Annotated in this window: 74 protein-coding genes, 1 other RNA gene, 1 pseudogene and 2 riboswitches; of the genes and pseudogenes, 52 read left to right on the forward strand and 24 right to left on the reverse strand. The window is 38.0% G+C overall.

Annotation, left to right across the window (positions count from 1 at the left end; genetic code table 11):
* Positions 1-258 precede the first annotated feature (258 nt).
* Positions 259-1,125, reverse strand: a complete 867-nt coding sequence (locus CBF33_RS07785; protein WP_126763120.1) for a helix-turn-helix domain-containing protein — start codon at positions 1,123-1,125, stop codon at positions 259-261.
* A 102-nt stretch (positions 1,126-1,227) separates the two neighbouring features.
* Here CBF33_RS07785 and tadA point away from each other — a divergent pair, with 102 nt between their 5' ends.
* Both tadA and ffs read left to right on the forward strand, forming a co-directional pair.
* Positions 1,228-1,716, forward strand: a complete 489-nt coding sequence (tadA, locus tag CBF33_RS07790) for a tRNA adenosine(34) deaminase TadA (protein ID WP_126763122.1) — start codon at positions 1,228-1,230, stop codon at positions 1,714-1,716.
* Between the two features lie 21 nt (positions 1,717-1,737).
* Positions 1,738-1,835: signal recognition particle sRNA small type (gene ffs, locus CBF33_RS07795), an RNA gene on the forward strand.
* Between the two features lie 42 nt (positions 1,836-1,877).
* On the opposite strand, the gene CBF33_RS07800 is transcribed toward ffs, so the two are convergent.
* The 3 genes from CBF33_RS07800 to CBF33_RS07810 are packed head-to-tail and all read right to left on the reverse strand — an operon-like array spanning position 1,878 to position 5,043.
* Positions 1,878-2,666 carry a TPM domain-containing protein gene (locus tag CBF33_RS07800; RefSeq protein ID WP_126763124.1) on the reverse strand — a complete coding sequence of 263 codons (789 nt, stop codon included), beginning with the start codon at positions 2,664-2,666 and terminating at the stop codon, positions 1,878-1,880.
* Positions 2,660-3,790: a TFIIB-type zinc ribbon-containing protein gene (locus CBF33_RS07805; protein WP_126763126.1), complete on the reverse strand. Its 1,131-nt coding sequence runs from the start codon at positions 3,788-3,790 to the stop codon at positions 2,660-2,662. Before CBF33_RS07805 ends, CBF33_RS07800 begins: the two co-directional genes overlap by 7 nt.
* A gap of 32 nt (positions 3,791-3,822) precedes the next feature.
* Positions 3,823-5,043 (reverse strand): SPFH domain-containing protein, encoded by a 1,221-nt coding sequence (locus CBF33_RS07810; RefSeq protein ID WP_126763128.1) that lies wholly within the window; start codon positions 5,041-5,043, stop codon positions 3,823-3,825.
* 203 nt (positions 5,044-5,246) lie between these two features.
* Here CBF33_RS07810 and dnaX point away from each other — a divergent pair, with 203 nt between their 5' ends.
* From dnaX to rsmI, 9 genes are all read left to right on the forward strand, one after another.
* Positions 5,247-6,968, forward strand: coding sequence for a DNA polymerase III subunit gamma/tau (gene dnaX / locus CBF33_RS07815; protein ID WP_126763130.1), 1,722 nt, complete (start codon positions 5,247-5,249; stop codon positions 6,966-6,968).
* A gap of 16 nt (positions 6,969-6,984) precedes the next feature.
* Positions 6,985-7,305 carry a YbaB/EbfC family nucleoid-associated protein gene (locus tag CBF33_RS07820; protein WP_126763132.1) on the forward strand — a complete coding sequence of 107 codons (321 nt, stop codon included), beginning with the start codon at positions 6,985-6,987 and terminating at the stop codon, positions 7,303-7,305.
* 70 nt (positions 7,306-7,375) lie between these two features.
* Positions 7,376-7,972 (forward strand): recombination mediator RecR, encoded by a 597-nt coding sequence (gene recR, locus CBF33_RS07825; RefSeq protein ID WP_126763134.1) that lies wholly within the window; start codon positions 7,376-7,378, stop codon positions 7,970-7,972.
* Positions 7,973-8,040: 68 nt separating this feature from the next.
* Entirely contained in the window at positions 8,041-8,697 is a 657-nt protein-coding gene (tmk, locus tag CBF33_RS07830; protein WP_126763136.1) for a dTMP kinase, read from the forward strand.
* Complete coding sequence (locus CBF33_RS07835) at positions 8,694-9,023, forward strand: cyclic-di-AMP receptor (RefSeq protein WP_023606679.1); 330 nt, start codon at positions 8,694-8,696, stop codon at positions 9,021-9,023. The genes tmk and CBF33_RS07835 overlap by 4 nt, the downstream gene beginning before the upstream one ends.
* Positions 9,024-9,953, forward strand: a complete 930-nt coding sequence (gene holB, locus CBF33_RS07840) for a DNA polymerase III subunit delta' (protein WP_126763138.1) — start codon at positions 9,024-9,026, stop codon at positions 9,951-9,953.
* A gap of 14 nt (positions 9,954-9,967) precedes the next feature.
* A complete protein-coding gene (locus CBF33_RS07845) occupies positions 9,968-10,768 on the forward strand; it encodes a PSP1 domain-containing protein (protein ID WP_126763140.1) in 801 nt (266 codons plus the stop codon).
* 14 nt (positions 10,769-10,782) lie between these two features.
* Positions 10,783-11,127: a DNA replication initiation control protein YabA gene (locus CBF33_RS07850; protein WP_023606676.1), complete on the forward strand. Its 345-nt coding sequence runs from the start codon at positions 10,783-10,785 to the stop codon at positions 11,125-11,127.
* Positions 11,128-11,172: 45 nt separating this feature from the next.
* The gene (gene rsmI, locus CBF33_RS07855; protein ID WP_126763142.1) at positions 11,173-12,054 is read left to right on the forward strand and encodes a 16S rRNA (cytidine(1402)-2'-O)-methyltransferase; all 882 of its coding nucleotides are present in this window, start codon (positions 11,173-11,175) and stop codon (positions 12,052-12,054) included.
* Between the two features lie 92 nt (positions 12,055-12,146).
* Here rsmI and CBF33_RS07860 read toward each other — a convergent pair whose 3' ends face one another.
* Complete coding sequence (locus tag CBF33_RS07860; RefSeq protein ID WP_126763144.1) at positions 12,147-13,613, reverse strand: AcpB/EbpR/MafR family transcriptional regulator; 1,467 nt, start codon at positions 13,611-13,613, stop codon at positions 12,147-12,149.
* 286 nt (positions 13,614-13,899) lie between these two features.
* Between CBF33_RS07860 and CBF33_RS07865 the strand changes: the two genes are divergently transcribed.
* From CBF33_RS07865 to CBF33_RS07885, 5 genes are read left to right on the forward strand one after another with little or no spacing between them, the layout of a single operon-like run.
* Positions 13,900-17,235, forward strand: a complete 3,336-nt coding sequence (locus CBF33_RS07865) for a SpaA isopeptide-forming pilin-related protein (protein WP_126763146.1) — start codon at positions 13,900-13,902, stop codon at positions 17,233-17,235.
* 1 nt (position 17,236) lies between these two features.
* Positions 17,237-18,028 (forward strand): pilin N-terminal domain-containing protein, encoded by a 792-nt coding sequence (locus CBF33_RS07870; protein WP_126763148.1) that lies wholly within the window; start codon positions 17,237-17,239, stop codon positions 18,026-18,028.
* 2 nt (positions 18,029-18,030) lie between these two features.
* The gene (locus CBF33_RS07875) at positions 18,031-19,554 is read left to right on the forward strand and encodes a SpaH/EbpB family LPXTG-anchored major pilin (RefSeq protein ID WP_126763151.1); all 1,524 of its coding nucleotides are present in this window, start codon (positions 18,031-18,033) and stop codon (positions 19,552-19,554) included.
* Between the two features lie 60 nt (positions 19,555-19,614).
* Entirely contained in the window at positions 19,615-20,502 is an 888-nt protein-coding gene (locus CBF33_RS07880; RefSeq protein WP_170167771.1) for a class C sortase, read from the forward strand.
* Complete coding sequence (locus tag CBF33_RS07885) at positions 20,486-21,643, forward strand: class C sortase (RefSeq protein WP_170167772.1); 1,158 nt, start codon at positions 20,486-20,488, stop codon at positions 21,641-21,643. Before CBF33_RS07880 ends, CBF33_RS07885 begins: the two co-directional genes overlap by 17 nt.
* Positions 21,644-21,774: 131 nt before the next feature.
* Here CBF33_RS07885 and CBF33_RS07890 read toward each other — a convergent pair whose 3' ends face one another.
* Positions 21,775-23,526, reverse strand: a complete 1,752-nt coding sequence (locus CBF33_RS07890) for an ABC transporter ATP-binding protein (RefSeq protein WP_126763157.1) — start codon at positions 23,524-23,526, stop codon at positions 21,775-21,777.
* Complete coding sequence (locus tag CBF33_RS07895) at positions 23,523-25,259, reverse strand: ABC transporter ATP-binding protein (RefSeq protein ID WP_126763159.1); 1,737 nt, start codon at positions 25,257-25,259, stop codon at positions 23,523-23,525. The genes CBF33_RS07890 and CBF33_RS07895 overlap by 4 nt, the downstream gene beginning before the upstream one ends.
* Before the next feature lie 89 nt (positions 25,260-25,348).
* Between CBF33_RS07895 and CBF33_RS07900 the strand changes: the two genes are divergently transcribed.
* Both CBF33_RS07900 and CBF33_RS07905 read left to right on the forward strand, forming a co-directional pair.
* On the forward strand, positions 25,349-25,882 hold the full coding sequence (locus CBF33_RS07900) for a TIGR01440 family protein (RefSeq protein ID WP_126763161.1): 534 nt from the start codon (positions 25,349-25,351) through the stop codon (positions 25,880-25,882).
* Between the two features lie 273 nt (positions 25,883-26,155).
* Positions 26,156-26,776, forward strand: coding sequence for a 50S ribosomal protein L25/general stress protein Ctc (locus CBF33_RS07905; RefSeq protein WP_126763171.1), 621 nt, complete (start codon positions 26,156-26,158; stop codon positions 26,774-26,776).
* 225 nt (positions 26,777-27,001) lie between these two features.
* Here the strand turns inward: CBF33_RS07905 and CBF33_RS07910 are convergent, their stop codons facing one another.
* The 8 genes from CBF33_RS07910 to CBF33_RS07945 all read right to left on the reverse strand — a co-directional run bounded on the left by CBF33_RS07910 (position 27,002) and on the right by CBF33_RS07945 (position 36,992).
* The gene (locus CBF33_RS07910) at positions 27,002-27,736 is read right to left on the reverse strand and encodes an amino acid ABC transporter ATP-binding protein (RefSeq protein WP_023606668.1); all 735 of its coding nucleotides are present in this window, start codon (positions 27,734-27,736) and stop codon (positions 27,002-27,004) included.
* Positions 27,737-27,751: 15 nt separating this feature from the next.
* Positions 27,752-29,323: an ABC transporter permease subunit gene (locus CBF33_RS07915; protein ID WP_126763173.1), complete on the reverse strand. Its 1,572-nt coding sequence runs from the start codon at positions 29,321-29,323 to the stop codon at positions 27,752-27,754.
* Positions 29,324-29,419: 96 nt separating this feature from the next.
* Positions 29,420-29,598: riboswitch (Lysine riboswitch) on the reverse strand.
* Between the two features lie 64 nt (positions 29,599-29,662).
* The gene (locus tag CBF33_RS07920; protein WP_126763176.1) at positions 29,663-29,959 is read right to left on the reverse strand and encodes a hypothetical protein; all 297 of its coding nucleotides are present in this window, start codon (positions 29,957-29,959) and stop codon (positions 29,663-29,665) included.
* A gap of 108 nt (positions 29,960-30,067) precedes the next feature.
* The gene (locus CBF33_RS07925) at positions 30,068-32,680 is read right to left on the reverse strand and encodes an ATP-binding protein (RefSeq protein WP_126763178.1); all 2,613 of its coding nucleotides are present in this window, start codon (positions 32,678-32,680) and stop codon (positions 30,068-30,070) included.
* Entirely contained in the window at positions 32,661-33,920 is a 1,260-nt protein-coding gene (locus CBF33_RS07930) for a metallophosphoesterase family protein (RefSeq protein ID WP_126763180.1), read from the reverse strand. The genes CBF33_RS07925 and CBF33_RS07930 overlap by 20 nt, the downstream gene beginning before the upstream one ends.
* Before the next feature lie 125 nt (positions 33,921-34,045).
* Positions 34,046-34,657, reverse strand: a complete 612-nt coding sequence (gene rpsD / locus CBF33_RS07935; protein WP_023606663.1) for a 30S ribosomal protein S4 — start codon at positions 34,655-34,657, stop codon at positions 34,046-34,048.
* Positions 34,658-34,879: 222 nt separating this feature from the next.
* Positions 34,880-36,757 carry a ferrous iron transporter B gene (gene feoB, locus CBF33_RS07940; RefSeq protein WP_126763182.1) on the reverse strand — a complete coding sequence of 626 codons (1,878 nt, stop codon included), beginning with the start codon at positions 36,755-36,757 and terminating at the stop codon, positions 34,880-34,882.
* Positions 36,750-36,992 carry a FeoA family protein gene (locus CBF33_RS07945; RefSeq protein ID WP_126763184.1) on the reverse strand — a complete coding sequence of 81 codons (243 nt, stop codon included), beginning with the start codon at positions 36,990-36,992 and terminating at the stop codon, positions 36,750-36,752. The genes feoB and CBF33_RS07945 overlap by 8 nt, the downstream gene beginning before the upstream one ends.
* Positions 36,993-37,111: 119 nt before the next feature.
* On the opposite strand from CBF33_RS07945, the gene CBF33_RS07950 reads away from it, so the two are divergent.
* Genes CBF33_RS07950 through holA form a run of 4 tightly spaced genes read left to right on the forward strand, consistent with a single transcriptional unit; the run spans position 37,112 to position 41,669 of the window.
* Entirely contained in the window at positions 37,112-37,783 is a 672-nt protein-coding gene (locus CBF33_RS07950; protein ID WP_126763186.1) for a helix-hairpin-helix domain-containing protein, read from the forward strand.
* A 23-nt stretch (positions 37,784-37,806) separates the two neighbouring features.
* Positions 37,807-38,301, forward strand: coding sequence for a ComE operon protein 2 (locus tag CBF33_RS07955; protein ID WP_126763259.1), 495 nt, complete (start codon positions 37,807-37,809; stop codon positions 38,299-38,301).
* On the forward strand, positions 38,264-40,615 hold the full coding sequence (locus CBF33_RS07960) for a DNA internalization-related competence protein ComEC/Rec2 (RefSeq protein ID WP_126763188.1): 2,352 nt from the start codon (positions 38,264-38,266) through the stop codon (positions 40,613-40,615). The genes CBF33_RS07955 and CBF33_RS07960 overlap by 38 nt, the downstream gene beginning before the upstream one ends.
* Before the next feature lie 25 nt (positions 40,616-40,640).
* The gene (holA, locus tag CBF33_RS07965) at positions 40,641-41,669 is read left to right on the forward strand and encodes a DNA polymerase III subunit delta (RefSeq protein WP_126763190.1); all 1,029 of its coding nucleotides are present in this window, start codon (positions 40,641-40,643) and stop codon (positions 41,667-41,669) included.
* Positions 41,670-41,773: 104 nt separating this feature from the next.
* On the opposite strand, the gene rpsT is transcribed toward holA, so the two are convergent.
* Entirely contained in the window at positions 41,774-42,034 is a 261-nt protein-coding gene (gene rpsT / locus CBF33_RS07970) for a 30S ribosomal protein S20 (protein ID WP_023606656.1), read from the reverse strand.
* A 288-nt stretch (positions 42,035-42,322) separates the two neighbouring features.
* Between rpsT and CBF33_RS07975 the strand changes: the two genes are divergently transcribed.
* Positions 42,323-43,303: an inorganic phosphate transporter gene (locus CBF33_RS07975; protein ID WP_126763261.1), complete on the forward strand. Its 981-nt coding sequence runs from the start codon at positions 42,323-42,325 to the stop codon at positions 43,301-43,303.
* Positions 43,304-43,333: 30 nt separating this feature from the next.
* Entirely contained in the window at positions 43,334-43,957 is a 624-nt protein-coding gene (locus CBF33_RS07980) for a DUF47 domain-containing protein (protein ID WP_126763192.1), read from the forward strand.
* A gap of 33 nt (positions 43,958-43,990) precedes the next feature.
* Here the strand turns inward: CBF33_RS07980 and CBF33_RS07985 are convergent, their stop codons facing one another.
* The gene (locus tag CBF33_RS07985; RefSeq protein WP_126763194.1) at positions 43,991-45,856 is read right to left on the reverse strand and encodes a heavy metal translocating P-type ATPase; all 1,866 of its coding nucleotides are present in this window, start codon (positions 45,854-45,856) and stop codon (positions 43,991-43,993) included.
* A 223-nt stretch (positions 45,857-46,079) separates the two neighbouring features.
* Entirely contained in the window at positions 46,080-46,916 is an 837-nt protein-coding gene (locus CBF33_RS07990; RefSeq protein ID WP_023606651.1) for an undecaprenyl-diphosphate phosphatase, read from the reverse strand.
* Between the two features lie 213 nt (positions 46,917-47,129).
* Here CBF33_RS07990 and CBF33_RS07995 point away from each other — a divergent pair, with 213 nt between their 5' ends.
* From CBF33_RS07995 to CBF33_RS08015, 5 genes are all read left to right on the forward strand, one after another.
* Positions 47,130-48,008: an AraC family transcriptional regulator gene (locus CBF33_RS07995; RefSeq protein WP_126763197.1), complete on the forward strand. Its 879-nt coding sequence runs from the start codon at positions 47,130-47,132 to the stop codon at positions 48,006-48,008.
* An 81-nt stretch (positions 48,009-48,089) separates the two neighbouring features.
* A complete protein-coding gene (locus tag CBF33_RS08000; protein WP_126763199.1) occupies positions 48,090-49,166 on the forward strand; it encodes a Gfo/Idh/MocA family protein in 1,077 nt (358 codons plus the stop codon).
* Between the two features lie 18 nt (positions 49,167-49,184).
* Positions 49,185-49,913: a ThuA domain-containing protein gene (locus tag CBF33_RS08005; RefSeq protein ID WP_126763201.1), complete on the forward strand. Its 729-nt coding sequence runs from the start codon at positions 49,185-49,187 to the stop codon at positions 49,911-49,913.
* 1 nt (position 49,914) lies between these two features.
* Complete coding sequence (locus CBF33_RS08010; RefSeq protein WP_126763204.1) at positions 49,915-50,883, forward strand: sugar phosphate isomerase/epimerase family protein; 969 nt, start codon at positions 49,915-49,917, stop codon at positions 50,881-50,883.
* A 16-nt stretch (positions 50,884-50,899) separates the two neighbouring features.
* A complete protein-coding gene (locus tag CBF33_RS08015; RefSeq protein WP_126763206.1) occupies positions 50,900-51,952 on the forward strand; it encodes a Gfo/Idh/MocA family oxidoreductase in 1,053 nt (350 codons plus the stop codon).
* Between the two features lie 45 nt (positions 51,953-51,997).
* Here CBF33_RS08015 and zwf read toward each other — a convergent pair whose 3' ends face one another.
* Positions 51,998-53,518, reverse strand: coding sequence for a glucose-6-phosphate dehydrogenase (gene zwf / locus CBF33_RS08020; protein WP_126763208.1), 1,521 nt, complete (start codon positions 53,516-53,518; stop codon positions 51,998-52,000).
* Positions 53,519-53,605: 87 nt separating this feature from the next.
* Positions 53,606-54,259, reverse strand: a complete 654-nt coding sequence (locus CBF33_RS08025) for a metal-dependent transcriptional regulator (protein ID WP_126763211.1) — start codon at positions 54,257-54,259, stop codon at positions 53,606-53,608.
* Positions 54,260-54,396: 137 nt separating this feature from the next.
* Here CBF33_RS08025 and CBF33_RS08030 point away from each other — a divergent pair, with 137 nt between their 5' ends.
* The 7 genes from CBF33_RS08030 to CBF33_RS08060 all read left to right on the forward strand — a co-directional run bounded on the left by CBF33_RS08030 (position 54,397) and on the right by CBF33_RS08060 (position 60,626).
* Entirely contained in the window at positions 54,397-54,936 is a 540-nt protein-coding gene (locus CBF33_RS08030) for a hypothetical protein (protein ID WP_126763213.1), read from the forward strand.
* A 15-nt stretch (positions 54,937-54,951) separates the two neighbouring features.
* Complete coding sequence (locus CBF33_RS08035; protein WP_126763215.1) at positions 54,952-55,695, forward strand: acyl-[acyl-carrier-protein] thioesterase; 744 nt, start codon at positions 54,952-54,954, stop codon at positions 55,693-55,695.
* Positions 55,696-55,848: 153 nt separating this feature from the next.
* Positions 55,849-57,042, forward strand: coding sequence for a betaine/proline/choline family ABC transporter ATP-binding protein (locus CBF33_RS08040; protein WP_126763217.1), 1,194 nt, complete (start codon positions 55,849-55,851; stop codon positions 57,040-57,042).
* A 2-nt stretch (positions 57,043-57,044) separates the two neighbouring features.
* A complete protein-coding gene (locus tag CBF33_RS08045) occupies positions 57,045-57,677 on the forward strand; it encodes an ABC transporter permease (RefSeq protein ID WP_023606640.1) in 633 nt (210 codons plus the stop codon).
* Between the two features lie 2 nt (positions 57,678-57,679).
* Entirely contained in the window at positions 57,680-58,624 is a 945-nt protein-coding gene (locus CBF33_RS08050; protein WP_126763219.1) for an osmoprotectant ABC transporter substrate-binding protein, read from the forward strand.
* Positions 58,621-59,283, forward strand: a complete 663-nt coding sequence (locus CBF33_RS08055) for an ABC transporter permease (RefSeq protein WP_126763221.1) — start codon at positions 58,621-58,623, stop codon at positions 59,281-59,283. Before CBF33_RS08050 ends, CBF33_RS08055 begins: the two co-directional genes overlap by 4 nt.
* A 125-nt stretch (positions 59,284-59,408) precedes the next feature.
* Positions 59,409-60,626: a pyridoxal phosphate-dependent aminotransferase gene (locus tag CBF33_RS08060; protein ID WP_023606637.1), complete on the forward strand. Its 1,218-nt coding sequence runs from the start codon at positions 59,409-59,411 to the stop codon at positions 60,624-60,626.
* 75 nt (positions 60,627-60,701) lie between these two features.
* Here the strand turns inward: CBF33_RS08060 and CBF33_RS08065 are convergent, their stop codons facing one another.
* Positions 60,702-61,286: a CDP-alcohol phosphatidyltransferase family protein gene (locus CBF33_RS08065; protein WP_126763223.1), complete on the reverse strand. Its 585-nt coding sequence runs from the start codon at positions 61,284-61,286 to the stop codon at positions 60,702-60,704.
* Positions 61,287-61,442: 156 nt separating this feature from the next.
* Between CBF33_RS08065 and CBF33_RS08070 the strand changes: the two genes are divergently transcribed.
* The 5 genes from CBF33_RS08070 to CBF33_RS08090 all read left to right on the forward strand — a co-directional run bounded on the left by CBF33_RS08070 (position 61,443) and on the right by CBF33_RS08090 (position 67,535).
* Positions 61,443-62,282, forward strand: coding sequence for a helix-turn-helix domain-containing protein (locus CBF33_RS08070; protein WP_126763225.1), 840 nt, complete (start codon positions 61,443-61,445; stop codon positions 62,280-62,282).
* Between the two features lie 92 nt (positions 62,283-62,374).
* Positions 62,375-63,526, forward strand: coding sequence for an N-acetylglucosamine-6-phosphate deacetylase (gene nagA, locus CBF33_RS08075; RefSeq protein WP_126763227.1), 1,152 nt, complete (start codon positions 62,375-62,377; stop codon positions 63,524-63,526).
* A complete protein-coding gene (locus CBF33_RS08080; protein WP_126763229.1) occupies positions 63,516-64,127 on the forward strand; it encodes a sugar O-acetyltransferase in 612 nt (203 codons plus the stop codon). Before nagA ends, CBF33_RS08080 begins: the two co-directional genes overlap by 11 nt.
* A 162-nt stretch (positions 64,128-64,289) precedes the next feature.
* Positions 64,290-66,620 (forward strand): cation-translocating P-type ATPase, encoded by a 2,331-nt coding sequence (locus tag CBF33_RS08085; protein ID WP_126763230.1) that lies wholly within the window; start codon positions 64,290-64,292, stop codon positions 66,618-66,620.
* A gap of 81 nt (positions 66,621-66,701) precedes the next feature.
* On the forward strand, positions 66,702-67,535 hold the full coding sequence (locus tag CBF33_RS08090; RefSeq protein WP_126763231.1) for an HAD family hydrolase: 834 nt from the start codon (positions 66,702-66,704) through the stop codon (positions 67,533-67,535).
* A 46-nt stretch (positions 67,536-67,581) separates the two neighbouring features.
* On the opposite strand, the gene gnd is transcribed toward CBF33_RS08090, so the two are convergent.
* Positions 67,582-68,481 (reverse strand): phosphogluconate dehydrogenase (NAD(+)-dependent, decarboxylating), encoded by a 900-nt coding sequence (gnd, locus tag CBF33_RS08095; protein WP_126763233.1) that lies wholly within the window; start codon positions 68,479-68,481, stop codon positions 67,582-67,584.
* 134 nt (positions 68,482-68,615) lie between these two features.
* Between gnd and CBF33_RS08100 the strand changes: the two genes are divergently transcribed.
* Both CBF33_RS08100 and ppdK read left to right on the forward strand, forming a co-directional pair.
* Positions 68,616-69,476: a MurR/RpiR family transcriptional regulator gene (locus CBF33_RS08100; RefSeq protein ID WP_170167773.1), complete on the forward strand. Its 861-nt coding sequence runs from the start codon at positions 68,616-68,618 to the stop codon at positions 69,474-69,476.
* Between the two features lie 146 nt (positions 69,477-69,622).
* Entirely contained in the window at positions 69,623-72,229 is a 2,607-nt protein-coding gene (ppdK, locus tag CBF33_RS08105) for a pyruvate, phosphate dikinase (RefSeq protein WP_126763237.1), read from the forward strand.
* A gap of 40 nt (positions 72,230-72,269) precedes the next feature.
* Here ppdK and CBF33_RS08110 read toward each other — a convergent pair whose 3' ends face one another.
* A complete protein-coding gene (locus tag CBF33_RS08110) occupies positions 72,270-74,030 on the reverse strand; it encodes a glycerophosphodiester phosphodiesterase (protein ID WP_170167774.1) in 1,761 nt (586 codons plus the stop codon).
* Between the two features lie 218 nt (positions 74,031-74,248).
* On the opposite strand from CBF33_RS08110, the gene metG reads away from it, so the two are divergent.
* From metG to rsmA, 4 genes are all read left to right on the forward strand, one after another.
* A complete protein-coding gene (gene metG / locus CBF33_RS08115) occupies positions 74,249-76,255 on the forward strand; it encodes a methionine--tRNA ligase (RefSeq protein ID WP_126763241.1) in 2,007 nt (668 codons plus the stop codon).
* A gap of 97 nt (positions 76,256-76,352) precedes the next feature.
* Positions 76,353-77,144 (forward strand): TatD family hydrolase, encoded by a 792-nt coding sequence (locus CBF33_RS08120; RefSeq protein WP_126763243.1) that lies wholly within the window; start codon positions 76,353-76,355, stop codon positions 77,142-77,144.
* Positions 77,128-77,715 carry a ribonuclease M5 gene (gene rnmV, locus CBF33_RS08125; protein ID WP_126763246.1) on the forward strand — a complete coding sequence of 196 codons (588 nt, stop codon included), beginning with the start codon at positions 77,128-77,130 and terminating at the stop codon, positions 77,713-77,715. The genes CBF33_RS08120 and rnmV overlap by 17 nt, the downstream gene beginning before the upstream one ends.
* On the forward strand, positions 77,708-78,586 hold the full coding sequence (gene rsmA / locus CBF33_RS08130) for a 16S rRNA (adenine(1518)-N(6)/adenine(1519)-N(6))-dimethyltransferase RsmA (protein WP_126763249.1): 879 nt from the start codon (positions 77,708-77,710) through the stop codon (positions 78,584-78,586). Before rnmV ends, rsmA begins: the two co-directional genes overlap by 8 nt.
* A 100-nt stretch (positions 78,587-78,686) precedes the next feature.
* Here the strand turns inward: rsmA and CBF33_RS08135 are convergent, their stop codons facing one another.
* Positions 78,687-79,790, reverse strand: coding sequence for an ABC transporter ATP-binding protein (locus CBF33_RS08135; RefSeq protein WP_023606622.1), 1,104 nt, complete (start codon positions 79,788-79,790; stop codon positions 78,687-78,689).
* Positions 79,791-79,944: 154 nt separating this feature from the next.
* Here CBF33_RS08135 and mgsA point away from each other — a divergent pair, with 154 nt between their 5' ends.
* The 5 genes and pseudogenes from mgsA to CBF33_RS08160 all read left to right on the forward strand — a co-directional run.
* Complete coding sequence (gene mgsA / locus CBF33_RS08140) at positions 79,945-80,352, forward strand: methylglyoxal synthase (protein WP_126763251.1); 408 nt, start codon at positions 79,945-79,947, stop codon at positions 80,350-80,352.
* 60 nt (positions 80,353-80,412) lie between these two features.
* Positions 80,413-80,509: riboswitch (THF riboswitch) on the forward strand.
* 37 nt (positions 80,510-80,546) lie between these two features.
* The gene (locus CBF33_RS08145) at positions 80,547-81,071 is read left to right on the forward strand and encodes a folate family ECF transporter S component (protein ID WP_168413620.1); all 525 of its coding nucleotides are present in this window, start codon (positions 80,547-80,549) and stop codon (positions 81,069-81,071) included.
* A 153-nt stretch (positions 81,072-81,224) separates the two neighbouring features.
* Positions 81,225-82,229 (forward strand): class I SAM-dependent methyltransferase, encoded by a 1,005-nt coding sequence (locus CBF33_RS08150; protein WP_126763255.1) that lies wholly within the window; start codon positions 81,225-81,227, stop codon positions 82,227-82,229.
* A 13-nt stretch (positions 82,230-82,242) separates the two neighbouring features.
* The gene (locus tag CBF33_RS08155) at positions 82,243-83,424 is read left to right on the forward strand and encodes an acetate/propionate family kinase (protein ID WP_126763257.1); all 1,182 of its coding nucleotides are present in this window, start codon (positions 82,243-82,245) and stop codon (positions 83,422-83,424) included.
* A 146-nt stretch (positions 83,425-83,570) separates the two neighbouring features.
* Positions 83,571-83,913, forward strand: a pseudogene (locus CBF33_RS08160) (transposase family protein); the annotation flags it as partial.

Here is an 83,913-nt window from a genome sequence, read left to right on the forward strand (position 1 = left end):
CGTTCACCACACATGTTTGTTGTCCTTTTACCATTTCGTAAGAAATGTCAGATGTGATTAAATTTGGCTCTATGATTCGTAGTAATTTTTTGATATCATTAGACATGAGCATATCGCCTCCCGTTTGTTTTTTTGTCGTAAATTAATCATATAGGAGAACGGTATGCTTTTTAATACCTAAAATTAAGAAAATTAAAAAAAGGGCTGATGAATCATTTATTTGATTCATCAGTCCTTTAAATTATAGAGCCGGTTTTTTTAGTGTACCAGTAAATAAGCGAGAACTAAGTCATCCATATTTTTGAGAGAAAGATTGGTTTGGTCATAAAATTTATCAATTCGGTATTGTAGGGTATTTCGATGCATAAATAGTTCTTTGGCAGTAGAACTGATATTTCCCTGATGTTTCCATAAAGCAGAGATAATCAGTGCCATATCTTCATCAAGGGAAAGTTTTTTCTTAAATACTTGCATGATTAGACTGTCTTCTATCGCTTTTTCTGTAAGATAGGTCAGTGCTAGCTGTGGCAAAGAAACGACCGTGTTGACTGTCAAACGTTGTTGAGAAGTTAAAAACATTTGTTTTTCTTCTTGAAAGAAACGAGGAAATCCGTCACTTAAGGTGAAAAATGTTCCCGCAAATGCTTTAGCTTTAATATTATGTTCGGTTTCTAATGTTTTTAAGATACCTTCTAATTCGGTTAAATGATAGAAATGTTCAGTTTCTTTTTCAATAAGTAAGGCATATCCTGGTTCTACAAAAAAAGCATCAGCTACTTCGTTAAACATATGCGATAGCGACTTTAACCAGTCTTTACGCTCGCGATGAGAATCAGGGGTATCATTTTCCAGGATGAATTGAATCACTCGAAAATTGCCATTAGTTAAAGGCAGTGTCTTTTTTAAAAATAAAAAACCATACCAAGGATGACGGTCATTGGAAGGAGCGGCTTGCTTAGAATCGAGAAACACGACCTGTAATAATTGCTGTTCTTTTTCAGAGAGATCTTTTTTTGGAATAGATAGCCATTGATGTTGATAAGGAAATGTTATCATGGAAGCTTCTTCAATAGGATGATGAGTTAAACGACTGTTAGGATATAAGGAACGAAGTGAATCTATCATGAGCAACACCTTTTCTTAAAGTTTTCATTTCATTTATTGTAGCATAGGTTATGATAAAATATATAGTAGAGATGAAAGCGTGAGAGCGAAAGAGGGAAGAAGATGAATCAGCAATCAAGAGAAACTTATTATATGGAACAAGCCTTGATAGAGGCGAAGAAAGCACGCGCGATTGGAGAAGTCCCGATAGGTGCGGTTGTTGTCTATCAAGATACAATTATTGGTAGAGGATATAATCAACGAGAAACGAGTCAAAATGCCACAACACATGCCGAAATGATTGCGATTCAAGAAGCATGTGACTACTTAAAAAGTTGGCGCCTTGAAAATTGTGAGTTATATGTCACATTGGAACCTTGTCCCATGTGTAGTGGTGCTATTATTATGTCACGCGTGTCACACGTCTACTTTGGTGCACGTGATCCAAAAGGTGGAACAGTTGGGTCGTTGATGAATTTATTAACAGATGAGCGCTTTAATCATCAACCGATGGTAACAGAAAATATTTTAGCGGAAGAGTGTGGAGAAATCTTAACCTCATTTTTTAAAGACTTACGAAAACGAAAAAAAAGTCAAAAAGAAAAAGACTAGCATTTTTTTGATAATATGTTACAATAGGTTTTGGGCAATGGTGAGCCTGCTAAGCGTGTCAGGTCCGGAAGGAAGCAGCACTACGTAGGCGTCATCATGTGCCTATTTTTTTATCTATAAATAGTCAAAAGTGCGTGAACGTTATCGTTCACGCACTTTTTTTAGAAACTACGACCGCCTCCACCATGAGTATGGCCACCACTGGAAGTATGTGTACTACTACCTGAAGAAGGTGGGTTTTTAGGTATATGGCGTGTAGTAATATAACTTCTCACTAGCGTATCTTTTTCACTTATTAATTGAAGTGTGCCATATTGTTGATAAGGATAGTGATATGTTGGTTTCTTCAAATCGTATTCTTTTTTAATAGCTAGATAGACCGCTCCAGCAGAGATGACACCAATTACTGCTGGAATGAAGATTCTTAAAAAAGAATTGCCATCCTGTATTACTTGGTTACCTTGTTGGTTCGGTAACCCCCTTCGATAATAAATAACAGCATCGGTTAAAACGGTATCAATTGCTTCCCGATAGTTTTCATTCGGAAGGTAGGCCGCCGCCTTATCCAAAGTTTGATTAATTCGCTCATCTGTTAGATAACGAATCATTTTTCCCGAAGTGGATAAATAGATTTGACGATTGTCCATATCTATCAGGAATAAAAAACCATCTTCACTGAAATCATGTTGGTCATAATAGTCATCAGCGTACTCACGTGCTGATAAACCGTTGGCATCACGTGTCGTCAATACAACGACATCCGCTTCAACTTCGGAATGTGTGGCTTCGATTTGCTCGAGTAAATAGGCCTTATCTTCTTCAGAAAGAAGTTGTGCCTGGTCGACTAATCGCTCCGTTTCAGCTGAAACATTAAGAGGAGAGGCGGTGATTAGTAAGAAAAATAATCCCCATAACCCAATGACTAAAGGATTAATGTTTAATTTTACCATAAGAAATACCCCACAATCACGAGTAAGATAAAGACGATACTTCCAGCAAATAAGGAAAATAGTGACAGTCTCAGTTTATTAATCGGTAGCTGTCCACTGGTTTTTCCAGAATGTCCGTTCATCGCAAAATAGTAATGTTTTTCTGGGTCACGCTCATTTTGATAGGTAATCAACCAAACGGGTAGTAAACAATACTCACCTTGGTCGCGCATCGTTTGAATCTGGGCCTGACCACTCGTAATCGTGCCGACATGATTCGCAGTAGCCTCAAGCATAGCAGAGGTATAATGATGTAAGTCTGCACGGATACTTTCTTGTAAGGCCTCATAACTTAAATCGCGCTTATCAGCTTGAAAGCCAGAAAGGTATTCTGTATGAAATGGCTTTAACGCCGTGACGTCAAAAGGTTGGACGGATTCGACCATTGCCAGTGGTGTGTTTTTTTTCAAGGCATTCTTAACAAGTTGGTCAAAATTCAAATGCCCTGCACGAAATAAATCATACACTTTAGTCTGAGTGTATTCCGTTTCGCCAACGCGCCAAACACGAATATCTTTAGCAGAGCCTTCCCACGTGGCTTGAATATCAGCTTTAACTAACCAGTAAGGAAAGTAGACACCTGTAATCGACTCAATTTGGTCGCTTGAGAAAAAGTTTTTACGAGCAAACCATTTTTTTCTACCCCAGTCGATAAATGTTTTCTTCGCTTCTTCTTCTGAAACTTTAAAAGGCAAAATATAACGTGGTAAAAATTCACCACTGACACGCCCACTCAAAATGACGGGGTTATGGCAATAGTAGCAATGAGTAGCTGCAGTGGTTTCATCCGTGACAATTTCTGCCCCGCAACTGGGACAAGTGAATAAAGACATAGCAGTATGCATCTCATCTTCTCTTTGAGACGTGTCAGCTGACGCTTGCGTCTCTTCTGATACATTCTCTTCAAAAGCAGCTACAACTGTGTCTTTCAGTGCTTCGTTTTTCTCTTCTGGCTCTTCAAAAGAAGCAATATCCGCCACAGTAAACTCGCTCAAACAATAATCACAAGTAAATAACTCGTCGCTTGGCGAATAGGTTAAGGGTCCGTCACAGTTGGGACATTTATGGGTAATAACGTCACTCATGAACGCGACCTCCTTTCTCGGTCAATACTAAATTAAACCGCAGTCCCCGAGAATGGTTTTCCACATTCAGGACAAAACTTAGGCATAGCATCGGTGATTGTGACAATTTCGTGACAAGCGCTACAACGCATTTTGATTCCTGCTGTCGTTGCAGTCGGTCTAGGTTCTCCACATTCTGAGCAGAATTTTCCAGTATTTAAAGTTTGGTCATTCGGGCAACGCCACTCATCTTGGCCTGAACTAGCTTGTTGTTGAGCAGCTTGCTCACGATTTGTTTTAGAAGCTTCACTCATAAAGCCTCCGGCAGTATTAAGTCCTGCACCCATTCCCATAAAAGTAGTAGCACTGCCGTTTGGATTTTCCCCAGCCTTTTCAATCCCACTAGCAATCGAACCTTGAACAAACCCTTCGCGAATTTGTGCATCACTCAGCATTGCGCCTTTATTGCGCATTTGAATTAAAGCTTTAGAATCATCATCATAAGAAATACTTGCAACCCCAACGGATACAATTTCTAAACCACGCTGCGTGCCCCATTCTTGATCTAAGACATCTGCTAAATGATGACTTAATTCACTACTTTTTGATGCTAATTGACTAACGCGGAAACCTTCAACAGAAAGTTGTCCAATCGCTGTTTGAAAAGCGGATAAAAATTCATCTAAAAACTGACCTGCTAAGTCGCTTACTTCAACATGTGAAGCTGATTTTGATAACACTTGATTATAAAATAAAATCGGATCAATCACGCGAATAGAATAACTGCCGTGCGCGCGCACAAAAAGCTCGGCATTATAAAAGTTATCAAAATAGTTAATCGGAGAGCGCGTACCAAACTTAATATCTGTCATTTCTTGTAAATTAATATAAACAACTTCCATATTTTGAGGAGAAGTTCCACCAAATTTAAAGCGTTTAAATGACTCATCAATCGCCCCTTTTAAATTACCACTAAAAACAGACGGAGAGCTAGGGTTATCTAGTGTGTAGTAACCTTCTTCAGCAGTAAAATCAATCATCTTACCGCCATCCATAATCATCATGGCAGTATTTGGATACACATGAATGACCGAACCGTCAGTAATCACACCTGACGTTCCTTTTTTATTACTATTACGTTTATCATTTTTTCGAACGGCGACACCTTTTGTCATTAAAGTCTGGTTGGTTAATTGAGCGGGTTCGATAACTTCTAGCCACTGATCAGCTAAGCCACCTGATACACTACCTACTGCTGCACGTATTAATCCCATACTATTGCCTCCATTTAAGTTCAATTTGTTGTCTTAATTGTATCATATTTTAGAAAGAGTCGTTAGAAAGTGATAACCATTTTTTATTTCCAAAGTAAAATAGGTTAAAATAAAAAGAATGAATAAAATCGATAGACTCTTCTAGTATTGTGAAGAAAACTTTCGTATAATAGAAGAGAATGTTTAAGGGAGGAGAGGCAAATATGAGCTATCAAGCTTTATATCGCGTGTGGCGTTCTCAACGATTTGATGAGATTGTTGGACAACAAACTGTCACACAAACATTAAAAAATGCGCTCATCCATCACAAAACCTCTCACGCCTATTTATTTACAGGCCCACGAGGCACTGGGAAAACGAGTGCGGCAAAAATATTTGCTAAAGCGATTAACTGTCCCAATCAGGAGAATGGTGAACCATGTAATCAATGTGAAATTTGTCAGCAAATTACAGAAGGTAGTTTGAATGATGTTATTGAGATAGATGCTGCTAGTAATAATGGGGTTGAAGAAATTCGAGATATTCGTGAGAAAGTAAAATATGCCCCGACTCAAGCGCCTTATAAAGTTTATATCATTGATGAGGTTCATATGTTATCAACAGGTGCGTTTAATGCGCTACTGAAAACATTAGAAGAACCACCTAAAAATGTCGTTTTTATACTGGCTACGACCGAGCCACATAAGATACCAGCGACGATTATCTCTAGAACACAACGCTTTGACTTTAAGCGAATCCGAACGGAAGACATCGTCACGCATTTGCGTACGATTTTAGATAGCTTGAACTATGTTTATGAAGAACGAGGGTTATTTACGATTGCACGTGCAGCAAATGGTGGGATGCGTGATGCCTTAAGTTTACTAGACCAGACACTTTCTTTTTCTGAAGGAGAAATTACAGTTGCAGAGGCAGTTCAAGTAACAGGTAGTCTCACTCAGGAGATGATGGCGGACTATTTAACAAAATGTTATGAAGCGGACACAGAAGCTGCATTACAAGTTTTAGCTGATATCTTAGCAGAAGGGAAAGAGAGCCATCGCTTTATCGAAGATGTGTTGCTCTATTGTCGTGATTTGTTAATTCAACAACAGGCACCTGCTCTTTTAAAGGAAGAAGTAGGTGAAGTGACAGAAGAATTTCGTTTGTTAGCAGAACAAATTCCTTCCGCAACGCTTTATGACTATATTAGTATTTTAAATCAAACACAGAGTGAAATGCGTTTGTCTTCTCAACCACAAATCTATTTGGAAGTGGTAACAGTTAAATTAGCTCATACGCTGTTAGATAAACCTCAAGCAAGTACATCGATAGACGCCAATGAGTTAGCAACAAATGACGAAATCAAGGAACTGCGTCAACAAATTTCTGAAATGAAAAAAACAATCAAAAAAATACAAGCTTCAGGTGGCGATAAAACAGCACAGGAGCCAGTTAGAACTGTAAAAGCTAACTCGGTGACACCTTTTAGAGTTCCCAAAGACAGAGTTTATAAGGTGTTACAAGAAGCAACTCGTCAACATTTAGACTTATTAAAAGATAGTTGGCCAGATATGTTACAGACAGTTAGTGTGACACAGCGAGCGATGTTAAAAGCTAGTGAACCGGTGGCGGCTAGTGCAGAAGGGTTTGTGATAGCATTTGATTATGAAATCGTATGCCAACGTGCAGTAGATGATGAAGAATTACTAGAGCAAATGAAGGAGAGCCTCCGTCGCCTTATTCAATATACAGGAAATCCTGTGATGATACCGCGTGAGGTATGGCCTCAATTACGTCAAGATTATATTCAACATCATCAAGGCGCTAAAGAGGATATAGCGGTTGAAGATGACATAACGACTGAACAGACTGCAGCAGATGAATTAGTCAAAACGGCGATTGAATTGTTCGGTGAAGATAAAGTAGAAATTATTGAAGAATAGAAAGGGAGTTATATAAATGATGCGTGGAATGGGAAATATGCAAGGCATGATGAAACAAGTACAAAAAATGCAAAAGGAAATGGTGGCTGCACAAGAAGCACTTGAGAAAAAAGAATTTGAAGGCCGCGCGGCGAATGACTTAGTCGTTGCTACGTTTACTGGTAACCGTCAATTAATTAATTTAGATATTAACGAAGAAATTATTGACCCTGAAGATCCAGACATGTTACAAGATATGATTTTAGTAGCGATTAATGACGGATTGAGTCAAATTGCCACCGAAACAGAAAAAACAATGGGTAAATACACACAAGGAATGGGAATTCCTGGATTATAAGAGATGAAGCTAGGACAAACACTGTTGTTTGACCTAGCTTTCTTTTAAAAGCCAAAGAAGGAGCGAGAAAATGGAATATCCAACGCCAATAGCCAAACTAATCGAAAGCTATATGCGCTTGCCAGGAATTGGAGCGAAAACAGCCGCTCGATTAGCTTTTTTTACATTAGATATGCAAGAAGAAGAAGTCACAGAATTTGCCCGTTCTTTGATTAGTGTTAAGCGTGATTTACACTATTGCGAAGTATGTGGCAATATTACTGATCAGAAAAAATGTCAAATTTGTGAAGATGAAAGTCGTGATCAAACGACTATTTTAGTAGTAGAAGAGCCTAAAGATGTGATGTCAATGGAAAAAATGCGAGAATATCACGGTTTATATCATGTACTTCATGGAGTCCTTTCACCAATGGATGGCACGGGACCGGAAGATATTAATATGACATCGCTAATTCAACGTTTACAAGCAACGGATGTTGCAGAGGTGATTATCGCTACCAATGCCACTACAGAAGGTGAAGCCACCGCTATGTACTTATCACGCTTAATCAAACCAGCCGGCATTAAAGTCACACGTCTAGCACACGGACTTTCAGTTGGAAGTGATATCGAATATGCGGATGAAATGACGTTATTAAGAGCGGTTGAAGGAAGAAGAGAACTGTAGTTATCATAGACATAATCATGATTATCAAGTAAACTTATGGTAAGAGTTATCAGAAAGGAAGCGGTGTTGTGGCAGGAATATTTATAACGATTGAAGGACCGGATGGGGCTGGAAAGACAAGTATGATCCAAGAGCTTGTTCCAAGATTAGAGGAGACGTTGACATGTTCTGTCATGACAACGAGAGAGCCTGGCGGTATACCTATCTCTGAAGAAATCAGAGAGGTTATTTTAAATCCGCGCCACATCACGATGGATGAACGCACGGAAGCTTTACTTTATGCGGCAGCGCGTCGTCAACATCTTGTTGAAAAAATACTTCCGGCACTTGAAGCAGGCAAACTAGTATTATGTGACCGTTTTGTGGATAGCTCTCTCGCTTATCAAGGGGTAGGACGCCGTATTGGTATGGAAGAAATTGCGGAGATTAATCATTTTGCAACAGAAGGCTTAACCCCACATTTAACTTTATATTTAGATGTCGATTCTGAAACAGGATTGAGACGTATTCAAAAAGGACGGTCATTGTCAGAAATTAATCGCTTAGATAATGAAGATTTAGTTTTTCATCAACGAGTCAGACATGCTTATCTAGACTTAGCTGAAAAATATCCAGATAGAATTATCACGATTGATGCTAAGCAATCTTTAGAAAAGGTTGTGGAAAAAGCTTATTCTGAGATTATGACCTATTTAACACAAAATGAAAGGATGGGAAGACGATGAAACTGATTTTAGCGATTGTACAAGATAAAGATAGCCAACGTTTATCCAATCGATTGGTAGAAGAAAATATCCGTGCTACAAAATTATCAACGACAGGTGGATTTTTAAAGTCGGGTAATAGTACGTTTATTGTAGGGATAGAAGATGAGCGTGTTGAAGATGTATTGGCAGTGATTAAAGATACATGTGAATCACGCGAACAGTTTATTACAGCGCCGGTTAGTCTAGACGCGACCTTTGATAGTCATATGGCGTACCCAATCGAAGTTCAAGTAGGCGGTGCGACCGTCTTTGTGTTACCAGTTGAAGGGTTTCATCAGTTTTAAATGAAGACGATACAAGAACGCCAGCCGGTAGTTTATCAAACGTTATTTAATGCGTTAAAACATCACGCTTTGAGTCATGCGTACTTATTTGTAGGCGAATCGGGAACAGGCAAGCAGTCGACAGCTAATTGGTTAGCTAGTAGCTTTTTGTGTCAAGATAGTACGACACCCGTTGCTTGTGGAAACTGTTCCAGTTGTAAACGAATCCATGACCAACAACACCCAGATGTTCATCATTTACTACCTGAAGGACAATCTATCAAGGTGAATCAGATGCTGGCGATAAAATCACATCTTGGAAAAAGTGGGATGGAATCAGCTAAACAAGTGTTAATAGTTCATCAAACAGAGCGACTCACAACGGCTGCAGCGAACAGCTTGCTGAAATTTATTGAAGAACCAGAAGGCGAATTATTAGTTGTTTTTTTAACATCCAATCGCCAAAGTGTGCTTCCTACCATTCAATCACGCTGTCAAGTGGTTTATTTCCAGCAAATCCCCTCAGATGAATTAATGTCACAATTTATGTCAGAAGGGATGTTGAAAAAGCACGCGGTCTTGCTTGCAGAAATTGTGAACAGTACAGAGCAAGGATTAGCTTTATATCAAGAAGAATGGTTCGAAGAAACAGTGACAATTATGGAAAAGTGGGCGGATTATTTATCAAAACGCGATCCATACGCGTTTGTTTATGTTCAGCAAAAAATCGTGCCTGTTTTTAAAGATAAGACACAGCAGTCTTGGCTTTTCACATGCTTAACAGCACATATAAAACAAACGTTTTTAACACAAATTCCCACCCTTAGTCAAGAAGAAGAATACTTTTTTGTAAAGCTTCAAAACAGTGCATTAGAAGCGACAAAAAAGTGGCAAGCCAATGTTAGCTTTCAAAATGTGTGTGAACAATTAGCAGCCAAGATTACGAAGTAAAATAGGAGGTCAGTATGAAAAAAGTTGTAGGCGTACGTTTTCGACCAGTTGGCCGAATATATTATTTTACAGTAACAGATAATGAAGCATTAGGTTATGGGGACCGTGTGTTAGTCGAAACTGACCAACATAAAGAGCTAGGTTACATTGCCTTAACACCACGTGAAATGGCAGCGGAGGATTTACCTAAAAACTTAAAACCGGTGATACGAAAAGCGACTACCGCTGACCTTCAGCAAGAAGAAAAAAATCAACGAGATGCTCAAGAGGCGTTTGAAATTGGAAAAGAGAAGATACTTGCTCATCAATTGGAAATGAAATTAGTCGAAGTGCATTACGCTTTTGACCGTTCTAAAATGGTTTTTCAGTTTACGGCAGAAGGGCGTATTGATTTTAGAGAGTTGGTAAGGGATTTAGCCGCTATCTTTAAAACACGCATTGAATTACGACAAATTGGCGTGCGTGATGAAGCGAAAATCTTAGGTGGTATCGGACCATGTGGACGTCCCTTATGTTGTGCTACCTTTTTAGGTGATTTTATGCCTGTTTCAATTAAAATGGCAAAAGACCAAAATCTCTCGTTAAACCAAACTAAAATATCAGGAGTATGCGGTCGTTTAATGTGTTGCTTAAAATATGAAAATGACACATATGAAGAAGCTAAACGCGCTTTACCTGATTTTGGGAAAGAAGTAGAAACGCCTGATGGTAAAGGGCGTGTAGTAGGACTTAACTTACTGGATCGCGTTGTAAAGGTTAAACTTTATAAGAAAGCCATTGCGATGGATTATGACTATGAAGAATTAAAAGTATAAAAAGGAAGATTCCGATGGACAAACGAGCCTTATATGATGAATTTGGACAAATAGAATTGGATATAAAACAGTTACTGGACCGTTTGAATGAGATGAAACATTCTGCTGAAAAATTAATGGAGCAGAATGTGAATTTAGAAATTGAAAATCGTCACTTACGTGAACGTTTACTTGAATATGAGGCAAATGAGTCAAAAGATGCAAGTGATGAACGACAAGGACTTTCAAAATCACGTTTAAACCTTGAGAAAATATATGAAGAAGGTTTTCACGTATGCAATGTGTGCTATGGAACGCGACGAGAAAATGATGAAGAATGTGCGTTTTGTTTAGATGTGATTTATGGAGAAAGAAAATAGCTGGGGGAGTGTTTACTCACCAGCTTTTTTTGAGGAGAGAGAAGAATGCAAGTACAAAAAAGTTATAAAGAACAGTCGGAGCTAGGCAGCTTATATTTGGTCCCGACACCTATTGGCAACTTGGAAGATATGAGCTATCGTGCAATTAAGACACTAAAAGCTGTCACTGTGATTGCAAGTGAAGATACACGCAATACTCAAAAATTATTAAATCACTTTGAGATAGATACGAAACAAATTAGTTTTCATACGCATAATACACAGCAACGCTTACCTGAATTATTAAATATGCTACTATCCGGTCAAGATATTGCACAAGTCAGTGATGCCGGTATGCCGTCTATTAGCGACCCTGGCTCTGAATTAGTTGCAGCCTGTATAGAGCATGGTATTAAAGTAATTTCATTACCCGGTGCAACAGCAGGTGTGACGGCTTTGATTGCGTCAGGACTTTTACCAGACCGCTTTACCTTTCATGGGTTTCCTCCTCGCAAAAAAAACGAACAGCTGCTTTTTTTTGAAGGATTGAAAACTCAAACAACCACCCATATTTTATATGAATCACCTTATCGTTTGAAAAAAACACTGAACGTGATGAAAAATGTTTTTTCGGATAATCATCGCATCGTGATTTGTCGGGAATTAACTAAAATTCATGAGGAATATTTACGTGGAACCTTATCAGAAATTCATGCCTATATTGAAGAACATGAGATTAAAGGAGAATGTTGCCTGTTGATAGAAGGAGGCGAAATAGACACGGAAACGTCCCCCACTTTGAATAGCGAGTCATTAACTGTGGAAGAACATGTTCAGTTATTAATGACGGAAGAACAACTGTCCAGTAAAGAAGCCATTAAAAAAGTTGCGAAAGAACGCCAGTTACGAAAACAAGATGTTTATCGTATGGTCCATCAACGAGATTAAACGATATAGTGAGAAAAAAGTCCCCCTTTATCACTCCAGCTAGCTGAAGTGATAAAGGGGGACTTTTATAGTATAAAAAGCCAAAATCATTTTTAGCAAATATTTTGCACGTCTTTTTTTTGCTCAACAATCCGATTAAGATATTTTTTAAAGCGATATAACTCAATTTCCTGTGGGCAATCATCAATATAAAAAATTGGCAGTGTGGGATGCTGAATCTGCGTATTATTAATAATCATTAAATCAAAGTCATCGGTATTCATTTTGGCGTAGTCAGTTAATGAAGCTATCGTAAAGTTTAGATGCTTTAATTCATCATAATTCAAGATATTTTTAATCATTCGTGCCGCAAATTTACCATGATTTTCACCTAGGTCACTAACAACGAGTATCGATAATTCTGGTATATAAAAGAGTAAAGATGGTATTTCAATACATAACCAATATATAACAGAGTGTCGGTGAAGTTGTGGGTCTAATCCAATTTCATCGGAAAGACAGTCATATATCATATTTAAAATTTGGAATAAAGATGTATTGCTTTTTTCGACTGTTTTTGAAAAATAATAAAACCGATCAAAAAAAACAGAGGAAGGGGTCGTCGAGATTTTCTCTGTTAAATAGATTTGTTTGACTAATCGAACTAAAAATTCTTGTTGTTTATCGTTTAATTGAACAGATGTTTTTTCTCGCAACATTTTAGAGAATCGGAAAGCAGTCAATTCAATTCTGTCTCGCTCTTCTACATCCTCCCAGCCATGTACATGAGCATATATTACTTCATGTATTTGTTGAAATTGTTCTTGTTTAAGCGTTGGGAAGTAAGAGCGAATTGAAGAGACAGAAGCTTTTGTTACTTCTTCTAAAGGTTGAGAAAATTCTTTTGATTCGTTCGAGAAACCTTGGTATTCCCTAAAAAGGGAGACGTAGTACAAAAATTGAAAAAAGTACAATTGTTGGTCATCATCTATTTCATTTTCACTAAGAATACAAGAAGTAATGACAGTTGCTATCTTTGGGAAGATATCTGGATAAGGGACTTTTGCACCAGGAAAGACAAACGATTCAAGCAAGAATCCCGTAAAAAACTTCCGTAAATCATCCTCTGTATCTCCTTCTAAAAAAAAGCGCGTTTGCCTTTGTCGAATATGAATGGGTAACGCTTCAAAGGCATTTTCTAATGTGATTTGTGTTCGGTAGAGAGTTGAGCGACTGACGTGTAACTTATCGGCATACTCAGTAAGTGTTTTATAAGGTTCAAAAAACATTAGCGTTAACCATTTTAAAGGAACAGACTCCGTAATGAGCTCGCCGATTATTTGTTGAAAGAGCGAATTATTTTTAATTTTAATGTCTACTTTTTGTGAATCGGTGATACTTAAATTAAGTAAATGTCCCCACTTGATTTCAATCAAAGATAAGTCTTGTTTGATTGTCGCTAGGCTGACGTTTAATTTTTCTGAGATGGTTTCTAATTTTATAGGTTTAGCATTTTCCTTTAATATAAGCAAGATATTATATTGACGATTAGATTGTGCATCTAAAAAATGATGAATCACGATAACCACTCCTTTTTTAATCGTACGTTAATCTTAAAAGATGTTTTTTTTAAAAAAACTGAACAGACAAAATATATTTTGTTCATTAGAATATATAGAGTGCTAGTTTTTGAAGGGATATTTTAAAAGGATATAAATATTTCAAATTATTAAACACAAAAAAGATTATTATTAAGATTTATCATACCATAAATAGTAAAGGTTACGCTAATTTTTTGTTATGAAACTCTTTAAAATTAAGGGTTTGTTCAATAATTAACGTATAAAAAATGGAGGAAGAGATTTAATGGAGAAACATAAGTGGATAACCTATGTGAGTTTGCTGCTCTTATTAATGCAATCGGTTTTATCACCAGCGGCAGTTTTAGCAGAAACATTATCTAACACTCAGGCAGAAACAACATTAGAGAATGTCTCATTGTCTTTAATCGATGGTACTGAGACAGAAGTGAACGAAATTGAAAAAAATCAAGAGTATCGATTGAAGATTCAAGGTAAAATGAATGGGAATAATCTTCGTTTGACACTTAGTGAACCGTTTAACGTCTCCAATCAAGAAATATCAGTTTCGAATTCTAAAGGAGAGTTAATCGGTCAAGCACAAGCTGATAATCAACAAATCACGTTAAATGTGGAAAATATTGAAGATTTTGTAGATGATATCGTGTTTGAAGTGCCAGTTAAATATCAACCTTTAGAAGAGAAACAACAAGAAGTATTAACATTACATGGAGTAGAAACGAGACTCCCACTTAATGTTAAACTTCAATCACAAAATGATACAGCTAAAGAAGCAAACAAAGAGGACGACGTTAGTGACTCTGATGATGACGCCGCTCCCGAAGCTGAAGAAAATTTAAATTTAATAACTAGCGAAGAAGTTGGAGAAGATGAAATAAGTCAAGAAGAATTTGCGTTTTATAGTGGTTCAAACAATAACTTCAGAAGTGCCCAACCCTCTCTCGAGAGATTTGATTTGAGAACCTATAAAGACTTGTTTGAATATTTTGATCAACAATCTTCACCTAAAGAAGAAAAAGGAACATATCCTAAACATCACAGTAATAATTACTTACTTCAAAATGGAAATGAAGCAGCCTATAAGGATAACGAAGAAATCACTACAAAAAACTTTCGCTTTGGGGAACATTACACGGGTAGCGGACCGGTAACGCAAAATATCTTAAAAGGAAATCTAAACTTTGCTAACGGTTATCATCACTACAATGTATCGAAAGCAAACGAAAACTTAGGAGTAGAAACGAAGAAAACCGTAAAACCTAGAAAAGATGACCCTACAAAATTTGATATACAATTAGACATTATAGGTGATGCTGTTAAAGAAAAGAAAAAAGTCGATGTTGTTTTTGTCATCGATAAATCTGATAGTATGAATGCTGGAATGAACAATTTGTGGGATATCACAAAAAGATGGGATGTCCTAAAAAATGCGATGGAGACATTTTCCAAGGGACTCTTGAATGACCAAGATAACTATGATATACAAATGGGACTGGCCTCTTTCGGGTCCACTTGGGTCTCGAATAACACAAAAAATATATTTTATGAAACTTCTTATTTTAGTAATAATCAATATTTCACAAAAAATTCGAACTTACTTGTAAATCACAGAATACTGACAGCCAAACCTTTATATGGATCTGGAACACCAACGTTTATTGGTGTAGATGCAGGGGCGAAACTCTTGATAGACTCAACAAAGGGAGCACGACCAGATGCAGAAAAACATATAATCGTTTTGACAGATGGTATGGCAACATTTGGACCGAAAGACCCGCTTCGAAGGTATGTGGAAACTTTGAGTGCAAAACAAGATTTTCAGAATAAGTGGTCTGATACAATCTACTATGGAGATGGAAGGGAAGGATCATCGAATATCACAAAAATAGCAAACGACAATGCTAAATACATTAGGAATATTTATAACACCTTAGACGTTAACTCTAAAAAATATTCTATAGCATTTGGTGTTAATAACGAAAATGCCAACACTGTATTGAGTGCAGCTGGACCGGATTTTAAGGGGAATGCTAATGATGCACAAGAACTAAATGAGGTTTTAAACATTATTAAAGGGAATATTTTAGAGCCAGAACCTGCTTTCGAGAAAGGTCAGATTGTAGATCCAATGAGTGAGTACGTTGACTTGGTGGAAGGCTCAGTTAAATCTTCTGCTTTGATTTTAGACGGAAGCAAGGAACTGCGAGCTGTGGAAGCGACAGCTACCAATGCTCCACAATATGCAAAAGACGCAAAAATCGATTCACAAAACAATCAAATAAATGTCTCAAATCTTACCTTAAGTGCGAGTGCCAAATCAGGAGCGAAAGAATTGACACAACGGCACGGCTATCGTTTGAACTATACGGTGAAGTTAAAAGAAGACTATTACGATAATCAATTTTATCCGACAAACGGACCTACATTTGCTCAGACAGCCAATGAAACACAATCGTTTGGCTTTGCAGTGCCTTCTGTACGCGTCAGACCTGAAAAAGGCTCTCTCTTAGTGAAAAAAATCTGGGATGATCAAGAAAATGTTTGGGAAAAAAGACAAGATATCATTATACAATTACAACGACGTGAAAAAGGTAGTAATGGAAAATGGGAAGATGTTCCAAATCAGCGTGTTAGTCTATCGAAAGATAAGTCAGAAACAGAGTTTAAACATGAATTTAAAGAGGTTCTTTTCCGTTCGGGTAATAAACAATATGAGTATCGTGTAGAAGAACGAGTGAATGATAAAAATACAGGAGTTGCAGGTTATGAAAAACCAAAGTATTCACATGAGGCCATTGATCAAACGAAGTCGAACGAAACAATGACGGTGATCAATGAACTGAAGTACTTGCCTTTAGAACTTAAAAAAGTGGGACATGACGGCGAGACGCCTCTAGCTAATGTTGGTTTTATACTTTATGAAGAAGGAAGTCCTGAGTCTATTGGAAAAGAAGTAACCTCAGATTCTAAAGGGGAAATTAATTTCGGCTCATTACCGATAGGAAGATATGTATTAAAAGAAACAACACCTCTTATAGGCTACCAAGCTATGGAAGACATTCATTTCCAGATAGTACAAGATGAAACTAGTCGTGAGTTGTCATTCAAGGGGTTACCTGAAAATAGCATTCTTGTAAATCGTTTGAAAGATTTCCAACTTCAAATTGAGAAAAAAGATCAGTATGGTCGACCTGTTCCTAATGTGACGTTTCAATTAAAAGGAAAAGATTATGACAAAAAACAAGCTGCCGACGAGTCGAGTGAAAAAGGCAATACGTTTACTTTTAAAGGATTAAAGCCAGGTGAATACACATTAGAAGAAGTCGAAGTGAATTCTCACTATGTCTTGCTTGAAAAACCAATTAAGATTGTCATTTCAGATACTGGAAAGGTTACAATAGATGATGAATTATTGCAAAATGTGCTGACGGAAGAAGGTAATATTATTCACCTTGAAGTCACGAATACGGCTAAAGGTATTTTACCCGCAACTGGCGGCACTGGGTATCAAACCTTCAAGAAAGTAGGCGCGATATTATTGGTGACGGGTATGATAGTTATGGGCTATTATCTATGGCGAAATCGTCAGGAGGTGGCTTAACATGACAGAAAGAACTTATAAAATATGGTTTCTTCCTTTCTTATTAGGCTTGTTGTTTATGATGGATTTCCGTGTGAATGCGGCCAATCAATCAGTTATAAATGAAGATCGTGCTACGCTTTATATTCATAAACGCATGTACAAAAATCCAAATGCTCGTCCATCTTACACAGAGAATGACGGGTTACAACGAGAAGTCGAGAATGAAAGTGATACGTATGGATTGAACGACGTCACATTTGGTATATATGATGTGACGTTGCCACTCGCTGAGAAACTTAAAACACGGTCATTAGAAGACATTCAACAAGAAGTATTAGCTTGGGATTTAGATGAAACCCATCATCCACTTCCTGGTTCTCAAAAATTAGGCTCTATCAAAACAAAAACGATAAATCAAGAATCCGGTCTGGGACGTTTTGAGTTCACTATCCCTGAGGTAGAAAATCCAGCGATTTTAATAGTAGAAGAGGATGCACCACTTATCAATGGGGAAAAGATTGAGCATCCAGCTGCTCCAATGTTGATCGTTTTTCCAGTTGAGAATCCAATGCAACCTGGAAGCTATTTATCAGAGATTCATCTTTATCCTAAAAATTATGGTTATAGAGTGAAGGAAACGCCACCTAATAAACCAGTTACCCCAAGTCCTAAACCTCATAAGCCTTCATTGCTTCCTCAAACTGGGGAAGCTAAAACAGCGATAACATTGATTGGATTTGTTATCGTGGTAAGTGTTGGAGTTATAGGGTTAAGAAATAAAAAAATAAAAAAGAAACATAGGAGGATTTAAATATGAAAAAGATTTTAAAAACATTGACTGCTAGTTTTGTAGCAATGTTAGTATTGCCATTATTGACAGGTGTTGTATCGGTCAAAGCAACTGAACCAGAAGAGGCTACAGAAGCTAATATTACGCTACATAAGAGAGTCTTTGAAGAAAACGGAATAAAGGAAACCGTGTTGAACACTGGAGAAGAAATGCCTGATTTTGCTGGAGAAGCATTAAATGGTGTCGAATTTACAATGTATAACATTACTGATATTTATCATGAGATGCTAGCGAAAACTTCTGAAAATGTGGAAGAAGCTCAAAAAAGCGTTATTGAGCAAATTCAAAAAACAGCTATCGATACGCCAGATAAACTTGCTCTCCAATCAAAAATTATTAAGGTAGAAGTGACGCAAGAAAATGGACAGGCAACGTTTAAAAATGTCGCGATGAAGCAAGGCGAAAAAGATGCGGTTTATTTATTCTTAGAAACTAAGACACCGAATAAGCCAACGATTACAAAAATTGCAGCCCCTATCGTATTAGCAATGCCAATCTATAAAAATGACAACAAAGATTTAAATAGAGATATCCATGTCTATCCTAAGAATGAGTCTGCTGAAAATAAAAAGGAAATGACGAATAAAGGATTAACGGAAGTTGAAGTCAATGGTGTAAAATACCCTAATGTTACAACAGGAGATACGTTGAACTATAAATTGACTATCAACGTGCCAACCAATATTACGCATGAATCTACTACAGGATACGCGATTAAAGATACACCTTCTGAAGGATTAGAATATTTGACTGGTACTATTAAAATTGATGGATTAACCCCAGGAAAAGATTATACAGTTGAAGAAGATGAAGAAGGAAATGAAAATGGATTTAAGATTATTTTTGATTTAAATGACAACGTTAAAAGTTATGCTGGTAAGAAACTATTTGTAACCTATGATATGAAATTAACAGCAGAAGTTAATCCGGATGAGAAGCACGAGAATAACGCTTCTGTCATTGTTTCTAATGGTCCAGAAGATGAAACAACAACAGAAATAACTCCTCCACCGGCAGTTGTAACTAGTGGTAAAAAGTTTGTTAAGCAAGATGCTCATAATGAGAACCCATTAGAAGGAGCAGAATTTGTCGTAAAACAGGATAGTAAATATGCAAAATTTTACGATGATGTAAGTTCGACAGGAGAATATGTTTTTGAAAAATGGGTTGATAATTTAGAGAATGCGACTAAAGTTGCTTCGAATGAAGACGGTGAGTTTTCTGTTAAAGGGTTGTTAGATGGAAACTACCAATTAGAAGAAACAAAAGCACCAAGTGATAAATATGTGAAGTTAAAAGAAGATGTCAATTTTATAGTTAAACATGGAGAATACGGTACTGCTGAGTTACAAGAAATTAAAAACACACCTAAAGGTATTTTACCTTCAACAGGTGGCACAGGAATTATCGCGTTCTTAGTCTTAGGAAGTGCGATGATGTTAGGAGCATTTGCTTGGTCACGAAAGCATAAAGAATTAAACGTTTAGAAATCTTAAAGACTACTTCAGAAGAAGTAGTCTTTTTCTTACAAGAAAGCGAGGATGAACGTGGCAACTAAACCAAATAAAGCGGTCAACCATGTGCTGACAGCCACAATTGTATTGTTATTTATTACAGGCGCTGTTATCTTTTTCTATCCATTTATAGCGAATGCGATTAACACCTACTATGCGAATCAGATGGTTGAAACGGTACAAAAAGAAGCAAACGATCAATTTTTAAAAGAAAAAAAAGCACGACTACGTAAAGAAAAAAAAGCAGCGCGAGAGACTGCTACCAAACAAGTAATCGGACTTACCGAAGATATGTTTGATGTCGATGAGTCCGACTATAGACCGTTATCAAAAGAAGATTATCAAAAGCACTTGATAGGATCCGTCTATATTCCTAAAATTTCGGTGGGCTTACCTTTATTTGATGAAACGACAGATGATTTGTTAGAACAAGGAGCAACTCTGTTACAAGGAACCTCGTATCCAACTGGAGGCTATAGCACACATAGTGTGATAACAAGTCATAGTGGACTTCCTGAGAAAAAATTATTCACTGACTTGGAAAAATTGAAAGTTGGCGACTATTTTTTAGTGAATAATTTAGATAAAACTATGAAGTATGAAATAGATAGTATAAAAGAAGTACTACCGACGGAAACAGACGATTTAGTCATTCAAGAGGGAAAAGATATGATGACATTATTGACATGTACCCCCTATATGATAAATACACATCGTTTGCTTGTGACAGGACATCGTGTGCCTTATACAGAAGACGAAGCGAAGGAAGAAATAAGTTCAGTTAAAAAAAGTCAACAGAAAGATTATTACCTTCTTTTGTTAATCATTTTGATCGTATTTACTTTCTTTATATGGTGGCTTCGAAATAGGGTATTAATAAAAGAAGACAAAAGGGGATATGAAGATGAAAAAAGGAAATAAGCGTATCATTTCTCAAATCGGTATGCTTATTGTATTTTTAGTGGGCTTTTTAATTATGTTGTACCCATTTTACGTTAATGCTTTAAACGATTTAATAGCAGAATATACTGTTATGAGATATCAAAAAAAGGAACATCAAGATTTTATAGAAAAAAAAGAAAAGTATCAAAAAGAAAATGAAAGAATAAAAAAAGAAGGATTACATCCAGGAAGTGATCCATTTGAAGAAGAACAGGTAGCTATAAAAAAAGATGCAGAGTTGCGTGAACATGTTATTGGAAAAGTAAATATACCAAAACTAGCTGTTGAAATGCCGTTGTTTGATAAAACAACCCCATATTTGCTAGAGCATGGAGCAAGTGTTTTAGAAGGAACATCATTTCCGGTAGGTGGCGATAGCACTCACTCGGTGATTTCTGCACATCGAGGATTGCCAGACAGAGAGCTTTTTACTAATCTCCCTAAATTAAAGTTAAACGACATATTTTTAGTGGAAGTTTTGGGTGATACTTTGGCATATGAAGTGGATAGTATTGAAACGGTTCTCCCCGAGGAAACATCTGTTTTAGCAATTGAACCGGGCGCAGATAAAATGACCTTACTCACGTGTACCCCCTACATGATAAATACACATCGTTTACTTGTGACAGGACACCGTGTGCCTTATACACCAGAGTTGGCAAAGGAAAAAGAGCAGAGAGATCAGTGGAGAAAATTAAAACGTATTGGGATTATAGTAGGTGTCCTCTGTATCGTGATACTATTAGGTAGTATGATGATAAAAAGAATAAAGGCTTATTATTTATCTAAAAAGAGTATGACACTAGAGATTCAAGTGAAACATGAAGAACAGATAGAACCTTCACGTGTAACCTTGTATGATTATCGAGGAAAAAAGCCAGTATATCGTAACGGGGAGCCTTTGGTTTGGATTGGACATCAGAATAGTCATGGTCACGTAAAATTTGAGAATTTACCAGGTGGAATATATCAAATTAAAGTTGAAAATGGTCCGAAAGTAAAGACAGGGATTAAAAGTTCAAAACAAAATATGCCCATGTTTTATTTGAAACGTCAATCAGTATTTGAATTGAAAAAAGACGGTTGGGAATTAATTATATTAAATCAAAATAAAGTCTGATTTCAAATATGACGGTCTTTTTAGAGTAATTGATACATAATATAAGTGATACACATATAAATGATTATTATAAAGGACTGATGAATCAGAAAATGATTCATCAGTCCTTTAAATTATAGAGCCAATTTTTCTTAATCCCCACGTAACTGTGTTTCATACAATCGACGATAATAACCGTCTGTTTTTGTCATTAGTTCTTCATGAGAGCCAACTTCTACAATTTGACCTTTCGACATGACGAGAATTTTATCGGCTTGTTTAATCGTTGAGAGACGATGTGCGATTATAAAGCTGGTTTTATTTTTCATCATCTCTTGAAATGCTCGTTGAATAGCAAGCTCGGTCATTGTATCTACAGAACTGGTTGCTTCATCTAGTATAAGCATAGGTGGATTAGCAATAATCGTTCGAGCGATACTCAGCAGTTGTTTTTGTCCCTCTGATAGTGTTAAGTGCTGGCTATTGACAGGGGTGTCATAGCCAAGCGGTAGTTGCTCAATAAAAGCATCAATTTGAGCTAAAGCCGCCCCTTTTTTAACATCCTCTAGACTAGCATTAGGCTGACCATACGTTAAATTTTCTAAAATTGTGCCTTGATGTAACCATGTCTCTTGTAACACTATACCGAATAAAGAGCGTAATTGTGTTTGCGATAGTTGAGATAGTGGAACATCGTCCACATAGATTTCTCCACGTGTTAAAGGATAGTAGCGCATGAGAAGATTGACAATGGTAGTTTTACCTGCGCCGGTTTCACCAACTATGGCGATAGTTTCACCCGGTGCGACTTTTAAATTAAAATTCTCAATCAAAGGTTGGTGTTCATAGTACTGAAAATCGACCTGTTCAAATACCGCTTTTCCTCTAACTTGCTCTGGCTGCAGTATCGATTTACTAGGATATGCAGGTTCATCTGGACTGTTTACAAGTTCTTCAATCCGATTTAATCCAGCTAAGGCACTTTGAATTTGTGTCGTTAAGCCCGATAGCTCGATGAATGGCTTTGTAAACTGATTAGCATAAATAATAAATGTCGTCATCATACCAATTGTAAGAGTCGACGATGTAAAAAAGATGAGATAGGCACCGACAAAACCGATGATAATATAGCCTAAGTGGTCGATAAAGCGAGATAATGGGTTACTCAATGAAGAGATAAACTGTGCGCGTTGACCAGCATGTTGTAAAGCATGATTCATTTCCCTATACTGCTCAGTACTGTTTTTTTCTTGTTGATAGAGTTTAATTAATGTCATGTCAGCAAAGCGTTCGGTCATGAATCCTGTCATACGACCGACTATTTGTTGTTGTTCTTTAAACGACTGTTGACTTTTCGTAGCAATCGTCCATGTCGTGATGAACATTAAAGGAGTCATTACGATAACGCATAGGGCTAACCAACTATTCAATTTAAACATCATCACAATTGCGACCAAAATTAATGAAATGCCTGAAAAAGCGATGGTAATCGTTCCAATGAGCGCTTCTGCGACAAAATCTAAGTCATTCGTAAACCGACTGATAGTGTCGCCTTTTGAATGGTAATCAAAATAGGAAACAGGTAAACGTTGTAGTTTATCCAGCCCTTTTTTTCGCAAAGTTGTCACACTTTGGTAACTGATTTTATTTGCTAAGCGCATTAAGAGCCATTGAGTAGTGCTTGCCAGTAGTAAACACAGCAAGAAACGTTGTAGTGCTTGAGAAAAAGGTTGCGAGCTATTGGGTAGCGACAAAGCATCAATACTGAGTCCAATGTAATACGTCATTAACACGGTTGCCGTGCCGCTTATAATCCCGAAAAAGATGGTGACAAAAAGCGAGAGACGATAAGGAGCAAGTAGCTCTTTTAAAATAGAAGAACGTTTTAACACTGATTGTCTCATGCCTCATCTCCTCCTTGCTGTGATTGTTTGATTTCTTGATAAAAAGAGGACGTGGTTTCTAAAATCTCTGGTTTATTTTGGTCGATAATTTTTCCGTGTTTCATTGTCATGATCCAATCAGCCTCTTGCATGAGCGCCAATCGTTGGGAAATCATAATAATCGTCGTGTCTGTTAGGGTTAATAAATGATGTTGGACACGTTGGGCAGTCAAAGCATCAAGAGCGCTTAAGGTGTCATCTAAAATAAGAACGCTTGGTTCTCCCACTAATGCACGCGCGAGCGCCAGTCGTTGACGTTGTCCTCCAGAAAAGTTTCGTCCAAATTCAGCGACGTCTCCGTCAAGTTGACCAGGATGTGAAAGAATCTCATCCTTTATTTCTGCTAGAGATAAAGCGCGCCAAAGTTCATCATCTGTTGCCTCTGCTTTTCCCCAAAGTAAATTTTCTCGAACAGTCCCTTTAACTAAATTGCTTTTTTGAGGAACTAATCGAATTTGCTGCATGAGAGTGGGGCGATGTAAATCCTGAATAGGATGTCCTTGATACATCAAAGTCCCTTCTGTAGGTGCGTACAGCTGAGCTAAGACAGCAGCAAGCGTAGACTTCCCACTACCAGTTGGCCCAATAATTCCTGTGAATGTCTTTGGTTTCAGTGTAAAATCCAGAGATTGTAAAACAGTCGGCCCCTCTTCTTGATAACGAAAAGAAAGATTTTTTGCTTCGAAGATAGGGATATCACTTGTAATCGATTTGCTTGCCAGATTTTCTGGGAAAGAATCGGTGTTTTGTTCCTCTTCTTGTTCGAGTAGCACGGTTAAACGCTGTTTAGAAGCAGCGGCTTTTGTAAAAATAACCACTAAGTTTGAAACGACTATTAAAGCGAGTAACATTTGCATCATATAGTTAACTAAGGCGACTACTTCTCCTTGTTGCAGCGCGCCTAGTTGAAATTGCCCCTTACCATTTACGATAAGTAAGGCAATGCCCAGATTCATCAAAAGTAAGGTTAATGGATTAAGAAGGGCGGATACATTGGCTACACGTGTGTAAGCGCGAGCTAAGTCATCACTGACGTCATGTAATTGCTGTGTTTGTTTTTCTTGACGATTAAAGGCACGAATGACGCGCACGCCGCTATAAGTTTCATCAATTGACGCGGTTAAAGATTCAAGTTTCGTTTGAACGTGTCGATACATGGGCACTGTTTTTTTTATGATGAAAAATAGGACGAATGAAAATATTGGGAGTATCGTAAGAAATATCAAGGCACTTTTCGGATCGATATAAAAAGCCATAACAATCGAGCCAATGCTGAGAAAAGGTGCCCGGATGACTAACCGGATTAACATAGCCAGTGCTAGTTGTAATTGATTAATATCATTGTTCATGAGCGTTGTCATATAAGAAGGACTTAAATGATTTAACGTTGTTGGACTGAGGCGATGAATTTTTTGATACACGCCATTCCGTAAGTCTGTACCAAATCCTTGAGAGGCGACTGCTGCATAATACTGGCAGATTAGCACGCAGACTAAGCCAATCACAGTAAACCATAACATGTGACGGGATAGCTCTTTAACTCGGCCCCAATTTTCTAGTCGAATTCCTTCATCAATGAGTTTCGCCATATAAATAGGTAACAGTAGTTCAAAAATGGCTTCGAGTAGCTTGAAAAAAGGACCTAGAAATAGTTCTTTGCGATAAGGTTTTAAATAAGGATATAAAATGCGCATAGTAAACTCCTTTATAGTATCGATTTCATTATAATTTTACGCTAGTTTGTGATAGATTTAAAGTAAACAGATATAAAGGAGGAAGAGCGATGTTAAAAAATCTAGACGAAGATGTCCGCAGTATGATTCAAGAACTCATACAGCAAGCAGAACTGACAGCAGGAGATATTTGCGTACTTGGATGTAGCAGTAGTGAGGTAGTAGGCAAGCAGATTGGCAAAGGTTCAAGCGCGGAAGTAGGAGAAGTGATTGTTAAGACGCTTTATGAAGAATTAGCAAAAGAAAAAGTGTATCTAGCCGTACAAGCCTGTGAGCATTTAAACCGTGCGCTTGTTATTGAGAAACAGGCGATGACACATGATTTGGAGGAAGTGTCAGTAGTTCCAACTCTATCAGCAGGAGGCTCCGCTGCGACGGCTGCCTATCGTTATTTTAATGAACCCACAATGGTAGAGTTTATTAAGGCAAAAGCAGGGATAGATATCGGTGATACAGCGATTGGCATGCACATTAAACATGTTGCTGTCCCTATCCGCCTATCTACTCAACAACTAGGGCATGCACACGTTACAGCGTTAAGTTCTCGACCTAAATTAATAGGTGGCGCTCGAGCTAGTTATTAAAAAAGGGTATTTATTTGACTTTCTGTTCGGAATGACGTAGCCTAGATGTATAAGCTTATATTATAGTGTGGTTATTTATTTTCTAATAAAGGCCACGATGAGCAAACAACATGTGAAGACTAACATATTGTTTAAGTGTGATTTTACACTCGCCTCTCATGATCTGTAAAGATCTCTATAACTATAAGTGAAGTTCGTTTTGGTACGCCATGTTCAAGTAATTGTAACATTGCCAATACGAGCTTATTTATATGACTATGAGGAGGAATAAACATGGCAGTAACATTGAAAGTAGAAAGAAGAGCAATTCGTCCACGTTCTATCCGTAAACAATTACGTGTAGAAGGACGCGTACCTGGTGTCGTTTATGGTAACGATGTTGAAAACACATCTTTATCGGTTGATGCAATGGCACTATCAAAAGCAATCCGCGAAAATGGTGCTAACGCTGTTTATTACTTAGAATTAGAAGGTAAAAAAGTTCCAACATTAGTACATGATTATCAAGTGGATACATTTAACGGAGACTGGGTTCACGTTGAATTCCTAGCTGTTGACATGAGTGAAGAAACAGAAGTTGAAGCAGAAATCGTCTTAATTGGCGACGCTCCAGGGGTTAAAGCTGGCGGTGTGTTAACTCAAACATTATACAACGTGGTTGTTTCAGCAACTCCAGATAAATTACCAGAAACAGTAGAAGTAGATGTGTCAGGTTTAGAAATTGGCGATAGCATTAGCGTAGCTGACTTACCTAAATTTGAAGACTTTACAATTGTTACAGAAGCAGAAGAACAAATCGCATCTGTTACAGAACCAGAAGTTCATGAAGAGCCAGAAACAGATGGCGAAGCAGCAGAGCCTGAAGTTATTGGTGAAGATAAAGAAGAAGCATAAGTTTACCTATAGAAGTGTGTCGTCAATTAGACGACACACTTTTTTTATTATCCACAGCTTATCCACAGGAAGTTGTGCACAACTTGTGAATTATGGGGAAAACCATGTGTAAAATAGAAAAGACGAGAGATAAAAAGTGGAAAAACAAATGAATAGTTATCCACATCGTTTGTGGATAATGTGGAAAACCCCACAATACAGGATTGTGGGGTTAAAGTATCATTGTTATGAGAGAACACGTTGTAAAAATTCTTGTGTTCGTTTTTCTTTAGGCTGTTGAAAAATATCTTCAGGTCGTCCTTCCTCTGCGATAACACCTTGATCCATAAAGATGACTCGGTCAGAAACTTCTTTGGCAAAGCCCATTTCGTGTGTCACGATGACCATAGTTAAACCTTCGTTAGCTAATTCACCCATAATGTCCAGAACTTCGCCGACCATTTCGGGATCGAGAGCAGAGGTTGGTTCGTCAAAGAGTAAGCAGTCAGGGTCCATTGAAAGAGCGCGAGCGATAGCGACACGTTGTTTTTGTCCGCCGGAAAGTTGTTTGGTTTTTGCGTTAGCAAAAGTTGCCATACCAACGCGCTCTAAGTTTTTTAATGCGACTTGTTTTGCTTCTTCCTCCGACCGGTTTAAGACTTTTATTTGGCCGACCGTGCAGTTGTCTAACACATTTAAGTTTTCAAATAAGTTAAAGTGTTGGAACACCATGCCAAGATGTGTACGATATTCTGGTAAATTATAATGATTGGCTAGCACGTTTTCGCCTTTAAATAAGATTTCCCCAGCTGAAGGTTCTTCTAATAAGTTAATACAGCGTAATAATGTTGATTTTCCAGAACCTGAGGAACCGATAATGGTCACCACTTCACTTTTTTCAACATGGAGCGTCACGCCTTTTAAGACGTGATTGTCACCATAGTATTTTTCTAATTGATTAATTTCTAATAAACGACTCATTCAATTTCTTCCTTTCTAGCGTTGTGTGGGCTCTTGAACTTGCATCTGATTGGCATAAGGTGCATAGTGATCTGGACCGTCTAAGCGTTTTTCCACACGTCTTAAAATTTGAGTGACTGTAAACGTCATTACGAAGTAAATAACACAAACGACGAAGAATGTTTCAAAGAATCGGAAGTTACTTCCTGCAACTGTTTTCGCTTGGAAGAATAATTCTGACACGGCGATAACATTCAAGACGGATGTATCTTTAATATTAATAACAAATTCATTACCTGTTGCTGGTAAGATGTGACGGATGACTTGTGGTAACACGATGTTACGCATCGTTTGGCCATGCGTCATACCAATTGCTTGAGCTGCTTCAAACTGTCCTTTATCCACAGCATAAATACCACCACGGACAATTTCGGTCATATAAGCACCCGTATTAATCGATACGATGAAGAGGGCTGCTAAAATTCGATTTAAATCAATTCCAAATGCTTGCGCTGTCCCATAGTAGATGACCATTGCTTGGACAATCATCGGCGTACCACGGAATATTTCAATATAAACATTGAAGAAAATATTAAGAGCTTTTAATAAGACGCGTTTAATTCCAGATTTTGGTAAAGTAATGGTACGAAACACGCCGATTCCCAAACCAATCAATGTACCGACGACTGTTCCGATTAATGAAATAAAGAGTGTCACACCAGCGCCGCGTAAGAACATGCTGCCATTTTCTTTCATTATTTTAACCACCCAGTTTTGAGTGCCACTGTTATCTGGTTGTGATTGAATCACATTTTCCATAATGTCTTGTTGTTCATCGATTGAAATTTGACTTAACACTTGATTTATTTCGCTTGTGAGCGGACTATTTTTTGCTACACCAATAGCAATCGCAGTGTCTTCAGGTTCTGTAATAAAACCTTCACCGTCTTCAAATGATACGACTTTAAAATTAGGATTAGCATTTGCAGCAGTTAAGGCTTCAGGCATCTCAGTAACGTAACCGTCGATAACACCTGACTCTAAAGCGACGCGCATCGCTGGGAAGTTATCCATAGCCGTCTGTTTATCGACTTCAGGAATTTGGTCAATCACAGAATAGTGAAACGTGTTTAATTGAGCGGTAATTTTAGCCTGTTTGAAATCACTTAAACGGGTTGCTTCTTCAAAAGGGCCACCTTTTTTAACGAGCAAAACGAGATGTGACTGATAATAGACATCAGAAAAATCGATACTCTTTTTACGTTCTTCAGTTGGCGACATACCAGCAATAATTGCGTCTATTTTTCCAGATGTTAAAGCAGGAGAAAGACCATCCCATTCAGTTTTAACGATGACTAATTCTTTATTTAAACCTTCAGCGATACGTTTTGCAATTTCTACGTCATAGCCGCCGGCAAATTCTTGTGACCCTTGAATAGGAACGGCACCATTTTCATCTGTTTGTTGTGTCCAGTTGAAAGGGGGGTAACCGGCTTCCATCCCGACGCGAAAAACACCATCATTTTCCGCAGCTGAAAGGGTTAGGGGCAAGAAAGCAATCAGGCTGAGTAGAGCCATAAGTAAGTAGCGATACTGTTTTTTATTCATAATTATTCTCCTTTATCTATCATACAAAAAAAGACCTTACGAGGATGATAGACATCTTCATAAGGTCTTGCATTTGCATGTTCTTTTCTGCCTTTAGACAAAAATAGCGCAACTCGACTTTCACAAATCGAGACAGTCCAACAGCTATCAACTGTTGTCCCAACAAATGTTAGTGAGGCTAACATTCATTTCGGCGACTTTCCCTCCTCTTAAAATCCAAACGTTCCCTCTGAACTTTTTTAAGATTCCTAATCATCGCGACCTCTACCTCATCATGAGGCATATTCAATTATCTGTCATGATAGCTTAAAAGTGTAAGCTTGTCAAATGAAAATAAAATTAAGCTGTTTTTACTTTAGGTTGACGACCTAGAATAGCTTGTAAAACTGTTAATACTAAATTAGCAAAAATCATTGTTTGGATTAAAGAGCTATACATCGTGATGTTGAAGTCCCAAGTTTTATAAACAAGTAAAATAATACCTAAGTAAACTGCAGCTAAAACATTAAAGAAAGCGAACGCCCATAGGTTTCCATTTTCTTTTTTAGCTAGATAATAAATAGAAAAAGCGACACTCAACACTAACCAAGCAATGTTGATTAAAATACTTCCCCAATAAATGATAAACGCAACCATTTTTTTCACCCCTCTTGTTGTTAGACCGTAGCTTATTTTCATTCATATAATACCACGTTATTTAGTATTTGTCATGAAATCTACGATAAATGTGAAAAAAATATCATGTTATAAATGAGTAACAGGTAGCCGTGCGTCGTCGAACAGTTGCAAGAGCGTCATGTCAGAGGTTAGTAATATAACTTGAATATGGACTGGCAATGATTGCAAGAGTAGCACCAATTGCTTTTTACGTGCAAGGTCGTAATGTAGCCATCCGTCATCAATGATGATAGGAGCGGGTACAGTGTCTTTGCTCGTGATAAAAGCGAGACGAAGAGCCATATAGAGTTGATCCTTAGTCCCAGTTGAGAGATCAATCGTTCTAAAGGTTTGTTGCTTGTTATTTTGTATCAAAAGAGTTTCTTTTTTTAGGTAAATATCTTGATACTTTCCGTTTGTTAAAAGTTGAAAATAGTGTTGGGCAGTTTCCAATAAACTAGGAAGTGTCTGGTCGCTCATTGCGATAACTAAATCATTAAGTAGTTCTTTTTCTAAAATCAGGCTGAGCCACTGAGAACTAAGCTGCTTGATGTCATCTTGCAAAAGAGTTCGTTGCTGGTACAACTCATCTAAGGTACCATCTTTACCTAGCCAATCTAAGTTAGCACTTAATTGAGTTTGTTCATATTGTAGGGCATCACGTTGCTCCTCTAAGCGAGTTAGCTGTGCTATCAATTGGTCTAATTCCTGTGGTAATTGATTATAGGAATTTAGTTCATCTAAGTTAAATAATGAACGTAATTCTTTTTCTAACGCTACTTGTTTTTGAAGTAAAGCTTGACTTTGCTGGTCATCTTGTAAAAGATGCTGAATATCTGCTAGACTGTCTAAATTTAAAGTTTGGAGATAAGGGAGATGACCGTCGAAAAAGTCCGTTTGTTGTTGAATGGCTAATTTTAAATCGTCTTCTAATTTCGGAAGGTTAGCTGACAACTCTCGTGCTTGCTTCATTAACATCTCGTCGGCATAGTCTCGAATCAATCGATAGCGTTCGGGAAGAGTCTTATCTGATAAAGGTAACCATTCTTCTAAAAAAAGAGTTTTTTCTTGATATGATTGCAATGTTGCGATGGTTTGCTCGAGTAATTGACTCGTTTCTTTTTGACGTTCTAGCAATTGTAGGAATGTCTCTGGCATACTGCCAAATCGCTGACAATCAGCAAGTGTTGTGAGTTTTCCCCAGTGATGTTCTTTTAAAATCATCGCGACCTGTGTTTCTATCTCTTGCTTTTTTCTTGCATTATTTGACTGTTCACTGTGGCGTTCGTCTAATGGTGCATCATCTAAAGAGGATGCGTGTTGTTTTTTAAATTGATAAATCGAAAAAGCCACGAGTATGAGTGCTAGGACACGCACGACATAATTAACAGGAGTCGCCAAAAATAAAGATAGGATAAACATTATGGCTGAAATGGTCGCAAAACCGATCGTCGTAGAAGACTTAGCTCTATCAGTCTTTGGTCTGGCTTGCGTCACAGATGACGTTTCTTGTACTTTTTCAGTTTCAAGCAATTGTTGATAAACTTGATGCAAATCTTCTAGCTCTTGTTTTGCAACTTTATCTAGTAGAAGAGGAGGGGAGGTAGTAGAAAATCCCCATTGTTCACTCAGTTGTTCGCTCTGGCTGTCGATTTCATCTAACTGTTGAAGTAAAAATTTGTTTTCCGCATAACCTTCTAACATTTTTTTCTCTGTTTTCAACAAGTCTTGAATAGCATCTTGATGTTTTGTGAAAAACCAGAACGATTGATTTTGATTTTTTAACAAATCATTTTTAGTAACAGCAATCTCTTTTTGAAAACTATGAATTTGTTGCGATAATACTTGATATTCTTCAGCAATCGACGTTAGTTTTAGTCGTTCTTCTGCTGAAAGTATTCTCCGGTGTTGAAGTTCTTTGTTAATTCGTTGATATTCTTTTAATTGGGTAAAGGCTCGTTGCTGACGTTCTTTTTGCGCGATTAGCTGTTTGAGTTCTGCTGCTTGTTTTTGTAGTGATTCTCGTTTGGTGTCAAGTGTTTTCATTTGTAAAAGAGCGTCACGATATTGAGACTCTGAGCTTTCTTTTTCTTCGATTTTTTGAGAGAGAAGTTGAAGCTCCGTAAGTTTTTGATTTAAGGGTGGTTTGCTACCGGTCGGCTTAAATAAAGCTTGAGCGCTTTGCTCAAGAGTCGTGGCAGTTTCAAGCAAGCGTTGTGATCCTGTTGAAGCGACTGCGATCAATGTTTGTTCTAGTTGCGTAGCAGAAAGTTGGTCTAATTCAGCTAGTTGTTCTTGTTGAAAAGAAAAAACATCTAAGAATAATTCTTCAGTCAAAGGGAAAATGATTTTTTCTAGTAAGCGGTCATCACCCGTTCGTCCATCTTCAAGTTTAACACGCGCGGTATTTGCTTTTATATTATCTCGTTGATTGTCAAAGCGTGTTAACTGCACATTTTGATGTTGGTCAGTATCAAACCAAATTGTTCCTCCGTACAAACCATGATAATCGTACGGTTTAAAATTACGACGCGTATTTGTTGGCTTACGAATGCCAAATAAAATATAACGGATGAAAGTATAAAGGGTAGATTTTCCCGCTTCATTTTCACCAAAAATAAGTTGGGGGCCTTTTTGAAAATCAAATACTCGATTTTCAAATTTTCCGAAACCGAAAATTTCAATTTTTTTGATAATCATGTTCGTCCTCCTGCAAAGAAAAAGCGTGTTCAAATCGGTTTAGCACCTGTTTTTCCACTTCGTCTATCGAAATCATCGAACCTAATTCTAAACGTTCGAAATCGCGATGATACCATAGCGGCTGTTTTAAGTCTTTTAGTTTATGCGTCATGATATAGTCCCAATTCTGTGAGACATCTCTGGCACTCAAAGGTAGTGGTAAACGGGCGTCATAGCGTTTGTTTGTAGATAAACGTTTAATATCAAGAATGGTTAAGGTTGGAAACTCAGCTTGCAAAGCCTCTATGACATCATCTGCTTGAATCTGTTCAAGCCATTCTTCATGGGATACTTCTTCATTTTCTATTTCAATTTGTAAAAATAGAAGAGTCGCGTATTCTAAAGAAACGAGGCGTTCATTTATTTGTAGACGCAGTGTTTCCAATAATTTTTGCTTAGTCATTCGCTCATCTAAAGAAAGTGTCAATGTTTGATAAGAAACGGTCGCCACTGGTTGCCACTGATACGTCACCTTATTTTTTTCTAAATTAACTAAAAGGACACCACGAACGTCTTGTTCTTTTTTATTGTGTCCTTGTGGTGTCCCAGCATAAATAATGGGCGGCTGATTTTTTAAAACATTTGGCACGTGTATATGGCCGAGAGCCCAGTAGTCGTAATTTAGTGAAAGTAAATCACTTAGGCGGGTAGGGGCGTATTGTTGCGTACGATGAGTATCGACTTGTTGACCAACGTCCCCATGATACATGCCAATATGGTAGTGACTTTCTTGTGGCTTGCGTCTTGGAAAGTCAAGCGCTTTATTTTCATTTATCCATGGTTGCGTGTAGCTAAAACTGGAGATGGCAACGACTTCTTTATTCGGTAACGTATGATAGTAAGTTTCGATACTTTCTGACGTCCAGATATGAACATTATCAGGAAAATCAAACCAGAAGCGGTCAGGCTGATAATAGTCATGATTCCCAAAGGTAAGGTAAACATCAATTTTGTTTTCAGCTAAGGTTGTAAAAAAGTCATGTAACAGACGCTGACTTTTGATACTAGAGGTCGATTGATGAAAATTATCGCCTGTCATTAAAATAAAATCGACTTGATTTTCGATGGCTATCTGTCCAATACGATGTAAGGTAACTTCATTGGCAGAGTTAAGTTTTTGTAAAAAATCGGCAGAAGGTTGCATGTGACCTTCAAAAGAACGATCTAAATGTAAATCGCTAATATGTAAAAAAGTGACCATTAGGTTTACTCCTTTTTCGCAAGATGATTATAGCTTATTATACGCTACTCAAAATACGAACACAAGTTCAGTTATAAAGACAAAAAAAGCATTCAAGAAAGTTCTTGAATGCTTTAAATGATGTATTATAGTTTTTTGTTGTAGAATTCAACGATGTAAGATTCATCAACTTCTTGTGATAATTCTTCGCGGTCTGGTAAGCGAGTTAAGCTACCTTCTAATTTTTCTTCATCAAAAGAAACGTATGCAGGACGACCTACAGCAGCTTCTAAAGCTTCTTTAATGATGACTAAGTCTTTAGATTTTTCACGAACAGAAATCACTTGGCCAACAGCAACTTGGTATGAAGGGATATCCACACGTTTGCCATCAACTAAGATGTGACCGTGGTTTACTAATTGACGAGCTTGACGACGAGTAGTCGCTAAACCTAATTGGTAAACGACGTTATCTAAACGTTGTTCTAATAAAATCATGAAGTTAACACCGTGTTTACCTTCTCTGATTTTACCTGCTTTAATAAATGTGTTAACGAATTGACGTTCGTTCATGCCATACATATGACGTAATTTTTGTTTTTCAGTCATTTGCATACCATATTCAGATTTTTTACCACGGCTGTTTGGTCCGTGTTGTCCTGGTGCGTATGGGCGACGTGCGATTTCTTTACCAGTTCCTGATAATGAAATACCCAAACGACGAGATAATTTCCAGCTTGGTCCAGTATAACGAGACATTTAAAATTCCTCCAATAATGTTTTTTTGGAGTAAAATAATTAGGGAAAATATTAGTATTCGTTCAGTTCATCCTTCAGTCTTCACCTTTGCAGCCGCGGTTACACAACTGAACCGTAATCGGCGATAAACTGTTTACGAGCTTACTTATTTTCTAGCTGCATTATTTTACACGCTCTCTAGTATAGCTAACTTTTATCAAAAGGTCAAGTAGTCATGCCGTTTTATACAAGATGAAAGACATGTGCGATAAAAGTAGTTAACATGGTGACGATAATCCCCATAGCTGTTGGAATTAAAAATGACAACCACGTCCATTTGGCACTTTTTGTTTCTTTATAGATAGTTAATAGAGTGGTAGAACACGGCCAGTGATAAATAGTAAACAATAACATGTTCATCGCTGTTAACCATGTCCACCCATTTGATACTAATAGATGTTTAAATTCGGCAAGCGAACTGAAATCTGTAATGGTGCTTGTTGATAAATAGCCCATAATCATAATAGGGATGACGATTTCATTAGCAGGTAGACCTAAAATGAATGCCATTAAAATAACGCCATCTAAGCCCATAAGACGAGCGAATGGATCAATAAAATCTGTCACGACTTGTAAAATAGTGGCATCGCCAATATGAATATTAGCCATTACCCAGATAACTAATCCAGCAGGGGCAGCCACAATAATGGCGCGCCAGAGGACAAATAAGGTCCGATCGAAAATAGAACGGACAACGACTTGTCCTATTTGCGGTTTTCGATAGGGAGGTAACTCTAGAGTAAAGGAAGAAGGCATCCCTTTTAAGACAGTTTTAGATAAAAGTTGTGATACCCAAAAAGTAGTGAAAACACCTAATAGAATAACGCCTGTTAAAAAGACAGCTGATTTCAAAGAACCTTTAAATGTAACAGCACTACCAGTGAAAAACATGGTGATAACCGCGATTAAGATAGGGAAACGACCATTACACGGAACAAAATTATTCGTAATCGTGGCAATAATTCTTTCTCGTGGAGAGTCAATAATCCGTGTGCCCACGACGCCGGCTGCGTTACATCCAAATCCCATACACATTGTGAGTGCTTGTTTGCCACATGCTCCAGCTTTTTGAAAATGTTTATCTAAGTTAAAAGCAATGCGTGGTAAATAACCAAAGTCTTCTAATAAAGTAAAGATTGGGAAGAAGATAGCCATAGGGGGCAACATCACAGAAATAACAGTTGACAGTACTTTATAGACCCCATTGATTAAGACATCTTGTAAACCCGCTGGCATACCTATCTGAGTGGTCACTTTCATCAGCCAATCTCCGAACACTTGAAACCAATGAGCGAGAAAATCGGAAGGGATATTAGCACCCGAAATAGTAAACCAAAAAACTAAAATGAGCAGCAAAATCATGATGGGGATTCCTGTGTGTTTTTGCGTCAAAATTCTATCCAATTGTCGATCACGTTTATCGTAATCTTCTTTACGATAGGTAACAACTTGTTGGGCAATGATGGAGGCGTGGTCAAGTAAGGCAGCACCTTCTGTTTCAGGGTTTTTATGAATCTCGTTCAAGGCGTCTATCATATAAGGATTTGCACGGACGTCGCCTTTCGCGACTTTTTCGACTGCTGCCATTAAATCGTCCAATCCTTGTTTTTTAATAGCAGAGGTTCCAACAACAGGCGTGCCTAATAATTCTTGAAGCTTAGGTAAATTGACCTCAATTTTTTTCTTTTTCGCTTCATCGAGTAGGTTAATACATACGACGACTTTATCAGTCAAACTCATAATTTGTAAAACTAAGTTAAGGTTTCGCTCTAAGCTCGTTGCATCACAAACGACAATAGTCGCTACCGCTTCTTCTGATTCTATAAAATCGCGAGCGACTTCTTCTTCCGTCGAATGAGCAATCAATGAATAAGTACCGGGAAGGTCTACAAGTGTATAAGTATGACCATTGTAGGTTGTATTACCCTGTGCTAAATCCACCGTTTTTCCTGGCCAGTTTCCTGTATGTTGGCGCATGCCTGTTAGTTCATTAAACACCGAACTTTTTCCTACGTTAGGATTTCCAGCTAATGCAATAATTGTTCCTTGAGAATCAGTCATTTTTCTTTACCTCCTGAACGTGAATATACTGAGCATCACTTTGTCTTAAAGCGATAGTTGTACCACGAACTTTATACGCGTGCGGGTCATTTTTTGGACTTATGAGAACTTTCTCAATCAATGTTCCTTCATAAAAACCTAAATCTAATAAACGTTGTTTCATACTAGCATCGGGATGGACAACGTCGATTATTTCTGCTGTGTGGTATTGAGCAATCTTATCTAAAGTCAACATTTTCTTCACTCCTTTTAGGTATACCTAATTTTATTTTTAGTGTACACCCGATTTAATCAAACATCAATATTTTTTTAAAAAAATCACATTTTTAATAAAGTGTTGGAGAAATTATATTAATGAAAGGAGCGAAAAAATTGCAAGTTTGGTTTGAGGAAAATAAAAAAAGAATAATTGTCATTACAGGAGGCATTGTGGGAGTTTTTATTATCATCATGATGACTTGGAAAACAACCAAGCAGAACAACTTAATAACAGAAGCAACAATGATGAGTGAAACAGTAATCACAACAGATAGTGAGCAGGATATATTAAAATCAGATAGTCAGGAAAAATGGTTCGTAGATATAAAAGGAGCAATCAAGTTTCCAGGGATGTATCCTGTTGAGACCGATATGCGAATTTTTGATGTGATTGAGTTGGCAGGAGGTCTATCAGAGGAAGCGGATCGCAATCAAGTAAATCTGGCTGAGCATGTTAGAGATCAAATGGTTATTTATATTCCTAAAGTCGGTGAGAATTTAGCGGAAGTCATGCTACCGACCGAGACTTCAACGAGTCATCATGATAGTGGTCACGCTCAAGCGGAAAATGAAACGCTAGTCAATATCAATACGGCAACCGCTCAAGAATTACAAACATTGTCAGGGATTGGTGAGAAAAAAGCAGAAGCAATTATTACCTATCGTGAAACAAATGGGTCGTTTCAAACGATTGATGATTTAAAGAAAGTTAAGGGGATTGGGGAAAAGACCTTTGATTCTTTGAAAGAAAGCATTACAATTAATTAAAAGAAGGAGGTCGTATAATGACAATCGAAAGAATTCCATGGGATCAGTATTTTATGGCCCAGAGCGTCTTGTTATCGTTGAGGAGTACCTGCCGACGTTTAGCAGTTGGTGCAACTATCGTGCGAGATAAAAGGATGATTGCAGGTGGTTATAACGGGTCGGTAAGTGGCGACGTTCATTGTATAGATGAAGGCTGTTATGTTGTAGATGGCCATTGTGTACGAACGATACATGCTGAAATGAATGCTATTTTACAATGTGCAAAATTTGGTATCCCTACTGATGGGGCTGAGATATATGTGACACATTTTCCTTGTTTACAATGTACGAAGATGATTTTACAAGCTGGAATTAAGAAAATACACTATCTAACAGATTATCGTAATGATGACTATGCGATTCAGTTATTAGAAAAAACAGGTGTGATAGTCGAGCAAGTGACATTAGATCAAGAATATTTTACCGAACTGCAAGCAATCTATGGAGGAAATAACCAAAAAGAAACCAACGCGGAATAAATACTACCCTGAGCAGCTGTCGAGCCTTTATGGCAAATGGATTTATCCAACGATGTTGATGCTTTTAATGTACGGTTGGCTAGTAGGAAAATCGAGACTATTTGGTGGACTGACGATTATTTATGGTATGCGACTCATTCTAACACGACAAAAGACGGTAATAAGGATGAGTCTTGTACTTGGTTTCATTAGTCTATGCTATTTTTATGAAGTGGAACAAACGTCCCAGCTAACGTCGTTAAACTCATCGATTACTAAAAAGGTTATCACATTCCCTGATACTTTTTCAGTCAAGGATCATTATATCTCTGGTATCGTGCAAGAAGTGGAACGACCTTTTCGTCGATCTTATATACGAGGGCGAGTGGACGACATGACTGAAGAAGAGCAAAATAATTGGCGGGTAAGGAGTCAGTTGCTTATAGTCCAAGGAAGTGAAGTGTTTCCTTCTTTTCCTCGTAATCGAGATGGTTATGATGCTCGTTTGTATTTTCATGACTTAGGCATATCGAAGATTCTAACGATTGACAATGTGAAACGGCTACCTCAAACACGTCTTTCTTTTTGGCGTGCTTCATTTCGTGAAAAACGAGCGAGATTAGCTTGGCAAGCTGAGCAACAATTTCCAAAACGAACGGCTTCCTATATTAAACGTCTTTTTTTAGGTATTAAGGACGAGTTATATCAACAAGAGCGCGACAGTTATAGCGAAACAGGATTATTGCATTTCTTTAGTATTTCAGGGTTACACGTCTATTTTTTTCTGTCTATAATTCATTATGTCATTCGTCGTATGGGCGGCTCCCCCTTTTTACTTTTAATTATTGAGTTGTTATTTTTAAGTAGCTTTATTTTATTAACAGGAGAGAGTGTGAGCGTTATTCGTGCATCACTTTTTATTGTTTGTCATCGTATTAACACGTTTCTTGGTAACAAGTTGACACGCTTAGATAGTTGGTGTTTGACGATATTCATTGTAATGATTATTCGGCCATACAGTTTGTTGACAGCCGGAGGGCAACTCACCTTTTACTTTACTTTCATTTTGATTTATCTTAGAGATATCGTTTCATCAACTACAAATAAATGGAAAAAGTCTGTTCAAACGGTTTTTTGGATGTCATTACTTAGCTTGCCTTTGACTGCGTATCATTTCTATCAGTGGAGTTTATTAGGAACGGTTTTAACCTTACTTATTTCGCCATTTTTTGGCTATGTTTTGTTACCAATCTTATTATTATCATGGTTTGTCAGTGCTTTTGTTTCTTTAAAGGACAGTGTATGGCTTTTGATGATAGATAAATTAGTAACATTGTTGTATCAAGTTATTTCTTACGTGTCGCAGTGGCCGATAGTTAAAGTAGTGACAGGAAAACCGCCATTATTTTTAGTGATAGCAATGCTTGTTTTTTATTTTGGTTTTCTTGGTTATACGCGACGAAAAGCGAGCTACTACGGGATCGTTTTAATAACGAGTATGGGACTCTTCGTTGGGTTAAAGTATGTCAATCCGTTTGGAACCGTCGCATTTGTGGATGTGGGACAGGGGGACTGTCTGGTCATTCATCCTCCTTTTTCTGCAAAAGCTACGGTGATTGATACTGGCGGGAAGTTGCAATTTGCTAATCAAAAGAAAAAACAAGTACCACAAGCTAAATATCAGCTACTGCCTTTTTTGAAAAGTCGAGGGGTAACTCAAATTGAGACCCTATTTTTAACCCATGCGGACACTGACCACATTGGAGATGTGAAAGCGTTAAGTCACGTACTTCCTATTGAAAAGGTGGTTTTTCCTAAAGGAATGAGAAAAAAGGCTCTGGGCGCTAAAATTATTGCGTCTCTTGATTCGCAAACTGAAATCATGGAGGTACTAAGTCCTCAAACGATAATTAATCATGCAGGTGTTTTTCAAGTTTTGTCTCCAGCTGAAAGTGGAGAGGGGGACAATCAACATTCACTAGTGCTTGCGACGACCGTTGGTGGGAGACGATTACTTTTAACAGGTGATTTGGATGTTGAGGGAGAAGAGCGAGTGATGAGGCGATGGCAACCAACGGAGTTTGATATTTTAAAGGTCGGTCATCATGGCAGTCGTTTTTCTACGAGTGAGCAATGGCTATCCTACGTGTCACCTAAAGTAGCAGTTATTTCATGTGGAGAGAATAATCGATACGGCCATCCTCATCCTGAAGTTTTGAGTCAATTAAAAAATAAAAACATTCAAATCTTTCGAACGGATCAGCAAGGCATGGTATATTATGATTATATGACGTTGTTTCCATATCGTACTCAGATACAAACAATGATAGAGTGAGAAGAAAGATAGGTTAGAGAAAAATATGGTGAAAAAAGATTTTCAACAAGCAATTTCAGATATTCGTGTCGGGGATGTTGCTGCGATTTATGTCGTACATGGAACTGAAAAATACTTATCAGAATGGTTTAATCGCGTACTACAACAGAGCGTTGTTTCAGATGAAGATGAGATGAATATCATGCACTTTGATATGACGGAAACGTTGTTATCAGAAGCTATGTTAGAGGCTAACAGTTTACCTTTTTTTGGGGATAAGCGACTAGTCATTGTGGACCAACCATATTTTTTAACAGGAGCGAAGCCTAAGCAGAGTTTGGAGCATAACATAAAGGAATTAGAACAATACATTGAACAACCCTTAGACTCAACGGTACTTGTCTTTAATGCTCCTTATGAAAAGTTAGATGGACGAAAAAAAGTAGTTAAACAGTTAAATAAACAAGCTGTTGTTGTCGACGTGCAACCGATGCAAGAACGCGACGTTCGTCAATTTGTGAAACAACACATACAAAATGATCGCTATCAAGTAACACCAGAGGCTTTAGAAACGTTGCTAGTATTATGTCAAATGGATTTATCACGAATTATGGGAGAATTGAATAAGCTCTATATTGCCGGGATAAATGATTATAAAATAACCAAACCGATGGTAGAAGAGTTAGTTGCTAAAAGTTTAGAACAAAATGTTTTTGATTTGATAACTTATGTCATGAAAAAGCAACCGAATGAAGCATTAAAATTATATGAAGAACTATTGCTTCAAGGGGAAGAAACCATCAAAATGAATGCGATTTTGATTGGGCATGTGAGATTGCTTATTCAGGTAAATGTTATGCAGCAAAAGCATTATCAGCAACCAAATATGGTAGATGTTTTAAAGGTTCATCCATATCGTATTAAGTTGGCACAGCAAGAGGCACGGCGAATGAGTTTGGGCTTTTTGATGAATCTTTACGATGAATTGGTAGAAAATGACTATCGTATGAAAACAGGTCAGATGGATAAAGAACTGCTATTTCAGTTGTTTATTTTAAAATTTAGTCAAAAATAAAAAGAACGTTGGCAAAATCTCTTTTGTCAACGTTCTTTTTATATGAAAAAACACCCCAATGTTACAAAGAACAATCGGAGTGTGTCATCTTTTGTGATTATGCATTATTTTGCTTTCATCATTTTCGCATGTAGACGAGATTTGTCTCGGTCAGCTTTGTTTCTATGGATTAGGCCTTTTGTTTCAGCCATATCAATTGCTCTATGCGCATTTTTTAATAATTCTTCAACGTTATCAGCACCTGCTTCTAAAGCAGCTTCAAATTGTTTGATTGCTGTACGCATTGCACTTTTTTGACCAGAGTTTAATTCGTTAGAACGTTCTGTCGTGCGCACACGTTTAATTGCAGATTCAATATTTGGCATGGATTTCACCTCCGTCAATAATAGCTTATCCCTAATGATTATTAGCGACAATTCAACATTCTCAATTATACCGAAAACTTGTGAGTAATGCAATATTTTTTTAAGGATAGTCACTTAAAAACAATGTCTCTGTGCCAATAAAAAAATAGTCAAAGCCCTTTCACTTTATTCTCAATATGTTATTATTAGAGCGTTAGATAATAATATAGGTGGTGTAAATTTGTGGGAACAATCGATTTGTCGGCAGGTCAGTTTAACCTCGCCTTTTTTGTGACGTTTATTTTGATTATGGGCGTCATCTTTGTTAATGGCTGGACTGATGCGCCAAACGCAATTGCCACAGCTATTTCGACACGTGTGCTGAAACCAAAGTTTGCGATTCGAATGGCTGTTGTAATGAATTTTTTAGGCGCTTTAGTCATGACGCTCTTTAATGCGCAAGTAGCAGAAACCATTAGTAATATCGTTTCATTCGGAGAAGATCATACGAAAGCGCAGATTGCTTTAGCCGCGTCACTTTTTGCTATTGTGACATGGGCCGTGGCCGCTTGGTATTTTGGGATACCAACGAGTGAAAGCCATGCCTTAATAGCAGGCCTTACAGGCTCAGCGATGGCGATGGGCGGACTGGATGCTGTGAATATGGGCGAATGGTCAAAAGTATTAGTAGGTTTGGTCGCTTCTACGGTAGCAGGATTTTTAGGCGGCTATCTTATGGTTAAATTGATCGTGAAACTCTTTCGACATACAGACCGGCGAAAAGCTAATAAGTTTTTCCATAACGGACAGGCGTTTGGTGCAGGGGCGATGGCCTTTTTACACGGAGCGCAAGATGGTCAGAAGTTTATGGGAGTTTTTATGTTAGGTCTTTATTATAATGGTTTTGTAGGAATGAATAGTTCCGGAGGTTTTACGATACCGATAAGTGTTATGGCGATTTGTTCCCTTGTAATGGGGTTGGGAACTTCCGTTGGAGGAATGAGAATTATTAAATCAGTCGGTATGGACATGGTAAAGCTTGAAAAGTATCAAGGTTTTTCAGCAGACTTAAGTGCAGCAATCGCACTGCTTGTTGCCTCTCTTTTTGGAATACCTGTTTCAACGACACATACCAAAACAACTGCAATCATGGGGGTTGGAGCTGCTAGACGTATGTCAAGTGTTGACTGGCGTATTGTAAAAGAAATGATGTTAGCTTGGATTTTGACTTTTCCGGGTTGCGGTTTAATTGCTTATATGATGGCGAAATTATTTGTGTTTTTATTCTAATTAAAGAGAAAATAGTAGGGGGATACTAGGATGGCAAGAAAAAAAGAATTTAACTATTTTGACGCGTTGACACAATTAGCATCAAAGGGATATGAAGCAGCGCGTGTGTTAGAAGATATTATTTTAAATTATAATTATGAAACGATTGCGGCACGTGCCAAGGAAATTCATGTCATTGAAAATGAAGGAGATGAATTGGTTCATACGATTATGGATGAATTGAACCGCTCATTTATTACACCGATTGACCGTGAGGATATTGTGGCGATTACGGAAGATTTGGATGACATTTTAGATGGTATTAATTCCCTTCCATATTTATTTGATAGCTATTTGATAAAAGAGTTACGCCCTAAAACTGAAATGATTAGCCACTATATCTTAGAAGCGACTGAATCAGTCTGTGTTGTGACAAAAGAATTTTCAAAATTTAAAAATTCAACGACGTTAGGGACTATGATTGCCCAGGTGAATGACATCGAAGAGAAAACGGATGACTTGTATCGTAGTTTAATAAAAGAATTGTTTACCCACGAAACAGATCCATTAGAAGTGATTAAGTGGAAATCCGTCTATGAACGCTTTGAACGCATCATTAATGCCACAGAAAAAACAGCTGATAACTTAGCTGGTTTAGTTATTAAAAATACATAAAAAAGAGCAACTGCCAAAGCAGTTGCTCTTTTTTTAGTCGATTTTTTTCAACATACGTAATCCATTTAAAATAACTAAAATAGTACTTCCTTCATGTCCAATCACACCTAAAGGTAAGCTGACAGCTTGCATGAAGTTAAAAATAATTAATAATACAATAACGCTAACAGAAAAAATAATGTTCTGAGTGGTAATCCGTTTTAGTTTTTTTGCGATTTTATGACTCATGGTTAATTTAGAAAGGTCACTTTGCATTAGCACCATATCTGCTACATCAATCGCGATATCCGTTCCTTGTCCCATTGCCACACCGATGGTCGCATTAGCAAGTGCCGGCGCATCGTTAATTCCGTCACCGACCATGGCGTTAATGCCATACTTTTCTTTTTGTTGTTTTATTAAAACAGTTTTTTCTTCAGGTGTCTGTCCAGCATGGATTTCATCGATATTTAGCATTTGACCTACTGCTTTAGCAGTTTGTGGGTGGTCACCTGTAATCATCGTGGTATGAATGTTTTCAGATTGAAAATAGTGAATGGCTGCTTGTGCATTTTCTTTAGGTGTATCTAACAGAGCAAAGAACGCAACAATCTGATTATTACAAGATAAAAAGACGACGGTTTTTCCTTCTTTTTGCCATTTTAAGACGTGAGTCATGGCTTCATTTTCAAGAGGTTGAGTTGAAACAAAGTCAGCTTTTCCCACACGCCATGTTTCCTCATCTGTTTTTCCTTCTAATCCAGAACCTGTTAAATCGTTAACGATTATGTTAGGTAAACGGTCTGTCACTTGTGAACGAAAGTGTTTTGTTAATGCCATAGCGAGTGGATGTGTACTGGTCGATTCGATAGCAACCACAGTATTAATAACATCTTGTTCACGTTCTAAAATAAAGGTATCTGTGACAACTGGTGTACCGTTTGTAAGGGTTCCAGTTTTATCAAAGGCAATCGCTTGTAATTCAGCTAATTGGTCGAGGAACATGCCGCCTTTAAATAATACACCGTTTCGAGCGCCATTAGAAATCGCAGCTAGAGAAGCGGGTGTAGCGGAAGCCACTAGCGCACAAGGAGAAGCAACAACGAGTAAAACCATTCCGCGATAAAAACTTTCGCTCCAGCTCCAGCCTAAAAAGAGATAGGGGATAAAAATCATTAATGGAACGAGCATTAGGACGACTTTAACATAGGTATTTTCAATGCGATCAATAAAGCTTGCTGTTTTTGAGGGAGTATTTTGAGCCTCATCTACGAGCTGAACGATTTTACTGAAAATAGTGTCATCGCTTGTTTTAGTGACGGTCATTTCAAAAGTATTGCCGACATTGATCGTTCCTGCGAAAACTTCTTCAGACGCTATTTTTTCTGCAGGAACGGACTCTCCGGTAATAGTTGCTTCGTTAATGGTTGCCATATCTGTATTTAAAACACCATCGATGGGTAAGCTCTCGCCTTTGGGAACTTGTAAATGGTCACCAATTTTCAATGTTTCAACTGGTACAATTTTCGTGTGACCGTCAGGTAATAGTAAGTGTGCCTTTTCAGGTTGTAGTTCAAGTAAACTTTCGATTTCCTTTTTACTTTTGTTCATAGTATATTCTTCAAGGGAACCACTGAGAGAAAAGATGAACGTTAACATAATCCCTTCAAAGTAATATTGAATGAGGCAAGCTCCTATTGCGGCAAGTGCCATTAACAAGTCGACACTTAAATGGTTTTCCTCAATTGTTTCTTTAATCCCTTCTTTTGTCTGATGAAAGCCGCCAATAATCATACCGATAATGTAAATAAATGGATAATAGCTAAATCCGGCACGTTCAGCGAAAAAGCCGACAATCATCAAAACGCCTGATATGGCGGTTGCTAAAATAATTTTATTTTGTTCTGATAGTTTAGACATAAAAATCCCTCCTTGAAATCATCATAACAAGGCTAGGGTTTAAATGATAATGAATAAGCGTTAATTGATAATGATAGTTGTTATCATTTAATACAATTTAACATGTATGTTTAAAATGTTGGGTTTGATAGTTGTTAAATATGAAAAAGAGAATGATAATCATTATCAAGGTAATTGTAATAATTATAAAAAGGGTTGCTCGTTGAGCAACCCTTTTGTTATTTTATAGATGAGTCATTGTCCAATAACCAATGAGAATGACACCGAGAATAATGCGATACCATCCAAATGGTTTAAAGTCATTTGTTTTAATATAGTTAAGTAAGAATTTAATAACAATGAGTGACACGACAAATGCGACTACAGAACCAACGATAAGAATCATTAATTCGTCACCTGTAAAGGCACCGCCAATTTTTAAAAACTTGAGCATCTTGTAGCCACTTGCACCAATCATAACTGGAATACTTAAGAAAAATGAAAACTCTGTGGCAACAAAGCGTGAGGTACCAATGAGTAATGCCCCAATAATTGTCGCACCTGAACGAGATGTTCCTGGCATTAAGGCAAGGACTTGGAAGAAACCGATGATTAAGGCAGCTTTATACGTAAAATCTTGAAATGAGGTAATCGAAGGCTCACGGTCCTTGTTACGATTTTCAACGATAATAAATAGCACCCCATAGATAATTAACATTAAAGCAATTGGTAAAAACTTATGGAAATGTTCGTCTAGAAAATCATCGAACATTAAACCAAGAACCGCTGCTGGCAGACAACCGACTAAAACTTTAAACCATAGATTCCAAGTGTCTTTTTTCTCTGTTGCTGTTTTTTTAGGTGAAAAAGGATTTAATTTATTAAAGTAAATTAAGATGACCGCAATTATTGCGCCAAGTTGTACGACGACGTTAAACATTTCAATAAATTCTGGTCGCGCATCCAATTTCATAAATTCTTGAACTAATATTAAATGCCCGGTACTACTAATAGGTAGCCATTCAGTGACACCCTCAACAATACCTAGGATAATGGCTTTGATTAAATTATACCAATCCATGTTGTCATTCCTTTCTAAAATAGTGTTATCAGTTAGCACTATGCTTTAGTATACTGTTTTTTGCTCTAAAAAAAAAGCCGAAAATGAACGAAAACGGTTGCTTGTCGTGGATTCCCCTCAATCATATTGAAAATATGATAATATCAAGGTTAATAAATGTTAAAATAATATAAAGAAATAAATTCAAGGATGCTAACTAGGAGGAACGAAGCGATGTCGCAACATAAATATTTAGAGATACCAGATTTAGATGTGAAGTTTCCATTTCGTTGTTTTTCCGATGACGGTCGTGGCTTAGTTTATCCGCATTGGCATAAAGAAATAGAAGTCATCTATGTGGTAGAAGGAACGATTAAAATTGGCGTTAACGATGCTTTACTATCAGTAAATGAAGGCGAAATTTATTTCTTTGATAGTGGTGAGACGCATTATTTTCTCGCTACACCGGATAGTAAGCGACTCGTCTTTCAGTTTGATACGCGTTTATTTGATGCTCTTTTTCAAACGAGTCAGCATACGATAAATGTTCGTGATATATTTAAAACGCGTGAAAACTGGAGTGTCTTTTGGTCGAAAGAGACTGAAATCAGTGTTCGTCAATGTTTACAAGCGTGCTTTGAGTATGCGCGCGATGATGCACCAGCGTCGTTGTATCTTTTATATGCTCGTTTATATGAATATTTAGGTTTAATGGTAGGGAAGGTTCCTTTAAAAAAAGCTTCGAATAAAAAAGCACTAACCAATGATTCTTTACAAAATCAAGAAGTGATTGATAAAATGGATCAAATTTTTACCTTTATCGAAGAGCGTTATGGTGAACCAATCCAGCTTGAAGATATTGCCGATGTAGCAGGTTTTACCCCGCATTATTTCACACGTTTTTTCAAGCGAAATACAGGGGTCACGTTTGTTCAGTTTTTGACGGAATATCGTATTAATATGGCAAAATCTATTTTAGGAACGGAAGAGTTACCTATGATAGAAGTAGCTGAAAAAGCAGGATTTAATAGCGTGAAGACGTTCCATCATGTTTTTAAAGAGAACGTCGGTGTTTCGCCAAAAAAATATCAAAAGTTAATATCTGGGAATTAGAACGTAAGTATAGGGAAGAAATCCTTTTCATTCTTTTGTATAGTGGAGTTAACACGACAATTGAATGAGGAGGATTTTTTTATGACAGTAAGGGTAGGAATTATTGGCTGTGGAGGAATTGCCAACGGAAAACATTTACCTAGCTTAGCGAAGATACAAGAAGTAGAGATGGTTGCTTTTTGTGACATAGTGGTAGAACGTGCTGAAAAAGCAAGAGAGGATTATGGGGGAAGTGAGTCTAAGGTTTATAATGATTATCGAGAAATGTTAGCGGATACAGAATTGGATGTTGTTCATGTGTTAACGCCAAATAATTGTCATGCGGAAATGACCATTGCTGCATTAGAGTCAGGGAAACACGTGATGTGTGAAAAGCCGATGGCGAAAACATCTGAGGAAGCGCAAGCCATGCTTGATGCGGCCAAACGTACTGGGAAAAAACTAACGATAGGCTATCAAAATCGTTTTCGTAAAGATGCCAAATACTTGAAAACAGTTTGTGACGATGGCGAGCTTGGCGAGATTTATTTAGGAAAAGCCAAAGCCATTCGTCGTCGAGCAGTACCAACTTGGGGTGTCTTTTTAGATGAAGAGGCACAAGGAGGAGGACCGCTCATCGATATCGGGACGCATGCCTTAGATTTAACCTTATGGACGATGAATAATTATGAACCATTATATGCAGTAGGAAATGTGTATCATAAGCTGTCACAAACAGAAAATGCAGCCAATGCTTGGGGACCTTGGAATCCAGATGAGTTTACTGTGGAAGACTCTGCTTTTGGTTTTATTACAATGAAAAATGGCGCAACGATTATTTTAGAATCAAGCTGGGCTATTAATTTGGTTAACGATGGTGAAGCCAAAACGACCTTAGCTGGCACAAAAGGTGGTGCCGACATGGATGAAGGATTGCGTTTGAATGGCGAAAAACATGGGTTGTTGTACGATAATCATATTCAGCTCGAAACAGGCGGCGTTGATTTTTATGATGGAGCAGGGGATGACCCTGCTTATGAAGAAGCACGTGCATGGATAGACGCTGTTTTAGGGAAACGAGAGGTTTTAGTGAAGCCAGAAGAAGCATTCGTTGTTACGCAGCTACTTGAAGCGATTTATGAATCATCGAAAACAGGTCAGCCTGTTTACTTTAATTAATGTATAAGGAGGGTGTCTATGATTCAAGTAACGATTTGGAATGAATTTCGTCATGAAAAAGAAGACGAAGAAGTACGCGCTATCTATCCTGATGGGATTCATATGCAACTAGCTTCCTTTTTAAAGGAAGATTATGTCGTGCGGACAGCGACGTTAGATGAACCGGAACATGGATTGCCTCAACACGTATTGGATGAGACGGATTGTCTTATTTGGTGGGGACATCGAGCGCATGATGAAGTTAGTGATGAGGTCGTTGAACGAGTGAAACAACGAGTTCTTAATGGAATGGGACTGATTGTACTACATTCGGCTCATTTCTCAAAACCTTTCAAGGCGCTAATGGGAACAAGCTGTGATTTGAAATGGCGTGAAGCGAGTGAAAAATGTCGGTTATGGGTAGTCGATCCCACGCATCCGATTTTAGCAGGGGTTGGTGAAACGATAGAATTAGATCAGGAAGAAATGTATGGCGAGCATTTTGATATTCCGACACCTGATGAATTGTTACTTATCAATTGGTTTGAAGGTGGCGAGGTTTTTCGTGGAGGTTGCACGTTTAAGCGTGGTAAGGGGAAAATATTTTATTTTCAACCAGGTCATGAAACTTATCCAACATACTATCATCGGGATATTCAACGTGTTATTTCTAATGCTGTTAGTTGGTGTGCCAATATGAACAACACGCCAGTACCTAAGTATGGTCATCATGAAGCCATCGAAAATATAGTAGAAAAGAGGAATTAAATTGAAACTAGGTGTATTTACTCCGTTATATAATAATTTAACATTTGAAGAAATGATTGAAGAAGTAGCAGCGAAAGGGTTAGATATGGTGGAAATTGGCACGGGTGGTTCTCCTGGAAATGCCCACTGCGATATTGACGCTTTATTGGCTAGTGAAACTGAGCGTGAGAATTATTTAAAAAAATTATCTGATAAAGGATTGACGATTAGTGCGTTCAGTTGTCATCATAATCCGATTTCACCGAATAAAGCAGAAGCAAGGGAGGGAGATGAATTACTTCGTAAGACGATTCAATTAGCTTCTTTGATGAATGTACCAGTCGTTAATTGCTTTTCTGGTGTAAGTGGTGGGAATGAAACAGATACAACTGTGAACTGGCCGGTGTTACCGTGGCCAACAGATTACACAGATATTTATCACTGGCAATGGGAAGAGCGTTTGATTCCCTATTGGAAAGAAATCAATACGTTAGCTGAGGAAGCAAACGTGAAAATAGGAATCGAATTGCATGGTGGGTTTTTATGTCACACCCCTTACACGATGTTAAAACTTCGTGAGGCGACAGGCCCAGCGATTGGTTGTAATTTAGATCCTTCTCATTTATGGTGGCAAGGGATTGACCCTGTGGGAGCGATTAAGATATTAGGAAAAGCTGGTGCCATTCACCATTTCCACGCTAAAGATACATATTTAGATCAAGATAATATTAATATGTATGGTTTAACGGATATGCAACCGTATGGAGATGTTCAAACGCGCTCTTGGACATTCCGCTCAGTTGGATGTGGTCATAGTTTAGACGAGTGGTCTAATATTATTAGTGCATTGAGACTTTATGGTTATGATTATGTGTTGAGTATTGAACATGAAGATCCTATTATGTCAATTGATGAAGGATTCACTCGTGCTGTAACGAATTTGCGTTCAATTATGATTCATGAGCAGCCAACAGAGATGTGGTGGGCTTAAAAGGAGTGGAAGAGTAATGGAAAAAATGAATTTTGTGATTGTCGGATACGGAGGCATGGGCGGATATCATGCACGCGAATTGATTGGCGAAAATAACTACGTCCAAACGTACGGTGTATATGATATTAAAGAAGAACGTCGTGAACAAGCGAGAAAAGATGGATTTCAAACATATGACACTTTAAACGATGTCTTAACGGATGATGATGTAGAAGCAATATTAATTGCGACACCAAATGATTCACATCATGAGATAGCCATTAAAAGCTTAAGAGCTGGAAAGCATGTTGTCTGCGAAAAACCTGTAACAATGTCGGTGGCAGAACTAGATGATATTTTAGCGGTCGCTGAAACGACGCAACGTCAATTTATGGTTCATCAAAACAGACGCTGGGATAATGATTTTTTAATTGTTCGAGAGTGGTATCAACAACATATGCTTGGGGAAGTCTTTCAAATTGAATCACGTGTACATGGAGCAAATGGGATACCTGGAGATTGGCGTCATCTAAAAGAGTACGGTGGCGGAATGTTACTTGATTGGGGCGTTCATCTTTTAGACCAGTTACTCTTCTTAGTAGACCAACCTGTCAAACGTGTTTATAGTGACTTAAGCTATGTATTAGGTGATGAGGTTGATGATGGTTTTACAGCGTGGCTGACGTTTGGAAATGGTGTAAAAGCTCATGTAGAAGTTGGCACGAGTAACTTTGTTAAACTGCCACGTTGGTATGTGAAGGGATACAGTGGAACGGGTCAAATTAATGACTGGGATTTAAGCGGTAAAATCATCGTTCCAAATGAGACAACCGAACGAGTGGCTCCTACACCGATTAAAGCAGGGCAAGGGTTAACTAAGACGATGGCCCCTCCATCAGAAGAGATGACAAAAGAGTTACCTATATTAGAAGTTGAAGCAGATTTCCCTGAGTTTTATCGCAATTTTTATGAGGTTGTTCACCAAAATGCTACCCCTGTTGTAAAGAATAATGAAGTGCGTCAGGTCTTAGTTTTAATCGATGCTATTTTTGAATCGGCTATGACAGGGAAAATTATTGAGATGAATTAAAAAATCACCATGATTACAAAATGTAATCATGGTGATTTAATTTTTTTAAGAGAGTAAATTGTTTTCACGATACCAATCGTCTGGGCGCCAGACCCATTCGTGACCGTCTTTTTCTATTAAGTCAAATGCTTCTTTTGGTCCCATTGTACCAGCAGCATAGGTTGGAATCGGATCGGTGTTTTGGTCCCAAGCGGCACGAATAACATCGACAATTCGCCATGATTGAGCCACTTCGTCCCAATGCGTAAAGTTAGTCGCATCGCCATTCAACGCATCAAGCAAAAGCTTTTCGTAAGCTTCGGGACTATTTTCTACCATTTCTGTTGTATTGCGGTAATCTAATTTAACCGGGTTGATATCAAAACCAGGTCCGATTTCTTTACCGTTAAGTGTTAATGAGAAACCTTCCGTTGGTTGAATATAAATTGTTAAAACATTTTGCGGTAGTTGATTGTTTTTAACACAGGTTACTTCATCACGGAAGATATTAACAGGAGTTGGTTTAAAGACCACATTGATGCGGGCAGCTTTAGTAGTCATTTGTTTACCAGTTCGTACATAGAAAGGAACGCCTTGCCATCTAAAGTTATCAATTAAAAACTTACCTGCAACAAATGTTTCTGTTCGAGACTGCGTATCAACATTTTCTTCTTCAAGGTAACCCTTATACGATTGTGTCCCAACATTCCCCGCTGTATATTGTCCTCGTACAAAGTAACGATTTGCCTCTTGCTCATCGTACAAACGAATCGCATTTAGTGCTTTAATCTTTTCTTCGCGGATTGATTTTTCAGAGAACAGATTTGGAACCTCCATAGCAAGTAGAGCAACGACTTGTAAAATATGATTTTGTACCATATCTTTTAAGGCACCACTTTGATCGTAATAGCCCCCACGTTCTTCTACGCCGAGGTCTTCTGCTAATGTTACTTGAATATTTTCGATGTATCGATTATTCCATAGAGACTCAAAAATATTATTACCAAAGCGGATGGCTGAGATATTTTGAATCATTTCTTTACCTAGATAGTGATCAATTCTAAAGATTTGATCTTCAGCAAACACTGCTCGGATTTCTTCGTTTAATTTTTCGGCAGAAGCATAATCTGTTCCAAAAGGTTTTTCGATAATCACGCGGTTATAACCAGATTCTGTGATAATTTTTTCAGATTCCAAGTGGTTGACAATCGTGCCAAAAAAGTTAGGCGCCATGGCTAAATAGAAAACACGATTCCCCTTTAATTGATAGCGCTCATCCAGTTCGGTTGCTAGTTTCTTTAGATGGATATAGTGGTCGGTATCATTAACATTATGTGATTGATAGTAGAAGTGGGAAGTGAAATCAGCCAATTCTTCTTCTGTTGGGGTTAACGAGGTAAGCGATTCTGCAACGATTTCACGATAATAATCATCGGTCCACTCTCTGCGAGCTGTCCCAATAATCGCAAAATGCTCTTGTAAATGCCCTTTTCGATATAAGCGAAATAATGACGGATATAGCTTTCTTTTTGCGAGGTCGCCGGTTCCTCCAAAAATGGTAAACAATGCCACTTGTTGCTCAAACATAACAAAACTCTCTCCTTTAGGTTCTCTATTTATTATACTTGCTCTTAGTATAACGCGATATGAAAAGATATAAAAATGCTGTGCTTATTATGATAAAACTTCTATAAAAATATTATAGGCAGCTTTATGGCTGACGATGATTTTTTCACCGTGCTTATCAACGAGTGTTAAAGGACCGTCATAGGCAGCGATATGTTCAACGGTTAAAACATCCTGAATATTCAGGTTAATCTCTGCTAGATAATCTAAAAGTTCTAGCTCATCGAGAACGCGTATGATTTTAATTTTATCTTGTAATTTTGCTTCCATTAACGTTTTTTGACCCTGTTCCTCAATCGACTGATTTTCACCAGGAATGATACCACCATGCGGGCAAGTATCCGGAAATTCTAAATAGGCTTCAAGTCGATTGGCTAGTGTATCAGACGTCACATGCTCGAGCACTTCGGCTTCTGCATGTACATCGTTCCAACTGTATCCCAGGTGTTCGACTAAAAAGACTTCCCATAGACGATGTTTTCGGACGAGACGACTGGCGTGTTGTAAACCTAAATCGGTAAGTTGCACGCCTTGATAGGGGATATGGACGACAAGTTTCTCCTTTTCAAGTTTTGAGACCATTTCACTAACAGAGGCGGCAGATACATGGAGACCAGAGACAATCGCCTTATTGCTGATTTTTTGTGTAAAACCACCTAGCTCATAGATAAGTTTTAAATAGTCTTCTTTATTAGGTGTCATTATTTCAGTCCTCGCTTTCATTATCTTTTTCATTTTATCAGAAAATCAACATAAAGTGCAATATTGATGCCATATTGCTTTATTAATTGGGGGTTTATATATTACTATAGAATTAAGCAAGTGAGAGGAGCAAAGTCATGACAACCTTCTACTTTATGACACCATTTTTATCATTAGAAGAAGAGCGTACGGCCTCTAATAGTAGAAAGACGCTTTTTAATGGTTATGAACGATTAGACGTACAAGACTTAGATATCGATGCATCTTGGCAATTATGGACAACGAATGAAGAATCAGTTATCGAAATGATGCAACGTGTCTCAAAAAAAATAAAGAAGCCGGTAAAAACAGCGCCTGTTTTTGCTAAACGTGATACGTCTGAATGGCCAAAAGACGTGCAAAAAAGTATCGATACTTATTTATGGGAAAATCCAACTAAAGAGTTACAAGGGTTATCGTCTAATTATGATTGTCAAACTGCTATGCAAAAGTGGTTAATGGCTCATCAACAAGGAAGAACTAACCTCATAGGACTAACACCAGAGGCTTTAACTCTGCTATTGAATAGCTATGATGTGACGTATCATCATCTCAATGGATTGGCTTTTTTATCAGGAACATTAATTGAGTTGAAAGTAGCGGACACAGTTACGATAAAATCAATAACTAATGATTAAGAAAAGAGGAGCAGTATGGGAAAAAGATACACACATGCACACACTATTAAATTTTATGAATGTGATACTACTGGGGAACTGACATTGCCGATGGTTTTAAATATTGTGATTCAAGCTTCGGAAGCACAGAGTGAACAACTGGGTCGTGCCGAGGATTACGTTCATCGCTTAGGTTATGGATGGGTGATTACAGAACACGAATTGACGGTCACAGAATTACCACGAGTAAATCAAACGATAAACGTCTCAACAGAAGCTCGCTATCACAATAAGTATTTCTGTTATCGTCATTTTTGGTTACATGATGAGTCGGGGAATGAGCTCGTTCATATTATTTCGACATTCGTATTAATGGACATGACATCACGCAAAATGGTCAGTGTACCGAGTGAGTTAATTGAACCTTTTGCCAGTGAGAAAATTAGTAAAATACGAAGAGGGATGCGTTTCCCAACATTTTCTCAACCGGACGAGCAAGCGTATAAAGTGCGCTATTTAGATATTGACAGCAATCAACATGTCAATAACTCTAAGTACTTAGATTGGATGTTAGATGGCTTAGGCTGGGATTGGTTAACACAATACCGCGCTTCTAAAGTTATTATTCGCTTTGTTAAAGAGGTTGGCTACGGGCAAATGATTACGAGTCGGTGGGAAAAGGATGTAGCAGACAGTGAGCATGTGACGGCATCTCTTCATCAAATTACGTACGAAAATGACACGTTTGCTGACGGGTATATCGAATGGTCTAAACGATAAAACGTAGTTAGTTAGAATTAAAAAGCTGATAAAAATCAATGGAAACGCGCCGTATCTGTCTTGTTTAATAACCACATTATTTGAATAATCAGTTATTTTATGAGATGCTTTTAAGGTATAGCTCAAAAATTCTATACAAAGGAGAGTAAAATAGTGATTGAATTTAAAAATGTAACTAAAATTTTTAAAGGCAGTAAAGTAGCGGTTGATAACGTGAATATTGCATTTGAAAAAGGCGAGTTTGTTTGTTTTATTGGAACAAGTGGTAGTGGGAAAACGACTACTATGAGAATGTTAAATAGAATGATTGAACCAACTAAAGGGGAAATTTTAATAGATGGTGAAAACATCAATAAAAAAGACCCTGTTCAGTTGCGTCGCGAAATCGGATATGTCATCCAAAATATTGGTTTGATGCCACATATGACAATCCGTGAAAATATTGTCATGGTACCTAAATTATTGAAATGGCCGGAGGAAGAGCGCAACCGAATCGCAGAACGTATGATAGATTTAGTTGAATTGCCACGTGAAATGCTTGACCGTTATCCAGCAGAACTTTCTGGTGGTCAGCAACAACGGATTGGCGTCGTTCGGGCGTTAGCTGCCGACCAAGATATTATTTTAATGGATGAGCCCTTTGGTGCTTTAGACCCAATTACTCGCGAGTCTTTACAAGATTTAGTGAAACACTTGCAAGAAAAAATGGGAAAAACCATTGTTTTCGTTACTCATGATATGGATGAAGCCTTAAAATTGGCGAATCGTATTATGATAATGGATGAAGGAAAAGTAATCCAATTTGACACGCCAGATAATATTTTAAAAGAGCCGGCTAATGAGTTTGTTGAAAACTTAATTGGTGAGGATCGTTTAATTCAAGCACGTCAAGACGATACAACGGTAGAACAAGTCATGTTGAAAACAGCGATTTCGATTACACCAGAGAAATCATTATCTGAAGCGATTCGTTTGATGAGAGAAAAACGAGTGGATACGCTATTAGTGGTTGATGGAACGGGTGTTTTAAAAGGTTTTATTGACTTAGAAGACTTGAATAATAAACGTCGTGTGGCTACCAGTGTGGGAGATATTCTCCAACCTGATGTTTTCTATGTGAATAAAGATTCTCGTTTAAGAGACACCGTTCGTCGTATTTTAAAACGAGGCTTAAAATATGTGCCAGTAGTAGACGACCAAAAACACTTGGTTGGAATAGTGACACGCGCGTCACTTGTCGACATTGTTTATGATGTAGTATGGGGAGATGAAGACTTCCTTGAATCAGCAATTGAAGAAAAGATAGCTGAGCCTGCTGAAGTCGAAACAGGTAAGGAGGCTGAATAGTCATGGAACAATTTCTAATGACGCACGGCCAAGAACTTGTTATAAAAAGTTGGGAGCACATTTCTATTTCAGCTATTTCTCTTTTATTAGGTGTGGTTGTGGCAGTTCCTCTAGGTATAGCATTAACACGTACTGATAAATTGGCTAATTTTGTGATTGGCTTTGCCAGTCTTTTGCAAACTATTCCGTCATTAGCGCTACTGGCGTTGATGGTACCTATTTTTGGGGTTGGGAAGTTGCCAGCGATTATTGCGTTATTTATTTATTCGCTATTGCCGATTTTACGTAATACCTATATTGGGATGGAAGGTGTGAATCCCGATTTGAAAGATGCTGCTAAGGGGATGGGCATGACTAATTTACAATCCATTATTCATGTAGAAATTCCCTCTGCTTTGCCAACGATTATGGCTGGGATAAAACTTTCTGCTGTTTATGTTATCGCATGGGCTACATTGGCGTCATACATTGGTGCCGGCGGACTAGGTGATATGATTTTTAGTGGATTAAATAACTACTTACCCGAGCTGATTATTGGTGGAACCATTCCAGTAACACTCATGGCTTTAATAACGGATTTCTTATTTTCTAAATTAGAAGAACGTCTGTCGCCAATTAAAGAAGGAGGCGAATAAAGATGTTAAAATCAACGAAAGTGAAATTGACGGTTCTTTTGAGTAGCCTGCTACTTGTTTTGAGTAGTTGTAGTTTGCCAGGCCTACCAAGTGGAACGAGTAAAAATACGTTATCTGTCGCAACACTCTCTACTTCTGAATCACAGATATTAGCAAATATCGTGAAAGGAATGGTTGAGTATCATTCAGACGATTTGAAAGTAAACTTAGTCAATAACTTAGGAACATCAACGGTTGCGCATCAAGCGATGCTACGTGATGATGTAAATATTTCAGCATCACGTTATACAGGAACAGATTTAAGTGGGGCGTTACAATTACCGCCAGAAAAAGATCCTGATAAGGCAATGGAAATTGTTCAGCGTGAATTTAAAGAGCGTTACAATCAAAAATGGTATCCTTCTTATGGCTTTGCTAATACATACGCTTTTATGGTTTCTAAGGAAACTGCTGAAAAATATCAACTGAAAACAATTAGTGATTTAAAAGACGTAGCAGACGATTTGACTGCAGGTGTTGATACGTCGTGGCTTGACCGTAAAGGTGATGGCTATAAGGGATTTGTTGATGAGTATGGATTTGACTTTGGGAAAGTCTACCCTATGCAAATTGGTCTAGTTTATGACGCAGTCAATGCGGGTAAAATGGATGTCGTTTTAGGATACTCCACAGATGGCCGGATTGCTAGTTATGATTTAGTCGTACTTGAAGACGATTTACAGTTTTTCCCACCTTACGATGCATCGATTGTGGCTGGTTATGATTTGCTTGAAGAATATCCAGAGTTAGACGGTATATTGGGTGCTTTAAGTGATAAAATTGATACGAAAACAATGCAAGAATTGAATTATCAAGTCGATGATAATTTATTAGAACCTGAAACGGTAGCAAATAACTTTTTACGAGAACATAAATATTTTGGAGAAAAGGGGGCGTTTGTTAAATGAGTGATATGAATGTATGGGAACAGTTTTTCTATTACTTTACTCAAAATGGCAGTTATGTTTTAAGCCAATTTTGGCGCCACTTTTTAATTTCCTTATATGGCGTCTTTTTCGCGGCGATTGTAGGTATTCCATTGGGTATTTTTATCGCACGTCGTCGGAAAATGGCGAAATGGGTACTCGGTGTGGCGAACGTGATTCAAACGGTTCCGTCATTAGCGATGCTATCAATTTTAATGTTAGGCTTAGGATTGGGAGTTAATACGGTTATTGTCACCGTCTTCCTCTATTCCTTATTACCGATTGTCGCAAATACTTATACTGGCATGATTCAAGTGGACCCGACTATTTTAGACGTCGGAAAAGGAATGGGGATGACCCGTTTTCAACTGCTTATGCAAATAGAGTTTCCTCTTTCTTTTGCTGTTATCATGGCAGGTATTCGTAACGCGCTAGTCGTTGCGATTGGAATTACAGCGATTGGCTCGTTTGTTGGAGCCGGTGGTTTGGGAGACATTATTACAAGAGGAACAAATGCCACAAACGGGACGTCTCTTATTTTAGTAGGTGCCTTGCCAACTGCGTTAATGGCCGTCGTTGTAGACTGGGGATTGAGTTTAGTTGAAAAACGATTAGACCCAGCTTCTAAGGTAGAAAAATAAATTTTAATTAAAATAGTGCACAAGTTGTGACTTGTGCACTATTTTTTATTGCTTTTTGATGAGAAAAAGAGTATTTTTTAATTAATTATGAAGCAAAAGTTAAAATGCCTGAGGAGGCTGTCAGTATGAGAGAATTTCAGAAGTCGGTTAAACTAGAAAACGTGAGTTATGATGTTCGGGGTCCGGTATTAGAAGAAGCCGAGCGCATGATGGAAGAAGGCGTCAAAATATTAAAACTAAATACAGGGAACCCAGCAGCGTTTGATTTTCACGCACCGGATGAAATCATTCGAGATTTGATTTTGAACGCGCGTCATTCAGAAGGTTATTCAGAATCAAAGGGGATTTTTTCGGCACGTAAAGCGATTGAACAAGATTGTCAGTTAAAAGGTTTCCCAAATGTAACGATTAATGATATCTACACGGGAAATGGTGTTAGTGAACTGATTACTATGAGCATGCAAGGCTTGCTTGATAAAGGTGATGAGGTGCTAGTGCCTATGCCGGACTATCCATTGTGGACGGCGTCTGTTTCATTGGCAGGAGGAACGCCCGTTCATTATATATGTGATGAGGAAGCGGAATGGTTTCCTGATATTGAAGATATGCGTAGTAAGATTACGCCAAATACGAAAGGGATTGTCATTATTAATCCGAATAATCCAACAGGAGCTCTTTATTCGAAAGACTTATTAGAAGATGTGGTCGAGTTAGCACGTGAACATGGTTTGCTTTTGTTTTCAGATGAAATTTACGATCGTTTAGTAATGGACGGTCACACGCATATTCCTTTAGCAACGTTAGCGCCTGACTTGTGCGTGGTAACCTTTAACGGTTTATCGAAATCGCATCGTATTGCTGGGTTTAGAGCTGGTTGGATGGTTTTGAGCGGTGATAAATCGCATGTGAAAGGCTATATTGAAGGGTTAAATATGTTGGCGTCAATGCGCTTGTGTTCTAATGTTTTATCGCAACAAGTGATTCAGACAGCTCTAGGTGGTCATCAAAGTGTAGATAAGTTATTATTGCCGGGAGGACGTATCTATGAGCAGCGTGAGTATATTACTAATGCGATTAATAGTATCCCAGGTTTAAGTGCAGTCAAACCAAAAGCGGCATTTTATCTATTCCCAAAGATTGATACGAAACGATTTAATATCACAAATGATGAGCAATTTGTCTTAGATTTTCTTCATGAGCATCGCATATTACTTGTTCATGGTGGTGGTTTTAATTGGCACCAACCCGATCATTTTAGAATTGTGTACTTACCTCAGTTAGAAGAATTAAAACGAACGGCTGAAAGTTTAGAGGCCTTTTTAAGTCATTATAAGCAAAAATAAAAAGAGACAGACGGAACAATGTTTTCCTAATGGTGCAACACTACTAGGAGAGCATGGCTCTGTTCTGACTCTTTTTTATTTCGTTTCTTCTTTGCGATACATTAAGATATATTCTCTTGCATAAAGTAGCCAAGATAAACAAAGGAAAAACAGCATAATGGCGACGACAACTTTGATAATCTGTGTCGAATTGTGTGGCCAAATAAGTAACCCAAACATCCCAATGTAAAGACTGGCTGTTGCTATTTTACCAAACCATTTAGCGCCGTTTAATACCAGTCCTTTATTAATGAAGATGATACCTGTTATCAACATAAAACATTCTTTACCCACTAAGACAAGAGCCACTAAAAGCATCTCAGGATAAAATTTAATCAAGCTGAAAGCAAGCGCAAGCTGTGTTAATTTGTCAGCAACAGGATCTAAAACTTTGCCTAAGTTAGTAATTTGATTATAATTTCGTGCGACATATCCGTCTAAAAAATCGGTCAATCCTGAAGCAACAATGATAGCCGCTGCTAAATAAAAATCTGTGCGTTTTTCAGCATTTAAAATCACGATGAGATAAGGGAAGATTAGAAATAAACGAAATAGTGATAATAGGTTGGGAATACTGGTAATATCTTCCTTGATATTGAGATTTTTTAAATAATCTTTCATGGTATATCACCTCTTTTCACTCTCCTCTCTTAGTATAACTGATAGCTTAAAAAAATTCTTCTCTCATCCCAAAAGAATGATCAATTCCATCCTTGAATACTTATTTTCTTTACAAAACGTTCTTTAATGGTACAATAAACGAAAAGGGGTGGGAAGATGACAGGCATTGGTAGTTTTTTAAAAAGGATGAGAATCGAAAAAAATTATACGGTAGAGATGCTCGCTCAAGGTATTTGTTCGACAGATGAGCTTTTACGAATGGAGGCGAATCAAGAGCTTCCTACAACGTACGTTTTAACACGACTGTGTGAGCGATTGAGTATCAGTCCACGTGACTTTTATATGAAAGAACTGAGTATCAATGACAGTTTGACAAACTGGCTAGCACTTTTGACTTATTATTTTCGGCAAAATAAATATTCAGCCATAGCGGATGTATTAATATATGTTCGAGAAACGTTTCAAGTCGAAACACCAGAAGTGATGCAACAATTACTATTTTATGAGGCTCATTGTGAACGTGAGTTAGCACACGATTTAAATAAAAGTGTGGAGATTTTCCAAAAAAGCTTAAATTTAACTTACTATAAAGGCAAGCAATGGTTAACGGAATGGGAAATTTTGCTTTTATCGGAAGTTGGCTTTGCATATTTAGAGCAACATCAACCAGCTAAAGCGTCCTATTTCTTGGAAAAAAGCGTGACGACTTTGCTCGGGCAACCGAGCTATCATTATCGTATGGAATGTGTGCGAGCTTTTTATTTTATGAGTCAGTATTTTATGTATGTGGATGATTTAGAACGTGCTTTACATTTAGTACATCAGGGAATAACGTGGAATCGCAAAAAGAAATCAGCCTACCTGTTTGCGGAGCTGCTTGAGATGAAAGCTATTATTTTATCGGAGATGAAAGACATTGATGCAGCTGCAGATTGGTTAGAGAAAGCTAATACATTAAAATGGTTGTATCGTTCGACAGAATGTTATGATTATTAGTCAAGAATGGTGTAGACCATTCTTGACTTTTTTTTTAGAAAAGAGTAGCGTTAGGGTAGGAGAAAAAACATTGAGAAAGAGGGATAGAAAAGATGACGAGCTATATTTACGCAGATAAATTCTTTTTGAAAAGTGGCGTAGTGGGACCGGGTTATTTAGAAGTAAAAGATGGAAAATTTGGAAAGATTTTAGATGAAGTGGCAGATGAGGCCCAAGTGACGAATTATCAAGGGAAATGGATTGCACCAGGATTGGTAGATACACATATTCATGGCTATGCCAATCATGATGTTATGGACAATGATGCAGAAGGATTGAAAGTAATGTCTGAAGCACTACTTTCATGCGGTGTGACGTCATTTTTACCGACAACGCTAACATCTTCGCGTGAACTACTAACGCAAGTGGCTCGTACGATTGGGGAAACATATCAAGACGTCAAAGGGGCAAAAATTAAAGGAATTTATTTTGAAGGACCTTTTTTCACTGAAAAACATAAAGGTGCACAGAATCCTTCTTATTTCTTTGACCCAAGTTTAGAAGTTTTTAATGAATGGCAAGAAGCGTCTGGTGGGATTATTAAAAAGATAGCATTGGCACCAGAACGTGAAGGCGTATCCGAGTTTGTTAAAGAAGTGACATCACAAGGAGTTGTTGTGGCTTTAGGGCATAGTGATGCGACTTTAAAAGAAGCACAAGCCGCAGTTGAGGCAGGTGCAAGTGTCTTTGTTCATGCGTTTAATGGTATGCGTGGCTTACACCATCGTGAGCCCGGAATGGTAGGGGCTGCTATGAGCCTACATGACGTTTATTCAGAGTTAATTTGTGACGGACACCATGTACATCCGGATTCCGTCGATATTTTAGTACAAGCTCAAGGACATGATCACATTGCGTTAATCACCGACTGTATGATGGCTGGCGGCATGCCTGATGGCGAATACATGTTAGGAGAGTTTCCTGTAACTGTTGGTAACGGTACTGCACGAATGGCGGAAGGAAATCTTGCCGGAAGTATTTTAAAATTAAAAGAAGGCCTGAAAAATGTTGTGGATTGGGGCATTGCCACACCTGAACAAGCGGTGATGATGGCTACATTAATTCCTGCAGTAAGCTGTAAAATCGACGATGAGTGTGGTGTGATTGCAGAAGGTCGTGACGCTGATTTTATCGTTTTAAATCCAGCGATGGAATTAGAAGCGACTTATCTAGACGGGGAATTACGTTATCAAGATGGTGAATAAAAAATCACTCGACAAACAAAAAATGCTAGCAAGTCGCGCTTATCAAGCGGGCACGTCTCAATTGGCAGCAGAACGGTTAGCTTGTCGTCAAGTCTTGCATGAGTTCAATCAGATGTCGCCTACGGACATTCAAGATAAAGGAATGGAAAAGCTCGCAACATTATTTGGTGCTAGCGACAACTTCTTTTTCGAACCCCCTTTTCGTTGCGATTATGGGTATAATATTCATCTTGGAAAAAATGTTTACGCCAACTTTAATTTAACTATTTTAGATTGTCAAAAAGTTGAGATTGGCGATGATGTTATGTTTGGCCCCAATGTTAGCTTATTTACGGCGAGTCATCCTTTAGATGCGACGCAACGCCATGAAGAAGGTTGGGAATATGCTGAGCCGATAAAAATTGGCAACCGTGTTTGGATAGGGGGTCAGACGGTCATCAATCCGAATGTGACGATTGGCGATGATACGGTAATTGGATCAGGAAGCGTCGTCACAAAAGATATTCCTTCAGGAGTCATTGCTGTGGGGAATCCTTGTAAAGTATTGCGTTCAATAACAGATGAGGATCGTCAAAACTTCAGTAAAAGATATCTTGACTGATAAATATAGAGCTGTTTAAAATTTTCGCTTCTCTTTTTAGTAGGGAAGTGAGATTTTGAACAGTTTTTTATTGTGTTTTTGATAAGAAACGATTAAAACTAGCAAAAAGAAGCGTCAATAGCGTATAATAGTATTTTGAGAAATCGAAATAGGAGAAAAAGAATGAGTGAATTTAAGCAAAGTGGTTTAACGTCACAAGAAGTCATAGACAGAAAACAACAAGGTTTGGGAAATGACTTTCAAGAAGATGTATCAAAATCAACAACGGATATTGTCAAAGACAATGTTCTTACCTTATTTAACTTTTTAAACTTAGCGATTGGAATCTGTTTAGCTTTAGTAGGCGCGTATAGTAATATGGTGTTTCTTGCTATCATTGCCGTTAATATCGCGATAGGTATTTATCAGGAAATTCATGCGCGTAATATGGTGGCTAAACTGACCATTGTGTCAAAAGGGCAAACGACGGTCATTCGTGATAGCCATGAACATCGGATGGACGCTAGTGAGCTGGTTATGGATGATATCGTAAAATTACAAGCGGGAGAACAAATCCCCACCGACTTGACTTTGGTATCAGGCAAAGTCGAAGTGAACGAAGCCCTGTTAACGGGTGAATCAGATTTAATCGAAAAAACATTGAATGATGAATTACTTTCAGGCAGTTTTGTTTCAAGTGGACAATGTTATGCACGTGTTATTCGTGTGGGACAAGATAACTACGCAACAAAAATTGCCACACAAGCGAAAGTCCATAAACCTATTCAATCAGAGTTAGTCAATGCCATTAAGAAAGTATCAAAATTTACGAGTTTTATTATTATTCCTCTAGGGATTATTCTTTTCTTAGAAGGTATGTTTATTCGTCAAAGCGATATCAAAACGGCGGTAGTATCATCGGCAGCCGCTTTACTTGGTATGTTACCTAAAGGGCTGGTGTTGTTAATCAGTATTTCCTTAGCGACAGCGGTAACGAAATTAGCGAAAAAACGTATTCTTGTCCAAGATATGTATGCTGTTGAAACGCTAGCGCATGTAGATACTTTGTGTTTAGATAAAACGGGGACGATTACCGAAGGAAAAATGACGGTGCAACAAGTCACCCCATTTTCAGAGACAAGCACGGCACAGTTAGAAACAATCATGGGGAATTATTTGGCTAATACAACAGATAACAATATTACGATGCAAGCCATTCGTCATTACTATCCTGAAAAACAGACATTCACTCATCAAGATACGCTCGCATTTTCTTCCGAGCGAAAATGGGGAGCGGTGAGTTTTAAAGAGGAGGGCACCTACTTTTTAGGTGCACCAGAACGATTGCTGGGCACACGTGAAGCAAATGAGATGCCACTCATTCAAAAGGCACAAGAGAACGGGCATCGTGTTTTAGTATTAGGTCACAGTGATGAAAGTTTGATATTAGAAAGTATCACTGCTCTACCGTCTATTAACTGTTTAGCGGTAATTGAAATTGATGACCCGATTCGAAAAGATGCGAATAAAACCCTTGCATATCTACATGCTGAAGGGGTAGATTTGAAAGTGATTTCGGGGGATAATCCTGTTACTGTGTCTAATATCGCTCGTCGTGCAGAATTACCGCACTATGACCAATACATTGATTTATCTGCTACAACGACCGAAGCAGAAGTTCGTGAAGCAGCACATGAATACACAGTCTTTGGCCGTGTGACGCCTCAACAAAAACAGATTTTAGTCCAAGAATTTAAAGCGGCTGGAAGAGTCGTAGCAATGACAGGAGACGGTGTCAATGATGTTTTAGCTTTGCGTGAAGCTGATTGCAGTATCGCAATGGCAGAGGGAGACCCTGCAACGCGTCAAATTGCTAACTTAGTCTTACTAGATTCAGATTTTACAAGTCTACCAGAAGTTTTATTTGAAGGAAGACGTGTGGTTAATAATGTCACGAAAGTCGCGAGTATCTTCTTTATCAAAACAATCTATTCGTTTTTCTTGTCCATTCTTTGTGCGATTACGGCAGTGGCATTCCCATTCGTGCCTATTCAAATTACGTTGCTTGACTTGGCGATTGAAGGGTATCCTTCGTTCTTCTTATCTTTTGAAGAAAATAAAAAACAAGTCAAAGGCAAGTTTTTACCGACAGTTATACGTCATGCCTTACCTAATGCTCTATTAGTCGTGATGAATGTTGTGCTTGTTTATATGTTAGGCAAGAACCAAGGTTGGTCAGAACTTGAAACGACGACATTGATGTACTACTTATTAATGGGTGTGAGTGTGATTGCGGTTATTAAAGCATGTTTACCGTTTAATCCATTACGAGTGTTCTTGGCTATCACGACGACGGTAGGAGTTTACACGGCTGCTTACCTGTTCCGCTCTATTTTATATATCGGAACACTGACGTCACATACATTCTGGCCATTTGTTGTATTGATGGTAGTAAGTTTAATATTACGTCTTATCTATGATAAGTACTTTTTAAAAGAAGCCTATTATCACTAAATAAACGCCTGAAGGATTCCTTCGGGCGTTTTGTTAGAAAAAATGTTCATATAATAATGCTATTGTAGAAAGAGGGCTGTTATGAAAAAAATTATATTTTTTGATGTAGACGGTACGCTATGCCAAATGGACGGTACTGTACCACAAAGTGCGAAAGAAGCGATTAAAGAAGCGCAAGCGCAAGGACATAAAATGTATTTATGTACAGGGCGTTCACGACCGGAGATAACGCCGGAATTATTAGCGATGAATTTTGACGGCATTATTGGTGCCGGTGGTGGATATATAGAAAAAAATGAAGAGGTACTGGTTCATAAAAAATTACCAGCTGATGCCGTAAAAGATATTATTGCCTACTTTGATGAACATCAGATAGGTTATTATTTAGAGTCTAATGACGGTTTATTTGCCAGTGATAATTGTCAAGAAGTGATAGAACATCAAGTTTTAACCTATTACAAAGGAGACTGTGATGCATTAGCAGGAACGCAGTCGTTTTTAGCATTGCTAGCAGAGGCGGCCGGTAAAGAGATGAACATTCACAATGTTAATAAGATTTCTTTTATTAGTATCGACCATCCGTTTGACAAGGTAGCACAGCAATTTGGCGAGCGTTTCTTGTTGCATCATTCAACTGTTCCACAATTTGGTCCACAAAGTGGCGAGTTATCAATGAAGGGTGTTGATAAACAAACCGCGATTGATTATGTCTTAAATGAGTATCAATTGACTTCAGACGACGCCATTGCGTTTGGCGATGGTAATAATGATATTGCGATGTTTCAAGCTGTTGGCTATGCGATTGCAATGGAAAATGCCACAGACGAATTAAAAAAATATGCTGATGCAATTACTGCTCGTGCCGAAGACGATGGGATTGCTAAAAGTTTTGCTCAATTGGGATTGATGAGTTAATAAAAAGGCTGTGACGAACATGTATGTTCGTCACAGCCTTTTGAGTTTAATCGTTTTTTTCGATAGCATGTCCACCGAAACCATTGCGTAAAGCCGCAACGACTTTACCTGTAAAGGTATCATCATACATAGAGCGATAACGCATCATTAATGAAAGAGCAATGACGGGTGTAGGAATTTGGTAATCTAAGGCGGTTTCAACCGTCCATTTGCCTTCTCCAGAAGAATGCATTACGCCTTTAATTGCCTCTAATTTAGGATCTTCTACGAATGCTTCGTGAGCTAACTCCATTAACCATGAGCGGATAACAGAACCATGATTCCAAACGTTAGCCACTTCTGCTAAATCATAGTCGAACGGCCCACCTTCTAATACTTCAAAGCCTTCTGCGATAGCTTGCATCATGCCGTATTCAACACCATTGTGTACCATTTTTAAAAAATGACCGCTACCAGCGGGTCCTGTATACATGAAACCTTCATCGACTGCGAGAGCTTTAAAAAGAGGAGCGAGTTGTTCAAAAATTGCTTGTTCGCCGCCAATCATTAAACAAGCTCCTTGATTTGCGCCGCTTGTGCCACCGCTTGTACCGACATCTAAGAAATGAATGCCTTTTTCTGCAAAACGTGCCGCTCTTAATTGAGATTCTTTATAGTTAGAATTTCCGCCATCAATGACGATGTCATGTTCTGATAGTTCGTTTAATAATGTTTGACACGTCGCTTCAGTAGGTTCACCTGCTGGGACCATCATCCAAACAATCTTTTGTTGTGGTAATGTCGCTAATAATGAAGTTAAAGAATCAGCTGTTTCGATACCTTGTGCCTGAATTGTTTGTCGACAGGTTTCATTCAGGTCAGTGCCGACAACACGAAACCCTTCTCGCTGCATATTTAACGCTAAATTTGCTCCCATTTTTCCTAAACCAATCATCCCTATTTCCACGTCATTCACTCACTTTCGATTTTATAGTTTTATTATAGAACATAATTCTTTTTAAATCAAACTAAAAAAGAATTATGTTCTATTTATAAATCGCATAACATGGTATAATGATGTTAAAAAGAGAAGGTGAAAAAATGAATCGCGTATTAAAGTTAAAAATAGAAGCCGTTTACCGAGACTTAACTGCTAAAGATAAGAGAATTGCCGATTATATAGTGAAATATCCTGAACAAGTGATGACGTTGTCGATTAGAGAATTGGCGCAAGTGCTAGAAGTAGCAGAATCGACGATTTTTCGTTTTGTACAACGATTAGGGTATGACGGGTATAAACAGTTTAAACTGGAGCTAGCTCAAACACAGGGGAAACCACAACTTACTACCAATTTGTATGAAGAAATCTCTGCTAACGACTCCCCAGTTATTATTGCGCAAAAGGTATTTGAAGCTAATACGCAAGCGTTGATTGATACACAGCATTTATTAGCAGATGACGCATTTGAAGAAGCGGTACGACTTTTAAGTGAGGCAAAATCAATCTTCTTTTTTGGAGTGGGTGGATCTAACGCTATCGCAATGGATGCGTATCATAAATTTTTACGTTCGCCACTTTCTGTTTCATATGCGATTGATAGTCATATTCAACGTATGGAAGCCTCACGTTTAGATGAGACCGATGTAGCGTTGATTATTTCTCATTCTGGACAGAGCCATGAAGTGTTAGAAATGGCCAAGCAAGTGAAACGCAATCAAGCACGGCTAATTGCTTTGACGAGTTTTGCTTTGTCGCCTTTAGCAGAGCTCGCTGATGTCGTGTTAATTTCACGAGCTAACGAAGTGAAGTATCGACCTGAAGCATTAGCTTCACGCCTTTCACAGCTTAGTATTATCGATGCCTTGTTTGTGAATGTGATGTATGCCGACGAAGAGGCCTCACAGTCCTACTTAACTAAAATGCGAGAAGTAATTGAAACGACTAAAGAAATAACAGACTAAAGTATTCGCCATTGCGAATGCTTTTTTATTTTGAAAATTATCATTACTGAATATTATTCAATAAAAGGTCTTGATTTTTAATGTGACGTACTATATAGTTTGTGTTAGGTAAATAATACGTCTTATTAAAAACAGGAGGATGCAGTATGAAATATGTTTACCCCTTTTCTGAAGGTAGTAAAGAAATGAAAGCCTTGCTTGGTGGTAAAGGTGCTAACTTATCTGAAATGACACGTGAAGGCTTGCCAATACCTGAAGGATTTGTGATTACTACCGAAGCATGTATGAATTATTTAAATAAAAAGATGGATTTAAAAAATGATTTGATGAATGATGTTTTAGAACAAATTTCGCAATTAGAACAGCTAACAGGGAAAGAATTAAACGGTCAGCGCAATCCGTTGCTGTTATCCGTTAGAAGTGGCGCACAGTATTCAATGCCAGGTATGATGGACACAATTTTAAACTTAGGTTTAAATGATGTCACTGTGGAAGCATTGGCTACTGAAACACAGGATGAACGGTTTGCTTATGATTGCTACCGTCGTTTTATACAAATGTATGGCAATGTTGTCATGGGCATAGATATTAATCGCTTTGAACAATATTTTGAACATATGAAAGAAACATGTGAGATTACGGAAGATCATCAACTAACAGCGACAGATTTGAAACAAATTGTCAAAGTCTATCAAGAGATTTATCAAGAAGTGACTCAGACGATATTTCCACAAGATCCATTAGAGCAATTGACTCTAGCAATAGAAGCTGTTTTCAATTCTTGGCATAACCATCGTGCCTATATATACCGCAACCGTCACGGCATACCTCACGATTTAGGTACCGGTGTGACAGTACAACTAATGGTTTTTGGTAATAAAGGCGAAACGAGTGGAACGGGTGTCCTATTTACACGTCATCCGAGTGAAGGAACTGATGAAATATTTGGTGAGTACTTAGTTAATGCGCAAGGAGAAGACGTCGTAGCCGGTATTCGTACGCCACAGCCTATTGAACAAATGGCAGCTCAGTGGCCAGATGTCTATCAAGAACTCGCTCAGCATGTCAAACATTTAGAGCGTCATTATCGAGATATGCAAGATGTGGAATTTACCGTAGAAGAAGGCAAATTATATATTTTACAAACACGTAATGGTAAACGAACGGCACGCGCGGCTTTCCAGATTGCACATGATTTGGTAGAAGAAAATCTCTTGACACCGCGTGAGGCGCTTGCTCGTTTAACGCCTAATATGGCAGATGAATTGTTGCATCCTGTTTTTGTTGAAAATAGCGAAACACAAAGTAAGTGGCTAGCGAAAGGCTTGCCAGCCAGTCCCGGAGCAGCTACAGGTAGAATCGTTTTTAATACAGTAGCAGCTAAAGAGTGGACGGAGCGTGGCGAGTCGGTGATATTAGTTCGTCAAGAAACGTCACCTGAAGATGTAGAAGGGATGTTATTAAGTCAAGGGATTTTAACAAGTCGTGGTGGAATGACTTCGCATGCCGCTGTGGTTGCTCGTGGTTTAGGGACTTGTTGTATCGTAGGATGTCAGGAAGTAATCGTAAATGAAACGACTAAAACAATGACCACCGCTTCAGCTGTCTTTAGAGAAGGTGATGAGATTTCGATTGATGGAAATACGGGTAATGTCTATCAAGGCGCTGTTGAAACAGAAAGTGCTGAGGAAATGCCAGTCTTTGAAACGATACTCGGTTGGGCAGATGAGATTGCGACAATGAAAGTAAAAGCAAATGCTGAAACACCTAAAGAAATGGCATTGGCTTTAAAATTTGGGGCGCAAGGTTTTGGTTTAGTCCGAACGGAGCATATGTTCTTCAGTGAAGATAATTTAAAATGGATGCGTCATATGATTTTGGCTGAAAATGTGGCAGAACGCACAGAAGCATTAAAAGTATTAGGAAAAAACCAAGTTCATGATTTTAAACAGTTATTAGATTCTGCACAAGGAGCGCCATTTGTTATTCGGTTACTAGATCCTCCACTGCATGAATTTTTGCCTCATACGGAACAAGAAATTCAGCAAGTTGCGCAACAACTTGGAAAAGCGCCAGACAATTTAGCGCAAAAATTAAATGACTTAAAAGAAGTCAATCCTATGTTAGGCCATCGAGGCTGTCGTCTAGCTATTACATATCCTGAAATTTATGAGATGCAGTTGGAGGCGATTTTAACTAGCTTATCAGAAACGACACAAGCATTACGACCAGCCGTTTTAGAAGTGATGATACCATTAGTTGGGTCACACGCGGAGTTGGCACTTATTCGTCAACGATTAGAAGCTTATCAAGCTAATTGGGAAGCGCAACATCAAGAGCGTCATACGATACGCTATGGTACGATGATTGAAATCCCTCGAGCTTGTGTTACCGCGGATAAATTAGCAGAAAGTAGCGACTTCTTTAGTTTTGGAACTAACGACTTAACACAAATGACTTATGGATTTTCACGAGATGATGTGTATAAATTTATTGGAGAGTACGTCGAACAAGGCTTGCTACCGCATGACCCATTTCAACATGTGGATACAGAAGGAGTCGGTGAACTCATGCGTATGGCAGTTGAGAAAGGACGTCAAACGAATCCAGACTTACTAATCGGCATTTGTGGAGAAGTAGGAGGAGACCCACAGTCTATTGAGTTTTACCAAACACTCGGATTAAACTATGTTTCTTGTTCTCCATATCGTGTGCCTTCTGCTCGATTGGCCGTCGCTCAGGCAGCTATGTAAAGCAAAAAGAAGCGTGTGTCTAAAGCACACGCTTCTTTTTTTATTTAAGGAGATAGAGGATTCTTTGAACAATACTTTTTGTTTCTTCTTCACTTTCTCTAAAAGTGACAGCTCGATCAGGATGATTGGTAATAATTCCGTCCACGTCCCATCGTAAATATTTTTGAATCAAGTCATCTTTGTTAACTGTCCAAACAAAGAGAGGTTGTTTCTTAGCTTCTGCTTGTTGAATTAATTTTTTAGTGACTGAAAATTCTTCAAGCACGATAAAATCATGCGGCGTATCAGGTAAGTTCCCTATATTTAGTGGCAGTACATAGCCTGTTTGAATATCGTCATTGATTTTTTTTAATTGATTCAGCATAGGAAGGTCGAGCGATTGGACGAGAAAGCTTTCTGTCACTTCGTAACGTGTTAATAACTCGTTTAAATGAGTGAGATACTGTTCTGATTCAAAGCCATGTGGTTTTATTTCAATTAGAAGCTTAATGTCTTCTTTAAGTGCAACTTGAATAAATTCTTCTAATGTTGGGATGCGACTCGTCATGTTGTTTTGAGAAAGCTGTAATGCTCTTATTTCATCTAAAGTCATATCGTAAACCATCCGATTGTGACCAGTCAGTCGTTTTAAATTGGTATCGTGCATGACGACGATTTCTCCGTCTTTGGTTTCTTGAATATCCAGTTCAGCGTAATCAGCTCCGCTTTTTGCTGCGCCAACAAGGGCTTCTATTGAGTTTTCTACTCCTTTTTCCATGAAACCGCGATGTGCCACGATAGCTGTTTTAGGTTGATAAACAATATGTTTCAATGTCAGTGTATTGTTAACACTAAATGTGATAAACAATAGCAGCGTGAGTAATAATTTCCACTGATTTTTTTTAAAGAACCTGTTAAATCTAGGCTGAATCATTGTAGGTGACTTAGTAATAGGGTGATACGTTTTAACAATCATAATGCTAATGAAGACTTGAAACAGACCGACAGCGAAAAAGAGAAGCAGTTGAATTAAAGTTAAACTAAATCCTGCTAGAAACGGAGCTAATGAGGGCTGTAAAATCTCGGTCATTAAGACGGGTGATAATAATACACCAACAATGACAATTACTAAAAGAGTATAGATAAAAGTAGTAAATGAAAAAAGTAAAAACTGTTTTAAAAAGCGATGTTGTGTTTTGTGCCAACTTTTTTGAAAAGCTTGTTTAAGGGTTAGAGTCTCTCGTGTAATAAATAGATATAAAACATAGATTAAACGGAAACCAAGATAGGTTAAGAGTAATATGAGAGTCAGATATAGTATGCTACCTTTGGTCGTCATTAATAATTCATCCACAATAAAATCTGGTAATTTAAGATTTTTGAGAAGGTCTGGTTGGATACCTACCGAGACTAGCGGGGTGATGATGAAAAAATACAAAATAAATAGTAACGTATACGGACTTAAGAGATAAGGTAGTTTCTTTTGAATACGTCGGATAATCGAGAGATGAGTAGGGACTTCTTGACGCTCTTGATAATCAATCAGTAGAAAATAATAGCTAGCTTCAAAAAAGATGGCGATAAAAAGAAAGATAATCAATAAAAATAGCAAAAAGATAGTAGCTGGTTGTGTTAAAACGACTAGCAAAGTCTGGTCTGTAAGACTGTTTAAGTTAGCTTTTGACAATAACTGATATAAAATAAAACTTATCGTCGGTAGTGTTATAAAAAACTTCAAAAACTGAAAGAAAAATAAGGGAGTCATGTACTCTTTTAAGTGTGTTTTGAAATGGTGGAATGTTTCAGTGATACGGTTAAACATAGGTTCAACTCCTTTAATCATGTTGATATTAGTGTAACTGAATAGGGAAATAATGCAAAGATTAACTCATCCAGATAGTTTGCTTTAATGAGAGAATGTCTTTTTTTATGATAAACTCATTTAGAATAGGATTTTTTTAGTGAGTTCTCTAGAATTGTGATATACTTATAAGCAAACTGATAAATTTCAAGATTGAATTATTTGGAGGAGGAGCAGCAATGGCTGACAAAAAACCTTTTTATATTACAACCCCCATTTACTATCCTAGTGGGAAGTTACATATTGGCAGTTCATATACCACGTTAGCGTGTGATGCTATGGCACGTTACAAACGACTGTCAGGTTATGATGTTTTTTATTTAACAGGATTAGATGAGCATGGACAAAAAATTGAACAAAAAGCAAGTGAACTAGGTGTGACACCGCAAGAGTATGTTGACGGTATGGCGGTTTCCGTGCAAAAGCTATGGAAAGACTTAGAGATTAGTAATGATAAATTTATTCGAACGACAGACCCACAACACGTAAAAGTCGTGCAAAATGTCTTCGAACGATTATTGGCTCAAGGAGATATTTACTTAGGTGAATATGTGGGCTGGTACTCGGTTTCGGATGAAGAATACTTTACTGAAACACAGCTATCCGAAGTTTATCGCGATGATGAGGGTAATGTGATAGGTGGTAAAGCTCATAGTGGACATGAAGTTGAACGAGTGAGTGAAGAGTGTTATTTCTTTAAAATGAGTAAATATGCTGAACGATTAGTCGAGCATTATGAAACACATCCTGATTTTATCCAGCCAGCTTCTCGTAAAAATGAGATGTTGAATAACTTTATTAAACCAGGATTGGAAGATTTAGCTTTAACTCGGACATCCTTTACATGGGGAATTGAAGTGCCAAGCAATCCTAAACATGTCGTCTATGTATGGATTGATGCTTTGATTAACTATATTTCGGCATTAGGTTACGGTACTAATGAAGATGGCGATTTCCAAAAATATTGGCCGGCAAATGTGCATATGATTGGAAAAGAAATCGTTCGTTTCCATACTATTTATTGGCCGATTATCTTAATGGCGCTAGATTTGCCATTACCTGAGACGATTTACGCTCATGGATGGATTGTGATGAAAGACGGTAAAATGTCTAAATCTAAAGGAAACGTTGTCTATCCAGAAATGTTAATGGAGCGCTATGGATTAGATGCGTTACGCTATTACTTGTTACGCTCAGTATCATTTGGTAGTGACAGCGTCTTTACACCAGAAGATTTTGTTTCTCGTGTGAATTATGACTTAGCCAATGACTTGGGTAACTTACTTAATCGTACGGTTGCCATGATTAATAAATATTGTGACGGGGTTGTACCTAAATATGCGTCACTTGTAACAGAATTTGATAGTGAATTATCTACAACCGCAGCGAATACGATTGGAAACTATCATCAAGCGATGGAGAAAATGGACTTTAGTGCTGCGCTAAAAGAAATCTGGGTGCTTGTTTCACGTGCTAATAAGTACATTGATGAAACTGAACCTTGGGTTTTAGCGAAGCTACCAGAAAAAGCAGCCGAACTAGACAGTGTCATGGTTCATTTAGCTGAAGCATTAAGAATCATTGCGATATTATTGCAACCATTTTTAACCCACGCACCTAAAAATATTTTCCATCAATTAGGGCTAGAAGTGGAATCAATGGCGTTAAGTGATATCCGTTTTGGTGAGTTTCCAGAAGGGGTTAAAGTAATAGGAAAAGGTGAACCTTTATTCCCACGTTTAGACACAGAAGAAGAAGTCGCGTACATTCATGAAAAAATGAATGAAAAACCAACTTCTGATTCAGAAGTCGTGGTTTGGAATCCAGAAGAAACAACGTTAGTTTCTTCAAAAGAAAAAGCTGCTAAATTTGAAGATTTTGAAAAAGTTGAATTAAAAGTCGCAGAAGTGATTGATTGCCAAAAAGTAAAAGGAGCAGATAAGCTACTTCAATTCCGCATTGATGCAGGAGATGAAGGACATCGTCAAATCCTATCTGGTGTTGCGGAGTTCTATCCGAATCCAGAAAAACTTATTGGTAAAAAAGTCGTCATAGTGGCGAATTTAAAACCGCGTAAGATTAGAGGATTATTGAGTCAGGGAATGATTTTATCAGCAGAACATGAGGGGAAACTCCAGTTAATTGAAGCGCCAAAAGAAATGCCAAATGGTTCTGAAATCGCGTAACCCTGTTTTCTAGAAAGAATTTGAGTGGAATGTGATGGGAAAAGAGGCTATCCGATAAGATCAGCCTCTTTTCTGTGTTTGAGAGGAGCGTTAATATATGATATTTGATACACATACGCATTTGAATGTACCACAATTTGCTGAGGACTTGGATGAAACAATTGCACGCGCTCATGAGTATGGTGTAAATGAAATGGCAGTGGTTGGTTTTGACCAGCCAACAATTGAAAAAAGTCTGCAGTTAAGTGAAAAGTATCCTGAGATATATAGTATTATTGGTTGGCATCCAACTGAAGCAGGAAGCTATACACCGGCAGTCGAAAAACAACTGTATCAGTGGTTTGATTCATCAGATAAAATCGTGGCTTTAGGTGAAATTGGGCTGGATTATTACTGGATGAATGATTCTAAAGAAGTTCAAACAAAGGTTTTTCGTCGACAGATTGCAATGGCAAAGGAACTTGGTTTGCCGTTTAGTGTACACACGCGAGACGCTTTGGCCGATACGTATCAAGTGCTAAAAGAAGAAAAGGTGGGCGCTCAAGGCGGTATTATGCACAGTTTTAGTGGAGATTGGGAATGGGCGCAACGCTTTTTAGATTTAGGCATGATGATTTCTTTAAGTGGTGTTGTGACGTTTAAAAAAGCACTAGAAGTAAAAGAAGTAGCTAAAAATGTACCGCTTGACGCTCTTTTAGTTGAAACAGATGCCCCGTACTTAGCTCCAGTTCCTTATCGCGGCAAACGTAATGAGCCTGGCTATACGTCCTATGTCGTAGATGAGATTGCGAGTTTACGTGGCGATACGCGAGACAATATCGCACGTCAAACACGAGCGAATGCCTATCGTTTATTTCAGTTAGGAGAGGAATATGACGCATCCAAATAATAAGAAAATGAAAATTGAACAGGTGGTTGTCGTTGAAGGAAAAGATGATACCAAGCACTTAAAACAATTTTTTGAAGTAGATACGATTGAGACTATCGGTTCAGCAATTAATGCGGATATTCTAGAACAAATTCGTTTAGCGCAGCAAGTAAGAGGGGTAATTGTTTTAACAGATCCAGATTTTCCTGGAGAAAAAATACGTAAGACGATTACTCACTCCGTGCCAGAAGCTAAGCATGCATTTTTGACACGTCAAGAAGCAACACCTAGAAAAAAAGGACGTAGCCTAGGTGTCGAGCATGCTACTCAAGAGGATTTGACGTATGCCTTGAGCAAAGTCATGACCCCTACTGCGCATACTGACTACACGCCCGTTTCACGAGAGGTCTTAATAAAATGTGGTTTATTAGCGGGGAGCGAGTCGAAAATGAGACGTGAGTGGCTAGGGAATCAGCTGCGAATTGGTTACACGAATGGAAAGCAACTAGTCAAGCGTCTTGAAATGTTTCAAATAACTGAGGAGCAAGTGATAGAGGCGATGAAAAAATTAGGAGAACAACAACATGATTAATCAAAAAGATATAGCAAATCCAAGTCGGACGAAAGAAATTTTAAAAAAGCATGGGTTTACCTTTAAAAAGAGTTTAGGACAAAATTTTTTAACCGACTTAAATATTTTAAATAATATTATCGAAGCGGCGGATTTAAATGAGGAAAGCCACGTCATAGAAGTCGGACCGGGGATAGGTGCACTAACCGAACAGCTTGCTCGCCATAGTCAACAGGTTTTAGCGTTTGAAATTGACCAACGTTTGTTACCTGTTTTAAAAGACACATTGTCACCCTATTCAAACGTGACGGTTGTTAATGAAGACGTGCTAAAAGCCGATGTAGCTCAAATTGCAGCCGAAACATTTTCATCATTAGATAATATCAAAGTGGTGGCTAACTTACCTTATTACATTACCACTCCGATAATGATGTCGTTTCTGGAGTCAGAGTTACCGGTTGCTGAGATGATTGTCATGATGCAAAAAGAAGTGGCGGAGCGAATTATAGCGAAGCCAGGTAGTAAAGCGTATGGCTCGCTTTCGATAGCGATTCAATACTACATGGAAGCGTCCATTGCCTTTATTGTGCCAAAGACCGCGTTTGTCCCACAACCGAATGTAGACTCTGCTATTTTAAAATTAGTGAGACGCTCCGAACCGAGAGTTGCCGTTCATTCTGAGCAGCACTTTTTTGAATTAGTGAGAGCGTCATTTACTCAAAGAAGAAAAACATTGTGGAATAATTTAATCGGCTTTTATGGTAAAACGCCCGAACAAAAAGAAAAAATCCGTCAGGCGTTGGAAATCACTAACATTGAACCGAGTCGTCGCGCGGAGACTCTCTCATTAGAAGAGTTTGCTGATTTAAGTAACGCCTTAGTTTCAGCGTAATAAAAATCCCCGATTCTTTTTATAAAGAGTCGGGGATTTTTATTATTTATAAATTTCTGACCATTTCATCAAAGTAATGATCTAGAAAAGGGGGGCTGTTTTAGCGGATGACTTCTTCTGAATCAACATCAAAGAAGTGAGATTTGTTTAAATTGAATGCAAGATCAACTCTTTGACCTGGACGGTAAGTTGAGCGAGCATCTACTTTAGAGATAAACTCAGTATCACCCACAACTGTATATAACATGGTTTCTGCACCTAATAATTCTGAAACGACTACTTCTGCATTTACGACAGAATCTGGTTGTGCTTCTAGAGCGATTGGCTCTGTATGAATATCTTCTGGACGAATACCGAAAACAAGTTTTTTACCTTCGTAACCTTTTTCTTTCAAGACTTTATTGCGTCCTTCTGGTAGTAAAAGGTTAAGGCCATGTTCATTTGTAATACGGCCATCTTTTAATGTAACGTTAAAGAAGTTCATAGCAGGAGAACCAATGAAACCAGCGACAAACACGTTATTTGGAGTGTCGTAAACTTCTTTTGGAGAACCGATTTGTTGTACAAAACCGTCTTTCATAATAACAATGCGGTCAGCCATAGTCATCGCTTCTGTTTGGTCATGGGTAACGTAAATCGTTGTTGTCTCTAAGCGTTGGTGTAATTTAGCAATTTCAGCACGCATCGCTACACGCAATTTAGCATCTAAGTTTGATAAAGGCTCATCCATTAAGAACACTTTTGCGTCACGTACAATCGCACGACCTAATGCCACACGTTGACGTTGTCCACCAGAAAGCGCTGCAGGCTTACGGTCTAGGTATTCTGTTAAACCTAAGATTTGAGCCGCATTTTCAACACGCTCTTTAATTTCATCTTTTGGATATTTACGAAGTTTTAAACCAAACGCCATGTTATCATAAACGGTCATGTGAGGATATAGCGCATAGTTTTGGAAAACCATCGCAATGTCACGGTCTTTTGGTGCAACTTCGTTCATTAAAGTATCACCAATCCAAAGTTCTCCTTCAGAAATATCTTCTAAACCGGCCACCATTCTAAGTGTTGTAGATTTACCACAACCAGAAGGGCCAACGAACACGATAAATTCGCGATCTTTAATATCTAAGTTAAAATCAGTGACTGAATAAAAGTCATTACCGTCGTATTTTTTATGAATGTGTTTTAAAGCTATATCTACCATGTGTTTTCACGCTCGCTTTTCTAATTTTCTTTACAAACCAAGTATAAATGAAAGCGGTATTATTTAACAATGTGATTGTGCACAATGATTTCGTCTTTTTTTTCGTCAATCTGACAAGTATGGTACAATGAAAAGAAAAAAGGAGCCGACTATTATGAAAATCGCCTTAATTGCACACGACCGTAAAAAAACGGAAATGGTGCGCCTTGTTAAAGCTTATCAGCCGATATTTGAAAAGCATGAACTATTTGCGACGGGAACGACTGGTGGTAGAATTGCTGACGAAACGGGTTTGCCTGTTCATCGTTTTAACTCAGGACCTTTAGGTGGCGACCAACAGATTGGTGCTAAAGTATCAGAGAATGAAATGGATATGGTGATTTTTTTGCGTGATCCATTGACGGCACAACCACACGAACCAGATGTCAGTGCGTTAATTCGCTTATGCGATGTTTATGAAGTACCGCTTGCGACCAATAGTGGAACGGCAGAAGTATTAATTCGTGGATTGGAAAAACATTTACTTGATTTTAGATATGTCGCAGAAGAACCGCATTTATAAGTCCATCGTTTCATTTTTAAAAGTAGTGTGGTAAGATGATATCGGTAGAAATACCAAAAATACAGAGTAGAAAATAAAGCGTTAAGTGCCGACGGGATGGGATGTTGCCTGTTGGACGAAGAATTTATTTCGCGATTTTATTTTCGCATTCGCTGCATTACTATGTAGCAACTCTATCAAAGGAGTGCTTCAAAATGAAACAACATTTACAAAGTAAACAAATTGCCTTGATGGGTATGCTTATGGCGTTACAATTAATTGTGACGCGCTTTTTAGCATTGGAAACGCCGATTGTACGCATTAGCTTTTTGTTTATACCGACTGTCATAATGGCGATGATTTTTGGTCCTTGGTTGACAGGAATCGGGAGTACCTTATCAGATTTTATCGGCATATTCTTATTTCCAAAGTCTGCTCCATACTTTCCGGGATTTTCACTATCAGCTTTTTTAACCGGAGTCATTTATGGACATTTCTTTTATCGAAAGGAAATCACGTTGAAAAGAGTGATTATTGCTAACGTTCTTGTCACGTTTATTATCGATTTAGGACTTAACACACTTTGGCTCTATATGATTATGAATAAAGGAATGTGGGCGTTACTCCCCACCCGATTAGTAACAAATGGTATCATGTTACCGATTCGAATTATTGTAATATATAGTATGGGTCAAAAGAATGTTTTGACTCAGAAGATTAATCAATATGTTATAAAATAAGTAACCAAAGGATTAACATCCCAAATCCTTTTCAAGCCTTAGCGAGAGCTAGGGCTTTTTATATAAGCAAAAAGAGAGAAACGGTTGAATAATCATATGAATTTCGATAGAATGAAAAGGGACTATATTAAAAAGGAAGGATTGTGAGATAGTGTGACAGACCAACGGTTAGAAACGGTATATAAAGCTCTTTATCAAATGGCTAAGCAAACGGCTAAGCGTGAGCACGTTTCTTTTTTTGAATCATTAGTGCAAGTTGGAAATAAAATTCTCGATGTTCGAGAAGAAGCAACGCTAACTGACAATCAACAAGAACTTTCAAAAGAGACATTAGATTTTCTTTCGTTAGTACAATCGTCGGAATTAAAAGCAGAAGAATGGCGGAAAGTATGGCAGTGGACGCTTTTAAAAGGCTTGACGGAAGAGCCATTACAAGCGAACCATCAACTAACACCTGATGCCATCGGATATTTTATCGGCTTTTTAGTGGAGAAGTTACTTGGCAATGACAAGACGTCTGTTGCGATTATGGATCCTGCCGTTGGAACGGGTAATTTACTATTAGCCGTCATGAATAGTTTGGCTGAACAGAAAAATCAGGTAGTTGGATTTGGAGTAGAAGTAGACGATACGCTTATCGCGTTGGCTGCTATTATCTCCAACTTATCTCAAAACTCTGTAACTCTTTATCATCAGGATGCTATGAGACCGTTACTTCTTGACCCAGTAGATATTGCGGTGGGTGATTTGCCGATTGGCTACTATCCGGACGATGAACGGGCGGCAGCGTTTGAGATGAGTATGGAGGAAGGGCACACCTATGCTCATCATTTATTAATCGAGCAGAGTATGAATCATGTGAAAGAAGCAGGGTTTGGTTTGTTCTTAGTGCCACGAGCGTTTTTATCCATGCCACAAAGTCACAAATTTAAGGAATGGATTCAACGTTCAGTTTATTTACAAGCGATTATCGCGTTACCCCAAAACCTCTTTAAAAATGAAGCTTCAGAGAAGTCCATTATCATTCTTCAAAATAAAGGGGCACAGAGTAAACAAGCAGAAGTCTTAGCTGCTTCATTAACATCATTACAGGATATCACTGCTTTAAGTCGATTTTTTGATGAATTTGATGCTTGGCAGATGAATAATTTAAAATAAAAGGAGAATATTTATGTCTAAAACAATTGCAATTAATGCAGGTAGTTCTAGTTTAAAATGGCAAATCTTTGAAATGCCAGAAGAAACAGTTATCGCGAAAGGTATCGTTGAAAGAATTGGTTTAAATGACTCAATCTTTACTATTTCTTACGGAGAAGGCGAAAAATTCCATAATGTCTTAGATATTCCAGATCATGAATTTGCTGTGAATATGTTATTAGACAAGTTAACTGAGCTAAACATTGTGTCATCTTTAGAAGAAATTGAAGGTGCTGGACATCGCGTGGTAGCTGGGGGAGAATACTTTAAAGAATCAGCATTAGTGACAGCAGATGCCTTAGCGAAAATTGAAGAATTAGGAGAATTTGCACCACTTCATAACCCAGCAGAAGCGAAAGTGATTCGTGTTTTTGAAAAATTATTACCACACACAGTGAATGTGGCAGTTTTTGATACATCATTCCACACGACAATGCCTGCTGAAAACTATTTATATAGTATCCCAATGGAATATTATGAAAAACATAAAGCACGTAAATACGGTGCACATGGTACAAGTCATCGTTATGTTTCAGAGCGTGCAGCAGAAATGTTAGGCAAACCAATTGAAGAAACTAAGATTATCACTTGTCACTTAGGTAATGGTGCTTCTATTACGGCAGTTGAAGGTGGTAAATCAATCGATACTTCTATGGGATTCACACCGTTAGCGGGTGTTACTATGGGGACACGTTCGGGTGATATTGATGCGTCAATCTTACCATACATCATGAAAAAAGAAGGTATGACGGATATCAACGAAATGGTTGATATTTTAAATAAAAAATCAGGACTACTTGGTTTATCAGGCATTTCAAGTGATATGCGTGATGTTCAAGCATCTGATACAGAGAATGCTAAGACGGCTCTAGCTATTTTTATTAACCGTGTTCAAAAGTATATTGGTAGTTATGTTGCCGTTATGAATGGTGTCGACGCTATCGTCTTTACAGCTGGAATTGGCGAAAATGCGATTGAATTACGTCGTGACATTATTAATGGCATGACATGGTTTGGTTGTGAAATTGATGACGAGAAAAACAATATCCGTGGAGAAGAACGTGTGATTTCTACTGATGATTCTTCGGTTAAGGTGTTATTAGTGCCGACAGACGAAGAAGTAATGATTGCTCGTGACGTAGAAGCTTTAAAATAATCGGCTCTATAATTTAAAGGACTGATGAATCAAAAAAATGATTCGTCAGCCCTTTTTTAATTTTCTTAATTTTAGGTATTAAAAAGCATACCGTTCTCCTATATGATTAATTTACCACAAAAAAACAAACGGGAGGCGATATGCTCATGTCTAATGATATCAAAAAATTACTACGAATCATAGAGCCAAATTTAATCACATCTGACATTTCTTACGAAATGGTAAAAGGACAACAAACATGTGTGGTGAACGCTACTTTTTCACCCCCTCTAACACCTTGTCATCATTGTGGTTCAACGGTGTATAACGAAAGTGGGAAACAAGTAGTCGTAAGAAATGGTAAGAAAAAAGCGGTCGTGCGCTTTGATCAATTTAATCATTTGCCTTTAATTATGAACGTCGCAAAACAACGCTATACCTGTAAAAATTGTGCTCATCATTGGACCGCTACCCCTTATTTTGTCGAGAAAGGACACTCTATTTCAAGAC

This window comes from Vagococcus lutrae (assembly GCF_003987555.1).
In the GTDB taxonomy this organism is placed as follows: Bacteria; Bacillota; Bacilli; order Lactobacillales; family Vagococcaceae; genus Vagococcus_A; species Vagococcus_A lutrae.

Excerpts from the sequence above, each read along its gene's own strand:
- CBF33_RS07990 (WP_023606651.1), bottom strand. The coding sequence starts at position 46,916 with ATGGATTGGTATAATTTAATCAAAGCCATTATCCTAGGTATTGTTGAG.
- CBF33_RS07925 (WP_126763178.1), bottom strand. The coding sequence starts at position 32,680 with ATGATTATCAAAAAAATTGAAATTTTCGGTTTCGGAAAATTTGAAAAT.
- CBF33_RS08025 (WP_126763211.1), bottom strand. The coding sequence starts at position 54,259 with ATGACACCTAATAAAGAAGACTATTTAAAACTTATCTATGAGCTAGGT.
- CBF33_RS07945 (WP_126763184.1), bottom strand. The coding sequence starts at position 36,992 with ATGTTGACTTTAGATAAGATTGCTCAATACCACACAGCAGAAATAATC.
- CBF33_RS07960 (WP_126763188.1), top strand. The coding sequence starts at position 38,264 with ATGGAGGAAATAACCAAAAAGAAACCAACGCGGAATAAATACTACCCT.
- CBF33_RS07905 (WP_126763171.1), top strand. The coding sequence starts at position 26,156 with ATGGCAGTAACATTGAAAGTAGAAAGAAGAGCAATTCGTCCACGTTCT.
- CBF33_RS08145 (WP_168413620.1), top strand. The coding sequence starts at position 80,547 with ATGAAACAACATTTACAAAGTAAACAAATTGCCTTGATGGGTATGCTT.
- CBF33_RS08070 (WP_126763225.1), top strand. The coding sequence starts at position 61,443 with ATGACAGGCATTGGTAGTTTTTTAAAAAGGATGAGAATCGAAAAAAAT.
- CBF33_RS08065 (WP_126763223.1), bottom strand. The coding sequence starts at position 61,286 with ATGAAAGATTATTTAAAAAATCTCAATATCAAGGAAGATATTACCAGT.
- CBF33_RS07930 (WP_126763180.1), bottom strand. The coding sequence starts at position 33,920 with ATGGTCACTTTTTTACATATTAGCGATTTACATTTAGATCGTTCTTTT.
- tadA (WP_126763122.1), top strand. The coding sequence starts at position 1,228 with ATGAATCAGCAATCAAGAGAAACTTATTATATGGAACAAGCCTTGATA.
- nagA (WP_126763227.1), top strand. The coding sequence starts at position 62,375 with ATGACGAGCTATATTTACGCAGATAAATTCTTTTTGAAAAGTGGCGTA.
- CBF33_RS07850 (WP_023606676.1), top strand. The coding sequence starts at position 10,783 with ATGGACAAACGAGCCTTATATGATGAATTTGGACAAATAGAATTGGAT.
- CBF33_RS07950 (WP_126763186.1), top strand. The coding sequence starts at position 37,112 with ATGAAAGGAGCGAAAAAATTGCAAGTTTGGTTTGAGGAAAATAAAAAA.
- CBF33_RS07915 (WP_126763173.1), bottom strand. The coding sequence starts at position 29,323 with ATGAATAAAAAACAGTATCGCTACTTACTTATGGCTCTACTCAGCCTG.
- rpsD (WP_023606663.1), bottom strand. The coding sequence starts at position 34,657 with ATGTCTCGTTATACTGGACCAAGCTGGAAATTATCTCGTCGTTTGGGT.
- holB (WP_126763138.1), top strand. The coding sequence starts at position 9,024 with ATGAAGACGATACAAGAACGCCAGCCGGTAGTTTATCAAACGTTATTT.
- CBF33_RS08100 (WP_170167773.1), top strand. The coding sequence starts at position 68,616 with ATGAATCGCGTATTAAAGTTAAAAATAGAAGCCGTTTACCGAGACTTA.
- CBF33_RS07920 (WP_126763176.1), bottom strand. The coding sequence starts at position 29,959 with ATGGTTGCGTTTATCATTTATTGGGGAAGTATTTTAATCAACATTGCT.
- zwf (WP_126763208.1), bottom strand. The coding sequence starts at position 53,518 with ATGTTTGAGCAACAAGTGGCATTGTTTACCATTTTTGGAGGAACCGGC.
- CBF33_RS08155 (WP_126763257.1), top strand. The coding sequence starts at position 82,243 with ATGTCTAAAACAATTGCAATTAATGCAGGTAGTTCTAGTTTAAAATGG.
- CBF33_RS07810 (WP_126763128.1), bottom strand. The coding sequence starts at position 5,043 with ATGGGATTAATACGTGCAGCAGTAGGTAGTGTATCAGGTGGCTTAGCT.
- rnmV (WP_126763246.1), top strand. The coding sequence starts at position 77,128 with ATGACGCATCCAAATAATAAGAAAATGAAAATTGAACAGGTGGTTGTC.
- CBF33_RS07785 (WP_126763120.1), bottom strand. The coding sequence starts at position 1,125 with ATGATAGATTCACTTCGTTCCTTATATCCTAACAGTCGTTTAACTCAT.
- CBF33_RS08050 (WP_126763219.1), top strand. The coding sequence starts at position 57,680 with ATGTTAAAATCAACGAAAGTGAAATTGACGGTTCTTTTGAGTAGCCTG.
- CBF33_RS07870 (WP_126763148.1), top strand. The coding sequence starts at position 17,237 with ATGACAGAAAGAACTTATAAAATATGGTTTCTTCCTTTCTTATTAGGC.
- CBF33_RS08085 (WP_126763230.1), top strand. The coding sequence starts at position 64,290 with ATGAGTGAATTTAAGCAAAGTGGTTTAACGTCACAAGAAGTCATAGAC.
- metG (WP_126763241.1), top strand. The coding sequence starts at position 74,249 with ATGGCTGACAAAAAACCTTTTTATATTACAACCCCCATTTACTATCCT.
- CBF33_RS08035 (WP_126763215.1), top strand. The coding sequence starts at position 54,952 with ATGGGAAAAAGATACACACATGCACACACTATTAAATTTTATGAATGT.
- mgsA (WP_126763251.1), top strand. The coding sequence starts at position 79,945 with ATGAAAATCGCCTTAATTGCACACGACCGTAAAAAAACGGAAATGGTG.
- feoB (WP_126763182.1), bottom strand. The coding sequence starts at position 36,757 with ATGACTGATTCTCAAGGAACAATTATTGCATTAGCTGGAAATCCTAAC.
- CBF33_RS08080 (WP_126763229.1), top strand. The coding sequence starts at position 63,516 with ATGGTGAATAAAAAATCACTCGACAAACAAAAAATGCTAGCAAGTCGC.
- CBF33_RS08135 (WP_023606622.1), bottom strand. The coding sequence starts at position 79,790 with ATGGTAGATATAGCTTTAAAACACATTCATAAAAAATACGACGGTAAT.
- CBF33_RS07820 (WP_126763132.1), top strand. The coding sequence starts at position 6,985 with ATGATGCGTGGAATGGGAAATATGCAAGGCATGATGAAACAAGTACAA.
- ppdK (WP_126763237.1), top strand. The coding sequence starts at position 69,623 with ATGAAATATGTTTACCCCTTTTCTGAAGGTAGTAAAGAAATGAAAGCC.
- CBF33_RS08000 (WP_126763199.1), top strand. The coding sequence starts at position 48,090 with ATGACAGTAAGGGTAGGAATTATTGGCTGTGGAGGAATTGCCAACGGA.
- CBF33_RS08060 (WP_023606637.1), top strand. The coding sequence starts at position 59,409 with ATGAGAGAATTTCAGAAGTCGGTTAAACTAGAAAACGTGAGTTATGAT.
- CBF33_RS07845 (WP_126763140.1), top strand. The coding sequence starts at position 9,968 with ATGAAAAAAGTTGTAGGCGTACGTTTTCGACCAGTTGGCCGAATATAT.
- CBF33_RS08030 (WP_126763213.1), top strand. The coding sequence starts at position 54,397 with ATGACAACCTTCTACTTTATGACACCATTTTTATCATTAGAAGAAGAG.
- CBF33_RS07980 (WP_126763192.1), top strand. The coding sequence starts at position 43,334 with ATGGCAAGAAAAAAAGAATTTAACTATTTTGACGCGTTGACACAATTA.
- CBF33_RS08005 (WP_126763201.1), top strand. The coding sequence starts at position 49,185 with ATGATTCAAGTAACGATTTGGAATGAATTTCGTCATGAAAAAGAAGAC.
- CBF33_RS07975 (WP_126763261.1), top strand. The coding sequence starts at position 42,323 with ATGGGCGTCATCTTTGTTAATGGCTGGACTGATGCGCCAAACGCAATT.
- CBF33_RS07985 (WP_126763194.1), bottom strand. The coding sequence starts at position 45,856 with ATGTCTAAACTATCAGAACAAAATAAAATTATTTTAGCAACCGCCATA.
- CBF33_RS08015 (WP_126763206.1), top strand. The coding sequence starts at position 50,900 with ATGGAAAAAATGAATTTTGTGATTGTCGGATACGGAGGCATGGGCGGA.
- CBF33_RS07865 (WP_126763146.1), top strand. The coding sequence starts at position 13,900 with ATGGAGAAACATAAGTGGATAACCTATGTGAGTTTGCTGCTCTTATTA.
- CBF33_RS07995 (WP_126763197.1), top strand. The coding sequence starts at position 47,130 with ATGTCGCAACATAAATATTTAGAGATACCAGATTTAGATGTGAAGTTT.
- CBF33_RS08090 (WP_126763231.1), top strand. The coding sequence starts at position 66,702 with ATGAAAAAAATTATATTTTTTGATGTAGACGGTACGCTATGCCAAATG.
- rpsT (WP_023606656.1), bottom strand. The coding sequence starts at position 42,034 with ATGCCAAATATTGAATCTGCAATTAAACGTGTGCGCACGACAGAACGT.
- recR (WP_126763134.1), top strand. The coding sequence starts at position 7,376 with ATGGAATATCCAACGCCAATAGCCAAACTAATCGAAAGCTATATGCGC.
- rsmA (WP_126763249.1), top strand. The coding sequence starts at position 77,708 with ATGATTAATCAAAAAGATATAGCAAATCCAAGTCGGACGAAAGAAATT.
- holA (WP_126763190.1), top strand. The coding sequence starts at position 40,641 with ATGGTGAAAAAAGATTTTCAACAAGCAATTTCAGATATTCGTGTCGGG.
- CBF33_RS08120 (WP_126763243.1), top strand. The coding sequence starts at position 76,353 with ATGATATTTGATACACATACGCATTTGAATGTACCACAATTTGCTGAG.
- dnaX (WP_126763130.1), top strand. The coding sequence starts at position 5,247 with ATGAGCTATCAAGCTTTATATCGCGTGTGGCGTTCTCAACGATTTGAT.
- CBF33_RS07900 (WP_126763161.1), top strand. The coding sequence starts at position 25,349 with ATGTTAAAAAATCTAGACGAAGATGTCCGCAGTATGATTCAAGAACTC.
- CBF33_RS07895 (WP_126763159.1), bottom strand. The coding sequence starts at position 25,259 with ATGCGCATTTTATATCCTTATTTAAAACCTTATCGCAAAGAACTATTT.
- CBF33_RS07805 (WP_126763126.1), bottom strand. The coding sequence starts at position 3,790 with ATGAGTGACGTTATTACCCATAAATGTCCCAACTGTGACGGACCCTTA.
- CBF33_RS07875 (WP_126763151.1), top strand. The coding sequence starts at position 18,031 with ATGAAAAAGATTTTAAAAACATTGACTGCTAGTTTTGTAGCAATGTTA.
- CBF33_RS07885 (WP_170167772.1), top strand. The coding sequence starts at position 20,486 with ATGAAAAAAGGAAATAAGCGTATCATTTCTCAAATCGGTATGCTTATT.
- CBF33_RS08045 (WP_023606640.1), top strand. The coding sequence starts at position 57,045 with ATGGAACAATTTCTAATGACGCACGGCCAAGAACTTGTTATAAAAAGT.
- CBF33_RS07835 (WP_023606679.1), top strand. The coding sequence starts at position 8,694 with ATGAAACTGATTTTAGCGATTGTACAAGATAAAGATAGCCAACGTTTA.
- CBF33_RS07800 (WP_126763124.1), bottom strand. The coding sequence starts at position 2,666 with ATGGTAAAATTAAACATTAATCCTTTAGTCATTGGGTTATGGGGATTA.
- rsmI (WP_126763142.1), top strand. The coding sequence starts at position 11,173 with ATGCAAGTACAAAAAAGTTATAAAGAACAGTCGGAGCTAGGCAGCTTA.
- CBF33_RS08110 (WP_170167774.1), bottom strand. The coding sequence starts at position 74,030 with ATGTTTAACCGTATCACTGAAACATTCCACCATTTCAAAACACACTTA.
- CBF33_RS08055 (WP_126763221.1), top strand. The coding sequence starts at position 58,621 with ATGAGTGATATGAATGTATGGGAACAGTTTTTCTATTACTTTACTCAA.
- CBF33_RS07910 (WP_023606668.1), bottom strand. The coding sequence starts at position 27,736 with ATGAGTCGTTTATTAGAAATTAATCAATTAGAAAAATACTATGGTGAC.
- CBF33_RS07890 (WP_126763157.1), bottom strand. The coding sequence starts at position 23,526 with ATGAGACAATCAGTGTTAAAACGTTCTTCTATTTTAAAAGAGCTACTT.